Annotated in this window: 102 protein-coding genes, 1 tRNA gene and 1 pseudogene (2 of these 104 cut by a window edge); 53 read left to right on the top strand and 51 right to left on the bottom strand. The window is 64.3% G+C overall.

Annotated elements, in window-relative coordinates; all coding sequences use genetic code 11:
• Positions 1–431, top strand: partial view of a porphobilinogen synthase gene (hemB, locus tag F0311_RS04875; RefSeq protein ID WP_150460822.1) — the end only. The gene continues 550 nt to the left of window position 1, outside the view; the window shows 431 of its 981 coding nt (coding positions 551–981); the start codon falls outside the window, past its left edge; its stop codon occupies positions 429–431.
• 8 nt (positions 432–439) lie between these two features.
• Positions 440–1747 carry a glutamate-1-semialdehyde 2,1-aminomutase gene (gene hemL, locus F0311_RS04870; RefSeq protein WP_150460821.1) on the top strand — a complete coding sequence of 436 codons (1308 nt, stop codon included), beginning with the start codon at positions 440–442 and terminating at the stop codon, positions 1745–1747.
• A 21-nt stretch (positions 1748–1768) separates the two neighbouring features.
• On the opposite strand, the gene F0311_RS04865 is transcribed toward hemL, so the two are convergent.
• From F0311_RS04865 to F0311_RS04855, 3 genes are all read right to left on the bottom strand, one after another.
• Positions 1769–2632, bottom strand: a complete 864-nt coding sequence (locus tag F0311_RS04865) for a hypothetical protein (RefSeq protein WP_150460820.1) — start codon at positions 2630–2632, stop codon at positions 1769–1771.
• 87 nt (positions 2633–2719) lie between these two features.
• Positions 2720–3094, bottom strand: coding sequence for a hypothetical protein (locus F0311_RS04860; RefSeq protein ID WP_150460819.1), 375 nt, complete (start codon positions 3092–3094; stop codon positions 2720–2722).
• 15 nt (positions 3095–3109) lie between these two features.
• Positions 3110–3829, bottom strand: a complete 720-nt coding sequence (locus tag F0311_RS04855; protein ID WP_150460818.1) for a 3'-5' exonuclease — start codon at positions 3827–3829, stop codon at positions 3110–3112.
• Between the two features lie 134 nt (positions 3830–3963).
• On the opposite strand from F0311_RS04855, the gene F0311_RS04850 reads away from it, so the two are divergent.
• The 4 genes from F0311_RS04850 to F0311_RS04835 are packed head-to-tail and all read left to right on the top strand — an operon-like array spanning position 3964 to position 12518.
• Entirely contained in the window at positions 3964–5220 is a 1257-nt protein-coding gene (locus tag F0311_RS04850) for a hypothetical protein (protein ID WP_150460817.1), read from the top strand.
• The gene (locus F0311_RS04845; RefSeq protein ID WP_150460816.1) at positions 5217–5513 is read left to right on the top strand and encodes a hypothetical protein; all 297 of its coding nucleotides are present in this window, start codon (positions 5217–5219) and stop codon (positions 5511–5513) included. Before F0311_RS04850 ends, F0311_RS04845 begins: the two co-directional genes overlap by 4 nt.
• Before the next feature lie 10 nt (positions 5514–5523).
• Positions 5524–8787 carry an ATP-dependent DNA helicase gene (locus tag F0311_RS04840; RefSeq protein WP_191089742.1) on the top strand — a complete coding sequence of 1088 codons (3264 nt, stop codon included), beginning with the start codon at positions 5524–5526 and terminating at the stop codon, positions 8785–8787.
• Complete coding sequence (locus tag F0311_RS04835) at positions 8784–12518, top strand: ATP-dependent helicase (RefSeq protein WP_150460814.1); 3735 nt, start codon at positions 8784–8786, stop codon at positions 12516–12518. The genes F0311_RS04840 and F0311_RS04835 overlap by 4 nt, the downstream gene beginning before the upstream one ends.
• A gap of 3 nt (positions 12519–12521) precedes the next feature.
• Here the strand turns inward: F0311_RS04835 and F0311_RS04830 are convergent, their stop codons facing one another.
• Positions 12522–13847, bottom strand: a complete 1326-nt coding sequence (locus F0311_RS04830; RefSeq protein WP_223881142.1) for an MFS transporter — start codon at positions 13845–13847, stop codon at positions 12522–12524.
• A gap of 78 nt (positions 13848–13925) precedes the next feature.
• A complete protein-coding gene (locus F0311_RS04825) occupies positions 13926–15098 on the bottom strand; it encodes an MFS transporter (RefSeq protein WP_223881141.1) in 1173 nt (390 codons plus the stop codon).
• Positions 15099–15286: 188 nt separating this feature from the next.
• Here F0311_RS04825 and F0311_RS04820 point away from each other — a divergent pair.
• A pseudogene (locus F0311_RS04820) lies at positions 15287–16456 on the top strand (ATP-binding cassette domain-containing protein); the annotation flags it as partial.
• Positions 16457–16465: 9 nt separating this feature from the next.
• Positions 16466–16660, top strand: a complete 195-nt coding sequence (locus F0311_RS18975; RefSeq protein WP_150460811.1) for a HepT-like ribonuclease domain-containing protein — start codon at positions 16466–16468, stop codon at positions 16658–16660.
• A gap of 11 nt (positions 16661–16671) precedes the next feature.
• Here the strand turns inward: F0311_RS18975 and F0311_RS04810 are convergent, their stop codons facing one another.
• Positions 16672–18333 carry a phosphotransferase gene (locus F0311_RS04810; protein ID WP_191089741.1) on the bottom strand — a complete coding sequence of 554 codons (1662 nt, stop codon included), beginning with the start codon at positions 18331–18333 and terminating at the stop codon, positions 16672–16674.
• Between the two features lie 88 nt (positions 18334–18421).
• On the opposite strand from F0311_RS04810, the gene F0311_RS04805 reads away from it, so the two are divergent.
• Positions 18422–20566: an ATP-dependent DNA helicase UvrD2 gene (locus F0311_RS04805; RefSeq protein ID WP_150460810.1), complete on the top strand. Its 2145-nt coding sequence runs from the start codon at positions 18422–18424 to the stop codon at positions 20564–20566.
• 72 nt (positions 20567–20638) lie between these two features.
• Positions 20639–21529 (top strand): phosphotransferase, encoded by an 891-nt coding sequence (locus tag F0311_RS04800; RefSeq protein WP_191089740.1) that lies wholly within the window; start codon positions 20639–20641, stop codon positions 21527–21529.
• 64 nt (positions 21530–21593) lie between these two features.
• Here F0311_RS04800 and F0311_RS04795 read toward each other — a convergent pair whose 3' ends face one another.
• Entirely contained in the window at positions 21594–21824 is a 231-nt protein-coding gene (locus tag F0311_RS04795; protein ID WP_150460808.1) for a hypothetical protein, read from the bottom strand.
• A gap of 251 nt (positions 21825–22075) precedes the next feature.
• On the opposite strand from F0311_RS04795, the gene F0311_RS04790 reads away from it, so the two are divergent.
• On the top strand, positions 22076–23020 hold the full coding sequence (locus F0311_RS04790; protein ID WP_150460807.1) for a phosphotransferase family protein: 945 nt from the start codon (positions 22076–22078) through the stop codon (positions 23018–23020).
• Positions 23021–23360: 340 nt separating this feature from the next.
• Here the strand turns inward: F0311_RS04790 and F0311_RS04785 are convergent, their stop codons facing one another.
• Together F0311_RS04785 and F0311_RS04780 are read right to left on the bottom strand one after the other, a co-directional pair.
• Positions 23361–23816, bottom strand: a complete 456-nt coding sequence (locus F0311_RS04785; protein WP_150460806.1) for a hypothetical protein — start codon at positions 23814–23816, stop codon at positions 23361–23363.
• Positions 23813–24079, bottom strand: coding sequence for an AbrB/MazE/SpoVT family DNA-binding domain-containing protein (locus tag F0311_RS04780; RefSeq protein ID WP_150460805.1), 267 nt, complete (start codon positions 24077–24079; stop codon positions 23813–23815). The genes F0311_RS04785 and F0311_RS04780 overlap by 4 nt, the downstream gene beginning before the upstream one ends.
• Positions 24080–24160: 81 nt before the next feature.
• Between F0311_RS04780 and F0311_RS04775 the strand changes: the two genes are divergently transcribed.
• Positions 24161–25204: an alpha/beta fold hydrolase gene (locus F0311_RS04775; RefSeq protein WP_191089739.1), complete on the top strand. Its 1044-nt coding sequence runs from the start codon at positions 24161–24163 to the stop codon at positions 25202–25204.
• Positions 25205–25627: 423 nt separating this feature from the next.
• Positions 25628–26488: a MerR family transcriptional regulator gene (locus F0311_RS04770; protein ID WP_223881140.1), complete on the top strand. Its 861-nt coding sequence runs from the start codon at positions 25628–25630 to the stop codon at positions 26486–26488.
• Between the two features lie 27 nt (positions 26489–26515).
• Here the strand turns inward: F0311_RS04770 and F0311_RS04765 are convergent, their stop codons facing one another.
• On the bottom strand, positions 26516–26941 hold the full coding sequence (locus F0311_RS04765; protein ID WP_150460803.1) for a CGNR zinc finger domain-containing protein: 426 nt from the start codon (positions 26939–26941) through the stop codon (positions 26516–26518).
• 80 nt (positions 26942–27021) lie between these two features.
• On the opposite strand from F0311_RS04765, the gene F0311_RS04760 reads away from it, so the two are divergent.
• Positions 27022–27870 carry a TrmH family RNA methyltransferase gene (locus F0311_RS04760; RefSeq protein WP_150460802.1) on the top strand — a complete coding sequence of 283 codons (849 nt, stop codon included), beginning with the start codon at positions 27022–27024 and terminating at the stop codon, positions 27868–27870.
• A gap of 33 nt (positions 27871–27903) precedes the next feature.
• Here the strand turns inward: F0311_RS04760 and F0311_RS04755 are convergent, their stop codons facing one another.
• Together F0311_RS04755 and F0311_RS04750 are read right to left on the bottom strand one after the other, a co-directional pair.
• A complete protein-coding gene (locus F0311_RS04755; RefSeq protein ID WP_223881139.1) occupies positions 27904–28494 on the bottom strand; it encodes a recombinase family protein in 591 nt (196 codons plus the stop codon).
• Positions 28495–28587: 93 nt separating this feature from the next.
• Positions 28588–29151: a M48 metallopeptidase family protein gene (locus F0311_RS04750; RefSeq protein ID WP_223881138.1), complete on the bottom strand. Its 564-nt coding sequence runs from the start codon at positions 29149–29151 to the stop codon at positions 28588–28590.
• A gap of 168 nt (positions 29152–29319) precedes the next feature.
• On the opposite strand from F0311_RS04750, the gene F0311_RS04745 reads away from it, so the two are divergent.
• From F0311_RS04745 to F0311_RS04730, 4 genes are all read left to right on the top strand, one after another.
• Positions 29320–30030: a hypothetical protein gene (locus tag F0311_RS04745; RefSeq protein ID WP_150460801.1), complete on the top strand. Its 711-nt coding sequence runs from the start codon at positions 29320–29322 to the stop codon at positions 30028–30030.
• A gap of 78 nt (positions 30031–30108) precedes the next feature.
• The gene (locus F0311_RS04740) at positions 30109–31665 is read left to right on the top strand and encodes a zinc-dependent metalloprotease (RefSeq protein WP_150460800.1); all 1557 of its coding nucleotides are present in this window, start codon (positions 30109–30111) and stop codon (positions 31663–31665) included.
• Positions 31662–32723 carry a YlbL family protein gene (locus F0311_RS04735; RefSeq protein WP_223881137.1) on the top strand — a complete coding sequence of 354 codons (1062 nt, stop codon included), beginning with the start codon at positions 31662–31664 and terminating at the stop codon, positions 32721–32723. Before F0311_RS04740 ends, F0311_RS04735 begins: the two co-directional genes overlap by 4 nt.
• Positions 32724–32779: 56 nt before the next feature.
• The gene (locus F0311_RS04730; RefSeq protein ID WP_150460799.1) at positions 32780–35950 is read left to right on the top strand and encodes a UPF0182 family membrane protein; all 3171 of its coding nucleotides are present in this window, start codon (positions 32780–32782) and stop codon (positions 35948–35950) included.
• Between the two features lie 73 nt (positions 35951–36023).
• On the opposite strand, the gene F0311_RS04725 is transcribed toward F0311_RS04730, so the two are convergent.
• Together F0311_RS04725 and F0311_RS04720 are read right to left on the bottom strand one after the other, a co-directional pair.
• Complete coding sequence (locus tag F0311_RS04725) at positions 36024–38825, bottom strand: VWA domain-containing protein (protein WP_191089738.1); 2802 nt, start codon at positions 38823–38825, stop codon at positions 36024–36026.
• A 4-nt stretch (positions 38826–38829) separates the two neighbouring features.
• Positions 38830–39822: a PASTA domain-containing protein gene (locus F0311_RS04720; RefSeq protein ID WP_191089737.1), complete on the bottom strand. Its 993-nt coding sequence runs from the start codon at positions 39820–39822 to the stop codon at positions 38830–38832.
• A 371-nt stretch (positions 39823–40193) separates the two neighbouring features.
• Between F0311_RS04720 and F0311_RS04715 the strand changes: the two genes are divergently transcribed.
• Positions 40194–40267: transfer RNA gene (locus F0311_RS04715), tRNA-Met, on the top strand.
• A 421-nt stretch (positions 40268–40688) separates the two neighbouring features.
• Positions 40689–41252 (top strand): HAD domain-containing protein, encoded by a 564-nt coding sequence (locus F0311_RS04710; RefSeq protein ID WP_150460796.1) that lies wholly within the window; start codon positions 40689–40691, stop codon positions 41250–41252.
• A gap of 267 nt (positions 41253–41519) precedes the next feature.
• On the opposite strand, the gene F0311_RS18970 is transcribed toward F0311_RS04710, so the two are convergent.
• The gene (locus tag F0311_RS18970; protein ID WP_150460795.1) at positions 41520–41795 is read right to left on the bottom strand and encodes a type II toxin-antitoxin system PemK/MazF family toxin; all 276 of its coding nucleotides are present in this window, start codon (positions 41793–41795) and stop codon (positions 41520–41522) included.
• Positions 41796–41839: 44 nt separating this feature from the next.
• Positions 41840–42091, bottom strand: coding sequence for a hypothetical protein (locus tag F0311_RS04700; RefSeq protein WP_150460794.1), 252 nt, complete (start codon positions 42089–42091; stop codon positions 41840–41842).
• A 333-nt stretch (positions 42092–42424) separates the two neighbouring features.
• Between F0311_RS04700 and F0311_RS04695 the strand changes: the two genes are divergently transcribed.
• The gene (locus tag F0311_RS04695) at positions 42425–43702 is read left to right on the top strand and encodes an ATP-binding protein (protein ID WP_150460793.1); all 1278 of its coding nucleotides are present in this window, start codon (positions 42425–42427) and stop codon (positions 43700–43702) included.
• A 157-nt stretch (positions 43703–43859) separates the two neighbouring features.
• Here F0311_RS04695 and F0311_RS04690 read toward each other — a convergent pair whose 3' ends face one another.
• The 4 genes from F0311_RS04690 to F0311_RS04675 form a co-directional block, all read right to left on the bottom strand.
• Positions 43860–44525, bottom strand: a complete 666-nt coding sequence (locus F0311_RS04690) for a histidine phosphatase family protein (RefSeq protein ID WP_223881136.1) — start codon at positions 44523–44525, stop codon at positions 43860–43862.
• 234 nt (positions 44526–44759) lie between these two features.
• The gene (locus F0311_RS04685) at positions 44760–45929 is read right to left on the bottom strand and encodes a hypothetical protein (RefSeq protein WP_150460792.1); all 1170 of its coding nucleotides are present in this window, start codon (positions 45927–45929) and stop codon (positions 44760–44762) included.
• A gap of 89 nt (positions 45930–46018) precedes the next feature.
• Positions 46019–47017, bottom strand: a complete 999-nt coding sequence (locus F0311_RS04680) for a DUF2690 domain-containing protein (protein WP_150460791.1) — start codon at positions 47015–47017, stop codon at positions 46019–46021.
• A 163-nt stretch (positions 47018–47180) separates the two neighbouring features.
• Positions 47181–48539: a variant leucine-rich repeat-containing protein gene (locus F0311_RS04675; RefSeq protein ID WP_150460790.1), complete on the bottom strand. Its 1359-nt coding sequence runs from the start codon at positions 48537–48539 to the stop codon at positions 47181–47183.
• A gap of 163 nt (positions 48540–48702) precedes the next feature.
• Here F0311_RS04675 and F0311_RS04670 point away from each other — a divergent pair, with 163 nt between their 5' ends.
• Together F0311_RS04670 and F0311_RS04665 are read left to right on the top strand one after the other, a co-directional pair.
• Positions 48703–49167 (top strand): PCRF domain-containing protein, encoded by a 465-nt coding sequence (locus tag F0311_RS04670; RefSeq protein ID WP_150460789.1) that lies wholly within the window; start codon positions 48703–48705, stop codon positions 49165–49167.
• Positions 49168–49233: 66 nt separating this feature from the next.
• Complete coding sequence (locus tag F0311_RS04665) at positions 49234–49959, top strand: hypothetical protein (RefSeq protein WP_150460788.1); 726 nt, start codon at positions 49234–49236, stop codon at positions 49957–49959.
• Positions 49960–49964: 5 nt separating this feature from the next.
• Here the strand turns inward: F0311_RS04665 and F0311_RS04660 are convergent, their stop codons facing one another.
• Entirely contained in the window at positions 49965–50741 is a 777-nt protein-coding gene (locus F0311_RS04660; RefSeq protein ID WP_150460787.1) for a DsbA family protein, read from the bottom strand.
• A gap of 495 nt (positions 50742–51236) precedes the next feature.
• On the opposite strand from F0311_RS04660, the gene F0311_RS04655 reads away from it, so the two are divergent.
• On the top strand, positions 51237–51935 hold the full coding sequence (locus F0311_RS04655) for a hypothetical protein (RefSeq protein ID WP_150460786.1): 699 nt from the start codon (positions 51237–51239) through the stop codon (positions 51933–51935).
• A gap of 177 nt (positions 51936–52112) precedes the next feature.
• Positions 52113–53753, top strand: a complete 1641-nt coding sequence (locus F0311_RS04650; protein ID WP_150460785.1) for an outer membrane protein assembly factor BamB family protein — start codon at positions 52113–52115, stop codon at positions 53751–53753.
• 25 nt (positions 53754–53778) lie between these two features.
• Here F0311_RS04650 and pdxT read toward each other — a convergent pair whose 3' ends face one another.
• From pdxT to F0311_RS17915, 4 genes are all read right to left on the bottom strand, one after another.
• On the bottom strand, positions 53779–54381 hold the full coding sequence (gene pdxT, locus F0311_RS04645) for a pyridoxal 5'-phosphate synthase glutaminase subunit PdxT (RefSeq protein ID WP_150460784.1): 603 nt from the start codon (positions 54379–54381) through the stop codon (positions 53779–53781).
• Positions 54378–55319, bottom strand: a complete 942-nt coding sequence (gene pdxS / locus F0311_RS04640; protein WP_150461181.1) for a pyridoxal 5'-phosphate synthase lyase subunit PdxS — start codon at positions 55317–55319, stop codon at positions 54378–54380. Before pdxS ends, pdxT begins: the two co-directional genes overlap by 4 nt.
• A gap of 53 nt (positions 55320–55372) precedes the next feature.
• Positions 55373–56179 carry a PspA/IM30 family protein gene (locus F0311_RS04635; protein ID WP_150460783.1) on the bottom strand — a complete coding sequence of 269 codons (807 nt, stop codon included), beginning with the start codon at positions 56177–56179 and terminating at the stop codon, positions 55373–55375.
• Positions 56180–56281: 102 nt separating this feature from the next.
• Positions 56282–57844, bottom strand: a complete 1563-nt coding sequence (locus tag F0311_RS17915; protein WP_191089736.1) for a coiled-coil domain-containing protein — start codon at positions 57842–57844, stop codon at positions 56282–56284.
• 39 nt (positions 57845–57883) lie between these two features.
• Here F0311_RS17915 and F0311_RS18785 point away from each other — a divergent pair, with 39 nt between their 5' ends.
• Positions 57884–59524: a S1C family serine protease gene (locus tag F0311_RS18785; RefSeq protein WP_150460782.1), complete on the top strand. Its 1641-nt coding sequence runs from the start codon at positions 57884–57886 to the stop codon at positions 59522–59524.
• Complete coding sequence (locus tag F0311_RS04620) at positions 59521–60267, top strand: PIG-L deacetylase family protein (protein WP_150460781.1); 747 nt, start codon at positions 59521–59523, stop codon at positions 60265–60267. Before F0311_RS18785 ends, F0311_RS04620 begins: the two co-directional genes overlap by 4 nt.
• A 117-nt stretch (positions 60268–60384) precedes the next feature.
• On the opposite strand, the gene F0311_RS04615 is transcribed toward F0311_RS04620, so the two are convergent.
• The 3 genes from F0311_RS04615 to F0311_RS04605 are packed head-to-tail and all read right to left on the bottom strand — an operon-like array spanning position 60385 to position 63630.
• The gene (locus tag F0311_RS04615) at positions 60385–62061 is read right to left on the bottom strand and encodes an anti-sigma factor domain-containing protein (RefSeq protein WP_150460780.1); all 1677 of its coding nucleotides are present in this window, start codon (positions 62059–62061) and stop codon (positions 60385–60387) included.
• A gap of 58 nt (positions 62062–62119) precedes the next feature.
• On the bottom strand, positions 62120–62611 hold the full coding sequence (locus F0311_RS04610) for a tRNA (cytidine(34)-2'-O)-methyltransferase (RefSeq protein ID WP_150460779.1): 492 nt from the start codon (positions 62609–62611) through the stop codon (positions 62120–62122).
• The gene (locus tag F0311_RS04605) at positions 62608–63630 is read right to left on the bottom strand and encodes a J domain-containing protein (protein ID WP_191089735.1); all 1023 of its coding nucleotides are present in this window, start codon (positions 63628–63630) and stop codon (positions 62608–62610) included. Before F0311_RS04605 ends, F0311_RS04610 begins: the two co-directional genes overlap by 4 nt.
• Before the next feature lie 35 nt (positions 63631–63665).
• Here F0311_RS04605 and F0311_RS04600 point away from each other — a divergent pair, with 35 nt between their 5' ends.
• Positions 63666–64874: a cysteine desulfurase family protein gene (locus tag F0311_RS04600; protein WP_150460777.1), complete on the top strand. Its 1209-nt coding sequence runs from the start codon at positions 63666–63668 to the stop codon at positions 64872–64874.
• Positions 64875–64885: 11 nt separating this feature from the next.
• Here the strand turns inward: F0311_RS04600 and F0311_RS04595 are convergent, their stop codons facing one another.
• From F0311_RS04595 to F0311_RS04585, 3 genes are all read right to left on the bottom strand, one after another.
• Positions 64886–65320: a hypothetical protein gene (locus F0311_RS04595; protein WP_150460776.1), complete on the bottom strand. Its 435-nt coding sequence runs from the start codon at positions 65318–65320 to the stop codon at positions 64886–64888.
• Between the two features lie 229 nt (positions 65321–65549).
• Positions 65550–66140: a cysteine hydrolase family protein gene (locus tag F0311_RS04590; protein ID WP_223881135.1), complete on the bottom strand. Its 591-nt coding sequence runs from the start codon at positions 66138–66140 to the stop codon at positions 65550–65552.
• Entirely contained in the window at positions 66119–66364 is a 246-nt protein-coding gene (locus F0311_RS04585; protein ID WP_150460775.1) for a DUF1272 domain-containing protein, read from the bottom strand. Before F0311_RS04585 ends, F0311_RS04590 begins: the two co-directional genes overlap by 22 nt.
• A gap of 22 nt (positions 66365–66386) precedes the next feature.
• On the opposite strand from F0311_RS04585, the gene F0311_RS04580 reads away from it, so the two are divergent.
• On the top strand, positions 66387–66998 hold the full coding sequence (locus F0311_RS04580) for an HAD family hydrolase (protein WP_150460774.1): 612 nt from the start codon (positions 66387–66389) through the stop codon (positions 66996–66998).
• A 177-nt stretch (positions 66999–67175) separates the two neighbouring features.
• Here the strand turns inward: F0311_RS04580 and F0311_RS04575 are convergent, their stop codons facing one another.
• A complete protein-coding gene (locus tag F0311_RS04575) occupies positions 67176–67757 on the bottom strand; it encodes a helix-turn-helix domain-containing protein (protein ID WP_150460773.1) in 582 nt (193 codons plus the stop codon).
• Positions 67758–67852: 95 nt separating this feature from the next.
• Here F0311_RS04575 and F0311_RS04570 point away from each other — a divergent pair, with 95 nt between their 5' ends.
• From F0311_RS04570 to F0311_RS04555, 4 genes are all read left to right on the top strand, one after another.
• Entirely contained in the window at positions 67853–68464 is a 612-nt protein-coding gene (locus F0311_RS04570; RefSeq protein ID WP_150460772.1) for a class I SAM-dependent methyltransferase, read from the top strand.
• Between the two features lie 17 nt (positions 68465–68481).
• On the top strand, positions 68482–70047 hold the full coding sequence (locus F0311_RS04565) for an MFS transporter (RefSeq protein WP_150460771.1): 1566 nt from the start codon (positions 68482–68484) through the stop codon (positions 70045–70047).
• Entirely contained in the window at positions 70047–70376 is a 330-nt protein-coding gene (locus F0311_RS04560) for a hypothetical protein (protein ID WP_150460770.1), read from the top strand. Before F0311_RS04565 ends, F0311_RS04560 begins: the two co-directional genes overlap by 1 nt.
• A gap of 102 nt (positions 70377–70478) precedes the next feature.
• Entirely contained in the window at positions 70479–71057 is a 579-nt protein-coding gene (locus tag F0311_RS04555) for a DUF4269 domain-containing protein (RefSeq protein WP_150460769.1), read from the top strand.
• Here F0311_RS04555 and F0311_RS04550 read toward each other — a convergent pair.
• From F0311_RS04550 to F0311_RS04515, 8 genes are all read right to left on the bottom strand, one after another.
• A complete protein-coding gene (locus F0311_RS04550; RefSeq protein WP_191089734.1) occupies positions 71038–72024 on the bottom strand; it encodes a uroporphyrinogen decarboxylase/cobalamine-independent methonine synthase family protein in 987 nt (328 codons plus the stop codon). The genes F0311_RS04555 and F0311_RS04550 overlap by 20 nt on opposite strands.
• Positions 72025–72181: 157 nt before the next feature.
• Positions 72182–72577, bottom strand: a complete 396-nt coding sequence (locus tag F0311_RS04545; RefSeq protein WP_150460767.1) for a chorismate mutase — start codon at positions 72575–72577, stop codon at positions 72182–72184.
• 81 nt (positions 72578–72658) lie between these two features.
• On the bottom strand, positions 72659–73900 hold the full coding sequence (mnmA, locus tag F0311_RS04540) for a tRNA 2-thiouridine(34) synthase MnmA (RefSeq protein ID WP_150460766.1): 1242 nt from the start codon (positions 73898–73900) through the stop codon (positions 72659–72661).
• Between the two features lie 117 nt (positions 73901–74017).
• Positions 74018–75316, bottom strand: a complete 1299-nt coding sequence (locus tag F0311_RS04535; RefSeq protein WP_223881134.1) for a DUF58 domain-containing protein — start codon at positions 75314–75316, stop codon at positions 74018–74020.
• A 17-nt stretch (positions 75317–75333) separates the two neighbouring features.
• Complete coding sequence (locus F0311_RS04530) at positions 75334–76305, bottom strand: AAA family ATPase (protein ID WP_150460765.1); 972 nt, start codon at positions 76303–76305, stop codon at positions 75334–75336.
• Positions 76302–77522: a DUF4350 domain-containing protein gene (locus tag F0311_RS04525; protein ID WP_150460764.1), complete on the bottom strand. Its 1221-nt coding sequence runs from the start codon at positions 77520–77522 to the stop codon at positions 76302–76304. The genes F0311_RS04530 and F0311_RS04525 overlap by 4 nt, the downstream gene beginning before the upstream one ends.
• Entirely contained in the window at positions 77519–78163 is a 645-nt protein-coding gene (locus tag F0311_RS04520; RefSeq protein ID WP_191089733.1) for a DUF4129 domain-containing protein, read from the bottom strand. The genes F0311_RS04525 and F0311_RS04520 overlap by 4 nt, the downstream gene beginning before the upstream one ends.
• Positions 78153–79307 carry a hypothetical protein gene (locus F0311_RS04515; RefSeq protein WP_150460762.1) on the bottom strand — a complete coding sequence of 385 codons (1155 nt, stop codon included), beginning with the start codon at positions 79305–79307 and terminating at the stop codon, positions 78153–78155. Before F0311_RS04515 ends, F0311_RS04520 begins: the two co-directional genes overlap by 11 nt.
• A gap of 139 nt (positions 79308–79446) precedes the next feature.
• Here F0311_RS04515 and mtrA point away from each other — a divergent pair, with 139 nt between their 5' ends.
• The 6 genes from mtrA to secA all read left to right on the top strand — a co-directional run bounded on the left by mtrA (position 79447) and on the right by secA (position 88197).
• A complete protein-coding gene (gene mtrA / locus F0311_RS04510) occupies positions 79447–80133 on the top strand; it encodes an MtrAB system response regulator MtrA (protein ID WP_150460761.1) in 687 nt (228 codons plus the stop codon).
• Positions 80126–81820 carry an MtrAB system histidine kinase MtrB gene (gene mtrB, locus F0311_RS04505; protein ID WP_223881133.1) on the top strand — a complete coding sequence of 565 codons (1695 nt, stop codon included), beginning with the start codon at positions 80126–80128 and terminating at the stop codon, positions 81818–81820. The genes mtrA and mtrB overlap by 8 nt, the downstream gene beginning before the upstream one ends.
• A complete protein-coding gene (locus F0311_RS04500; RefSeq protein ID WP_150460759.1) occupies positions 81820–83607 on the top strand; it encodes an LpqB family beta-propeller domain-containing protein in 1788 nt (595 codons plus the stop codon). Before mtrB ends, F0311_RS04500 begins: the two co-directional genes overlap by 1 nt.
• A gap of 92 nt (positions 83608–83699) precedes the next feature.
• Positions 83700–84536: a ComF family protein gene (locus F0311_RS04495; RefSeq protein WP_150460758.1), complete on the top strand. Its 837-nt coding sequence runs from the start codon at positions 83700–83702 to the stop codon at positions 84534–84536.
• A 143-nt stretch (positions 84537–84679) separates the two neighbouring features.
• A complete protein-coding gene (gene hpf / locus F0311_RS04490) occupies positions 84680–85408 on the top strand; it encodes a ribosome hibernation-promoting factor, HPF/YfiA family (protein ID WP_150460757.1) in 729 nt (242 codons plus the stop codon).
• Positions 85409–85590: 182 nt separating this feature from the next.
• Complete coding sequence (gene secA / locus F0311_RS04485) at positions 85591–88197, top strand: preprotein translocase subunit SecA (RefSeq protein WP_150460756.1); 2607 nt, start codon at positions 85591–85593, stop codon at positions 88195–88197.
• Between the two features lie 120 nt (positions 88198–88317).
• Here secA and F0311_RS04480 read toward each other — a convergent pair whose 3' ends face one another.
• Together F0311_RS04480 and F0311_RS04475 are read right to left on the bottom strand one after the other, a co-directional pair.
• Positions 88318–88926: an Rv3235 family protein gene (locus F0311_RS04480; protein WP_150460755.1), complete on the bottom strand. Its 609-nt coding sequence runs from the start codon at positions 88924–88926 to the stop codon at positions 88318–88320.
• Between the two features lie 49 nt (positions 88927–88975).
• Entirely contained in the window at positions 88976–89254 is a 279-nt protein-coding gene (locus F0311_RS04475) for a hypothetical protein (RefSeq protein WP_150460754.1), read from the bottom strand.
• Between the two features lie 94 nt (positions 89255–89348).
• Here F0311_RS04475 and F0311_RS04470 point away from each other — a divergent pair, with 94 nt between their 5' ends.
• Positions 89349–89870, top strand: coding sequence for a hypothetical protein (locus F0311_RS04470; RefSeq protein WP_150460753.1), 522 nt, complete (start codon positions 89349–89351; stop codon positions 89868–89870).
• A gap of 11 nt (positions 89871–89881) precedes the next feature.
• Here F0311_RS04470 and F0311_RS04465 read toward each other — a convergent pair whose 3' ends face one another.
• On the bottom strand, positions 89882–90097 hold the full coding sequence (locus F0311_RS04465; protein ID WP_191089732.1) for a helix-turn-helix domain-containing protein: 216 nt from the start codon (positions 90095–90097) through the stop codon (positions 89882–89884).
• Positions 90098–90252: 155 nt separating this feature from the next.
• Between F0311_RS04465 and F0311_RS04460 the strand changes: the two genes are divergently transcribed.
• The 8 genes from F0311_RS04460 (at position 90253) to F0311_RS04425 (ending at position 97992) form a co-directional block, all read left to right on the top strand.
• Positions 90253–90951 (top strand): SAF domain-containing protein, encoded by a 699-nt coding sequence (locus F0311_RS04460; protein ID WP_150460752.1) that lies wholly within the window; start codon positions 90253–90255, stop codon positions 90949–90951.
• Entirely contained in the window at positions 90951–92381 is a 1431-nt protein-coding gene (locus tag F0311_RS04455) for an AAA family ATPase (RefSeq protein ID WP_150460751.1), read from the top strand. The genes F0311_RS04460 and F0311_RS04455 overlap by 1 nt, the downstream gene beginning before the upstream one ends.
• A 173-nt stretch (positions 92382–92554) precedes the next feature.
• Positions 92555–93559 carry a TRAP transporter substrate-binding protein gene (locus F0311_RS04450; RefSeq protein ID WP_191089731.1) on the top strand — a complete coding sequence of 335 codons (1005 nt, stop codon included), beginning with the start codon at positions 92555–92557 and terminating at the stop codon, positions 93557–93559.
• Positions 93560–93607: 48 nt separating this feature from the next.
• Positions 93608–94186 carry a TRAP transporter small permease gene (locus F0311_RS04445; protein ID WP_150460749.1) on the top strand — a complete coding sequence of 193 codons (579 nt, stop codon included), beginning with the start codon at positions 93608–93610 and terminating at the stop codon, positions 94184–94186.
• Positions 94183–95520, top strand: a complete 1338-nt coding sequence (locus F0311_RS04440) for a TRAP transporter large permease (RefSeq protein WP_150460748.1) — start codon at positions 94183–94185, stop codon at positions 95518–95520. Before F0311_RS04445 ends, F0311_RS04440 begins: the two co-directional genes overlap by 4 nt.
• A 63-nt stretch (positions 95521–95583) precedes the next feature.
• On the top strand, positions 95584–96453 hold the full coding sequence (locus F0311_RS04435) for a dihydrodipicolinate synthase family protein (protein ID WP_150460747.1): 870 nt from the start codon (positions 95584–95586) through the stop codon (positions 96451–96453).
• A 61-nt stretch (positions 96454–96514) separates the two neighbouring features.
• A complete protein-coding gene (locus F0311_RS04430) occupies positions 96515–97240 on the top strand; it encodes an HpcH/HpaI aldolase family protein (protein WP_191089730.1) in 726 nt (241 codons plus the stop codon).
• Positions 97241–97272: 32 nt separating this feature from the next.
• Positions 97273–97992 (top strand): SDR family oxidoreductase, encoded by a 720-nt coding sequence (locus F0311_RS04425; protein ID WP_150460745.1) that lies wholly within the window; start codon positions 97273–97275, stop codon positions 97990–97992.
• Between the two features lie 2 nt (positions 97993–97994).
• Here F0311_RS04425 and F0311_RS04420 read toward each other — a convergent pair whose 3' ends face one another.
• Positions 97995–98990, bottom strand: a complete 996-nt coding sequence (locus F0311_RS04420; protein ID WP_150460744.1) for a LacI family DNA-binding transcriptional regulator — start codon at positions 98988–98990, stop codon at positions 97995–97997.
• A 401-nt stretch (positions 98991–99391) separates the two neighbouring features.
• Here F0311_RS04420 and F0311_RS04415 point away from each other — a divergent pair, with 401 nt between their 5' ends.
• Together F0311_RS04415 and F0311_RS04410 are read left to right on the top strand one after the other, a co-directional pair.
• Positions 99392–104200 (top strand): NAD-glutamate dehydrogenase, encoded by a 4809-nt coding sequence (locus F0311_RS04415; protein WP_150460743.1) that lies wholly within the window; start codon positions 99392–99394, stop codon positions 104198–104200.
• Positions 104201–104209: 9 nt separating this feature from the next.
• Entirely contained in the window at positions 104210–105730 is a 1521-nt protein-coding gene (locus tag F0311_RS04410) for a sensor histidine kinase (RefSeq protein ID WP_150460742.1), read from the top strand.
• Between the two features lie 69 nt (positions 105731–105799).
• Here F0311_RS04410 and F0311_RS04405 read toward each other — a convergent pair whose 3' ends face one another.
• Together F0311_RS04405 and F0311_RS04400 are read right to left on the bottom strand one after the other, a co-directional pair.
• Positions 105800–106459 carry a response regulator transcription factor gene (locus F0311_RS04405; protein ID WP_150460741.1) on the bottom strand — a complete coding sequence of 220 codons (660 nt, stop codon included), beginning with the start codon at positions 106457–106459 and terminating at the stop codon, positions 105800–105802.
• The gene (locus tag F0311_RS04400; protein WP_223881132.1) at positions 106456–108009 is read right to left on the bottom strand and encodes a sensor histidine kinase; all 1554 of its coding nucleotides are present in this window, start codon (positions 108007–108009) and stop codon (positions 106456–106458) included. Before F0311_RS04400 ends, F0311_RS04405 begins: the two co-directional genes overlap by 4 nt.
• Positions 108010–108108: 99 nt before the next feature.
• Between F0311_RS04400 and F0311_RS04395 the strand changes: the two genes are divergently transcribed.
• Complete coding sequence (locus F0311_RS04395; protein WP_191089729.1) at positions 108109–109329, top strand: phosphotransferase; 1221 nt, start codon at positions 108109–108111, stop codon at positions 109327–109329.
• A 140-nt stretch (positions 109330–109469) separates the two neighbouring features.
• On the top strand, positions 109470–109718 hold the full coding sequence (locus F0311_RS04390) for a WhiB family transcriptional regulator (RefSeq protein ID WP_150460739.1): 249 nt from the start codon (positions 109470–109472) through the stop codon (positions 109716–109718).
• Between the two features lie 169 nt (positions 109719–109887).
• On the opposite strand, the gene F0311_RS04385 is transcribed toward F0311_RS04390, so the two are convergent.
• Positions 109888–110298, bottom strand: a complete 411-nt coding sequence (locus F0311_RS04385; protein ID WP_150460738.1) for a hypothetical protein — start codon at positions 110296–110298, stop codon at positions 109888–109890.
• A 161-nt stretch (positions 110299–110459) separates the two neighbouring features.
• On the opposite strand from F0311_RS04385, the gene F0311_RS04380 reads away from it, so the two are divergent.
• Positions 110460–110867: a hypothetical protein gene (locus tag F0311_RS04380; protein ID WP_150460737.1), complete on the top strand. Its 408-nt coding sequence runs from the start codon at positions 110460–110462 to the stop codon at positions 110865–110867.
• Here F0311_RS04380 and F0311_RS04375 read toward each other — a convergent pair.
• The 4 genes in view from F0311_RS04375 to F0311_RS04360 are tightly spaced (each overlapping or abutting the next) and all read right to left on the bottom strand, a layout consistent with a single transcriptional unit that may run on beyond the window.
• Positions 110860–111735 carry a phosphotransferase gene (locus F0311_RS04375; RefSeq protein WP_191089728.1) on the bottom strand — a complete coding sequence of 292 codons (876 nt, stop codon included), beginning with the start codon at positions 111733–111735 and terminating at the stop codon, positions 110860–110862. The two genes, F0311_RS04380 and F0311_RS04375, sit on opposite strands and share 8 nt — an antisense overlap.
• Positions 111732–112907 (bottom strand): phosphotransferase, encoded by a 1176-nt coding sequence (locus F0311_RS04370; RefSeq protein WP_150460735.1) that lies wholly within the window; start codon positions 112905–112907, stop codon positions 111732–111734. The genes F0311_RS04375 and F0311_RS04370 overlap by 4 nt, the downstream gene beginning before the upstream one ends.
• Positions 112904–114721, bottom strand: a complete 1818-nt coding sequence (locus tag F0311_RS04365; RefSeq protein WP_150460734.1) for an ABC transporter ATP-binding protein — start codon at positions 114719–114721, stop codon at positions 112904–112906. The genes F0311_RS04370 and F0311_RS04365 overlap by 4 nt, the downstream gene beginning before the upstream one ends.
• Positions 114721–115343, bottom strand: the 3' portion of a protein-coding gene (locus F0311_RS04360; RefSeq protein ID WP_150460733.1) for a glycosyltransferase family 4 protein. It continues 595 nt past the right edge of the window; 623 of the gene's 1218 nt are visible here — the last part of the coding sequence; its start codon lies beyond the right edge, outside the window; its stop codon occupies positions 114721–114723. The genes F0311_RS04365 and F0311_RS04360 overlap by 1 nt, the downstream gene beginning before the upstream one ends.

Here is a 115343-nt window from a genome sequence, read left to right as displayed (position 1 = left end):
CCGGCCACCAGCAGGTGCCCATTCTCGCCTACGCCGCCAAATACGCCTCAGGCTTCTACGGACCCTTCCGGGAGGCGGTGGACTCCCAGTTGAAAGGCGACCGGCGGCAGTACCAGATGGATGCTCCCAACCGCACTGAGGCGCTGCGCGAAGTCGAGCTCGACCTGGCCGAGGGCGCCGATATAGTGATGGTCAAACCCGCCAGCGCCTACCTGGACATCCTCTCCGATGTGGCCGGGATCTCCGATGTGCCCGTCTCCGCCTACCAGGTCTCCGGCGAGTACGCGATGATCGAGGCCGCCGCCGCCAACGGCTGGATTGACCGCAGAACCGTGGCGCTGGAGACACTGACTGCGATCCGCCGGGCCGGGGCCACCAATGTGCTGACCTATTATGCCGCCGAGGCAGCCCGCTGGCTGCAGGAGGACTGAACCTTTCGATGACCACCAACCAGGACCTCTTCGACACTGCCCAGATCCTGATGCCCGGGGGAGTGAACTCCCCGGTGCGTGCCTTCGGCTCCGTGGGCGGCACCCCCGTCTCCATGGTGTCCGGCCGTGGGCCGTATCTGACAGACGCAGAGGGCAAAGAGTATGTGGACCTGGTCGGCTCCTGGGGCCCTGCCCTGCTGGGGCACAGCCACCCGGCGGTGCTCGACGCGGTCCGTGCTGCAGTGGACAAAGGGCTCGGCTTCGGCACCTCCCACCCCTCTGAGGCTCAGCTGGCCGAGCTGGTGCGATCCCGAGTTCCCGGGGCGGAGATGATCCGGATGGTCTCCACCGGCACTGAGGCCACAATGACCGCGATCCGGCTGGCCCGCGGCGCCACCGGAAAGAACCTGGTGGTGAAGTTCGCCGGCTGCTACCACGGCCACTCCGATGGGCTACTGGCCGCCGCCGGATCCGGGGTCGCCACCCTGGGACTGCCCGGATCTGCGGGGGTCACCGAAGCGCAGGCCTCCGAGACCATCGTGATCGAGTACAACGACCGCGCGGCCCTTGAGACGGTGTTCGCCGAGCATGGTGAGGATATTGCTGCGGTGATCACTGAGGCTACCCCGGCCAATATGGGTGTGGTTCCCCCTGAACCCGGGTTCAACCAGCTCATCCGCAGCCTCACCGAGGCACACGGGGCTCTGATGATCTTTGACGAGGTGATGACCGGGTTCCGGATCACCGAGGCCGGCTACTGGGGTGCTTCCGGGCGTGAGGAGGGCTGGATCCCGGATCTGTTCACCTTCGGCAAGGTGATCGGCGGGGGGCTGCCCACCGCAGCGGTGGCCGGACGCCGCGAGATCATGGAGCACTTGGCGCCCACCGGCCCGGTCTACCACGCCGGCACGCTCTCCGGGAACCCAGTGGCGATGGCCGCCGGGGTGGCCACCCTGGAGAACGCCACCGCCGAGGTCTACCGGCACATCGATCTGAAGGCTCAGGTGGTCGCCGACGCGCTGGCCGCAGCACTTTCCGATGCCGGGGTGGACCACACCATCCAGAAGGTCGGCAGCCTGTTCTCGGTGGCATTCGGCACGTCCCAGACCGGAGTGCACAACTATTCGCAGGCCCAGGCGCAGGAGGCCTTCCGCTACGGGCCTTTCTTCCACGCCATGCTGGAGGCCGGGGTCTACCTGCCACCCAGTGTGTTCGAGGCCTGGTTCCTCTCCGCAGCCCACGAGGACGCCGCCATCGACCGGATCCTCTCCGCGCTCCCGGCAGCAGCCCAAGCCGCCGCAGCCGCTTCTTCCTGAGCTGGCTCAGCAGCTGGGGCCTCAGGGCAGCAGGTTCTCGAGCTCCTCGCCCCAGTCGCTGAAGGTGTCCTCCACATCCTGCCAGGTGTCCCGGGGGTCCCACTCCTGCAGGTTCTGCCACTGCTCATCGGTCCAATTGGCCACCCCCTGGCCGGTGTCGTCGATCCGGTTCTGCATGGGATTGGTCAGGATGACCGCCGGAACATCGCCCTCGGTGCGCACCTCAGCCACATTCCAGTTGCGCTCTACCCAGACCTCGCCGCGGTCGGTGAGCACCTCATAGTCTGAACCCTGCTCGAGCTCGGCCTCCGCCAGAGCCTCCTGGGCCTGCGGCCAGCTCATCCCTTCCAACCCGAGCTGGGCAAGAAACTGGGCGGTGTCCGGTTCCAGGTAGACGGTGACGTCGTCGTTCTCTGCATCGATCTCCACCCGGTCCACCAGCATCTCCGCCCCGGAGTCAGCTGCCGCAGAATCGGGCTCCACCAGCTGGTAGTCGCTGTCCCCGGCCCCGGCGCTGCGGATCTCCTGGCGGGCCTCCGTCCACTCCTGGCCCACAATGTCCAGATCCTCAAAGATCTCCGCGGTGCTGGGACCGGCGGGTATCAGCAGCCGGAGCAGTAGCAGTGCTGCCAGCAGAGCGGCAATCACCGCTCCTGCAATCATCAGGGTGCGCCGTGGCGCCCCGCTGCTGGTCTCCTCCTCGTACGGCTCAGGTGAAGGGCCAGAAGGCGGGGCAGCGGCGAAGCCTCCCGCGGAGAGCGGCATGGTCGGCTCATGGTTCCGGCTCAGCGGGAGGGTGGGGTCCGGCTCCGCAGAGGTCTCATAGTCCAGGTGGTCCTGGTCCTGGACGGAGAGCTTCAGCTCATCAAGCCGCCGGGTGCTCATGGCGCACACCTCCTTCCACCGGTTACCACTGGCCTTATCTGGTTAACCAGAGTAAAGGCAGGGTCTGACAGTAAGGTGTCCGGGCGCTCAGCCCAGGCCGAAAACAGCCAGCGCCGACTGCAGAGCCTGGTGGGCCCAGCCGCCGATGTCCCCGTAGTCCACATACTGCTGGCGCCAGCGGCGGAACAGCCAGAATCCACCGATGAACAGCAGCGCCGCGATCACGATGATCGCGATCGGCAGGCCTCCGCCGGGGGTGCGTTCAATATCGTCCGGAATATCCTCATCCCGGGAGTGGAGGTAACCGGTGGGTCCGCTGTACTTCTCCGGCTCGGTGAACTCTGTCCCAGCGGACTCAGGCTCAGCGGGACCCGCCTCGTCAGAATCCAGCTCAGCAGACTCCGGCTGATTCGGGTCCGCGGAGGAATCTTCCTCCTCCGGGTGATCGGGGCGCTCAGTCATAGTGTCTATTCTCGCTCACAGCGGCCAGGCCCCGTTGATCACCGCATCGGTCTTGCCCTGCCGGTGCAGATAGGCCTGGAAGTCCTGGGCCTGATCCGCCTTCCAGCCCACCTGGAGATCATGCAGCTGGGCGGCCGGCATCTGCAGCTCCTGGTACTTCTCCGCCAGGCAGTCGGCCACCTGCACGGTGGCCAGGGCATCAGGCGCGGCCGAATGCGCCTGGTTCAGCAGCACCCCGTAGACCCCGCACAGATCGCCCAGAGTGCGTTTGCCGCGCCGGTATTTATCCACCTGCTTATCGATCACCAGCGGATCCACTACCGGCCGCGGCTCCGGGAACTCCAGGCCGTAGCGCGCAGCCTCCTGCTGCAGCACGCTGAGATCATAAGGGGCGTTCATCACCACCACCGGCACCTCGGCGGCGAACTCCAGGGTCAGTGCGGTCAGCAGCTCCGCCACAGCCTCCGCCGCCGGCTGGCCGTGTTCACGGGCGTGCTCAGTGGTGATGCCGTGGATCTCCACGGTCTCCTGCGGAATCTCCACCCCAGGGTCCACCAGCCATTCCCGCACCAGAGGGGAGCCGGCGGCGTCGTCGTCAAAAGTCACCAGCGCTGCCGAGACGATCCGCGCCTCCGCAGGAAACCGGGAAGTGGTCTCCAGGTCGAAGCCCACGCGGCGGCCCCGGTGCCAGGAATCGGCCGCCGGGTGCAGCTCGAACAATGCATTGCTATCCATGCCGGCAACACTACCGCCAGCACCGGAGACGTCCCCGGACCGGCGCCGGAAGTTTCGATGTCGGTGCCCGGCCCTACTGTGGAATCACGAGGACGGAACTGAAGAGCTGAGAGATCCTGAGGAGGTTGGTTCCAATGACCGTGAAAGAGACCATGAGCATCGAGGACGAGCTGGAGCACCACGGGCGGGTGGCCGGCGGGGTGCACCCGGGGTACAAGGCGCACTCGCGGGCACGGATGAAGCTGCGTGAGCAGCTGCGGCACACCCTGCGCATGTACCGGGCTGAGGGCTGGGAGATGCCGCTGCCCTACAACAGCGAGCTGACAGTGGAGAAGTTCGTGCTGGGGGCGGATGCCGAGGCTGAGGCCGTGTTCGTGGAGATCCGTGGCAAGTCCGAGGACTCCCCGGAGCGCTACGTGCTGTACCTGGAGGAGGGGATGGAGAAGGTCAGCTGTGAGGGTCCGGAAGGGCCGGTGGAGTTTGTGCACCCGCTGAACATGAAGGTCTGGGGGTATGCGGCCACGCTGCCGCTGTGGTTCGACTGGCTGGCCCGTCGGGACGCGCAGAACGCCCACAGCTGGGTTTGCACCGAGGAGCACTGGGAGTCCGAGGACATTGAGACCCAGCTCTACCGGGTGGAGCGGGCCATTGTGAGCTTCGACTCCACCTCCAACAACACGGCCAACTTCCGCACCGCCCAGGAGTTCACCGACTGGCTCAATGAGGCCGCCGGTCCCTCCACGGCTCAGCTGAAGGTCCTGGCGCTGACAGATGCGCAGGCTTTCTCAGCAGGAGCAGAGGGCAGCCTGTACTGCACCGGTCTGAGCCATCAGGCTCCCGGGGCATCCGGGGAGCTGCCCGGGGAGCTGGTGGTCCGGCCTCTGGAGATCACTCTGGGGGATTTGACGCAGAAGCCGCGCGGAGTGCGCAGCCTCGGTGAGGGGGTCGGAGACTGGGCAGGCTTCAGCCTGGTGATGGACGGGGCGGCGGTGGAGCAGTTCCACGGCGATGACATGGTCCCGCTCTACCGGGTGCAGGAGGCATTCGGCACCGGCGAACCCCGGCACCCCTGGTGGGGCATCACCGAGGAGGGGGTGGACAGTGTGCTGCTGGTTCCTGCGCGTAAGGCCGTGGTTACGCTGCGCTATGACCGGGACGGGGCAGATGTCTGGTTCAGCGCACAGTCCGAGGACAAGCACCTCAACAAGGCTTGGGCCGAGGAGATGTGGGCCCGCCGGTGGGGCCGCGAGCTGGACCACACCCGGCAGCTGAGCCAGCAGGAGGTCCAGGCTTCGGTGCAGAAAGCCGAGCAGCAGCTCATCGAGCTGCACCACCAGCAGCAGGAAGAGAGGAAGAACGACGACGAGGCCAGCACAGGAGGTCAGCAATGAGCACCCTGACAGTGAACCCGGTAAAGGACAGAGCAGAGCGCGATACCGGGTTTCCGCCGGTGCCCGAGCTGGGCGAGGGTGAGGGCAATCCGCGCTGCCTGTGGTACTGGGACGTATGCACCGACACCCCCACTAAGAAGATTGTCTGGCGGGGCAAGAGCAGCTCCGAGAACTATGCAGAGACACTCTGCGCCCGGCATTATGCAGTGGAGCTTTCCCGGTTCACCGAGGTGCACTTTGTGGACTGCGAGGGCACCGTGGCCAGCCACATTCTGGACTTCGGAGACATGTAACGTGGAGCAGGTGACCAGTATGCTCGCCCCCGACCGGCCTACCCTGCTGCTGGGCGCTCCCGGATCGGGAAAGACCAGGACCGCTGTGGACTCCGCCCTGGACTTCCTGGTGAGCGGGGAGGACTCAGGCCGGCTGCTGGTGCTCTCGCCCACCAGAGATTCCGCAGCCGTGCTGCGCAACGCGATTGAGGGCGCCTGGGCGCGCAGCAATCCGAAAGGCGCATTCGCTGAGCAGCCCTCCAGGTCTTTCGCCGCCTACGCATTCTGGGTGCTCAGCGAGGCCCGGCGACAGGGATTCATCACCTTCCGGGCTCGGCTGCCGCGGCTGCTCGCCGGGGCCGAACAGGACCGCATCATCCGTGAGATCCTCCTGGAGCTGATCCAGGAGGGGACTGTGGAGCATTGGCCGGAGTCGGTACGCGGGGCTGCTACTACCGACGGGTTTCGCCGCGAGGTGCGTGAGCTCTTTGACCGGGCGCGCGAGCATGGGCTCAGCCCTGAGGACCTGCAGCTCGCCTCAGAGCAGCAGGGAGTTGCTGAGTGGGCTCCGGCTGCGCAGATCTACTCCCGGTACCTGGAGCGCTTCAGCTCACAGGAGTTCGAGGACGCATACGACCCGGCCGGGCTGGTCAGCGAGGCAGTCCGTCTATTGAGCTGCAATCCGGACCTGCTGGTCGGCGAGCGGCAGCGGCTGCAGCGCATCATCGTCGACGACGCCCAGGAGGCCACCCCCAGCGTACTGGCCCTGCTGCGGCTGATCGGCGCCGGCAAACCTGTGCTGGCCCTGGCCAACCCCGATGCGGTGACCCAGGGATTCCGCGGCGCAGTCCCGGGCAGGCTCAAAGACTGGGGGCACCTGACAGCACCGGATCCGGAGGCTGGACTACATGGGAAGCCACCGACGGTGCAGCTGCTGAACCGGGATCACGGAATGAGCTCCGGGGTGGCCGGGGTATACGCCCGCACCGTGCAGTTCATCCCCGCCCCGGGCGGTGACCTCCGAGACCTGTTCAAGCAGCACCTGACGCAGCAGCACAGCGAGCAGGACAGGGACTCCGGCACCAGGACCCCCGGAGTTGAGCCTCCGGTGGAGGCCGAGGCGGTGACCGCCACCAGCGAGCATGCTGCAGAACGCTCAGTGCTGGCGGAGATCCTGCACCGGCATGACCGCCACGCTGTGCCTCTGAGCCAGATCGCGGTGATCGCGCGAAGCGGGACTAGTGCCCAGCGCACGGCTCGGGCACTGACCGCACACGGTATCCCGGTGCGCCAGTCCATGCGCGATGTGGTCCTCCACCAGGAACCAGCTGTGGCACCGCTGCTGAGCATCATCGAATGGGCCTGCGACACAACGGACCGGGAGCTCGAGCTGCCCGATGTGCTGTGGCTGCTGGGCTCCCGGTACGGCGGCACTGATGCCTTCGGGCTGCGCATCCTGCGCCAGCAGCTGCGCCGCACCGAACGCGACCAGGCAACCGCGGAAGGCCGCGAACCGTGCAGCTCCGATGAGCTGATCCTCATCGCCGCAGCTGATCCAGCTGATCCGGTACTTGCCGGCTGGGCCAAGCCTGCCAAAGACGACCGACCGGAGACCACCGCCTACGGGCTCAAACGCATTGCCCTGATGCTCCAAGCGGCACAGCAGGCGGTGAGCACAGGCAGCACCCTTCCCAGCGAGCTGCTCTGGGAGGTGTGGGAGGCCGCAGGGTTGGCCGAGACCTGGCGGGAGGCCACCCGCGGCACCGGCTGGGAGGCTGAGCAGGCCGACCACGACCTCGACGCAGTGCTGGCCCTGTTCCACGCCGCCGACCGGTTCGAAACCCAGAACCCTGGGGCAGACGCGGCAGCCTTCGCTGAGCATATGCAGCGGCTCGAGCTGCCCATGGACACCCTGGCCGAATCCGCCGTCCGGCAGGAGGCTGTGGAGGTGCTCACCCCCACCACAGCAGCCGGGCGCCACTTCGACACTGTGATCCTGGTGGATCTCCAACGGGGCGTCTGGCCCAATCTGCGGCCCCGCGGCGCACTGCTGCGCAGCCGGGAACTGGCCGACTGGGCCGAGGGCACGGCCTACTCCGGCAGTGACAGCCCCATGGTGCAGCGCATTCAGACCCTGCAGGATGAGTACCGGCTCTTCGCCGCAGCCGTCTCCCGGGCCAAGAACCGGCTCTTCGCCGTGGCGGTGGAATCCGAGCAGGAACGTCCCAGCCCACTGCTTGAGCTGATCACCCCTGCCGCCGAGCGCCCCGAGGCCAGTAGCCGCGAGGTCCGCCTGCTCACCGATGCCGCCCTGGTGGCCGAACTGCGCCGCAGCCTGGAGAACGAGCTGCACGATCATCAGGGCCGACAGCCCAGCCAACGGGCCGAACAGGCAGCCCAGGCACTGGCGCATCTGGCCGCATCCGGGGTCCGGGCCGCTCATCCACAGAGCTGGTGGGGACTTCCACAGCTGAGTACCGAAGCCCCTGTCTTCGCCTCCGATGAGCCGCTGCGGATCTCCCCCTCAGCAGTGGAGGCAGCCATCACCCAGCCCCTGCAGTGGTTCACCTCCCGGGCCGGGGGAACCGAACCGGCAGAGTTCAGCAGAATGCTCGGCACCCTGATCCATCAGATCGCCGAGGAGCACTACACACAGGTTGAGCCCAAGGTGCTCCATCAGGTGCTTGAGGAGAAATGGCACACCCTGCGCATGGAGGGCTGGGAGGCTCAGGCGCAAAAGAACCTGGCTCGGGAGATGCTCACCAAACTAGCCAAGTACCAGCAGAAGGAGTCCCACCGGGAGGTGGTGGCCGTAGAGGCCCAGGGTGCCGCAGAGCTTACTCTCACCCATGAGGGACAGGACTACCAGCTGCGCATCAGCGGCAGCATGGACCGGATCGAAAGGCTCGAGGGCCAGCTGCGGATCATCGACCTGAAGACCGGCAACCACCTTCCCTCAGCCGATGACACTCAGCGCAATCCTCAGCTGGGAATCTACCAGCTGCTCACCGTCCAGGACCCGCAGCTCCGCCGGCTCGGCGAGGTTCAGGAAGCCGCGCTGCTCAATATCCGGAAGAACCAGACCGCAACCCTGCGCAGCCAGGACCCGGTCTCTGCCGAGGACCAGCGGGCCTGGGTCTACCAGCAGCTGAGGACCGCCGCTGAGGTGATGACCGTCCCGGCCTTTGAATCCCGGCACGAGGCTTCCGCACCCAGCTCCGGAAAGTACAACCGGTGCCGGGTCGGTCCGCTGTGCCCGCTCTGCGACGACACTCAACAGGTGACCCAACCATGAGCATCCCCACCCAGCACCCCCCGTACACTGCCGAAGCGCTCTCGGCAGCCCTCGGCGAGCAGTTCACCCCCACCCCGCAGCAGCGTGCCGTCATCGAAGCACCTCTGGTGCCCATGCTGGTCACCGCCGGAGCTGGCTCCGGCAAAACCAAGACGATGGCCGACCGAGTGGTTTACCTGGTGGCTAACGGCCTCGTCCTGCCGCACGAGATCCTAGGTGTCACCTTCACCCGCAAAGCCGCCGGTGAGCTGGCCGAACGGGTCACCGGCAAGCTCACCCAGCTGGTGGAGAAGAAGCTGATCAGCGCTGCGGACATCATTCCGGTCGAACTGGCCGCGACTCTCCCCGAGCACAGCAAGGTCCAGAACTATCTGACCAGCCTGCTGGAACCCACCATCTCCACCTACCATTCCTACGCCCACTCTCTGGTGGCCGAATACGGCATGCACATCGGCATCGAGCCCGAGGCCGAACTGGTCGGTGGGGCAGCGGCCTGGCAGCTGATCACTCCTCTGATCACCGACTACCCCGACGGGGAGTCCCTGGTGGAGGCGGAGGCCAACACCTCCAGCCTAGCCGTGCAGGTGCTGAAGCTCTCCCAGGACATGGCCGAGCACCTGCAGATCCCCGAGCAGGTGGTTGCCTGGCTGGACCAGCAGATCGCCCAGGCTGAAGCCTGGCAGCCACTGCCCAACGGCGAGTCCAGAAAACTGCTCAGGATGCTCAAGCTGCGCCGCGAGACCGCCAAACTCACCCAGGCCTACCAGCGGGCCAAAGCCGAGAACGGTCTCATGGACTACGGGGACCAGCTGCGCTACGCCGCACAGCTGGCCACTGAGGTTGAGCAAGTCAGAGTCCGGGAGCGGCAGAAGTACAAGATCGTGCTGCTCGATGAGTTCCAGGACACCTCCCACGCCCAACTGGAGTTGTTCTCCCATCTGTTCGGAGCCGGCACCGGACATGCCGTCACCGCAGTGGGCGACCCCAACCAGTCCATCTACGGATTCCGCGGTGCCTCCGCCGGCCAGCTCTTCCAGTTCCCCAAGAAGTTCGTCCTCACCCCGGAGCAGGCCCAGTGGGCCGATCATCCCAACACCGACCAGAACGGTGAACAGGGACTGAAGCAGCTGACCATCGCCTGGCGCAACGGCCGCCGCATCCTTGATGTGGCAAACACCCTGGTCGAGCCCTTCACCAAGGACACCGGCCTGGCCTGGCACGCCACCACCGCACATCTGCGCGGAAAGCTCCAACAGCTGATCAACGCCGACCGGATGGCCAAAGACGGCACACTCCTGGCGCAGGACGGCCGGCCGCAGGACCAGCCGGAGGCACCGCCGGTGCCGGCGGAGGATCGGATTGTCCCCCCGGAGAAAGTCAAAGACGGCTCGGTGGCCTACGGATTCTTCACCACTGAGGCACAGGAGACCGCGGCCATCGTCGAGGAGATGAAGCGGCGGCTCGACGTGCCAGAGGGCCAGGAACCGCCGAAGTGCGCAGTGCTGGCCACTACTCACGGACAGCTGGCCGCAGTCTCCGATGCCCTGCGGTACGCCGGAGTGCCCTACGAGCTGGCCAGCCTCTCCGGTCTGCTCCACCAGCCGGAGGTGGTGGAGCTAATCGCCTACCTGCGGGTGCTTGCCGACCCCAAACGCTCCGACGAGCTCATCCGCATCCTGGCCGGCGCCCGGTACCGGATCGGGCCCAAAGACCTCTACCAGCTGGGCCGCAGCGCGGCCGGACTGGCCAACTCGCGGACCCGCGGCCAGGAGTGGGATGCCGATGAGGACCAGATCGGATCCCTGGAGCCGGAGCTGGACGAGATGCAGTCCCTCATCGAAGCGCTGGAGAACTTCCAGGTGGACCCTGATGCGGCGGATGAGCAGCGCTACGGATTCAGCGCTGAGGGCGCCAAGCGGCTGAGCCAGGCCCGGGACCACTTCCGCACCCTGCGCAGTCTGCTGCACCTGGACCTGGGCACCCTGATCCACCGGATTGCACAGGACACCGGGCTGGGCGTGGAAGTCGCCGCCCGGCCCTGGGAATCCGGCTCCCATCCCACCCGGCAGATCGATACGCTCATCGAATACGCCCAGACCTTCGCCACCAGCTCATCAAGCCAGGACATCACCGCTTTCCTCGACTGGCTCAAAGCCGCCGAGGACCAGGAGCGCGGCCTGGAGCAGGCCCCCGGCGACCCTGCTCCCGGTGCCGTCCAGCTGCTTACCGTCCACGCCTCCAAAGGGCTGGAATGGGATGTGGTTGCGGTGGCTGGGCTGAGGAAGGACAAGTTCCCCAAATCCTCCCGAATGATCTCCCGCTGGACCAAGAACGAGGGCGACTTGCCCTGGCCGCTGCGCGGGGACAGAGGCTCCCTGCCCCAGTGGACACCCCAGTACGACGACGAGGACCCGCCTAAGCGCAGAGCCCAGCTCTGGGCCCGCTCCGAAGGAACCTCCAACTCACCCAAGGACTACGAAGGGCCCATCTTCGGCGAGGACACTGTGCTCTTCGCCGAGGAGGAGGAACGTCGCCTGGCTTATGTGGCCTTCACCCGCGCCAAGACCCGGCTGCTGGTCACAGGCGCCTGTTTCTACGGCGCTTCAGGCGGCAGAGACGCCTCCCCCTTCCTTGAAGAGATCCGCGCACTGGCTCAGGAAAGCCCCCACCAGGAGGGATTCGAGGAGCTCGCCTGGCACAGCTACGACCAGGAGGAGGCCAACCCCCAGAGCGACTACACACTGATCTCCGCCTGGCCCTATGACCCGCTCGCAGCGCGCCAGCTCACCAGGAAAGTTCTGCTGAAAGCAGACCTGGCGGACCGTGCCTCCATCGATACCTTCGTCGATGCGGAAGAGGCGGAGCCGAGCCCCGCACCCGTCTACTCTCGCCGGCCAGCGCTGCAGGCAGCCGCAGATCTGGTCACCAGCTACCTCCACCAGGATGACCCCCTTGCGGAGCTGGAAGAGAACCAGTGGTTGGAGGAGGCTCGCCTGGTCACCAGGAGAGCAGCTGCGCGCAGCACCGTTGCCGGGCAGGCGCAGCTGCCCGGCCAACTCGCTGTATCCTCAGTGGTGCAGCTGGCGCATAACCGTGACGAAGTCCTGGAGCAGGCCCGCCGGCCCATCCCGCAGAAACCCTCCTCAGCGGCACGCAGGGGCACTGCTATCCACGGGATCATCGAGCAGGTGCTGGAGGTCCAGGGTTCCCTGCCCGAGATCGACGAGCTCTTCGCCACTCATCTCGCCGAGGACCAGGCAGGAGACCTCAACCTGGAACAGGTCAGGGCCAGCTACAAGACCAGCCGATGGGCCGGCTGGCCGGCCTTCGCCGTGGAGATCCCCCTGGAGACCAGCCTGGCCGGGGTCACCCTGCGCGGGCGGATCGACGCAGTCTTCGCCAAAGACGCCAACGGCATACCGCTGAGCAATGACACATACCACCGATGGATGGCCGGGCCGAAGCAGAAGCGGAACGAACTGATGAGCCGGTGCAGCTTCGACCTCGTGGACTGGAAAACCGGCGCGGTCCCCACCGGGAAGGAGATGGCCGAGAAGGAGCTGCAGCTGGCGGTCTACCGGGTGGCTTTCAGCAGGCTCTACGGAGTGGATGAGCAGAACATCCGCTGCCACTTCCTCTACCTGGACCAGGGTGTCACTCACTCCCCAACCAGACTCGACGGCGCCGCAGTACTTGCTGCCCGCATCCAGGGTGAGCAGGCGTCGTCGTAAGCTTCAGACCTTGTGACCGGATCGCCTGGCCAGCCAGATGGCATAGGCGCAGATCAGCACCCCGAGTGCGGCTGCAATGGCTCCAGCAAAGGCCGGAGCACGCAGCCCAAACCCGGCGTCGATCACCACTGCACCCAGGATCGCGCCGATCGCATTGGCTGAGTTGAACGCGGAGTGCTGGAAACTGGCCGCCAGCTGTGGAGCCTTCGGGGCGCAGTCCAACAGGTGAGTCTGCACTGAAGGGCCCAGTGCCCCTGCCGCAACGCCGATCAGCAGCAGAAAAGTGATCATCAGCAGCGGAATATGGGCGAAGGCACCGAACAGGGCCATCGAAATCGTCACCGTCACCGTGCTCACCATCACCGTACCCAGTACGGATCTATCCGACCAGTAGCCTCCGGCGAAGTTGCCCACTACATTGCCCAGACCATAGAAGAACACCACGATCGGAATGGCCCCAGCGGTGAGGTTGGTGACGTCCATGGCGATATAGGAGATATAGGAGTAGATCGCGAACATCCCGGAGAAGCCCACCACAGCCAAGGCGATGCCCACCCACAGCCGCTGGTTCATCAGGCCCTTGAGCTCCCCGCGCACCGAGGAGCCCTCTGGCGGATAGACCCGCGGGGCGCAGAAGGCCACCGCCACCATGGTGATCACCGCCAGGATCGCAGTGATGATGAACATGATCCGCCAGCCGAACTCCAGCCCCGCCCAGGTGACAAACGGAACCCCTGCCAGATTCGCGATCGCGATCCCGGAGAGCACCACCGCGATGGCCCGAGCGCGTTTGGTGGGTCCGGCCATATGCGCGGCCATCAGTGCCGCGCAGGCGAAGAACGCACCGTGCGGCAGTCCGGAGAGGAACCGGCCCAGCAGCAGCGCCTCAAAGCTGGGTGCGAAATAGCTGAACAGGTGGGCGAAGGTGAACAGTCCCAGCAGGAACAGGGCATAGTGCTTCCGTTCCCGCTTAGCGCCCATCAGCGAGAGGATCGGCGCGCCGATCACCACACCGGCGGCGTAGAAGGTGATCAGCAGCCCGCCCTGTGCCTCGCTGATGCCCAGGTCAGCAGCAGCTGCGGCGTTCAACCCCATGATGGCGAACTCGGTGACACCCACCGCGAACCCGCCGATGGACAGCGCCAGGATCGCGATCATCACTTGCCGCGGGGAATACTGCGGCTGAAGCGGGCCAGGTCTGACCGTCTGCAGGGTGCCGGTGACTGCCGGGATCGATCCAGTGAGGATCTGAAGGGGGCTGGTCATCGGACCGACCGGAGAGGAGTTCCCCTCGGCGTAGTCCGCAGGCGAATGCTTGGTCTCTGTCACGGATCAAGAATTGCACCCGGCCGTGAACCGAATGTGAAATGCCGGTTGAAAGAACCTGGAAAGACTACGTGATGATGGTCATATCTTCTGCCCGGACCGTTTGGTCAGCCAGATCGCATAGATCGTGATGACGACGCCGACCATGGCAGCGGCTGCCCCCACATAGGCAGGGGCTCGCAACCCCCAGCCGGCATCGATGGTCAGCCCACCCATTATCGCCCCCAGCGCATTCGCAGTGTTGAACGCCGAATGGTGGAAGCTGGCCGCCAGCTGCGGGGCCTTCGGGGCGGTGTCGATCAGGTGAGTCTGCATAGTGGGTCCCAGATTGGCGGCGGAGACGCCCACGCAGAACAGCAGGATGAGCATCAGCGCCGGAATATGGGCGAAAGCTCCGAAGAGCAGCATGAACACTGCCACTGCGATCATTGCGATGATCGCAGTGCCCAGCACGGACTTATCGGCGAACCAGCCGCCGGTGAAAGTGCCGATCACCATCCCCGAGCCGAAGATCAGCACCACCACAGGCAGGCTCTGATCGCTGAACCCGGTGATCTCCACCGCAACATGGGCCAAGTATGTGTAGATGGCGAACATGCCGGAGAACCCGATGATGGACAGTGCCACCCCCACCCAGAGGTGCTGATTGGCCAGGGCCTTCAGCTCCCCTGTGACCGAAGCGCCGGCAGGCGGCTGCTGGCGTGGGGCCAGCAGCGCCACGGCCAGCATGGTCAGCCCGGCCAGCAGCGCCACGATCACGAACATCCAGCGCCAGCCGAACTGCTGGCCCACCCAGGTGGCTGCCGGCACTCCGGAGACGTTGGCGATAGCCAACCCGGAGAGCACCACCGCAATGGCCCGACCGCGTTTGGCCGGGCCTGCCATCTGTGCGCCCATCAGGGCAGCAGTGGCGAAATAGGCCCCGTGCGGCAGACCCGAGAGGAACCGGCCTGCGATCAGAGTCTCGAAGTTCGGGGCGAAGAAGCTCATCAGGTGCGCCCCGATGAACAGCACCAGCAGGAATAAGGCGTAGGTCTTCCGCTCCCGCTTGGCCCCGGCTAGAGAGAGGATCGGGGCGCCGACCACCACACCCAGCGCATAGGCAGTCACCAGCAGCCCACCTTGGGCGTAGCTCACCCCCAGATCCAGCACGATCTCCCGCTGCAGGCCCATGATGGCGAACTCGGTCACCCCGATGGCGAACCCGCCGGTTGCCAGGGCGAGGATCGCCAGAGCGATCTGAGTGCGCGTCACCTGCGGCTGCTCAGACTCCCTCAGTGGTGCTGCAGCCCTGGCAGTGGGGTGGTTTCTCGGCGTCGTCGTGGCCTTCACCCCTGCCCAAACCTCTTCAGCCCACCGATCATTCCCGGCAGGCGGAAACCGGGCCACAGCGCTTCCCACAGCGTTACAAGTAGGTAAATAAGCCCGATGGCAACGCCTGCGCCATGGCCCTCGTGCTGCGCCCCTCAGTGATCATCGCCGATGAGCCCACCACTGCACTCGATGTCACCGTCCAGGCAGAAATCCTGGACCTGCTGCGCCGCTGCCGCGATGAGTTCGGCGCGGCGATCGTGCTGATCACCCACAATATGGGGGTGGTGGCCGATCTGGCCGACACCGTAGCAGTGATGTACAAGGGCGATCTGGTGGAGCAGGCTCCAGTGGAGGAGGTGTTCGCGACTCCTCAGCATGACTACACCCGAAAACTACTCGGTGCCGTGCTGCGTCTGGGGGAGGGGCAAGAACGACGCTCCCAGGCGACCTTGGTGACCGAGGCGTCGTCGTCTCCTGAGACAGCTGAGCCCGAACTGGCGGTGCATGCCCAGGATCTTCGGATCACCTATCCCGGAGGCCTGGGCAAGCCGGACTTCACCGCAGTGGACGGGGTGAGCCTGAAGGTCCCGGCAGGGAAGGTGCTGGGACTGGTGGGAGAGTCCGGCTCCGGGAAGTCCACCATCGGCCGGGCTGTGGCCGGGCTGACCCCGGTTGCCTCCGGTGAGCTCACCGTGCTGGGCCGCAGCATGGCCGGGGCGCGGGAGCGGCAGCTGAAGAAGCTGCGCAGGGATCTGGGCTTCGTCTTCCAGGACCCTGCCTCCAGTTTCAACCCGCTGCTGACTATCGGGCAGTGCCTGGCCGAGCCGCTGATCGTCTCCGGGGAGGCGGGCAGCATGAACTCCGCCCGTGCTCGGGTCACCGAGCTGCTGGATGCCGTACAGCTGTCGGGTGCTTTTGCCGACCGGTTCCCCCATGAGTTCTCCGGGGGTCAGCGGCAGCGAGCCTCGCTGGCCCGGGCACTTGCCCTGCAGCCGAAGCTGGTGATCGCCGATGAACCGACCTCCGCTCTGGATGTCTCCGTCCAGGCCGCAGTGCTGGAGCTGTTCCAGTCCCTGCAGCGGGAGTTCGGCTTCGCCGCGATCTTCATCACCCACGATCTGGCGGTGGTGGATCTGGTCTCTGACCAAGTGGCGGTGCTGCGCTCCGGTCAGCTGTTGGAGCACGGACCCACTGACGATGTGCTCTCTGATCCGCAGGATCCCTACACCCAACGGCTGCTGGCCTCGGTCCCGATCCCCGACCCAGCTGAGCAGCGAGCCAGCCGGGAAGCATCCTGAGCGGGATCGATGTGTAGCGGGAAGCTGCTATATCTGCTGGAAGATACCGGTAGGCACATCACTATCTGCGTTCGCAACCGTATCGCTCACGATTACGGCGATATTGACTACGACCTGGTGTGGGACGCTATCAAGGCCGAACTTCCCACACTGCTCAAAGACTTGGGGCTAGAGCCGGATCCTGCCCCGTTCGCACGAATCTAGAAGAAGACTTGTCACGAGCCGGGAGGGCGCAGGCCCGGGTGGCGGTCGTAGATGCTGGCCGCGGTGGGCGATGACGACGCCGCCTCCGCAGGGTTCACCGGAGAGCTCGGCGAGGTGCCCGAGCCGGCAGAGGGCGCTGAAGGAGCAGATTGTGCCGAGGCCGAGGAACCGGCCGAGCCCACGGAACCGGCGGAGGCTGCCGAAGAGGAAGACCCAGCAGAAGCAGCCGAGGCCGAAGAATTCGCCGATCGGGCACTGGCCGCCGACGTCGCTGAGGTCGGAAAGAAATTCTTCTGCTTAGCCCGGCGCTCTGAGTCCCGGTCAGGCTGGATCGGCAGGGATCCGGTGCGCGGAGCAGGGGAGTCGAACTCCGAATCATCCACATAGGCCGGGATAGCGTCTGTCGGCGCATCTCCGGGCAGCGATGCTCGCTTAGCTGAGCCCGCACTTCCAGCTGAATCGGCGCTGCGCGGGCGCAGCGGAGTCACCACCCCAGTGGGATCCTCTGCTGGCCCTCGGCCGGCTGCAGCGGCGCCGGCCTTGGCATCTAAAGCGTGGTCATCTGCGGCCGCCTCCTCGGAGGCCACATCCGCGTCGGTGATGAAGGCCGGTTCGTCGTCGTCATCCTCCGGGTCCCAAGCACCGGCACCGGCAATCGTGGCCGCAGCACCGGCGCGCATCACTGGCTTGGAATCCTGATTCTCAGCAGGCTGCGGGGCATCCTGGCCAGCCTGTGGGGTCAGCGCGATAGGGCGGCCGCCGTAGGTCTCAATATCGGAGGCCAGCTGGCGCAGCAAGGTGGTGGCCTCACCGATCATCTGCTGGTTCTCCCCGGTGATGCCGCGGATCAGCCACTGGGCCAGAGCGAACTCGGCTGACAGCGCCGCGCGGCGCAGAATATGCTCATCGCCTTCTGTGCTGCGGTGCTCCCGGTAGGCGGCCAGCACCGCCTCGGAGAACCGCTGATCAGGCGAGGCGATCAGCCAGGCCAGGTCATCAGCCGGATCGCCCACATGCAGGTCCGTCCAGCCGGTCACCGCCACTACGCGCTCGCCCTCGACCAACAGGTTGTCCTCATGCATATCCCCGTGCACCACTGCCGGGGTGAAATCCCAGAGCGCCTTATCCTCCATGGCGTGCTCCCAGCGGCGCAGCAGCAGTGGGGGCACCTGACCGGTGGCCGCGGCGGCGTCGAGCTCATTGAGCCTGCGCTGGCGCACCCGCTCAGCGGAGTACCGGGGCAGCTCAGCATGGTCCACCACGGCCTCGGAGAGATCATGCACAGCAGCCACGGTGCGGCCCAGATCATCGATCAGCGCCGGGGTGGCCTTGATCAGCTCGCCGAGCTCCTGAGCTTCACCGGGCAGGTGGTTGTAGACGAAGACCCGCATGTCATCGACCCGGGTAGCCCCCGCAACTGAGGGCACGCGGAAAGGAAGCTCCGCGCGGATCGAGGTGGAGAAGCCGCGCAGCACCTGAACCTCGGTCTCCAGGCGCATCGCCGCTTGGCCGTGCTGGGGACCGCGCACCCGCCACCGGTTGCCGGAACCGTCCACCACCACCGCGGACATGAAGTCCCGGGCGTCGTCGGCGGCGTCAGCCACCCCGGTGGGGGAGAGGCCGGGCACCGCACGGGTGGCCAGGGCAGCCAGTTCCATCGAAGTCCATCGCACGCATCTCAGCCTATGGAGGCCGGTGCCCCGTGTCCCGCTGACTCGCCGTATGCGCGCCGTTTCAGTGCCGGGCGCTACCGTAGAGATCATGAGTGGAGGAGAGAACACCGCCCTTGAATCAGTTCTGGAGGGGCTCGATGACGAACAGCGCGCCGCCGCCTCCACACTGACCGGCCCCCTGTGCATCTTGGCCGGTGCCGGCACCGGCAAAACCCGGGCGATCACCCACCGGATTGCCTACGGGGTCCGCGCCGGGGTCTACGACCCGCATCGGGTGCTCGCGGTGACCTTCACCGCCCGGGCTGCCGCCGAAATGCGCTCCCGGCTGGCCGGACTGGGTGCCCCCGGGGTGCAGGCCCGCACCTTCCACGCCGCCGCCCTGCGTCAGCTGCAGTACTTCTGGCCGGTGATCATCGGCGGGCAGATGCCCCAACTGCTGGACCACAAGGTTCGGCTGCTGGCCGAGGCGGCCAAGCGGCTGCGAATCACCACCGACCGGGCCAGCCTGCGCGACTACGCCGCCGAGGTGGAATGGGCCAAGGTCTCCACTCTGACACCTGAGGGATACCTGGCAAGGGCAGAGGACGGAACTGAGCAGCGTGAAGCCCCGGCGGGACTGGACCACCGCGGCTTCTCCCGGCTCTACCAGGCCTACGAGGACATCAAAGAGGACCGGCAGCTGATGGACTTCGAGGATGTTCTGCTCTTCACCGCAGGAATGCTGGAGTCCGATGAGCGGGTGGCCGCCCAGGTCCGCCAGCAGTATCGGCACTTTGTGGTAGACGAGTACCAGGATGTGTCTCCGCTGCAGCAGCGCCTGCTGGACCTCTGGCTCGGTGGGCGCAAAGAGCTCTGCGTGGTGGGCGATGCCGCCCAGACCATCTACTCCTTCACCGGGGCCACCCCCGACTACCTGCTGAGCTTCCGCCGCCGCTACCCCGAGGCCGAGGTGGTCAAGCTCATCCGTGACTACCGCTCCACCCCCGAGGTGGTGAAACTGGCCAACACGCTGCTGGCCGACCGGCGTCCCGGCGGCCCCACCCCCTGGCCCACCCCGCTGCAGCTAGTTTCCCAGCGGGACCGCGGCCGGGTCCCGGAGATCACTCAGCATGCCGACGACGACGCCGAGGCCGCCTGGATTGCCGCAAAAGTCCGCGAGATCACTGAGTCCGGCATCCCGCTGAGCGAGATCGCTGTGCTCTACCGCACCAACGGGCAGTCCCAGGCCTTCGAACAGGCACTGGCTGCAGCCGGCATCAGCTACCAGCTGCGCGGCTCTGAACGCTTCTTCTCACGGCCTGAAGTGCGTGAGTCCATCGCCGCACTGCGCACCAGCTCTCTGCTGGCCGAAGAGTCCCCGGACCCGGTGCCGGAACAGGTCCGCGGAGTGCTCACTTCCATTGGGTTCACCCGGGAGGCGCCCTCCTCCACCGGGGCGGTGCGGGAACGCTGGGAGTCGCTGGCCGCGCTGGTCTCCCTGGCCGAACAGCTGGCCGCTGAACGTGAGTCCGGGTTCAGCATGCGGGAGTTTCTGGCCGAGCTGGAGGAGCGCTCAGCCGCCCAGCACGCTCCCACCGTTGAAGGGGTGACCCTGGCCTCCCTGCACTCGGCCAAAGGCTTGGAATGGGAGGCGGTGTTCCTGGCCGGACTGTGTGAAGGGCTGATGCCGATCAGCTTTGCCCAGACCCAGCGGGAGCTGGATGAGGAACGGCGGCTGCTCTACGTAGGCATCACTCGGGCCAAGACCCGCCTGTTCCTCTCCTCCGCGGCAGCCCGGCACCCGGGCGGACGGGGCCGGCGCAAAGCCTCCCGGTTCCTCATCCCGCTGCGCAAAGAGCTGGGCCTGGAGGCACCAGCGCAGAGGATTGCACCGGGCGTAGGCGGGCTCAGTGTCAATGCCGCGGCCCGTAAGCGCAGAGCGGCACTCTGCGCTAGCTGTGGCACCCCGCTGACCGTTGGCACCCAGATCAAACGCCGCCGCTGTGAGAATTGCCCGCCGCGCTATGACGAGCAGCTCTTCGAGCACCTGCGTGAATGGCGGCGCGGCTACGCAAAAGAGCTGGAAGTTCCGGCCTTCATGGTCTTCGGCGACGCCACCCTGGAAGCGATTGCCGAACATAGGCCTGGCACCGATGAGGAACTGCTGGCCATCTCCGGCATCGGCCCCAAGAAGCTGGAATCCCATGGCGAGCAGCTCAAGGCCGCACTCGCAGAGCACTTGGGCAGAGCCTGAGGCGCGAGCGAAGCGACCGCGCCGGGCGGTCTGGATGTGCGGCACTAGGCTGAACGTGTGAGGATGGCACCCATGGTTGGCGACGAGTCTCCGGAGGCGGCCAGTGTCGATGCTGTGGCGCAGGAGTTCGGCGTCGCTTTGGAGCGTGCGTTGGGTGGTCGGGCTAGCGCGAACTGGCTGGTGGTGCGCCGAGGGGATCCCCTGGTGCTTCGGCGGTACTCAGATGTCTTGGAGTTGGGTCCGGAATTGCTGCGTCAGGCAATCGACTGGCAGGTCGAGGTGCGCGCCCGGGTGCGCCGAACTGGGTGGCCGGTAGCTGCTGCGATCGGAGAGCCGCTCAGCTCGGATGGAACCTGGTGGACGCTTGAGAGTTGGTTGCCCGGTGCGCCGGCTATCATGACCCCGTCTCAGCATGCGGACCTGATTGCCCAGTGGCAGCGGATCGGGGACATCGCCGAAGATCTCGGTCCACAACCTCATCGCCTTGATCACCTTGCCGTGCTGGACGATGCTGAAGCCGCTGGATACCTCGCCCAGTGCGAGAACGTGCAGGATCGAGAGTGGTTGCTGACACGACTGGACCAGGTTCTGGCGGGAACCCAGCGGGTGGACTGGGAGGCGTCCCGCCGCACCCTGGTGCACGGTGACCTTGCCAGGCACAACATTCTGTGGGCGGCTGGGAACCTCTCCGGTGTTCTCGACTTCGAGCTCGCCACGATTGACCGCCGGGTCACGGAGGCGATTCACGTCTGGCGGTGCCGGCACGATGACGTACTCCTCGCCTACGACCAGCAAGAACCGCTCAACGATCAGGAGTGGCGGATGCTCCTGATCGACTGGTGGGCCCTCATGCTCAGCTTGTCCCTGTTCCACTTGCGCCGTGGCCGGCAACCCGGACGCTGGGAACTCGATGGACTCCGACGAACCTCACCGCTGAGTGAGACACTGGCCCACAACCTCTGACGCAAGGACTCCGCTAGTGGTCTCGGCGGCAGTTCCGCAGCCAGATCCGGATCGTGTAAGTGCGTCATAGTCGGGCGTGCCATCCTCGCTGCACTTCGATAGGCGGCACAAGCAGGAACGCCTGGCGTTGCTGGTCAGCGAGCTTGGAGCCGGCCATGCCCATCGTGATCAGTTCAGGATGTGCGCGGTCAACCCGCAGCGCAATGCTCACGATGCCCGCGTGAGAGTCGCCGTGAGCCACGCCGCGCAGCGGAAAAAGCACGAGCGTCTCGAGATTGGAAACCTGGACCTTCACTGTGAGCGCACGGTGGCCAGCGTGTTCGCCCAGGCCGTGAGCTGGTCGAGGGTTTCGCCCAGAAGGTCCGCGAAGAAGGGGCAGGGAGCGAACTCGTTGTTCCTCTAGGTGATCAGGTAGTCCACCTCGCTCACCTGCTCTATTGCGAACCGTTCCAGATGGTGACGGCCATCCAGCAGCCGGGTCACTGCCTCTGGCGCTAGTCACTAAACCCATATCGACTCAGGGCCCTGGTGAATAGACTTGGGCTCATGACCGACGGCGACTGGAGGGATGGCGAGTTCCGGCAGCGTCGGCCCTCCGAGGAGACTCTCGCCTGGGTTGCAGCGTCGATGGGTCGGGGCAGTCGCATTGTTGGCTATCGCCGATTGACCGGTGGCGTCTCCTCCGCCGTGCATCGGCTGACTGTCGAGCGAGGTGGGAAGCGAACGTTGGTCGTGCTTCGGCAGTACCCGGGCGGGTTCGGACTGGTAGGGGCCTTGGAGAACGAGATCGCCAACCTTCGCGTGGTGGCGGAAAGCGGGCTCCCGGTTCCCAGAATCCTGGCTACTGATGTCACCGGTACTTCGACCGGGGGTGCGCCATCGTTGCTGATGACACGGTTGCCGGGACATGTGGACCTCAATCCGGTGGAACCTCGGTCCTGGATGACGAGGATCGCGGAGATTGCCGTCTTGCTGCATTCCCTCGACCTGCCCGCGAAGACATTCAATCCTTGGACCGATTCTTGGATCGCTCCTCTCGACGGGCTTCAGGTGCCGGTCGGGGCACAGCAGCCGGATGTGTGGAAAGCGGCGTTTGGTGTCATGGCGGCGCCACCACCAACCGACACTGCCGTCTTTCTGCACGGGGACTTCCTGCCTGTCAACATTTTGTGGTCGCGCGGAAGAATCACCGGGCTGACCGACTGGAACAGCATCCATCGAGGGTCGCCCGCGATTGACATCGGGCACTGTCGGCGATATTTGGCGGTGCTCTACTCGCCAGAGTGGTCGGAGCAGCTTCGGTTGCTCTATGAGTCGATCGCCGGAGTGATTCTCGATCCGTGGTGGGATCTGTATGCCCTGCTGCACCATGACGACACCCAGCCGAAGTGGATCCGTAGTCAGGTCGCAGGGCGCCGTCCCGTCGATGTGCCGGGCATGACTTCCCGGGTCGAGGTCGCTATCGAGACGGCGCTACGGCGCCTCGAATAACTGTGGGGCCCTCCATCTGGTGTATCCCCCGCAGATGTCATGGAAGGTGTTCAGATGGCCCAACGAGAACAGATAGCCGATACGCGATCGTGAGGGGCCGCCGCGCGACTTGTAGGGGGCAATCGGGACGCGAACTACTTTTGCGCCTTGTGAGGATTGGGCGTGGCTAGTCTGGGACTGGCTGGCGGGGTAGTAGGTACTGGCCGTTCTGCCCCCGCGATTGTGGCTCATTTGCTCCCTGGCTCCGATGGATGCCTTCGGTGGGACTTGCCCAACCGGCTGGATCATGCGTCTTGGATCACCGCGAGACTGAAATCTTGCGCGTGTGCGCGGTTTCAGTCTACTGACGTTCGGGATTCAGGCGGTGGCGCAATGCCGCGCAGTATCCCGCAAAGAGCGCCGTTACAATCCCGATGCCAATGTCGAACCAGGAGGTGACGGTGCCCAGCATCGCCCATCGGTTCAGCAAGGCGAAGGTCGCGATGAGCAGCACGACCTGCGCAGATGCTGAGGTCACAGCGACCGGGAACGCCCATCGGTTGCGTGCGATGAGCAGTACCGGGGCGAGGAGCCCTCCGAGGATGTTGACAGCCCAGATGATACGGAGAATCACCGGATAGTCGGCGAAGTAGATGACCCCACCTTGACCGAACTGCCCGCGAATGTAGTCGGTGTCATTCATGAGGATCAGCAGGTAGTCGCGTGCTCCGCCGACGTAGAGCGCGAACACGATGATCGAGACGAGCCACACGTGCCACGGGCGACGAACGACGGGTTTCTCTGGTCGCCCGCTCATCGGTCTGCTTCCGAACTTGTCTGCTCGCGCAGCGTGTTCAAGAGGGTCGTGGACGCGCTGAGGGTCTCCATCAGACGTTCGACGCCCATCAGGGCGATGCCCTCATCACTTCCCAGGACGATGAGTTTGTCGCCCGCTCCGATGCCGTGGTCACGGCGCGCCTGCGCGGGGATGACGACCTGCCCGCGCTCACCGACCGTCACCGATCCGTAGAACTTCCGCCCCTCGGGGCCGTTGACGACACCACTCTCATCATCATGCATGATAAACATGTTATACATGTCATAAGCGGTGCGCGAGAGGGCGACAGGAAAGAGAAGCGAGAACCGATGTGGGGGACGATCTTGGGCATCGCCGGAACGACTGCCGCCGTCGGAGGAGCCGCCGCGGCCGGATACGCGGGGAACAACCTGACGTATGCACGACGGGATGCGGCCAGAGCCAACCGTGCGGGTTTCCGGGATAAGCGGATCACTCTGCGAACCGGCACGACTTTCGCCTACTCCGAGGGGCCGGACTCCGGCCCCTCGTTGTTGCTGCTGCACGCTCAGGGGTCAGCGAGGCAGAGCTACGACCGTGTGCTGCCCGCGCTGGCGGAGCACTTCCACGTCTATGCGGTCGACATCGCCGGACACGGCGACTCCGACCGCACGCCCGGCTGTTACACCGTTCATCAGGTCGGCGCGGACATCGCTCTCTTCATCGAATCCGTCGCCGAAGGTCCGGTCATCTTGAGCGGACACTCCTCCGGCGGGCTGGTCGCGGCCTGGGTCGCCGCCGAGGAACCCCACCTCGTCTCGGCCGTGCTCTTTGAGGACACGCCGTTCTTCTCAACCGAGGGTGAACGCTACGCCACTCAGTTCAACTACATCGACCTCGCCGTGCCCGCCCACGATTTCCTGTTGCAGGACGTGGAGACGGACTTCGCGGGCTGGTACATCGCTCACAACGCGTGGCTCGGCTACTTTGGCCGAGGACGAGACGGCATCGTCCGCTACGCCCGGAAACGACGCACCACCCGCCCAGACGAACCACTAAGGCTGTGGTTTCTGCCGCCTGTGACGAACGAGTCGTACGCGCACATGCACGCTTTCGATCCCGCATTCGCCGACGCCTTCTACGAACGCACCTGGCTGGAAGGCTTCGACCAGGCCGACGCGCTCGCCCGCATTACCCAACCGGCGACAGTTGTCCACGCCAACTGGCGTCTTACGGGCGCAGGCATTCTCGAAGGCGCGATGACCAATGACGATGCTACTCGCGCGAACGACCTGATCACCAACAGCACCCTCGAACGCGTCCATACCGGGCACGGATTCCATTTCGAGAAACCCAGAGAGTACAGCAGGCTGCTCACCGACCTCGCAACACGTGCCCGCAGGCCGTGAACGACGCCACATCAGGTGTTCGTGCAAGAAATGAAAGAACGGACGCAGACTACGCGAGTGTAGACGGGCATCACAGAGTGCGTGCAGGTCCGTCGCGACCCGGATTGGTGTGCTGCCTGTGCCGCCCATGCAGATAGCGACTCGGGGGTACGGGGCAGTTCTCTTGGGGGTATCACTGTGGATGGGTGCTGAACAGCGGAGACTGAGCGGCGTGGCATGTCAGCGGTTCGCGGGGTGGGTTTGCGGCGGACGTGTTGCGGTGAGATGTCCTGCTGGTCGGCGATGGGACCGCAGGAGTGCGTTATGGCGGTTGTGAGGTCGTTGTGCGTGAACCGGCCGCTGCGCCTGCGCCGTGGAGTCTTGGCTGGGTTGGCAAGAGTCGAGAGCGAGACGGCAGAATGGAGAGGTGAGGAGGTCTGCCCGATGAGCATGAACGCACCTGAGTCGATGATGCCGTGGATGACTCGTTCGAGCGCAGTCTCCGTCCCCTCCGATGACATTGAAGCGCTGTCTGTCGGCGACGCCGCCGCGTTGGTCGGCGTGAGTGTGAGGACGCTCCACCACTGGGATGACATCGACCTGGTAGTTCCTAAGACTCGGTCGAATTCCGGCTACCGGACTTACGATGCCGATGACATCAGTCGGATTCATCGTGTGCTCGTCTATCGAGAACTCGGATTCAGTCTCGCGAGCATTCAGGAAATCTTGGATGACCCGACTGTTGACGAGGATCAGCAACTCCGTCAACAGAGACAGATCATTGGCGACCGAATCGGTCGGCTCTCCGAAATGGCAGTCGGTATTGATCGACTCCTAGCTGCCCGCGAGACGGGTACACGGCTCTCGATGCGAGAGCAGGCGGAGATCTTCGGGCAGGACTGGCGGCCGGAATGGGCGGAGGAGGCCTACGAGCGGTGGGGAGACTCGCACGAATGGAGTCAGTTCGAGCAGAACGTGGCGCATCTCTCGGCAGCGGAGCGGGCTAGGGTTCACGACCAGGGCGAAGCCGTCCAGCGTGAATTGGTCGAAGCGAAGCGGGCTGGCGTTGCCCCGGGAACTGTCGAGGCAAACCGGCTTGCCGAAGCTCACCGAGGCTCGATCGATCAGTTGTTCGCCTGTTCGCACTCGATGCACTCTGTCTTGGGACGCATGTATGTCGAGGACGAACGATTCGCCGCGAACATCGACCGGTGGGAGCCGGGTATGAGCGTGTGGCTGCGAGACGTGATTTTCGCCAACGCCGCAGCTCACGGTGTTGACCCGACACAGGCCACATGGGAGTGACGCCATGTCCAGGAACGATGAGCCAAATTACGCACGCGATTGCTGGCGAGTGTGCCTGGCGCATCTTCGTCTGCTGACCGCGTTCGTCGCATCCGCAAAAGCACGACGACACCGTGGATGATCACACACCTTAACTCTTGACCACCCATCCAACGCGAGCAGCAGCATGAATGCATGCCGCGCTGCTATCGGATCGCTTACGTCACCGCGTCGGATTCGGCTCCATACCTCCGCGACGCCTTGCTCCTCGTGAGCGATTTCGCACCACAGCGATTGGGACGCGTACGCCTGCCCCGACTGCTCGGCCGCGTTGAGATAGGGCGCGAGCGTTTCAGGTCGATGCTCCATCGCCTGCCCGACGATCCCAGCCAGCCGTGCCACAAGCGCCACAGGCACGCGCAGCTTGCGGGCCGCTTGATTGGTCGGCGGACGGTTCTCGGGCGAGTCATCCATGTCAGCGACGCTAGGGGCTTCCCTCGCGTGAGGGTCTAGCAGTTGACTCTCACGTCGCGTCATGCCGAAGCGTGGAGCGCATGCACGAGACAACCTCGCTCCACGACCGCAGCAACGGTCCCGGTGAAGAGCATGCGGTCATCGATGACCCACATCATCCCATTGCTCGCCGGATCGGCGATGTCCTGCGCAACCGTTCGCCAAGGCCAAAGATGATCCTTATCGATGACCTTGAGAACATCGAGCAAGCGGTACGAAGCAACGTCCGGCTGGACAGTCTGTACATGACCGAGGGGCTTCAGCTTCCCTCAATCAGCGACACAATATCCGAATACGGAATTCTTCCAACTCACACGCTTTCCCGCAACGTTGTTGATGGCCTGTTCGGTGGTGAGAAGCGGGCACGCATTTTCGCCTTAGCGAAGGCGCCTAGCTCCGCGAAACTTGGCGATCTTTCGGGAACTCAAGGCGACATCGTCGTGCTCGATGGCGTGCGTTTGGTCGGCAATATTGGTGCGATCACCAGGACATCGGTGGGCTTCGGAACCGCTGGACTGGTTCTCCTGGAAAGCGGATTGCGGAATGTGTTTGATCGACGGCTGATCCGAGCAAGCAGAGGCCTTGTGTTCGCTCTTCCGATCGTTCTCGCAACCCTCGACGAGTTCGCTGAATATGTACTCACCGAACGGATCAACGTGGGAACACTGACGGCACATGCAACGGAGCGCCTCGAATCCGCGTGCGGTGTCGCGGAACGGATGGCGATAGTTTTGGGCAGCGAACGACACGGTGTATCCCAAGAACTCGGCACGATAGCAAACCACAGATACGCAATCCCCATGTCGCCTGAGATTGAATCACTGAATGTTTCGGTCTCGGCAGGTATCGCCCTCTACGAACGTAACCGTTCAATCCGGCTTCGCACATAACGGCGGCTCAACAGCATTCTGCGACTGCTCAGCTCAGGGGGCTGATGCAGGGGTGGGTGACAACTTGACCCGTTCCTGCATCAGCCCCTTCCGCGCCTGCTTCCGCGCATCGAGCACATCCATCACTTGCTGCCAAGTGTCCTCGTCCACAACCGCAGGCCACACCGCCTGCACCTGCATCTGTGAGGCCATCGCCACATCCGAGTCCGTGTCTAACCGCAGCGAGCCGGTCACCGAACGGACGGTGAACCCGGCCAGCACTTTCGCGTCGATCAAGTCCTCAAGATCGCGCGGGTCGCGTACCGCCCGATCCAGGTCGTAGGCGATCATCACCTGCGCCTGACCGTCGGCCAGGTGTGTGAGCATGGCGCGGAACTGCGGGCGGATCACCCGCCGCACCCGCTCACCCGACGGCAACGTGATCGTGCGCTGCTTGAACGCCGACGTGTCATTCTCCCGGAACACCGCCGTGATCTCCCAACCGTGAGCGGCTGCGTAAGCGCGACAGTCAGCCTCCTGCCGATCCACCCCACACTCGCCACCCTCCGGATCATCGCTGATCCGGACGTACACCACCGCCCGCTGCGACGGCTCCGCTGCCTGTTCCTGCTCGTTCTGACCCACTCAGTCGGCCCACCTTCCTACTCGTGTGAGAAGTAGGTGCGTTCACAGAACCTCGGCTACCCGGATGCTCCGCATCCGCGCAGGACCCCGTGGTCAGAGGTCCGCCCCGCCGCCGGGACCATCACTGCCCTGCTGATCCGACCAGGAAACCCCGGCCAGAAAGGCGTCGGCCTCAGTAGCGCGCGGATACCGGGCCACAAGCTCCTGGAACCGCGGGCCGTGACCGGGCTCAATGAGATGCGCCAGCTCATGCACCAGCACCGCATCCACCACGTAGTCGGGCATCTTCTGCAGCCGGGCGGACAGCCTGATGCTTCCGGATGCTGAACTGGTGGATCCCCAACGTCTCAGCTGCCGCGCCGACCAGGTCACTGAGGTCGGTTGAACTGCACCGCCGAAGTACTGAGCAGCCAGCCCCTGTGCGCGCTCAAGCAGGGCGGCGTCGGAGATCCCGGTCGAAGACTGCCTGGCGGTCAGCCGTTTGCGGAACGCCCGGGCGTGCTTCTCGACCTCCAGCAGGCTCAGCCGCAGTGGCGCGCGCAGCCGCAGGGTCCCGTTGGCCATCTCCGCGCTGACTGTGCGTTTGCGCCTGGCCGAACGGATCACGATCACATCCTCGCCGTCCACAGGAACCACTTGCTCAATAGTCTGACCCACGCGCCTCAGCTTAGTCCCAGCCTGGAGGAGGCCTGCAGCACCGGCGGTCGAAAGCAGTGGGTGGAAAAGAGGCAAGAGTGCCGTTCCTGTGGAAAACCCAGAGGACCAGGCGCCGTCGTAAGCAATAATAAAAGGAGTCAAACACAATCAAATTGCAAGGAGTTTACTATGATTAGCCAATCACTGCGGATCGCCCGGCGCAGAGTCGCCACTGTAGCGGTGGAGGGATTAGATGGGCTCGGTATCCAGCTGGCCGAACTGCTGGCTCAGCTGAGCATCGGGACCCTCATCCTGCGCGACTCCCGACCGGTGCTCCCAGTTGATCCCGAATTCCGGACCATCGACCTGGGCAGGCCCCGGGCCGAGGCTGTCACCGAACGGCTCAGCAGCCAGGCGGCAGAGACCGCAGTCATCGAAGCTTTCGAAGACTCCGCACTGGCCGGAGCAGATCTGCACCTGGTCACTGGCATCGAAGAACTCCAGGCCGAAGCACTCCGGCGAGCCTGGCGGGAATCCTCCGCAGTGCTGCCGGTCCTCGCCTCAGCGCAGGGCTGGTGGGCCGGACCACTGCTGATGCCCGGTTCTCCGCTGTGTCCTGAGTGCCTGGTGCAGCAGGGGCTGCTCAGCGCGGCAGCCCAGAATCAGCCGGGTGCTGAGCGGGCTAACCCTTCGGCACCCGATCCTGATCCCCAGGTGGTCCTGGGTGCCGCCGCAGCTGCCGCCCTGCAGGCAGCCGTACTCATCGACGGACACCCGCACTGCGCCGTACAGGAGTCAGCCTTGGTGTGCCAGGCCGAGACTGGGCTCATCACCCCGCAGCCGGTGCAGCCAGCCCAGGACTGCGCCTGTTTCACCACAGCTGTCCCGGTGGGGCTGTGAGCGAACGCAGGCGGTCACACCCAGGAACTGGGGCTACCCTGGCATTCACGGATTTTTCCCCTCTTGCAGGAGCCAGGCATGACTGATCAGCCCGATGACAACGAGCGCAGTGAGTCCCACGAGGAGGAATTTCTGCGCAAGCTCTTCGGCGAGGCCTTCGGAGATGATTCCGCCTCCGATGAGCAGAGCCGTCCCAACCGCGGCCCCTCCATGGGCTTCACCGGCAATCCGCAGAACCAGGGTGGTCAGGACGATAACGACGACGCCGGCCAGGGCCCGTTCGGCGCAGGTGGCTTCCCGGGCTTCCCGCCCGGGTTTGATCCCTCCCAGATGCCCCCCGGCTTCGGCGACCCGGCCATGATGCAGCAGATCATGGGCCAGGTGCAGGCCATGTTCTCCGCCATGCAGAACCAGGGGGATGAGACCGTCAACTGGGAGCTGACCAAGAACGCCGCAGTCAGCGCAGTGGGGGAGGACGACGCCGCGGTCACCCCAGCAGAGGCCAAGCAGGTAGACGACGCCCTCCGATTGGCAGAGATGTGGCTCAACGAAGCCACCTCCTTTGAGGCGGTCGGCACTATCGGTCAGGGTCTCAGCCGCAAGCAGTGGATCGAGAGAACCTTCGAGTCCTGGCAGCGACTGACCACCCCGGTGGCTGAATCAGTGGGTCGGGCCATGGCCCAGGTGGTGCGCCAGCAGCTGGAGGAGGGCGGCGGTGCCCACCTGCCCGAGGAGCTCAAAGGCATGTTGCCTCCAGACGCTGGGGCCCAGGTGGCCTCGATGATGGAACGGATGGGCTCGGTAGCATTCGGAGCTCAGATCGGCCAGGCGATCGGTAAGTTGGCCGGTGAGGTGCACTCTGGTTCGGACATCGGTCTGCCCCTGGCCGGGACGGCTATGACTCTGGTGCCGGCCAATATCAAGGCCTTCGGCAAGGGGCTTCAGGTAGAGAACGAGGAGATCCTGCTCTACCTGGCCCTGCGGGAGGCCGCCCGCATCCGACTGTTCCTGCGCGCCCCCTGGCTGGAGGACGACCTGTTCAACGCAGTGGCCCAGTACGCCGCCGGTATCCACATCAACATGGAGCGGGTGGAGGAGGCGGCCAGCCAGATCGACCCTTCCAATCCCCAGGAGATGGAGGATCTCTTCGGCGAAGGCCTCTTCCAGACTGACCGCACTCCCATGCAGGAGGCGGCACTGCGCCGCATTGAGACTACCTTGGCCCTGGTGGAGGGCTGGGTCGACGACGTGGTGGCTCAGGCAGGCGCCCATCTGCCCTCGATCAGCCGGCTGCGTGAAACTTTTGCCCGCCGCCGGGCCACCGGAGGTCCGGCAGAGGCAGCCTTTGCCGCATTAGTCGGCCTGGAGCTGCGCCCCCGCCGGCTGCGCGATGCCGCCGCTCTGTGGGCTCATCTGCGCGAGTCTGACGGCGTAGAAGGCCGCGACGAGGTCTGGGCCCACCCGGATGTGCAGCCCGATGAGGCCGACCTGGACGATCCGGCAGGATTCCACAGCCGCCGTGCTCAGCGGCAGGAGGAGGCCGCCAAGATCGACGATGAGCTGAAGAAGCTGCTCGACGGCGACTATGACGGCCCCGGCTCCGGCGGAGACAGTACCGGCGGGAAGCCGGCGTGAGTCTGCGCAGAAACGTCCAGATCACCTCGGGCATCGGGGCTCTGGTGATGGGGCTGGCGGCTTTCAGCCTGCCCAGCGCATATCTCACCGAGTCTCCCGGACCGGTGTTCGACACCACCGGGGAGATTCAGGACTGGCCGGTGATCACCGTGCACGGCACCGAGACCTACCAGACCGAAGGCAGCCTCTCGCTGACCACGGTCTACGTCAACGGCGCGCCCACCTCCACGGTACGGGTCTTCGATGCCCTGGGCGGCTGGATCTCACCGAGCGTGGACCTGACCCCGCATGAGCTGGTCTACCCTTCCGGCACTACACGTGAGGAGGTTCAGCAGCGCAACCAGGCAGCCATGGCTTCATCCCAGGAGCTGGCACTGGCTGCTGCCCTGGACCATCTGGGTGTGGACTACTTGGTGGAGCTCTCGGTCATGGAGTTCACTCAGGAGGCCGTGGATGCCGGCACCGACGAGATCCTCATTCCCGGGGATCAGATGCTCGCCGCCGAAGGTGAGGAGGTCACCGGACTGGAGGGGCTGCGCCAGGCTGTCAACGAGGCCGCCGGTGAACCGATAGAATTGACGGTGGTCCGCGACGGCGAACCTGTCGAGATCGAGGTCCCTACCTACCAGGAGGCCGACGGGGAGTACTACGTGGGCATCTTGCTGGCCACGGAGTTCGACTTCCCCGTGGAGGCCGATATTCGGCTGGAGGACGTGGGCGGCCCCTCAGCGGGACTGATGTTCGCTCTGGGGCTGATCGATACGATGACTGAGAACCCGCTCACCGGTGGGGTCAACTGGGCCGGCACCGGCACTGTGGACCCCGACGGTACCGTGGGGCCGATCGGCGGAGTGGCGCAGAAAACTGTTGGTGCCCGTGATGAGGGTGCTGAGCATTTCTTGGCACCACGGCCGAACTGTGATGAGCTGGTAGGCAGGCTTCCTGGCGGAATCGAGGTCTACGGCGTCGAGGATGTGGACCAGGCGGTGGAGATCGTCGAGGCGGTCAGGGACAATGATGAGGACTTTTTGGCAGGGCTTGAGCCCTGCGGTCGGTGACTTTTCACCGCACCACCATTGATGAGTATCAGAACGTGTAGAGACGAGGACAGACTTTGAGTTTCTCTCAGGGATTCGGCAATTCGAACCCCTTCTCCGGAGGGATTTTCGGCTCCGGGCCGGGCAACAGCAATAACGACGACGCCGACTCCGGTGGTTCCGGGGGCAGCAGAGGCGGTGATGGCCGCAGCAGCCAGGGGGGACGGCGTCGTCCCTCCGCGCTGATCATCACCATCATCGTCATTGCTGCACTGCTGGGCGCCTTTGTGGCATTCTCCGGGTTCTACGCGGAGATCATGTGGTACTCCCAGCTGGGGTACTCCGAGGTGTTCTGGACTGAGTGGTTAGCCCGCGGCGCCATCTTTGCGGTGGCCTTCCTGGTGATGGGCCTGCTGGTGTGGCTGAGCCTGTTCTTCGCCTTCCGCACCCGGCCCAAGAACATCGAGGGACAGCTGGCCGAGTCGGTGAGCCGCTACCAGTCCACCTTGACCTCTATGCGTCGGCTGCTGATGTTCGGCCTGCCGGTGCTGATGGGTCTGTTCGCCGGCACGGCAGCCCAGGCCAACTGGCAGCAGGTGCTGCTGTTCCTCAACCAGGAGCCTTTCGGGCAGGAGGACCCCGAGTTCGGCCTGGACTTCGCCTTCTACGTGTTTACTCTGCCATTTTTGAACTTTGTCAACGGCTTCCTGATCTCCGCGGTGCTGGTGGCAGGGATCGCAGGCATCCTCTGCCACTACCTGTTCGGGTCTATCCGGATTGAGTCCAGCGGCAAGTTCGTGGTGGAGAAGGCCGCCCGCTGGCATGTGGCTGTGGCCGTAGCCGCGTTTATCCTGCTTCAGGGAGCCAGCTGGTTCCTGGGCCGCTACGCCACTCTGCAGGACCAGAGCGGCAACTGGGCCGGTGCCCTCTACACCGATGTCAACGCGGTGATTCCTGCCCAGACCATTCTGGCCATTGCCGCAGTGCTGGTGGCCATCGTGCTGGTGATCACCGCGATCACCGCTCGCTGGAGGTTTGCGATCATCGGCACCGCCATGCTGATCGTCACCGCGATCATCGGCACCGGAGTAGTGCCTTTCTTAGTCCAGGAATACCAGGTGCGGCCCACCGAGCAGTCCCTGGAGGATGAGTACATTCAGCGGAATATGGAGCTGACCCGGTTCGCCTACGGGCTGGATGATCTGGAGAAGATCAGCTACTCCGCCACGATGCAGGCCGAGGAGGGTGCGCTCTCCAATGACGCTACCAATGTTGAGAATATCCGCCTGCTGGACCCCAACCTGGTGTCCGCCGCCTACCGGCAGTTCCAGCAGTTCCGGCCCTACTACACCTTCCCTGACACGCTGAGTTTTGACCGCTATGAGATCGACGGCCAGCGCTACGATACGGTGATCGCCGCCCGCGAGGTCAATGCTCCGGAAGGCTCCTGGGTCAACCAGCACCTGATCTACACCCACGGCTACGGCCTGGTGGCGGCCAATGCCAACACGGTCACCCCGGAGGGCCGCCCCGACTTCACTCTGCAGGGCATCCCCACCACGGGTGACCTGGCCTCCGATGAGGAGTACCAGCCGCGCATCTACTTCGGCGAATCCACCCCCCAGTACTCCATTGTGGGTGCCCCTGAGGGTGCCCCGCCGCGTGAGCTGGACCGGCCCGCGGTGGAGCTCACCGAGGATGAGGAGGGCGAGCTGGAAGAGAACGCCGAGGAAACCCAGGATGACACCCAATACACCTTCACCGGTGACGGCGGGCCATCGGTGGGCAACATGTTCAACCGGCTGATCTACGCGCTGAACTTCCAGTCACCGGAGATTTTCCTTTCCGGTGACATCAACGAGGAATCCCAGATCCTCTACGACCGCCATCCGCGGGAACGTGTGGAGAAGGTGGCCCCCTACCTGGAGGTGGACCAGAACATCTACCCGGCCATTGTGGACGGGCGGATCAAGTGGATCGTAGAAGGCTACACCGCCTCCAACGACTTCCCCTACTCCGCAGAGGAGCAGCTGGAGTCCGCCACAGTGGATGCGCTCACCCAGGGTGCCCCGCAGCAGCTGACCGGGCAGGTCAACTACATGCGCAACTCGGTCAAGGCCACCGTGGATGCCTATGACGGCTCCGTGGAGCTCTACGCCTGGGATGACCAGGATCCGATCCTGCAGGCCTGGCAGCAGGTCTTCCCAGAGTCCATCCAGCCGATGGAGGAGATGAGTGCTGAGCTGCTGGAGCACGTGCGCTACCCCGAGGATCTCTTCCGCATCCAGCGGTCTCTGCTCACTGAGTACCACGTGGATGAGGCCAGCACCTTCTACGAGGGCAACGATGCCTGGTCGGTGCCTGAGGATCCCACCATCGAGGGCGGCAGTCCGCAGCCCCCGTACTACATGACCCTGCAGATGCCGGAGCAGGAAGAGCCCAGCTTCTCGCTGACCTCCACCTTCATCCCGGCTACCGAGGCCGACGGCCAGCAGCGCAATGTGCTCTACGGCTTCCTGGCCGCCTCGGGTGACGCCGGCACCGGCCAGGACGGGGACCGGCATGAGGACTACGGCCGGCTGCGGCTGCTGGAGCTGCCGCGGCAGACCTCCATCCCCGGCCCGGGCCAGACCCAGGCGAACTTCGACTCGCACCAGACCATCGCCCAGCAGCTCAACGTGCTGGACGATCTGGGCGGCTCCGAGGTGCACCGCGGCAATATGATCACCCTGCCGGCAGGCGGCGGCATTCTCAATGTGCAGCCCATCTATGTGCAGGCCACCACTGGTTCGGCCTATCCGGCGCTGCGCATGGTGCTGGTCGGCTTCGGTGAGGACGTCGGCTACGGTGACACCCTGCAGGAGGCCCTGGACATGGTCTTCGAGGGCGATGCCGGTGTTGAGGCCGTCGAGGGCGCCGGTGTGGATGCTGAGGCTGTCGAGGATGACCTCGAAGGCGTGGAAGGCGTCACCGAGGACGACGAGGAGACCGAACCGTCACCGACACCCACCGAGACCGAGGAGGCTACCGCCCCCACGGACGATGAGGATGAAGATGACGACGACGCCCCCGTCGCCGAGGACGATCAGGAGCGTCTCGATCAGCTCCGTTCCGAGGCGGCCCAGCTCTGGGCTGAGCGCAACGAAGCCTTCGCTGAAGGTGACCTGGCTCGCTACCGCCAGCTGGAGCTGGAGTTCGAGGAGACCCTCGATGAGCTCTTCGAGCTTGAGAACTCCCTGAACGACTGAGCCGGTACGGTCAACGGCGGTGGCCTGCGGGGTATGATCCCGCAAGCCACCGCCGTTTCAGTTGCCGTCCCTGTCAGCCGGCGGCTGAGCGATGGGTGACAACACGTTTCTTCGCCCTGCGCCGGCGCAGGGCACGCACCGCAGAGATCAGCAGCATCGCCATCGCTAGGACCACAGCTGCTGCTGCCCCGAGCATGGCGTAGAGCACCGAATCCGGCACCGGGTCGGTGACCCGGATCGGAATCGCCAGCTGCTGGAACTCCCCGTCCGGATCCAGTCCTGTGACGTAGAGGGTATGGTCTCCCGGCTCAACCCACTCCGGGATCCAGAACGTACCGCTGGCAACCCCATCCTCATCGGTCATCATGGTGCCCAGGGTGACCGGTTCAGATCTCAGGCCAACCCAGACCCGGGTGCCTGGAAGCCCCTGCCACCTCTGGATGGTCAGTTCTGCGTTGCGTCGCAGCTGCGCTGAAGTGCCTTCGACTACGGTTTCACCGATCTCCCATGCCGCGATTGCCGCGTCGTCGAGGTTGATGAAGGATCGGTCGAAAAGGGGACGGAGCCGGATCTGGTTGAGCAGTTGCTCGTTCTGCGAATAGGCGCTCTCGATTCCTGTGGGGTCGGCATCAATACGCGGTTCGCTGACCATCCAGGCCTCCAGCACCTGGGTGATCCTCTGATACCCCTGGTAGTTGGGATGGATGAACTCCTGTGCCTCCTGGGTGATTCGCAGCGCGTCGGCCTCAGGGCGGAAGTACCGCAGGATGTCCTGGCTCGCTTCACCAACCCGGTCCAGCCCCGTCCAGCCTGCTATCTGGTCACCGACTGCAGCGGGCACATTGATCGGCCGCACATAGGTATCGCTGCCTGAGCAGAGGGTGTTGTCCGGCAGGAACGCCTCCTGAACAGGCGCTGCATAGTAGACCTCCAGCCCCTCCTGCCTGACCATCTCCACAGCGGCTCGCACCTCCGCGTTGAGCGCATAGACCAGCTGGTTCCCGTAGCGGATACGGTCGGGATGAGCGATGGTCGAGCCGCCGAGCATACTGTCAGGGTCGAACCTGCAGATCATGGGGCTGTTATGCAGTAGTTGGGGGTAGGGGAGCACCACCACGGGGGCGTGCTCGCCATCACGGGCCGTCAGGGACTGCTCGTTATTGACCGTCCACCATACCTCGCGGTAGGACGCCGCCAGGCTCCCACGGATACCTGCCAGGGATTCGGGGACCTGATCGAGCAGCAGATGGCAGGGCAGTTCGGTGCCGGTGAGCTCAAGCGGAGCGGTGAGTACACACTTGACCAGGTCGTCGAAGCCGACATCGTTGCCGCCCATCGTCATGAACACTGCAGACGGGGTTCCGCTGGCGCTGCTCAGCTGGGCGAGCTGGGTGCTCCCGGCGATCGGGCGGGGCCGCGAGCTCTCCGGGTCCTCGTTTTGGGGCAAGTGGTGGATATGCCGCGTCTGTGCACCGGAGCAGGCCATCAGCCGGTATCGGCGTTCCAACTCCATCCTGTCCTGCTCGACCTCCAGCTGAGCTTCGTCACCACCGGTGATGATCCGCTCAACGGTGCTCACCAATCGGCCCTCCGCCAGGTCTGTTCGGTAGTCAGGAAGCAGATAGGTGCGGGGACTGCGGTGGCAGGCGTCCGAGGGCTGACCGAGAGGATAGGTATCAGAACCTGCGTCGTGGTGTCCGTACTGGCCGGAGCCCTCGCCCGAGGAGAAGGAATCGCCTACCACCACGATGGGCCGGGAAGGGCTGGCACTGGCAAGAATCTCCGAGACGGTACCGGGACGCACTCCGTCCTCGGCGGGATTCGGCATAGCGATGAACTGGCCCTCAGCGAAGCTGAACATCTCTGGGCCGTAGGCAGTGACCCGGAGGGCGGCGTCGTACTGCTGATGGATCTGGCCGGTGCTGACACTCCATGAAGCGGTGACCGACTCACCGGGCGGAATGTTCCCCTTCGACACAGTGGGCGGCAGAACGGGCGGGAACAGTGAATTCTCCCCGGCATCCCGGAACGCCAGGTTGAGGCGCACATCCTCCAGGGGGAAGGTGTTGGGGTTTCGGACGGTGGCGGTGATGGTGGTAGCTCCGCCAGAAGGCACATGTTCCTGGTAGTCCAGGGTGATTTCAGCCTCCGCCTGAGCAAGCTCGGCCAATGCGTCGCGAAGCTCCTCGGAGCTCTCCGCATCCAGGTAACGTCCCCCGGTGGTCTGAGCGGTGCATTGCAGCTCTTCGCGTCCGGCGTCGCTCTGGTGGTAGCCCACAGTGTGCACGGTGATGTTGAAGTCTGAGTTGGCGAACTCATCGGCAACCGGGCACGGGGGAGAGTGACAGTTGGACAAACCGTCGGAGACCAGCACTACGGTGCCGCTGGTGTAGCCGAGGCCCTCCATTCCTTCGATGGCCGAGCGCAGCGCGTCACCGCTGGGAGTGCTGCCCGAGGCGGTCAGTGACTGGACGGCGGCGACATCCGATGCCAGCGAGGACCGCAAAGGCTCTCCATTGCGCGGTGGGGTGACCACCCAGTCCCCCTGGGAGCATCCTCCGAGGAGAGGGTAGCCCCATACTCCGATGGCTGCACGGCCGTCATAGTCGGTGAGGACTCCGATCACCGCATCTTTGGCGCTCTGCAGCCGGTCGCCCCTCATAGACCCGGAAAGATCGATCACCATGGTCACAGCAGATCTATCTGGAACCTGTACCTGCTCCGCCGGCGCAGGCGGTGGGAAAGCGAGGTCTGCCGGATGTCCCTGAACAGACGGCGCGGACACTCCCTGCCCCGAGTAGGAGGCTCCGGTGACAGCGAGGGCAGACAATAGCAGGACAGCAATCAGGCTGAGAAGGCGGCGGATGGGGGTCATGGGTTCACTCCTGGAACTGGAGGAACATCTGGGCATCCCCCACCAGCTGGGCATCCCCGAAGGCCACTACTGTGGAGTCAGCCTCTTCGGGAACCTCCAAGATCAGGTCCAGTCGAAGCGCCCCGGCTGTATCGAGCTCCAGGTCGACCGGCTGCCCCCAGGTAATGTTCTCTGAGTAGATCTCGGAGCCGTCGGCCAGCACAGTGACTGTGGCTTCGGCATCCATACTTTCAGAGTCGGGAATTCCCAACGTTGCGGTCAGTGTGTCTGCGGCCCCGCGCAGCAGCCAGCTGGCCTCAGTGGGGGAGTGGTGGCGGACTGAGCATGCCACAGTGTGCTCGTGCTCCACCCCGCTGAGCACATGGCTGCCTCTGACCGTGCATCCGTGTTCTTCCTGGTCCACCTCTGCCAGGGGATGGGTGGCAGGGGCGGCGGAGACGACCATGGTGACGGTCTCAGGCAGTTCACTGCCCGGTTCCGGGTCCGTCTCCAGTACGATGCCCTCGGCGGCGTCCGGCTCATACCGCTCGGTGATCTCTGCCGCTGCACCGAGGAGATCAAGCTCGTTTCTCGCCTCGGATGCGTCTATCCCCACCAGGTCAGGAACGGCCGCCTCATCGGAGACGGTGAGATGAATTCCTCCGGGAGACTCCATACCGAAGACGGGAGTCTGTTCCAGCACTACCCCGACGGCGCCGGCGGAGGGCCTCTGTTCGGTGGTGACGGCGTTGACGTCAAGCCCGGAATCGGAGATGACCTGGAGTGCTGACTCCTCATCGAGCCCGCGCAGGTCCGGCATCGTGGCAGTATGCGTGCCTTCGACAGGATTGAGCACCGGCACTTCCACCACCTCCGGCGCTGGCCGCTCCGATGCCCCCACCCCGCTGTGCGCAGCCAGGAACCACCCGGAGGCGAAAGCCACCAGCAGCAGGGAGACTGCTGCCAGAGCAGCGGCACCGATGAGCAGGGGGCTGCTGCTCCGGGTCCCTCTGGGCATGGCGTGCTCAGGTCGTTTCTTCCCCCTCACAGGTTCCCCCTCTGTACGGTTGTGGCGCGAGTGCCCTGGGCCTGACGCCCAATGAGTACCAGACAGCTTACGACGCCGCCTCGGCCGTTCCAGCGCCCAAGCGGTGTTCCGGGCACCATTCCGGAATTCCGAGGTGAGGCTCGGAAAATCGGAAACAATCAAACCGGTGCAGAACCATGGATATTGGGGGTTTCGGCAGCGGCCCATGGAGTAAGACACCAGCTTCAGCCGGAAGAACGTCAGTGAGCGCCACAGGCTCGATAGTCAGCTCGTCGTCGCGCGATTTTGTTCCGCGTTCACTCGCGTGTAAGATAGATAAGTCCCGGAAACGGGAAACCCAGCGCGCGGTGGAGCAGTTCGGTAGCTCGCCGGGCTCATAACCCGGAGGTCCCAGGTTCAAATCCTGGCCGCGCAACAATGAAGGGTCGCTGACTAGGAATTTTCCTGGATCAGCGGCCCTTTCGCTTTGCCCCGAAGTAACCAAGAACGGGGGGTTATAGGGGTTATAGGGTTATAACCCAGAACTGCGCAGCGAATCCCGGCCTGACCAAGTACTACGGGCGCATGGGATTTCAACGTCAGGGTCGGCGCCAAGTGAGAGATCTCTTTGAGGTCATCCTCTGGCAACGACCCATCCCACCACCGGGCTAGGCTCACGTCTCTGTGATGTCAGGTGATGGCGCTGAGATTTCAGTTGCTTACGAGATGGCTGTGCAGAACCTGTCCAAGCCTGCCTATGCAGCGTGGGCGGGCCACACCTTGTTCGGCTGCTGAACGCGACCGGGTGCATGCTGGGATGAGTGAGGGGCTACGATCATCCAGATTAGGCTACCGGTATGACCGGTACGCTCGAGAATCTCAGCACCGAGCATCGTCCATTGCTGTTCCTTGACGTCGACGGCACCGTGTTGCCCACGGGTGGGGTGTCGCTCCCGGAGACTCTCGAGGCCTGGTACGCCACGTGGCAGCACCCTGGCAACTCGCAGCTCGCCGCGATCGATCGCTCGCATGGGCCGCGCCTCCTGGCGTTGGGCTGTGACGTCGTGTGGGCGACGGCGTGGATGCACGACGCGAATACGGTGATCGCCCCGCTCCTGGGTCTGCCCGCCCTACCGGTAGCGGAGATGGGCGAGCTCCCGGGGCTTGAGGATCCGGTTTGGGCCGACGACGACGCTGCCGAGTTGAGTTGGAAGACGAGACACCTGTGCCGGATCGCTGCCGGGCGCCCGTTCGTCTGGATCGACGATGAACTGACAGCTGTCGACCGTGCCTGGGTGAGCGCGAACCACTCGGGGAGAGCGCTCCTGCAGCGCGTCGACTCGCTGACGGGTATGCAGGGCAGCGACCTCGACGTGGTCGAGACATGGCTTCGGGGGCTGGGCGAGGGCGAACTGTCGTGACCCACCGCCTGTCCTTCGTCGCCTCCCCACAGGCGGTTGAGGAGAAGCCGGGCAAGAAGTTTCTCAGCACCTGGGGAGCCCTTGAAGGACAAGACCTGGGTTGCTCCAGACCAGGATGAGACGCTTTCCTGGTCCGAGGATGAGATCGAGGACATGCTGGTCTCCGACGCCGCCAAGCTATGAAGAGGTTACAGCAACACACTCACCTGTGATCGTGCGCGTGTGTGCGGTTCCTGCGCCTCATACCAACGCACGGCGGCGTCGAACTCAGCGACGACCGCGCGTTGATCGGCGTTGAGCGCGAGAACGTCTCGGATCAAGCCTGCGGTATCCGGTGCGCTCCACTTTGGTCACCAGCTCCAATGAGACGCTGCGCGGCTGCTCGCAGATCGCCTGTGAGCTCGGACCGATCGGCACTCGGGTCGGCCAGTCCCGCTGCGCGGTGGTCAGTGGCACTGTGATGGCCATTCTGCGCAAGTCATGGAAACGCCGGTCTGTCAGCACCAGATGAGGCCGGTGTCCTGCCTGTTCGTGCCCTTTCATGGGACGTATCTCTCACCAAATGACATCACCACGGTCAAGGTCACTCATTCAGCCTCCTCGCCGAGAAGTGTGCTTTCTTCGGCGTCGTAGTCCTCATCGAGCTGGTTCCCATCCTCTTCAAACGCATCACGGTACTCATGGGCGCTTGTTGTCGCCATACGCCGCCAGGACTCTTTTTCCTCAGCCTCTTTCAGAAGCTGATTCAGGTTGGCATGCTGAGACATGCGTCGCTGGTGGGCCAGTCGGCTCACGCGGTCACGCAGCTCTTGAGGGACTTTGATACTTGTCAGGCTCATACTTCGAGGGTATCCGTCAGGATAGATACCTACATAGGGTGCGAACGAAGGGGCGCAGTCTGCCGGTGAGTCAAGATGCATATGTCGAGCTTGGTACCGCTACGAGAGGTACCTACTACCGGCGCAGCGGGGTACGTTCTTTGGTGTAGTGGCTGGTGTTAGGGTGGTGGACACCGTCTCGGACGTTTGCCACTCCCATCGGTCGAAGCAAGTGCGCGGGGTGTGTGGACGGGTCAGGCGGTTTCGGGAGCGTCCTGCTTCCCTCGGCATAGAGATGCTGCACATATCGGCATGGCAGTCCTGCAACCATCGGCTTAGCACTAGAATGGCCTCATGGACACGGTTGTGGTATTAGGTCAGGCGTACCGGCCAAGGGTTATCGACGCAACCCTGGATCATGCACTTGCCGCAGCGGGGGCGGTGGTGATCGAGGGTGCGAGGGCGAGCGGCAAGACAATGACTGCTCTGCATGTCGCGGGTTCTTATGCGTTCATCGACGATGCTGATATCCAGCGTGCCTTGGAGGTCGCTCCACGTTCGGTTCTCGAGGGAGAGGCTCCACGGCTTCTCGACGAATGGCAGGTCGCGCCCGAACTCTGGAATATGGTGAGGCGAGCTGTCGATGCAAGCACTGAGTCCGGACGTTTCATTCTCACCGGCTCGGCAACACCTGCAGATGACATCACCCGTCACACAGGTGCAGGGAGGCTCCTCAGGCTCCGACAGCGGACCATGGCCTGGTATGAGAAACTCGAACATCCCGCCGGCGGAGTGAGTCTCGCCGGGCTGTTCGACGGTGAGCGGCCGGTCGCGAAGATGACGGCGGGCATGGAACTCGACGAGGTCATTGAGAACGTGCTCCGGCCCGGCTTCCCGGCGATGATCTCGCTCGGGCCCGACCAGTCGGCGGAACGTCTGAGGTCTTACATCGACGAGGTTGCACGGACCGATATCCGGCGACTCGCAGACGTGCGGCACGAGCCAGACGTGATTACGCAGCTCATCAAGGGACTGGCACGATCCGTGGCTTCTGACGTGACATACAGGACTCTCGCCGCCGACGTGCGGGCGGTCGCCCCGGCGATCAACGTCGAGACGGTTAGTGCTTACGTAGAACTCCTGCAGCGGCTCTTCGTTATCGAGCCGCAACGGCCATGGACCCCGAGACTGCGATCCCGCGCTCGCCTGCGCACATCGCCGAAGTTTCACCTGGTGGATGCGGCGCTCGCTGCGGCAGCGCTTGGAGCAGGCCCGAAACAGCTGCACGCCGATCTGGAAACTCTTGGTGTGCTCTTCGAGAGCGCAGTCGTCCACGATCTGACGGTGCTCGCCTCAGCGCTGAGTGGCGAGGTGCGTCATTACAGAGACTCGAACGGCAAGGAGATCGACGTGATCATCACCCTCCCCGATGGGCGTTGGGGAGCTGTGGAGGTTAAGCTCGGAGGGTCGCAGATGCAAGCAGGGATCGAGTCGCTGCGGAGGGTCATCGATCAGATCGACACCGAGACCCTCGGTGAGCCGGCATTCTGTCTTGTCGTCACGGGCACCGGCCCGATCCTTACCACAGACGACGGCACGGTGGTCAGCCCGCTCGGCGCCCTCGAACCCTGATGCCGCAATCGTCGGGACAGTATCTTGAAACCACGAACCGAACCGATCGGGACGCGGGCCCTTTACGACCACATGGCGTTCCCGCTTCGGCGTAGTAGCGCGTCAATGGAGTTGAGAGTGACCGATCACCGTCAGCAGCGGCGATCGTAACGACCGATCAAGATGCTATTGCTTTTACGGTCCCACGGGGTACTTCCAGGTGCGTGGTGCTGCCAAGGGTTTCGACCGAATGGTTGTTGAAATAGGCGTCTCGTTTGAGATGTGTGATGCTGCCAGAGGGAGTTACGAACCGCACGCGGGAGAGTGACGCAAGAGGCATACCGATCCAGTGCGCGATCACGAGAGTGGCCGTTCCGCCGTGGGTGACGACGACGATCTGCTCGGCGGGGCTTCGCAGGATAGAGGTCATGCCCTCGTAAACGCGCTCGGCCCACTGTGCCTTGGTTTCGCTTCCGGGGATCCCTTCGATATGGTTCATTCGATCGCCGACGGCTGGCGGGGGAACGAAACGATCACGGAACCACGCATCGGGCCGCCCCTCGCCCTCACCATAGGACTTCTCACGTAGTTCAGATAAAAGCACCGGAGTGGTGCCGATGACCTCGGCAATGTGCTCAGCTGTCTGTACACAGCGGGTCAGATCGGAAGTGAACAGCGCGGCGGCTGGAGCGAGATCTGTCACGAGGTGGTCCGCGATCAGTTTTGCGTGGGCGTGGCCCCGCTCGGTGAGCGACGAATCGAACCACCCGCCCACGCGGTCCTCGACATGATGTGTCGCCTCCGGATGCGTCACCACGTAAATATCTCGCATGGATTCAATCACATCACACGGTTCTCACTGGACAACAAACATATTGGCTGCCTAAGCCTGCGTATGCAGCGAGCCCGGTTAACATGTTATCCGGCTGCTGGATGTGACCGGGTTCTGATTGCAGCGGCAGAACCGCAGCCGGGAGCTGATGTGCAACGCACATCTACAGGCGTTCAGCTCCTTACCCGGCGGAGCAGAGCAAGCAGCAGACTGACCGTCACCATGGGCGCGGACCACCAGCTGGGGTCAGTCCGCCAGGGGGAACTCCAGAATGACCGGCTCGGTGCTGGTCACGGTAGTGGTCCCAGAGCCGCCGTAGAAGATCTCCAGCTCGGCGTCCAGCTCAATCTCCTCGGCGTCCTCCGGAACGGCGATGATGGCGCCGTAGCCGCCCGCCGGCCACTCACCGATCCCGCTGGCCTGGGAGTCGTAGGTGTGCTGATCGCTGACCCCGTTCTGGTCAGTGGCGGTCAGCGTCCAGGCGCCCCCGTCGAAGGAGACGCTCTGGTTCTGCGGCATGCTGATGCTCATATCCACCACCAGCCAGATGTGTCCCGCCGGAGCAGCTCCCTGCGGGTCCAGGCCCCACAGGTCCCACTCATCCTGGTGGTTCTGGGTGAGCTTGGCCCGGTTCATCGTGTAGGTCACCGGTGCGGCGTCCGAACCGATCGGGGCATCAGGAATCTGGAAGGTCTGGGAAGCGGCGACCTGCATATCAGCTGGATTCCGTTCGTAGCTGGGCTCCTCCTCGTCAGGGACCGGCTCCTCCGCAGGGTCATCGGTCTCATCGGGTTCTACCTCGTCAGGGTCATCATCAGTGCCTTCGTCCCCGGGCGGTTCCGTGCCCTCATCAGCAGGTTCTTCAGTCGCTTCCTCCGTGGGATCATCAGTGGCCTCTTCTGTGGCTGCCGGTTCCGGTTCCTCCGCATCCTCCCGGAGGAAGAACCACCACCCGGCTGCGACCCCGCCGCCGAGCAGCACCAGCAGGAAGGCCACCAGGGCGAAGAGCCCGCCCCTGCCCTTGGGCTCGCCCTCATCCTCGGCCTGCTGCTCGGCCGCAGGATAGGCATAGGCCACGGGATCCTGGCTCAGCTGGGACACAACAGCCTGGGTCGGCTGTTCGCTGCTGGGCTGGGCTGCTCCAGCGGCCTGGGGGACCTCAGCAGGAGGGACGGCGGGGCTGGGAGCATGCTGAGGTTCCCAGGAACCCCCAGCGGTGCGGTAGCCGGCGTGCCAGGTGCCGTGCTCATCGTAGAAGCCGCCGTACCATTGGTTGCCGGGCCCGTAGAACCCGGGCTGCCACTGGCCGTGCTCATCGTAGAAGCCGCCGTACCAGGTACCTCGTGCGTCATGGAACCCGGGCTGCCACTGACCGGAGGCGTCGTAGGCGCCCTGCGGCTGAGCCTGGCTGTTCATGCAGTCCCCCTGGTCATTCGGTCTTCCACCCGTTCAGATGCCGGATCCTCCGGCGATTCTTCAGCCTAACTCACCGCACGGCGGCGGGATCAGATGCACATGGGCGGTGCCAGTTCGATCTCATCCTCTGCATCGTCGGTGGTGATGTAGGCGACCCCGCAGAGCCGAGTCTCGACGTTCTCCTCGATGAGCATGGGCGTGTAGACCGACTGGACGTCGAAGGCCTCCCGATAGACGGCATTCTCAGACTCCGGGCTCTCCGTCTGCGGGTAGATCACAAAGCCGACGTGGTTGCCCATAGACTGCTCGTCCCACCGGGTGATCCGTCCCCAGGCCGCCCGACACTCATTGGACCACAGGATCTGCACCTGCACGCTGCCCTCCAGGCGCTCCTCGCTGGCGGCGATCACGGCGTCCTCGTGGCAGCGGGTGTTCATCGGGTCCACTCCGGAGGCAGGCTCCTCCCGGCCTTCCGCGACAGCCTCCTCCCGGAGCTCCGCAAGGATGTCCTCCACTGCCCGGCGCAGCTCACCATCCTCTTCTGCTGAGAGTGAGGACTGCTCCTCAGTGGCCACCGGCTCCGGATTCGACCCGCTGCGGGCGAAGGTATCCCACACCGCATTGCCCAGCAGGGCGGCCATGAGCCCCACGGCGGCGGCCACCAGCACAGTCAGTGAGTCCCGGGAGCGTTCAGCGCCTGCCTTCCGGCCTGGGCGCTCCCCGCTGCCGGGGACCGCCGAAGCCGCAGCCTGGCCTGCCTGCGGGGTCTCCGCGGTCACCGGGCTCTCAGCACTGCCGCTGCTACGCAGCGCCCGGGGATCCAGGGCTTGACGTCGCTCCAGCCAGGTGGCCGGATCCTCACCCAGGGCGGAGACAAGCTTCTCCGTGGTGTTCTCGGTGGGTAGGCGGTGGCCACGGAAAGCATCCGAGAGCACGGACTTGGAGACCTTCGCCTGTTTGCTCAGAGCGGCAAGGATCGGGTTTCCCGCCCGGACACGCAGTTCGTTGAGGTCCTCTGCGAACTGCTGCACCGAGTCCCCGGGGTGGGGCTTTTCCTCCGGCTCCCGGTCATGTGCAGAGTGGTTCATGCTGTGTACAGTCCTCCGGTCAGTGCGAGTGAAACCGTCGGCACCATCATGTCAAGACCGCGTGTTCCGAACGTGTTTCGGAGTGCGAAAAGTCCGGAAATTCTTGTCCGAACTTTTCGTCCGGACCCGGAAAAGCTCAGGAAATCGCGCTGACCTGCGGTTATTAATGTAGCTCGTAGTACTCGCGGGAGATCTCGAATCCGTTGCCGGAGTGCTGGGACCAGCATTCAAAGTAGAGGAAGTCAGCCTGGCAGCCGAAGTCGCTGTTGCCGGTGATCTCGTCATACTCCAGCTCCTGACCCTGGGAGCTCACCGGGTTGTCGCAGTCGAACTCCGCCTCCCCGTCCTGATCCACCCGGAAGGTGGCCCCGTCCGTACAGCCGCTGGGGGCGTCGAAGTCGAACTCCGAGACCGTGCACCGGACCTCATCCTCGCTGATCTCGCAGTTGATGTTTCCGGTGGGGGAGGAGAACTCAGTGATGTCCAGGGAGTTCTCCGGCAACGGGCGCTCCAGCTCAGGCTCCTGGTACTCGAACTCCCAGGAGGTCTCCACCCCCTCTGCGATGACGTACTCGTCGCTGGCGGTTTCCGCAGTCACCGTGAGGGTTTCGTCCTCAGGGATCTCCACAGTGCCGGAGTAGGAATACTCCACACCCTCCACGCCTTCGGGGATCTCCACGGTGTTGTCCTCCCGGGCCGGGGCGGGGACGCTGGTGATCTCTGTGGGCTCCTCCTCGGGTTCCTCAGTCTCCTCCTGCGTGGCTTCCTCTGTGGGCTCAGGTTCCTCGGTCGGCTCAGGGGCAGCCTGCTCCTGGTCCTCCGCCTGCTCCTGGTCCTCAGCGAACGGATTGCCGAAGATCAGGAAGTAGCTGGCGGCCAAGGCCCCCACCGTGAGCAGGACCAGCAGGAAGATCAGAATCCCGGCCCCGCCGCGCTTCTTCTGCGGCTCCGACTCCTCCTCCGGGTCATAGACAGCAGGTTGGCCGTAGTAGCCCTGCTGCGGATAGCTCTGGGGAGGGTAGGCAGGCTGCTGGTAGGTGGGCTGCTGGGTGGGATAGCCGGCAGCGGCCGCACCGTAGACATGCTGGTCGAAATCTGATTGCGGTTCAGGCTTCGGGGAAGGCTGCTGGTGGTGGGGCTGCTGCACAGCCCCGAACTCCTCGGTCTGCTGAGAAGGGGTCCGGGGCGGCAGCGCCTGGGTGAGCTGGGTGTCCTCAGGGGTCCTTGCCGGTCCGATGGCTTCAGTGTGCTGCTCGGTCACCGGGGTGGCGAGTTGGCCCTCAATCGGCACAGTGGGCTGATCGGGATCCGCGGCGTCGTCGTTCTTTGGTGCGTTCCTGCGGGCCAGAGCGGCATCAGTCTGCGGATCTCCCAGCCCGCCCAACCAGTCCAGCAGCCCCTGGTAAGCATTGGGGTGTTCGGCGATCTGAGGCCGCAGATCCGGGCGGGACTGAGCCAGCTGGTACAGCTCTGCTGCGGAGGTGTTGGGGGTAATCCCCTGGTGCTCGGGCTCCTGAGTCATGCGAACATCATGCCAAACAGGGCTGAGACCCGCCCAACCAGGTGACAAATAGATGCATAATCCAGAGTTCGCACACCAAACGTACAGAAAGCGTTCTTAGTGTCACCACAGAGTCCTGCCAGAGTCATGTCAGGACGAGACACAGAACAGAGAGGCAACACTGATGAGCACCTTGACTACACGCAGCAAGACCCTGGGCGGTGCAGCCGGAGTTCTCGGACTGCTGACCGTCACCGCATGTGGGGGAGGGGACGCTGAGTCCTACTGCAACACCTTAGAGGAGCACGCCTCCGCACTGCAGGCCCTGGAGTCCGACGACCCGCAGGCTGTGATCAACGACGGGTTCGAGGGTGTGGTCGAGATGCTCCAGGATGCCGAGTCTGATGTGCCCGATGAGATTGCCGAGGAGCATGCTGCGGTCCAATCCGCCGTGGAGGAGCTGGCTACCCTCGACCTCGAGGCCCTGTTCGATATGGAGTCCATGATGGAGATGGATCCCGAGGAACTCCAGGCCCTGGAGGCAGAGTTCGAACAGCTGGAAGAGCGGTTCAACGATATGGAGGACCAGGGCGAGGCCTGGGCCGACTGGGTCGAAGAGAACTGCGACATCGAGGGCTTCGACGCCTGATCCGCCCTCCCTACCCCACCTGGGATACTGGTGGCTATGCGTGCGAGGAGGATGTCACCTGGGCCGATGGTGCGATGGGCTGCCGCCGTTGCCATCAGCCTTCTGGCGCTCGGCTGCGCCCGGGCGGGGGAGCCGGACCGCAGCCCTGCCCCGCGCAGCGGCCCGCCGGCACAGCTCAGCATCACCCCTGAGACCGTGGAAGGCCCGCCGGCGAACACCTACGGCACGCTGCGAGCCATGCAGATCCGCTCCTTGCTGCTGAATGAGCAGGAGCTCTTCCCGCGGACCCCGGGTGAGGTCGTCGAATATGTGGAGGCGGAGACCGTGCTGCACCGTTGGCAGCAGGTCCTGGTCCCTGAGGAGCAGGAAGAGTACACCGCCGCTGCCCTCTGTACCCGGGCGCTGGGGGATGTGTACGCCGCCACTCAGGAGAGCCCGCTGATCTCGCTGATGTTCGTGCGGGGCCATCGGCACACTGGCGGCGAACACCCTGCCGAGGTGGCAGTGGGCATCGCCAGCTATCACCAGCCTGCTCAGGTCCAGCAGCACTGGGAAGCCGCCGCAGCGGCCTGCGACTCCGTAGTGCTCCCCCTAGATGAGCACGAGTACCAGCTCAGTGCGGTGCGGCATGCAGGGGCCGTGGGGCTCAGCTTCAGAGCGGAGTCCGCGGAGCACCACATTCTGGGGCTGGACAACGGGCACAATGCCCTTACGGTCTACACCGAGACCTCCGCCGAGCATGCCGCGGCGCTGCTCGAGCGGCAGAGGGCCAAGCTCGGCATCAGCCCCTGAAGGGCTCAGCCGCTGATCGCAGCCTCGATGTGCTGGTCCAGTTCCATCAGCTCGTCGCCGGGGACCTCCTCGCCGTCGATGAAGATCGTGGGAGTGCCCTGGATTCCGGCCTCGTTGAGCGCGGAGTCGGTGGTCTCCTCCACGAACTCCGCGTAGGGCTCATCGGCGATGCACTGCCCGATATCAGCCCCGTGCGCCTCGGCCCGCTCAGCCAGCTCCTCGGCGGAGAGCTCATCCACCACGCCCCGCTCCGCGGTGATCTCGCCCAGGTAGGCGAAGTAGTACTCTGGGGCCTCCTCCGCCATACAGGCGAAGGCATTGGTCGCCACATCCGAGTAGTCGCTGACGAAGTTCACACTGCGGTACTCCAGGGTGATGGCCCCCTCTTCCAGCCAGCTGTGCAGCTGCTCGTGGAAGGCGTCCTCCAGGGTGGCGCAGTGCGGGCAGCCCGGATCGCTGAAGATCACCACATGCGGCGTCTCGCTGGCCTGGGCCTGCGGGTCGATCTCAGTGGGTGAGGTGAGTACGAACCCGCCGTGCTCGTTGGCCAGCTGCGGGCTCTGCTGGGCGCCTGGGGCGGCGTCGTCCTCACCCGACTCGGTCTCATCTTCTGTCGGATCAGGCTCAGAGGCCTGGGTGGTCTCTTCCCCGCCGCTGCCGAGCTGGGTGACCTGGCTGGCGTCGGGTCCGTCCTCGTCCTCGCCTCCGCAGGCGGTGAGGGCCAGCAGTGCGGCGGCACCGGCCGCCGCAGTCCATCGGGTGTGCACACTGCGTTGAGTCATCGCTGGCCAGTATAGGAGCCGTGTCTGGGCGGAGAGTGAATGTGCTGCCAGGAGTCCAGATCTTCCGGGACCTGGAAGCAGCGGCAGGCTAAGCCTCCTGCCGCGGCGGGCACACGCACGTAGATTTGACCACCCAATAGTGTCCTCAGCCCAGGTCTGTGTCCGTTCGGCCTGGTTCCGGATGTCCGGATTTTCCGGATCTGGCCTGGAATTGGATTTCGTTCCGATCCAGGGCTGGAGGCGTTCTAAGCTCTAGCTATGTCTCGGTCTCTTGAGAAGCTGGTGTTGGTAAGGCAGTGCGACAGGCGAAGCCTGTGCGCAGCGGCAGCACTGTCAGGACTCATTCTCCTCTCTTCGTGTGCTGGAGAACAGAGTGAGCTTGCTCGGCCAGCACTGCCTGAGGTGACCTCGTCGTCCCCTGCGCCACCTCAGGGGCAAGGGGTCGAGGACATAGATCAGCCCGGCATTCCAGAGGGCTCTTACCCTGATCGGCCGTTGAGTCCATACGAACTCACGGGTTTGGTTCCCCGGGAGAATGAGCTTTCTGCTCGTGCGGTGATGCGCGACCCAGCGGAGGCTGGAAGCGAAGCGGTCGATTTTGAAGATCTAGGCCTAGGCGAGGATTCGTTCGATTACTTCGGTGAGGAGACCGAACAGGCTCGGGCGGCTGTGGGCCAGGTAGAAGGCGCCGAGGAGTGCTATCAGGCGTGGCTGCAGCGGATTGATGATATGACGGTGATGACCGATGAGCGTCAGGAGCTATGGGAATCTGGCCTGGAGGAGGCCTCAGTCACCGCGATCTACGAAGTTCCTGGAGCATATGACGAATCTCTTCACATCGACCTGTGGGCAGCATCAGGGGGACGCTACCTGGCACCTGGAACTTATGATGCGAATAGATCTTTCACCCACTGGGCCAGTGCGTGCTATCCGTTCCATGCAGCCCTCGAGGGAAACACCGCGACAGTCCGGGTCATCGAGCAGGATGCGCTGTGGGGAGTGGTCCGGGTCACCGATGATGGGGTCGACGGGGAAGTATTGGTAGTAGCTGCTTTAGAGACCGGAACTGCGCCTACAGAGATCGAAATATCTGCCGTGTCTGATCATGCCGGCGACGAAGATGCTCTGGTTGAAATCATCTCAGAGATTCTGGGCTACGCCGACGAGCAGCTCAGATCGATCGAGGGCGAATGAACGCTGACTCATCGTTCGCACCGTTCCGGATGTCCGGATTTTCCGGATCTGGTCCGGAACTGGGGACTCCGGTGTGCGGAGACCCAACAGCGCCATAGGATAAAAATCCATCACGTGCGCCCGGCGAGGGGAAGCCGGACGACACTGTGCAAATATCACTCGCGCCGAAGGGAACCCATGACCCAGCCGCCGACGCCGCCCGGCCCGCCTCATCCTCCCCGGCCCCCGCAGGGTCCGCCCCCACCGGGGCCGCCGGCACCGGCGCACGGGCAGCAGCCGCAGTACGCTCAATACCCTCAGCAGTACCAGCAGCCGTATGCGCCTGCGCCGCATCCGGGGTCCGCAGGCGGGCAGGGTCGCAGGAAGCGGAAGGGCCGGCTGAAGCTCTGGGTGAGCCTCGCCGCTTCGGTCCTGGTTCTGAGTGCGGCGGCCGCTCTCCTGCTGCCGAGGATTCTGGGCTCTGCCGAGACAGACACGGACAATCCCTACGCGATCGGTGACCTTCCTGAACGTCCGGTGACCAGCTGGCGCATCGACTACGCCTTCGGCTCAGACAATACCGATTACCACTCCCAGATGTACGACCTCGGAGGCGGGGAGGCGCTGCTCTTCTCCTACGCACTCGACCCTGGCGGAGAGAGCGGAACCTACGTGGAGCAGCCGATGACCACCTCTCTGACCCGAATCGAGGTAGAAAACGGTGACCACCTGTGGCAGGTGGATCTGGTCGAGGCCATAGCTTGGCTGCCCAGCGCTCAGCAGAGCGTATGGGTCAGAGCCAGTGACGACTCTGACATCATCGGGGTCGGTTGGACCGACTACGGGTGGGGCGATGGTGAGCGCAGCACCACCTATATCGCCACCCTCGATGCGGATTCCGGTGAAGTGCACTCCGAGCTGGAGATGGACCACGAGTACGACGGCCCATACCATCCCCTATTCGACGGTGACTCTGTCTATCTCCTCCTCCAGACCTACCAGGAGGAACGGGACTACCCGCTGGCTATGCGCCTGGACGCCCGGAACCTGGACCAGATCGAGTGGACCTCGGAGGCGACGGCAACAGTCGCAGCAGACTATCCCGGCCTCATAGACGCGGGGCCGCACGGAACGGTGATTCAGCACGGCGGAGTCCTCTCCGGTAGCGATCAGCACCTTCCCTACTACCTGGACACTGAGACTGGCGAGATCATCGATTCCCTCTCCGAGCAGGACTCGGTCCACTTCCAGGGTCTGGGGCCGGTGATTCTGGAGCACAGGTACCGCTCCGGGGGAGGTGCCACAGAGCTGAGGGCCTTCGATGCCGAGCAGGTGGCGCAGTGGGACCGACCACGCAGTGCCGACAGGATCTGGAGCCCCAACGGCACCCTGCTGGTGGCAGACACCTCGGAGACCAGCATGAGCCTGAACCGGCTCGATCCGGCGACTGGTGAGCAGACGTGGGATCAGGCTCTGGGCACATCCTCCGCTGAGGTGCATTCGGCCAGTGATGCCGAGAACATCTACCTGATCAGCAGGGATGGTCGCTTCGCGGTGCATGACGCCGCCACTGGGGATGAGAAGTTCTATGGGCAGCTGGACCCGGAGCAGGAGTATTTCGACTACGAAGGCTCCGGCGCAGGATTCGGTGTCTCCTTCCACCCCGGTGACCAGAATCTCTACATCCGCGGGATCAACGAACTAGTCGCCTACAGCTGGGACGAGGGCTCCCAGGTGTGGCACTGGCAGTACAACCCCCAGAACGAAAGTGTGGTCCAGGTCGGTGAGCGGCTGCTGCTGCACGAGCACCATTCTCAGACCTGGTCCCTGCTGGAGTGATGATACGCCGAGGTTTCCAGGACACTCATTCGGAGGCCAGCTGAACGAACAGCTGGTGGAGGCGGTGGTCTGCGGTGAGCTCAGGGTGGAAGCTGGCGGCCAGGATCCTGCCCTGTTGAACGGCTACCGGGTGCCCCGCCGCCTCAGCCAGCACCTCAACCCCGCTGCCGGTGACCTCCTCGATGATCGGGGCGCGGATGAACACCGCCGGCAGCATCCGCTCAGACTCAGGTATCCCGGTCACTGACAGTTCAGCTTCGAATGAAGCCAGCTGGTTGCCATAGGCATTACGGCGTACGACGACGTCCAACCCGCCAATACGGTCAAAACCCTCCAGCGCCTCCGCATCGGCCACAGCATTCGCTGTGAGGATCAACCCGGCACAAGTGCCGAAGACGGCCATCCCTTCCTCGTGGCGCCCTCGGATAGTAGGCATCAGGTTCACCGGTGCGGCCAGCCGGGTCATGGCAGTGGACTCCCCGCCGGGCACCACCAGTCCGTCCAGGTCCGCCAGCTCCGCGGGCCGGCGGACCTTGTGCACCTCAGCCCCGGCTGCGCGCAGAGCACGCTCATGTTCGGCCACTGCGCCCTGCAGGGCGAGTACACCGATCTGAGGGGCGCGGCTCACCAGCCGCGCTCGGCCAGCCGGTGCGGGGCGGCGATCTCCGAGACCGACTTGCCAACCATTGCCTCGCCAAGGCCCCGGGAGACATCCGCGATCACGGCGGGATCATCGTAGTAGGTGGTAGCCTTCACAATGGCCTTGGCCCGGGCCTCCGGATCCCCGGACTTGAAGATTCCGGAGCCCACGAATACGCCCTCAGCGCCCATCTGCATCATCATCGCAGCATCAGCAGGGGTGGCGATGCCGCCGGCTACGAACAGCACCACGGGTAGCCGGCCTTCGGCAGCCACCTTCTTGACCAGCTCGTAGGGGGCGCGCAGCTCCTTGGCCGCAGCGTAGAGCTCCACCTCATCCAGCGCGGACAGCCGGGCGATCTCACCCTTGATGGTGCGCAGGTGGCGCACTGCCTCAATCACATCACCGGTTCCGGCCTCACCCTTGGAGCGGATCATCGAGGCGCCTTCGGCGATCCGACGCAGAGCTTCACCCAGGTTGGTGGCACCGCAGACGAAAGGCACCTTGAACTTGGTCTTATCGATGTGATGGGCCTCATCAGCGGGGGAGAGCACCTCGGACTCATCGATGTAGTCCACCTTCAGGTGCTCCAGCACCTGGGCCTCCACAAAGTGGCCGATCCGGGCCTTGGCCATGACCGGGATGGAGACGGCATCCACGATTGAGCTGATCAGGTCCGGGTCGCTCATCCGGGCCAGGCCGCCTTGGGCGCGGATATCGGCGGGCACGCGCTCCAGGGCCATCACGGCCACTGCACCGGCCTCCTCGGCGATCCTGGCCTGCTCAGCGGTGACCACATCCATGATCACCCCGCCCTTGAGCATCTGCGCCAGTCCGGTGTTCACCGTGGTGGCGCCAGTGGAGGGAACTCCGGTAGAAGTCCCGTTAACGGAATTGGCGGAAGGAGTATCTGCTGCAGTATTCATCACCGCAGCAGTCTACTCCTCCCGCCCAGGTCCTGTCGCTCAGGTCCTGTGTCTCAGGCCTTGCCCTTCTCCGCCTCAAGGGCGGCGAAGTCAGCCTCAGTGACCCCGGTGCCGGACTCGCTGCCTGCACCGATCTCCGCTGGAGTGGAGGAGCCTGACTTCAAAGCAGCCAGACGGGCCTCGATCTCGGCCTGTTCGCCCAGGTCCTCCAAGGACTCGAACTGGGCATCCAGGCTGGAGGCGGCAAGCTCGTTCTGCCCGCGAACCCGGGCCTCCTCCCGCCGGATCTTCTCCTCGAACCGGCCCACCTCCGAGGTGGGGTCCATGACATCGATGGCCTTGACCGCATCGTGGACCTGGGACTGGGCATGGGCTGCCTTGGAGCGGGCCACCAGCTCATCGCGCTTGGAGATCAGCTGCTGACGCTTGGTCTTCATCTGCTCCAGGCCGGTGCGCAGCCGCTCCACGATCTCCCGCTGGGACTGGATGGTCGGCTCAGCGCTCTTCGCCGAGTTCTCGGCATCAAGCTGGCGCTGGATAGCAACCTTGGCCAGGTTGTCGAACTTGGCGGCGTTCTCACCATTGCCCTCCCCGCGGAAGTCATCAGCCTTCCGTGAGGCAGCCAGGGCCTTCTGCCCCCATTCGCGAGCGGTGTCCAGGTCCTCCTTGTAGTCATCCTCCATCATCCGCAGGTTGCCGATGGTCTGGGCGACGGCCTCCTCGGCCTCCCGGATGTTATTGGTGAAGTCCCGGACCATCTGATCCAGCATCTTCTCCGGATCCTCGGCACGGTCCAGCATCGCGTTGACATTGGCGCGGATCAGCTGGGACATCCGGCCGAAAATGGACTGCTTAGTCACTGTGATCACCTTTCCTAGAGGGACGTTCAAGCGTTGAGAACGATCACCCTCCCGATACTAACCCGTGGGCCTTGGCTGTTATCAGCCTCAGGACGGATATTTCTAGAAAAACCCACGACGACGCCGCCCGCCGCCGGAGAGCCGGTTGATAGTACGCGCCGAACGCATCACCTGGCCCATCCCGGAGCGCCGGCGTGGCCCGCCGTAGCCGAACCCGCCGCCGTAGCCGAATCCTCCGGTGCGCCCATAACCACCGCCGAACCCGCCGAACCCGCCCCCGTTGCCGTAGCCGAACCCGCCGCCCATCGTCTGCATCTGGGCGGTGGCGGCCTCGCGCTCAGCGATCTGGGCGGCTTGGATGGCCAGGTTCTTGGCCTGCTGGGCCAGCTCCACAGACCGGGCCGGCTGGGAGTCCCCGATGGTTTGAGCCTCGGTGAGACAGCGCTCTGCCTCAGCCATCCGGGTCCGTGCAGTTGAGGAGATGCCGTAGCGGCGCGAGCGCAGGAAGTCCAGGGAGGACTGCACCTGGTTGCGGGCCGTCAGCAGCTCATGCTGCAGCATCTCCCGGGCTCGGCGGTCCTGGGCCTGCCGGTCACGCACCGAGTTCAGCGGGGCGTCAAGTTCACGGTGGGCCAGCTCCAGCTGCTGCAGCAGCTCCAGGGGGTCGATCCGGTCCCCGGAGGCCAGTGCCTGCTTGGCCCGGCTCACGGCAGTCTCAGCGGCGGCCACTGGCCCGGCCAGTTCTGGGGCCTGACCCGCGTTGAGAGTGGCCTTGGCCTGGGCGAGGTCCTGCTCGGTCTGGGCGATGCCGACATCCAGGTTTCTCCGTGCGGTCTTGAGCCGCTCCCCGGTCTCCTCCATGGACTCGACCAGCCGCTGGACATCGGCCGCTGCCTGCTCACCGGAGTGCAGGGCCACCACAGCCTGGGCGGTGTCACCGGATTCCACGGTCTGTTCGGCTCGGCTGCGGGAGGATTCGGCACCCTCCAGGGCCTGGGCAGACTGGGCGAGGTTGTCCCGGTACTGGCGGAGGGCGTCGTCGTTGTATCTTTGGGCCAGCTCCTGCACTGCGGACTCCGCCCGGCTGCGGCGCTCAGAAAGCCCGGCCAGCTGCTCGGCCAGTTTGTTCAGTGCAGGCCGGGGGTCGCGCTCCAGGCTGCGCAGTTCGGTGAACTGATCCTGGTGGGACTGCAGGGTCTGGTTGACCTGCTCACAGCTGCGGATAATCCGCTGATAGAGATCGCGGGCGGCGGCCTCGTCTGCGCCGGTGTCCACCTGCTGCTGGAGTCGGAAGGACTCGCGCAGATGCTCCTTGGCCTTCTCCACATCCTGCTGGAAAGGGGCCACCTTGGCGTCCCCGTAGGAGGCCGCTGCGAAGAGCAGCTCCTGCTCGCTGGACTGCACGGCGTTATCGGCGGCCACCAGCAGCCCACCGGCCTGTAAACGCAGCTCATCAGTGGACCTCTCATCGAGCGGGTCGCGCTGACCTGCGGGAACCTGCTGCGGGGCGCCGGCGCCGGTGATCTGGCGAGTCTGTTTTCTGCCGCCGGAGAGATAGACTGCTCCTACTCCGATGAGCGCCAGGATTGCTGCCCCGATGATCAGCGGGCCCACGAACACCGCACCGGTCACCACGGGCAGGGCGAACAGATTCTCTGGCACCATGGTCTGGAGTCTATAAGAGATCAGGAGCATCACACATCGATGTCACAGCCCCCTTACAGCGAGACCCCCGCTGATCAGCCGGACCGCCAAGAGTCCACGCGCCAGTTCCCGCAGGCCAATGAGCCGACGCGGCCGATAGACTCTCGGCCCATCTCACCCGGGCCCACCGGCCATATTCCCGCGCCCGGCCAGCCGGTGTCGCATCCCCGGTCCGAGCCGGCCTCCGCCGAGCTGCCCCACGGGCTCTACAGCGGTGGTGAAGAACCCTTCAGCCACCAGGCTCACCAGCAGTCCCAGCAGCCGGACTCCCACCCCTGGACCCAGCCTGCGGAGCCTGCTGCCAAGTCCCAGCGCAACCGGCGCGGCATCGGCTTCGCTTTGTTCATCACTGCTGTGCTGCTGGCCGGACTGCTCGGCGGCGGTGCAGCACTGGGCGGACAGTACCTCTGGGACCAGTGGCAGCAAGAGGATCAGCAGAGCCTCGGCACCGATGACCGCAGCGGGATCGAGATCAACACCCCGGAGGAGGCCACCGCAGTCGCCGCAGCCGCTGACCGGGCAGCGCCTTCGGTGGTCACACTCGCGGTGGGCGGGCAGTCAGGAGCCGGATCGGGCTCCGGCATCATCCTGGACACCGAGGGCCATGTGCTGACCAACACTCATGTGGTCACCCTGGGCGGTGCCGAGAGCGCCCCGGAGATTCACGTGCAGCTTAACGACGGGCGTTCCACCACGGCTGAGCTCATCGGCACCGACCCGCTCAGCGACTTGGCTGTCATCCAGCTCGCCGAGACCGACAACCTGGTCCCGGCCGAACTCGGCAGCTCCGCAGCCCTCAACGTAGGGGATCAGACCATTGCTATCGGCGCGCCCCTGCAGCTGGAGGGCACCGTCACCACTGGCATTATCTCCACCCTGGACCGCACCATCAGTGTGGCCGCTTCAGGGGTGGAGGGTGACGGCCTGGGCATCCCGGAGGATGGCCGCTACCAGGAGTTCTTCGGCCAAGGCGAGGATGAAGAGGGGGACGGCGAGGATGAGGGAGGCCCCCAGTTCCAGTTCCCGGGACAGGAAGCCGGGGAGAGCATCTACCTCAGCGTGATCCAGACCGATGCCGCTATCAACCAGGGCAACTCCGGGGGCGCCCTGGTAGACATCAACGGGGAGGTGATCGGGGTCAACGTGGCCATCGCCACCACCGGAGGCGGGCTCATGGGCTCCGAGAGTGCTGGCTCCATCGGGGTGGGCTTCGCCGTTCCGATCGACTACGCCGCCCGGGTGGCCCAGGACATCATTGAGCACGGCGAGGCCTCCCACGGGGTGCTCGGGGTGCATGTGGCTGAGGCTGACGCGGACCCCGCGGTCAACGAATTCCGGGTGGAGATCTTCGGGCTGGAAGGCGAGGAGCTTGAGCAGCGGCTGGCAGATCCGGACGCGCCCGAGCCCAGCAGCCCCTTCTCCCTGGGCGGCCTGGTGGTGCACGCGGTACCCGGCTCCCCGGCCGAGGAGGGCGGGGTTCAGGAGGGTGACATCATCCAGGAGGTGGAAGGCCGGCGGATTGACGACAGCATCAACCTCACCGCAATCGTCCGTGAGTACGCCGCCGGAGACACCATCACCCTCACTGTGCTGCGTGAGGGCGAGCAGCTGGAGATCGATGTCACCCTGGATCCGATGTGAGCCCAGACGAACTGGTCAGCCGACTTGGCCTGCGCACCGTGCTGGCAGTGGCGGCCCATCCCGATGACATCGACTTCGGGGCATCCGGCACTATCGCAGCCCTGACCAGCCACGGAGTCGAGGTACGGCTGTGCCTGCTCACTGCCGGGGACGCCGGGGGTTTTGACCTGGGTCGCACTGCCGAGGAGACCGCACGGCTGCGGCGCGCTGAGCAGGAGGCCGCAGCCGCGGTGGTGGGCATCTCTGAGGTGACGCTGCTGGATGAGCGGGACGGATTCGTACAGCCCAGTGATGAGCTGGTGGGCCAGCTGGTGCGGCTGATGCGCCAGCTGCGCCCTGAGGCGGTGCTGAGCTCGCATCCGGAACGGGCCTGGGACCGGCTGCAGAAGTCACACCCGGACCACCTGGCCGCCGGAGAGGCCGTGGTGCGCGCGGTCTACCCCTATGTGGAGAATCCCTTCGCCTACCCGGAGCTTGCCGCTGAGGGATTGGAGGCGTTCAAGATCCAGCACCTGCTGCTGATGGGGGCCCCTCAGGAGCGGGTCAATCTGCGGGTGGACATCACCGGGTTCGAAGACCGCAAGCTCACTGCCCTGGACCGGCACCTGAGCCAGCAACGGGACGCCGACCGGATGCGCGAATTCGTCATGGAGCAGCTGGTCAGAGTGCACGGTGCCGGCGGCTACGCCGAGGAGTTCCACCACGTGACCGTCAACGATCCGACAACGATATCCGGCTTCTAAGGGGGCTTGGGAAGCACAGGCTCTGTGCTGGAGGAGATGCCAGGGAGGCGAGGCAAGCAAGGCAGGCTGGCCTTGTGACCGAGCTGAGCGCCACAGCTCGTCCGCACGGCAACTGCCTTAATTCAGCGGTAGTTGCGCAACAATGTCACCCTGGGGGCGTTCCTCTCCGCGGATATTCTCAACAGTGACCAGCAGTGCCTGGTGGCTGGCGAGGTTGCTGATGGTGATGATCTCGCCCTCCAGCTCATCGGGGGTGAAGTTGCCGATCGAGGAGGGCTCCCCGGTGCCGGCGGGCAGCAGCCACAGCTGGTAGGTCTGTTCGCCCTCGAGGGCAGGCAGATCGCTGAACTGGGCGTAGCCGACGTCCTCGGTGTGGGAGAGCACGGCGTCGACCGTTCCGCCCTCCTCCATCGGGTATTCCGCGATCTGCTCGGCCTCCGGGTCAGCATCAGCTAAGGCCTGGATGTCCCGGGGGATGCTCACCTGCCAGATGATCAGAGCACCGATCAGCACGATGGCCAGGAACCCTGTCACGAACATCCACTTCTTGATCACCGGGGTGCGGCGCTCAGTCTCACCGGTGTGATTGGAGAGGTTCTCCACCAGGCCGACTCCGACCTCCTGCCCGCCGAGCCCGGTGAGCAGATCCTCGAGCAGGGTGGACGGCGGCGCCACCGGGTCGGAGGCGAAGATCTCCGCCAAGGTGCGCCGGGCAGCCAGCACCCGGGTCTCCCACTGCTGGGCCTCGGACTCTGAGGCGGTGAGTGCCTTCTCGTCCAACAGGGCGCGTTCGGCATCGTCCACCGCATCCAGAGCGTAGAGCTCGGTGAGCTCCACCAGCAGTCCTTTGTCCAGGTCAGCGGCGATCTGATGGGAGAAATTGCGGTTGACCCCGCCGGAACGCTCCACATCCTTCTTGGTGACCGCAGCCTGCAGGATCGGATCCGGTTCGTTATCGCGGGTCTCGCGCTGGGTGTGCAGTCGGGTCATCGCATCACGCAGCCTCGACTTCACCGAGGGCACGGCCGCCTCCACCTTCTCCGCCACCTGCTGGTGGGTGGCCCCGGCCAGATAGGTCAGCGCAAGGGCCTGCGCCTGGGAATCGGAGAGGGCCAGCAGGTCCTCCAGCACCTCCTCGGGAAGGCCGGCCACTCCGCCGCCCTCGCTCTGCGGCACCGGGGTCAGCGGAATCGGTGTGGTGAGCCCCTCGCGGAACCGCTCCACAAAGATCCGGTGGGCCAGTGGGATCAGCCATTCCAGCACCAGCTCGTACTCATTGGGCTGGTAGCTGGCGCCCTCACCCTCAGCCTCGGCGCCGATGAACTCCTCGGTCAGCAGCTGGGAGGCCTGGGTCTGCAGCCGCAGATCCCGGGCGCGGGCATCTGCCTGGTCCCAGAGGTGGCGGTATACGGCAATCGTGGAGGAGTGGGCGTCGTCGTACTCTGCGTGCATGATCAGCGAGAGCCCGTAGACCACATCCGAGGTGGCCTCGAAGAAGGCGGAGAAAGCCGCCTGGTCCCCCTGGGCGGTCTGGGTGAGCAGGTCGGTGAGGGTGGGCGCGGTGCCGATGACCTTCATCTCCCCGGTGGCGGGATCTACAGCCGAGATCTCACCAGTCTCCGGATCGACCACCGCATCTTCGGGGTACTCCTCGTAGGAGTCCTGATAGTCGGTATCAGCATCCTCGCGGTAGTGGATCTCCTGGTACTCATCCTCGGCTTCGGTAGGAGTGGCAGCGACCGGCGCAGGCTCCTGCTCAGGGGGCTGCTTATCGCGGCGGGGGGTCTCGCTCATGACCCTGAGTCTAGTCAGGTGGGTCTGGCCTGACTGCGACCAACACTCAGCGCTGGGACTATACCGCCCCGGGGAAGCCGCGCTGACGCCAGGCTTCGTAGATCGCGATGCTCACCGAGTTCGCCAGGTTGAGGCTGCGCCGACCGGGGAGCATCGGGATGCGCACCAGCTGGGTGATCCTCGGATCGGCCTTGACGTGATCATCCAGGCCGGTGGACTCGCGTCCGAAGAGCAGGGTGTCCCCGGGTCGGTAGGTGACCGCAGTGTGCTGAGTGGACCCGTCCCCGGTGAAGGCGAAGATGCGGTGCTCAGCGGCGCTGTCGATCCCCAGGGCGGCGTAGGCGGACTCCAGATCCTGGTGCTCGGTCATCACCGCCAGATCGTGGTAGTCCAGCCCGGCCCGCTTCAGGCGAGCATCGGAGAAGTCGAAGAGGGTGGGCCCGGCGATGTGCAGATCGAACCCGGCCACGGCAGCCAGCCGGATGATGTTTCCGGTGTTGCCCGGGATCTCCGGCTGATCCAGCACCACTCGGAGTCCTGTGCCGCTCATGACTCCTCCGGGCTGGTGAGTCTGCTGCGCAGTGCAGCCATCAGGTGCCGGTCCACCAGATTGGCCCTATCAGAGGCAGCGAGAACATTGACCAGATGCCCGATGGCACGCCCGGCCGCCAGCGGCGTCGGTCCGCTTCGGCCGGCACCTTGGGGCTCGACCACCGGGTGGAAGAGGTCCCCGTCAGCGGCCAGCAGAATATGCTGGAAGTCGGTCTGGGTCTGTCCGCCGGCACCATGCTCAGCCTGTATCTGACGGGCCAGGCTGGTGCGCAGCTGCTTGGCCGCGGCGGCGAGGTCTGGCAGCGGCAGACTTCTCCCGGAGGTGCGTAGGGATTTTCCGTCCCAGGATGCGGTGGCACCGGGAACTTCTAGGGAGCTGATCAGCACCAGCACAGGACCGCAGAGCAGCACATGATCCGCAGTGGTGGGGTTTTTAGCACGACGATGCCTCCGCCCTGAAGTCTCTGAGGGGGCCAGGGAGACACTGTTGAACAGCCGGGCAGCGGGCAGAGCGGAGAGTACATGCTTCTCCAGCAGCTCGACACTGCGCTGCTGCCGGCGCTGGGACCGGCCGCCGAACAGTCCCTTCGCGGGGAACCCGCCGTGCACCTTTTGGCTGGTCAGAGTCAGGTTCAGCGGCTCCGGGCTGGACAGTGGCGGTTCATAGGTCACCGGTTTATCGGCGCTGGGACTGCGCTCAGCGGCCCGCTGCTTGGTGCGGGTGCGACGGTTGCCGGTCGGGGCGGAGCGGGAGTAGGTGAACCCGGCGCCTTCCTCTGTGGTGGCTGGGGAGTCCGCTTCAGCACCGGTGCCGGGGCGGCGGCGCAGGTCGTAGTCGGCACGGGTCTCGGCGGAGCCCAGCACCTCCCAGGCAGCCTGGATCTGGTGGAACTTCTCTACACTGCCCCCACGGTCGGGGTGGTGCTGACGGGCTGCCCGGCGGTAGGCGGCGCGAATGGCTTGAGGCTCGGCCTCGGGGGTCACCCCCAGCACTGCATAGAAGTCCGGCTCGCTCACCCGCTTAACTCTATCCGCACGTAGAATCGGCGGTGATGTCCCGCTATTTCGACCATGCCGCCACCACTGCGGTGAAGCCCACCGCGGTGGAGGTGCTCACCGAACTGCTGCCCACTGTGGCCAATCCATCCTCGCTGCACGGGGCCGGCCGGAAGGCGCGGCTGGCGGTGGACTCCGCACGGGAGCAGCTGGCCGCAGCCGTGGGCGCTGACCCTAGCGAGGTGATCTTCACCTCCGGCGGCACCGAGGCGGATAACCTTGCGGTCAAAGGCTTGTACTGGCAGCGCCGTTCCGAGAACCCGGCACGACGCCGCGTGCTGCTGCCCGGCATCGAGCACCACGCAGTGTTGGACACTGCCGAATGGCTTCAGACCCATGAGGGCGCTGAGCTGGTGATCATCCCGGTGGATGCCGAGGGGGTGGTGGAGACTGAGGCCCTGGCCGCGCTGCTGGCCGATGAGCCGGAGACCATCGCCCTGGCCACGGCGATGTGGGCCAATAATGAGGTCGGCTCGGTGCAGCCGGTGGCAGAGATCGGGCAGTTGTGCGCTGAGGCCGGGGTGCCCTTCCACACGGATGCAGTACAGGCCTTCGGCGGGGAGCCCGCTGGAGCGGCGCCGGTGGATTTTGCTGAGTCCGGTGCCTCAGCCATGGCGATCAGCGGGCATAAGATCGGTGCCCCGGTGGGCATCGGTGCACTGCTGGTGCGCCGGGACGTGAAGCTGACCCCCGTGCTGCACGGTGGCGGGCAGGAACGTGATATCCGCTCTGGCACTCTGGACACTGCGGGGATCTGCGCCTTCGCGGCAGTGGCCCGGGAAGTGGTGGCCGGGCGTGCGGCTGAGGCAGCACGCCTGACCGGGCTGCGCGATCAGCTGCTGGCGGCCGTGGACGGACTGGAGGGAGTCACCCTGCGCGGACCGGACCCGCGGCTGCACCCTCAACGGCGGTTGGCTAACAACCTGCACATCACCGTGGACGGCGCGGAGGGCGACTCGCTGCTGTTCATGCTGGATATGGCCGGCTTTGACACCGCCACCGGCTCGGCATGCACCGCCGGGGTGCCCCGGCCCAGCCATGTGCTGATGGCCATGGGGCTTTCCGAGGCGGAGGCGCGCGGGGCGCAGCGCTTCACCCTGGGCTGGACCACCACCGAGGAGGATGTCGCCGCGCTCGCAGCTGCCCTGCCGGGAATCATCGCCCAGTCCCGTCAGGCTGGGCTGGCAGCCCAGCGGCGGACGTGATCGGTCTGAGACTACTGATCGACCTCCACCACGGCGACGTCCATCGCTAGGCTGGAGCAGTTCAGGCCGTCCAGCTCCTCATCGTCGCAGCGGTCCGGGACATCCACCTGGCGGATCTCCACGATGGTGACCTCCCAGTCTTCGACCCGCTCGGTGGTGCCCACCGGGCCAGCTATCGTGTAACTGTCTCCGCCGAAGACGATCATATGCGCTGTGCCCCAGTACTGCTGCTCATCCTCATCCCACCGAGAACTGCCGTGCAGATCGTACTCCGCTGTCCCCCAGGGGTAGGGATCGCCCAGGGTGATGATCTCAGCTGAGTCGGGGATCTCGATGTCTGCGGTCTCCGCCTCCGGGCGGGCGTCGTCGTTCACCCCGCTGTTCGAGCAGGCAGCCAGTGCAACTAGGCCTGCTGCGGCTGCGATGCTCCTCGTGCCCTGTTCCATGTGCCTATGCTATGCATCCTCGAATCACAGTGTCGGCGGGGCGGCGTCGTACGCTGTGGTGGTTCATGCGGGGGCACAGGCGAGGCGGCGGCTCTGCAGTTCGCCCAGGGTCTGCTGATGGGGGCTGGTCCTGCTCGGGCTGCTGGTGACGATACTGACCGCTTGGTGGGGAGATGCGCCGATTATGCGGGTGCGTCCGGAACAGGCGCAGCAATAACTGGAATCCTGCTCAGGACTGCAGCAGGACCCGGGTTGAGGTCACGGTGGCGAACTCGCCGTGGAGGTTGGCGGCGGTGACCTGCGCGAGAGTCTCGGCCGGGATAGTCTGTCCGTCCGGTCCGGTCCGGTCGAAGGTGTGGGTCGCGTCCAGGGCGAAGTGCACCTCGTAGCCGAGGTTGCCGCCCACCCGGGCAGTGGTCTCACAGCAGTGGTTCGTGGTGACCCCGCAGATCACCAGGCGCTGGATGCCCTGCTGCTGCAGCCAAGCGTGCAGGTCTGGCGTGCCGTGGAAGCTGGAGTTCACACTCTTGACCACCAGCAGGTCCGGCTCACCGGTGACCATCTCCTGAAGAGCGTTCCCCGGGCGCTGCGGGCGCAGTGGGGAGTTCGGGTCGCGGGAGTCGTGCCGGACAAAGACCACAGGCCCTCCTGCCTGCCGCCAGTGCCCGAGCAGGGCTGCGATATTGGCCTCGCACTCGGGGTTGTTCCGCCTGCCCCAATAGTCGGCGTCGTCGAAGCCTGCCTGTACATCCACCAGCAGCAGGGCGGTCCGGTCATCGGGGCGGGGTGCAGCTTCCATCAGCGCATCATCTCCTGGCACGAGGCAGAGACTACCCGATTGGCTGAGGCGGGGTGCTCACTCAGCAGGTGGGCCGGCCGTATCGGGCGGCGCTCCAGATTTCCGCCGCAGTTGGGGCAGCGATCTCCCGGGAACCTTTCGACGCACTCCGAGCACCAGGTGCACTCGAATGTGCAGATCCAGGCTGCGGCGTCGTGGGGAAGGTGCCGGTCGCAGCACTCGCAGTTGGGTCGCAGCTCAAGCATGGTTCAAGACTAAGGTGGAGGGATGCAGCATCTCCGCACCTCTGAGATCCGGGCTGTCGTGTTTGACTTCGACGGAGTGATCCGCCGGTTCGACGCTCAGTTCACACCGGACCTGGAACGCCGCTATGGATTGCCTGAGGACAGTATCCAAGGCGCGGCTTTCGCCGAGCCTCTGATCACGGAGTTGACCACAGGGAGAATCCCGCGGCGGGAGTGGATACGCCGTATCGGTGCCCAGATCGGAACACCGGAAGCGGCTGCCGAATGGGCCCATCCTCCGACTGCTGCGGATCAGGAGCTCCTCATGCTGGCAGATGAACTGCGGGCACAGGGGCTCATCACCGCGGTCCTGACCAACGGGACCGATGAGGTCCGGGAGGAGGCCGCACAGCTCGGTGCCCTGGAGCATTTCGATGCATTCTTCAATTCTGCTGAGATCGGCTGGATAAAGCCGGACCCCCGAGTTTTCCAGTATGTGATGGATCAGCTTGGCCTCCGGGGGTCTGAGATCTTCTTCACCGATGATTCGCCGAATAAGCTCACCGGTGCTCGGCAGGTGGGTATGCATGCCCATCACTACAGCTCGGTCACGGCATTGCGAGCAGCACTCAGAGAGGTTAGCCGGGCAGGGTGACGTGCGCTGATGTCATTCAGAGTGGGCTGCTCTGCCAAGCTTTGCAGCTCCTGGTGCAGGGAACCTGGCAGTGAGCGTCCTTGCTCCGCGGTCCGGCAGCAGCCGCGCCGAGCTCCATGGCAGAGCTGTGATCGACCATGCGGTCTGAGGTTCCCAGTCTCAGTTGAGGGCAGGTCGTCAGTCGGTGCTGGTCCGGACGTGGGCGCGTTCGCCCTGCCGCCCGACCAGGCTGAGGAACTCTACGGGTCCCGCACTGGTGGCGCCGAACCAGTGCGGGATGCGGGTGTCGAACTCGGCTGCCTCCCCGGCTTGGAGCAGCAGGTCCTGATCACCGAGCACCAGGCGCAGAGTGCCGTTGAGCACATAGGCCCAGTCGTAGCCTTCATGGGAGCGCAGCTCGGGGTGGGCGTCGTCGTTCCCGGTGGGTAGCACGAACTTATAGGCCTGTATGCCGCCGGGGCGGCGAGTGAGGGGAATGATCACTGAGCCGTCGCGGCAGGCCAGTGGGCGCAGGTCCACCCGAGGATCGGCAGTGTGGGGCGCATCGACCAGGGAGTCGAGGGTCACCCCGTAGTACTGGGCCAGCGGCAGCAGCTGCTCCAGGGTCGGACGGCGGAGCCCTGACTCAAGTCTGGACAGTGTGCTGGTGGAGATTCCAGTCTCAGCGGCAAGTTGGGTGAGTGTGATGTCGCGACGTAACCTCAGGTGTTTCAACCGAGGCCCCACAGTGTCAAGAGTCTCATCTGTATTGGTGTTCACGTCTATCATTTTGCCATTTAGCAAGAGAGTTTGCACAATGACCACGCCCAGGTGACTCTGGTACTGCCACCACGATCAACTCAGAGGGCGAGGCTATGCACACATTCGATAAGAACTACTGGGAGAAGCACTGGGATCCTGCAGCGGCGGCACGGAGCCAGAGACTGCCGGTCAACCCGTATCTGGCAACTGAGACAGCACATCTCTCCCCGGGTGCGGCGCTGGACGCCGGGTGCGGAACTGGGGCAGAGGCACTGTGGCTGGCCGAGCGGGGCTGGCAGGTCACCGGTGCCGATATCTCCACCAGCGCACTCGCCGCTGCCGCTGCCCGCGCAGATGCCGCAGGCATGGCCGAGCGGACCCAGTGGGTAGAGGCCGACCTGACCAGTTGGGAACCGGAGCGCAGATGGGAGCTGGTGGTCACCAGCTACGCCCATCCCGAGACTGGACAGCTGGCTCTCTACCAGCGCCTCGCCGACTGGGTGGCACCTGGCGGCACTGTGTTGATTGTGGCTCACCTGCACCACGCCGCCCACAGCCACCCTCACCCCGAAGGTGCTACTGCTGACCAGGAGGGGATCACCGGCCTGTTCTCTCGGCCTGGCTGGAGCGTCGAGACCACCTACCAGAACACCCGCACCCTCCGTGCAGGCGGACGAGAGGTGCATCTGCATGACGTGATCGTCCGCGCCCGGCGGACCAGTTGAAAAAGGAAGCAGGAAACATGACATCTACCGCAGTCAACAGTTCAGGCGAGGCGCCGGTGATCGAGAGCCCGAGGCGTCGTCGTGCAATCCTGTGGGCGGTCTGTATTGCCCTGATGGCTGTGGTGGCATCGGTCTCCGGGCTGAATGTGGCCCAGCCGCACCTGGCGACCACCTTCGAGGCCTCTCAGGGGCAGGTGCTGTGGATCATCAACATCTACACCCTGACCCTTGCCGCCCTTCTGCTGCCCTTGGGGGCGGCCGGCGACCGGCTGGGCCGCAAGCCGGTCCTACTGGCCGGATTGGTGCTCTTCGGTATTGCGAACATCGCCGCTACCCTTGCACCGACTATGGAGGTCATGCTCGCAGCGCGCCTGGCCAGCGGAATCGGTGCCGCCCTGATCATGCCGGTGACCCTCTCGGTGATCACCTCCTCGTTCCCCGATCAGGAACGCTCCCGGGCGATCGGCATGTGGACCGCGGTCGCCGGAGGCGGCGGCATCCTCGGCATGTACCTCTCTGCGCTGCTGGTCGACGTCGCCTCCTGGCGGTGGCTGTTCGCCTTGCCTATAGTGCTCACCCTGGCATCCCTGCTGATCGGAGCCCGCGCCGTGCCGAACTCTCGTGAAGCCACACCGGGTCGCTTTGACGCCCTCGGCGCTCTGGCCTCGATCATCGCTGCTGTGGGCTTCACCTTCTCGCTGCATGAGGCACCCTCTCTGGGCTGGGGGAATCCGGTTGTGGTGGCCCCGATGGTCGCGGCGGTGATCGCCACAGCGGCATTTGTGGTGTGGGAGTTGCGCACCCCGTTCCCGCTGCTGGACATCCGATATTTCGGCACTCGCGGCCTGTCCTCGGGCACCACGCTGCTGCTGGTGCTGTTCGGGGTGCAGGGCGGCGTCTCCCTGGTCCTCTACCCGTTCTTCCAGGTGGTGCTCGGCTGGAGCGGGTTACTGGCTACGCTCGGGCTGATGCCCATGGCGCTGCTGATGATGGTCGCCTCCGGCCTGGCACCCAGGCTCGCTGCACGCATTGGTGCCCGCTGGGCCATGGTCACCGGGCTGAGTATTGCCACCGCGGGTCTGACGCTGATGGCCGGCCTGGTCTCGGCCGACGGCGGATACCTCAGTGTGCTCCCTGGCTTGATTGCCATGGGTCTGGGGGCAGGCTTGGCTATGACTCCCTCCACCGAAGCGATCACCTCTTCGCTGCCGCGTGCGAAGCAGGGCGTGGCCTCTGCGCTCAACGACCTCACCCGGGAGCTCGGTGCCGCTCTGGGTATTGCACTACTGGGCGGCATGCTGGTTGCCGGCTACCAGAACGCGATCAATGGACGGCTCCACGGGGTCCCGGAGGAACTGGCCGTCACTGCCGCCGAAGGCATTGCCAATGCTGTCGCCGTCAGTGCTGAGGCCGGGGAACATGCTCCGCAAATCCTCACTGCCGCGCAGGAGTCCTTCATCGCCGGTTGGCAGCAAGCCATGTGGATCGGTGTCGCAGTCATGGCGCTCCTCGTGATTTTCGTGGTCATCCGGGGGCCGAGAAGGGTGGACCGCCCCAGCACTGAACTTCTCCCGGAGAAGTGATGAACGAGGCTGAGCAGGACAGGGAGTCGATGAGCTATGAGCTGAGATTCAGTGACGACGGCGGGGAACCCTGGAGGTTGACCGGAACCAAGATGATCACCGGCAAAGCACCTTGGACTGTGCTGCGCGACCTCATCACGCTGCACACCACCGTGCAGTCAGAAGAGGGAAGCGGCGAGCAGGTTTCTGCTGTGCTGCGGATTAGTGCACAGGATGTGGCCAGACAGCTGGCTGCGGTTCGCGGCACCGGGTTTCCCCGTGCTCGCCGACTGGGCACGACTGCACGGTTTGTCGGCTTCTTCACCAGCTCCGCGGCGGGACGCCCGTAAGTCCTCCTAGAGCGATGCATGTGGCACTAATACAGCCGGCATGGGAACCCAGGGGCAACGTGCCTGCCTACCACGTCGATGCACCCGGTCTAGGGTTGAACTGTGGAATTGGTGCATGAGGTTCAGCGGCGGCTGTTGGGAACAGAGTATCTCCGGTCGGGAAATCATCGGCAGAGGTTGGCCGCTGAGACGTTAGAGGAACTGAATCTTGAGACAGTGCCGAACATCGAGGAGTGGGCGCTAGCCGGGACTATTCCGCTCGACGTCGGCCTCCCGGAATCAGACCTGGATATCCTGGTCTGCGCGGCAGAGCCAGAAGCGGTGCGTGACGAGCTCACCGCACGTTTCTCCCATATGCCCGAGTTCACCGTCTGGGCCCATAGGCGGGAAGCTGAAGCATGGTGTCTTGCGTTCAGCACTGTCGCCTACCCAATTGAGTTCTTCATCCAGTCCAAGCCGTTGCGAGAACAGCGTGCCTTCCGCCATCTGGTGGCTGAATACGCTCTGCTTACGCGGTACGGTAAGGATCTCGGTGAGCAGGTCAGACAGCTCAAGGCCTCAGGGATGGAGACCGAACCTGCCTTCGCCGAAGCTTTGGGACTCAGCGGCGATCCCTACCTCGCCCTGCTGCAGCTTGAGCCTTGCAACTGTGCCGAACCGTCTAGGCCGCCAAGTCGGTGAGGGCCTCGGCGGTGTCGCGCAGGCGGGTGAGGGTGCGCATCGCGGCAGCCTCGGAGAGCTGGGCTGGTTGGAGCCGGTGACGGGCTCCGTGAGCCGTGATCGTGACAGCAAATAGCGACGACGCCGGCATCCCCAACTTCTGCCAGGGCTCGGCAATGCGGGCGGCGAGCTGGGAGACCTCGGGAAGAGCGTCATGGGGCTCCCTGGGGTGCAGGAGGTCGGCCAGGATTTGTGCGTCCGACTCCACCAGGCCGGCGGTGCGCTCCCAGTCGGTGGCTTTGACTCGATGCAGCGGCAGAGCGAAGCCGTCAACGGTGGGACCGCCCCACCCGCGGAAGTCTTCAATGTGCTCAGCCTCAGCGGGCCGGCCCAGGTCCAGGATGATGTTCTCTGCACCAGCGGAGCGCAAGGCGGTGATGAAGGTGCCCAGCAGCTGCCGGGTCTCATCCCGGGGCAGAGACCGGATGGTCTGATACCCGCTCACCGTAGGAACGCTGCCGGTACGCACCCGCTGGTAGTCCGGTTCCAGCATGGTGACAGTCAGCTCGGGTGGCCGGACCGAGCGGAGGGCATGTTGGATGTGCTCGGCCGCACCGGCAGCCAGGGACTCCGCCAGGTCACGCCTGGCGCCGTGGTCGATGAGCACTTTCTCCCCATTGGGCAGATGCAGCTGGGTGGCCAAACTCACCGGGCCCAGCATCTCCAGTCTGAGCGGACCGGGAGTCCCGCCCTGCTCAGCCCGTTCTCCGCGAATCTCAGCAAGGGTGTTCACATCTGAGGTGAGCAGAGTGCTTGCTCGTTGATGATCTGCACCTGGCCGGGGCACCAGCCGCCAACCGTAGGAGGTCAGCTCAGCATAGAGCTCACTCAGCTGGGCCGTGGCCCGGCCCAGCAGTGACCCGTGGTGCCTGCGGCCGGGCAGCTCGAGCAGCGCCGAATGATGCGGTGCCGTGAGTTCGGATTCCATCAGCTCCGCTGCGCGGCGAAAATCCTGCCCGGGAAACACCCCGGGTGCTGCGAAACGGACAGTCACAGCAGCCAGCTCAGCCGATCAGGGCAGAGCGCTCCGGCAGCAGGACCCAAAGAACGGCGCCGCGGGGGCAGGTGGCCGAAGGCAGTACTGATCATTTCTGCGAGGCCCAGTCGAAGGGAGCATCCAGATCAGCCGCGGGGACGGAGTTCTCGGAGAGCGCCTGATGGTGGCGGATGACCTCTTCGATGATGAAGTTCAGGAACTTCTCCGCGAACTCTGGGTCCAGATGGGCATCGGAGGCCAGGCGCTTCAGCCGGGCGATCTGCGCCTTCTCCCGTCCGGGATCGGCAGGGGGGAGCTTATGCTTGGCCTTGAGCACGCCCACCCGCTGGGTGGCCTTGAACCGCTCAGCCAGCAGATGCACCAGCGCAGCGTCGATGTTGTCGATGGAGCCGCGCATCGAGAGCAGCTCGTCCATGATCTCCGGATCGACGTACTTGGCGGCGTCGCCCGCCCTGGGATCTGGTGCAGCCTGCTCAGTGCTCATGCCTAAAGTCTAGTCAGCACAGGCTGAGTGCATGATCTGTGCACTAGTTTGGGCCGTTTGAAGCTGAAAATGCTGCACAAATCATGCACTCGAGGGCAGGTGGGCAAGGTCGGCAGCTGAGGCGGCGTCCCACAGGGCACTGCGGGCGGTATCGATGGTGGCCTGGCCGAGCACCCGAGTGCCCTGATACATCACCGCGGTCTGCCCGGGGGCTACGCCTTTGAGCGGCTCAGCCAGCTCCACGATCAGTGGGGCCTCCTCGGAGAGCCTTTGGCTCGCCGTCCCCTCGGTCGCCTTGGAAGATCCCGCCCCAGCGGGGGGCTCCGCCCGGCTCAATCGGTCACCGCCACTGTTCCCGACCCGGGCGCGGGCGGGGACAGGGTCAGCGTGGGCGCGGATCTGCAGCTCGATCTCGAACCATTCACCGGTGTCAGCTTCAACCACCGGCGCCCCGGCCCAGGAGAGCCGAATGCCGGTGATCACATCGATGTCCAGCAGCTCCTTGGGTCCGGCCACCACGGTGTTCTCCTTGGGACGGACCTCCAGCACGAACCGGGGCTTGCCGTCCGGGGCGGGCCGGCCCAGCTTCATCCCACGGCGCTGGCCCACAGTGAAGGCCTGGGCGCCGGAATGCTCACCGAGATGCTCACCCTCGGGGTCAACGATCGGCCCAGGCTGCAGATCAATCTGCTCGGCCAGCCAGCCGCGGGTGTCGCCATCGGGGATGAAGCAGATGTCATGGGAGTCCGGCTTCTGGGCCACCGAGAGTCCGCGCTCAGCAGCCTCGGCACGCACCAGATCCTTCGACGGCGTATCGCCCAGCGGGAAGTAGCAGTGCGCCAGCTGCTGCTCATTCAGCACCCCCAGCACATAGGACTGGTCCTTGGTCCAGGTGGCCGCCCGGTGCAGTTCACGTCCGCCCGGCCCCTCCACGATCTTGGCGTAGTGACCGGTGGCCACGGCGTCGAACCCCAAGGCCACCGCCTTGTCCAGCAGGGCCTCAAACTTGATCTTCTCATTGCAGCGCATGCACGGGTTGGGGGTGCGACCGGCGGCGTACTCGGCGATGAAGTCATCGACCACATCGGCCTTGAACCGCTCGGAGAAGTCCCACACGTAGAACGGGATGCCCAGCTTTTCACAAGCCCGCCAGGCGTCCGAGGAGTCCTCAATGGTGCAGCAGCCGCGGGATCCGGTGCGCAGGGTGCCGGGCATGCGGGAGAGCGCCAAGTGCACGCCCACTACCTCATGACCGGCGTCCACTGCACGGGCTGCGGCTACGGCGGAGTCCACCCCGCCGGACATCGCTGCAAGGACTTTCATACCTTCCACGGTAGCGGATACCGGCACTAACCGCTGTGCCGAGAGCTGATCACCCTGCCGAGAGGTATAGCTCCAGGCAACACGATCAGCTCTAGGCGTGGTAGTGGTGCGCGGCGACTAGAGCTTTCCCGTTGCTTTCAAACGGATGTAGGTATCGGCTAGGGCGCCAGGGAGGGCCTCCGGTTCGGCCTGGACCACCTCTACACCCATGGCGCCCAGCTCAGCGGCCACCGCCTCCCCCTCGATCATGGCCCGCTCCGCGGCCGCGGCGGCATAGACCTGACTGACCGTCTGGCGGGCTGCGGCCCGGGCCACCAGCTCAGGGTTGCGCACCGCGGCCACTACCACCCGGTGCTTCTCGGTCAGTGCGGGCAGCACCGGCAGCAGCCCCTCATGTAAGGAGGGCGAATCCACCGCGGTAAGGATCACCACCAGAGACTTATGCGTGGTGATCGCAGCGATTTCCCCGGGAAGCTGGGAGAAATCCGCCTCCACCAGGGCCGGCTGCACCCGTGAGGCGGCCGTGCTGAGCACATTGAGAAAGCGCCCCCGCTCTGAGGACGACGCCGTGGCCAGCACCTCGCGGGCAAAGGCCAGGAAATCGACCCGGTCACCGGCATGAGCCGCCAGGGCGCCCAGCAGCAGGGAGGTCTCCAGTGCCGCATCCAGCCGGGGCTCATCGCCGATACGGGCAGCTGAAGTGCGGGAGGCGTCCAGGCACAGGATCACCCGACGGTCTCGTTCAGGCCGCCAGGTGCGCACCACCAGATGCTGTCCGGCGGCATCCTGCCGGCGTGCGGTGGCCCGCCAGTCGATGGAGCGCACATCATCGCCTCGGACATAGTCGCGCAGTGAGTCGAACTCGGTGCCGGCCCCGCGGATCTGCACCGCAGTGGCCCCGTCAAGCTCGCGCAGCCGGCGCAGCTTGGAGGGCAGATGCTTGCGGGAGGCGAACTCCGGGAGCACCTGTAAGGTCTGCGGTACCCGATGCACCACCTGACGGCCGGCCAGCCCCAAGGGACCCAGGGATCGGATGGTGATGTGCTGGCTGCTCAGCTCTCCGTGGCGGGTGGGGGTCAGCTGCACCTGCATCAGGGTGCTGCGACCGGCCTCTATATGGATCTTCTGCAGCGGATCTGCCGCCCCGGCGGTGGGCTGCCAGCCGTCCTTGGCCCAGCCGGTGAGCCGGCGGCCTCCCCGGTTCTCCAACTGGGTGGTCACCCGGATGCTCTGCCCGGCGCGCACCGGCGGGGGCTCATCCCTGACCACCCGGACCCTGCGCGGGGAGGCGCAGCTGAGCATGTCCACCAAGCCCAAGCCCAGCAGCAGGCTCAGCCACAGCCAGAACCACTGCGGCATCAGCACCACCAGCACAGCAGCGCCCAAGCTGGTCCAGAGGAAACGGAAGGTGATCACAGCAGATACTGCTCCGACTACCGGGGCACCGGGGTGGTGGTGAGAATGCCCCGCAGCACGTCGTCGGCCCCTGCCCCGTCCATGGCGGCCTCCGGGGTCAGCGCCACCCGGTGCCGAAGGGCCGGCAGAGCCAGGGCTTTGACATCGTCCGGGGTCACATACTCGCGCCCAGAGAGCCAGGCCCAGGCCTTGGCCGAGTTCATCAGGGCGGTGGCCCCGCGTGGTGAGACGCCCAGCTGGAAGCTCGGCGCGGAACGGGTAGCCCTGGCCAGATCCACAATGTAGCCCACCACCTCCGGGGCGATCTGGACCTGCGCGACTGATTTCCGGGCCGCCAGCACATCGGCGGCCTCGGCCACCGGCTGCACCCCGGCAGCAGCCAGGTCCGAGGGGTCGAAGCCGGCGGCGTGGCGGCGGAGCACCTCCACCTCCTGCACCCGCTCCGGCAGCGCCAGCTCCACCTTCAGCAGGAACCGATCCAGCTGTGCCTCCGGCAGCGGGTAGGTGCCCTCGTACTCCACCGGGTTCTGGGTGGCGGCCACCAGGAACGGGTCGGGCAGACTGCGTCCCGCCCCGTCCACGGAGACCTGACGCTCCTCCATGGCTTCCAGCAGTGAGGCCTGGGTCTTGGGCGGGGTGCGGTTGATCTCATCAGCCAGCAGCAGATTGGTGAACACCGGTCCCTCGCGGAAGCTGAAGTCACCGGTGGTCGAGTCATAGACCAGTGAACCGGTCACATCGCCGGGCATCAGGTCAGGGGTGAACTGTACTCGGGCCGTGCGCAGACCCAGCGAAGCCGACATCGAGCGGACCAGAAGGGTCTTGGCCACCCCGGGCACACCCTCCAGCAGCACATGGCCGCGCACCAGCAGCGCAATGATCACACTGGTGACCGCGGCGTCCTGACCCACCACTGCCTTGGCCACCTCCTCGCGCACCCAGGTCAGCCGGGAGCGCAGCTCATCGGGGGAGTGGGACTGCTCGGTCATTCGTGGCTCCTTCTCATCCGTACTGCTGCGGTGACCTCTTCCTCCAGCCCCGCCAGGGCCTGAGCATAGGACACCAGATCATCATTGGACTGGATCTCAGGCTGCTGCAGCAGGGCGGTGACCTGCTGCAGGTCAGCGCCGGCGGCGCGCGCGGCAGCCTCCGCAATGGCCTGGGGGTCAGCGCCGCGCCCCAGCCGCAGCAGGCGGGAGAGCCGCAGCAGATGCGCGCTGCGCAGCACCTGGGCGGTCTCGGCTACGGCATTGGCCCGCTGGTACATCCTGCCGCGCCCCTCGGCGGACTCCCCGGCAGGCACGCTGACCGGCATCGGCTCGCTGACCACCGGACCGTATCGGCGCCCGGCGGCGAACGTGGCCACACCTGCGCAGAGCAGAAGCCACCAGAACAGCTGCCAGAACCAGCCGGGCAGATGGTCCAAGGGGGAGTCCCACTGATCAGCACCCACCGTATCGGCACCAGAGGGGGTGTACCAGATCAGAGATGAGCTGACGTCGTCGTGTGCTGGGGAACCCCCCAACAGCCCGAGCGCGAGGGCCGCATTGCCGGCATCGGTGATGCGCTGATTGGTGAAGGCCTCAGGGGCGGTGAAAGCCATCCCCGACTCCGTCTCGGCAAGCACGAACGACTCGCCGTCCTCCATCGGGAAGCACCCAGTATCTACCTGCAGCGACCTGCCCGGGGACTGCACAGACTCAGCGGCCTCGGCCGCCGGATGTGCGCACTCGGAGCCGGCCTCAAGCTCTTGAGGTGTTCCGGCGGCACCGGTGGGGATTGCTTGCCCGGACTGCACAGCAGGGCCCAGCAGCTGGCTCAGCAGCGTGGTCTCACTGCTGAGCCAGAGCACCTGGCGGCCGTTCTCCCACTCGGCACGCAGCTCATCGACGAACCGCTCCTCGGGCTGGAAACCGCGCACCATGACGACGACGCCGGCATCGGACTGCTCTGCCAGAAGGTCCCGGGTGACCTCGGCGGAGTAGGTTCGCCGGATCTCCACGCCATGGTCAGCCAGCACATTGGCCAGGGCCGCATAGCCGTCCAGATCAGTGTTCTGGGTGCCGTAGGTCTCCGTATCCGAGGTCTCCAGCAGTTGGGTGAGCAGTCCGACGATCAGCACTCCCACCAGCAGAAACACCCAGAACTGCCAGCGTGAGGCAGCCGAGCGGACCACTGAGCCGGCCGAGGCGGCGGTGACGGTCATCGCGGCACCACCAGCCTGGATTCGGGGGTGTGGGCCCCGGACTGGGGCTGTGCAGTCTGCAGCTGGGACTCCAGGTCGTACAGGAAGGCATAGTCCTGTTGACCCAGCTGAGCCGAGCCATAGGCCGAACGGTTGAACAGCTCCGCGGCACGGTGCAGCCCTGCGGTATGAGTGGCGTAGGAGCCGGCCAACCGCTGGGTGAGCTCAGTGGCCGTGACGCCCTTCTGCTCCGGAACCGCTCCACGCTCTTCAGCAGCGCGGACCAGGGCACGGAAGAGGTCCTGGGTAGCTGCACTGTAGTTCCCGCTGCGGGCATGTGCCTCAGCGCGGGCACGGAATTCCTGGGCCGGCACGGCCGGGTCGATCTGCACCACATCCTCAGCTGCTCCCGAACGCTGCAGCCGGGGCCGGACCAGCACAATGATCAGCACCACCGCCGCGATCACCACCGCCAGTACCAGCAGCGGGCCGTAGGGGATGCTGAAACCGCCGAAGCTGACCGTGCTCTCACTGAGCAAGCTGAGGAAATCATCCACCGCCTGGCGCAGCGGGCCGCTGAACTCACGCTGGTAGTCACCCCCGGAAAGCTCATCCTCCAACAGCCGACGGGCCTCATCCTGGTCGTAGAGCTCAGTGCTCATCACCACCACCCTGAACCTGGGTGGAGGCAGCCACATGCTCCGGGGAGCCGGGCACCAGCCGGTCGGTCTCCGGCGGCGTCATGGCGACCGATTGAGCTGAGCGGAAACCAGAGCCGGCTCTGGATTTCCCGAGGCGATTGAGCCAGGGCGCAGGAGCAGCCTGCAGCAGAAGAACATCGAGAGCCTCCCGGCGGAACCGGGCGTTAAGGTACATCAGGCCCAGCACGGTGCCGATCAACCCCACCAGGAGGGTGCTCAGCACCACGTCATAGGCCTGTCCGATGCCCAGGATGACAAGCACCAGCAGATCATCCTGCCCCTGCGCGGACTGCCAGGCCAGTTCGGCGCCGACCCCCGCGGCAAGACCGGCCGGCAGGGAGGTGATGACCAGCACGACGCCGAGCATGAGGTAGAGCAGGGCCACCGCTCCGATATGCCGCCACCACCCTCCTCGGTTGAGCTGGAAGGAACGGGCGATCGCACTGAAGGCATTGCGCCGTTCCACCACAATGGCAGCCGGTCCGAACATGAACGCTGCACTCACCCAGCACAGCAGCAGAAAAAGAGCCGGCAGCACCAGGATCAGCCCTAGGCCGAACGTGACCAGGATCAGCAGGAATCCGAGGACCACTGCTACCGCACCTGCCACGCTGAGCATGATCATCAGCACCACGATATGCAGCAGCAGCCAGCCCAGTCGCCCGGCTCGCAGCCTGATGGTCTGCCCCAAGGTGGTGGGCAGGCCATAGGCTGCCCGCAGCGCCGGAATGGCCAGCAGTCCCACAGACATTGCCATGATCAGGTACCCCACAAAGCTGGTGAGAGTCAGCAGCAGCACCATCCAGCCCTCACTCAAGGCGGCCAGCGCCAGTTCCTGGTTCTCGAAGGCCACTGGATCGGTGAGCATCCGGATATAGGCCTCGGAGGGCATCAGAGCCATCAGCAGCATCGAGGCCGCAAAGTTCAGCAGAGCCGCCAGCAGCGGCAGTCCCAGGGCGGCCCGGGGGTTGCGGCGGATCACCTGGAACGCACCTAGGAAGACCTCGTCCTGGGCCAGCGGGCGCAGCGGATACAGCGCTCCCGGATGCACTGCAGCAGACGGTGCTGCGGCACTTGCCGGTGACGGCGTCGTCGTACTGACCATTCCACCCCGCTCAAGCTGAAGCAGTCTCCTTGAAGTTCCGGGTCCAACTCTATCCCCTCATATATCCTGGGGAGTCAGCGGGTGCGCATGCTGGGCCGGCGCACCGTAACGGGCACTAATGTGAGGAAGGACGGCAGCCATGAAGGCCAAGATTCTGGTGGTCGATGATGACGAGGCGCTCTCCGAGATGATCGGGATCGTGCTGCGCAACGACGGATTCGAGCCCACCTTCTGCCCCACCGGTGACGGGGCGCTGGAGGCCTTCCGTGCCGCAGACCCTGATCTGGTGCTGCTGGACCTGATGCTGCCGGGCAAGGACGGGATTGAGGTCTGCCGGGAGATCCGTGAGGAGGCTGACACCCCGGTGGTGATGCTCACCGCAAAATCTGACACCGCTGATGTGGTGCGCGGTCTGGAAGCCGGGGCTGATGACTATGTGCCCAAGCCGTTCAAGCCCGCGGAGCTGGTGGCCCGGGTGCGGGCTCGGCTGCGTTCCCCGGAGCCGGCCGGAAGGCCCGACGGCGAGACTCTGACCATCGGGGACCTGACCATTGATGTGGCCGGCCACGAAGTGCGCCGCGGGGACACCAAGATTTCGCTGACCCCTCTGGAGTTCGACCTGCTGACCACCCTGGCCAAGAAGCCCTGGCAGGTGTGGAACCGGGAGATGCTGCTGGAGGAGGTCTGGGGCTACCGGCACCAGGCTGATACCCGCCTGGTGAACGTGCATGTGCAGCGGCTGCGCTCCAAGGTGGAGAGGGACCCGGAGAACCCGGAGATCGTCCAGACGGTGCGCGGCATCGGGTACAAGGCCGGCGGTGGCTGAGACTCCTAAGGTTCCCCTCGGCCGCAGGGTGGGCAGGCTCTCCAAGTTCTGGGCCCGCTCACTCATGGTGCGAGCGGTCTTCTTCACCGGTGTGCTCACCCTGGTGGGTTCCGGGCTGATCGCCTACTTTCTGGTGGAGCAGGTCACCAGCGGTCTCTACCAGGAGCGCATGGAGCAGGTGCGTAGCGAGGCGATGGCCGGGCTGGCCGGTGAGCGCAGCTCCTATGATGCGATCCAGCTCTCCGGGGATGAGAGTGTGCAGGTGCAGGCCAATGACATCTTTGAAGCCCAGGGCGGCTCCTCCGCACTGTACCGCCATGCGCTGCTGATGCCTCTGGAGGACGCAGACGTGCTGCCGGTCCCGGTGCTGCGAACTTCCCCTGACATCGAACCCGGCCTCACCAGTGATGAGCTCAATGAGGCGATCCAGGTCAGTCAGGGGGACCAGGTGCACTGGCAGGCGCTGGCGCTTCCGAACGAGGACGGGCAGAGCGTTCCCGCAGTAGCCTTCGGCATCAACATTCAGTTCCCCACCGGGCCGCCCTATGGGCTGTTCTTCATCTATGACTTCTCCTCGGTGCAGGAGAACGTGAACTTTGTCTTCCAGGTCTTCCTGATTGCCGTGGCAGTGATCCTGGTGATGAATGTGCTGATCGCTGCCTGGGTCTCCCGCTCGGTGGTCAAACCTGTCTCTCAGGCCGCCGAGGTCTCGGAGCGGATCGCCGAAGGCATGCTGGACCAGCGGCTGGCCGTGGTCGGTGAGGACGAGATTGCCCGGCTGGGAGTCTCCTTCAACCGCATGGCATCCACCCTTCAGGAACAGATCACCCAGCTGGCCAATCTCTCCCAGATGCAGCAGCGGTTCGTCTCCGATGTCTCCCATGAGTTGCGCACCCCGCTGACCACGGTCAGTATGGCAGCCAGCATGCTCTATGAGTCCCGTGACGAGTTCGACCCGGTCAGCCAACGCTCCACTGAGCTGCTCCACCATCAGGTGGAGAGATTCCAGGCTCTGCTGGCCGACCTGCTGGAGATGAGCCGGTTCGACGCCGGAGCTGCCGAGCTGGCCCTCTCAGAGGTGGACCTGTGGGCGCTGTCCGAGGATGTGCTCACCGCCGCCGCCCCATTGGCTGAACGGGCTGGCACAGACCTGCACATGGTGGTGCTGGAGGGCAGCAGCGACTTCATCGCTGAAGTGGACCGGCGCCGTATTGACCGGATCCTGCGCAACCTGGTCAACAACGCCATCGAACATGCCGAGGGCCAGCCGGTGGACCTGGTGCTGAAATCCAGCGACGCTGCAGTGGCCCTGGCCGTCCGCGATTACGGCGTGGGCATGACCCCTGAGCAGGTCTCCCACGTCTTTGACCGGTTCTGGCGGGCTGATCCGGCCCGGGCGCGCACCACAGGCGGCTCCGGGCTGGGGCTCTCCATCGCTACCGAGGACACCCGGCTGCACCAGGGGAGTCTGGACGCCTGGGGCCAGGCTGGGCAGGGCTCCTGCTTCCGGCTGGTGCTGCCCCGTCGGCAGGACACGGCTTATGGGGCCTCCCCGATGCCGCTGCCGCCGAGCTATGGGGTCCATCAGCGCAATAAGATCAGTGCTGAGGCCGAGCTGACCACCGGTGAGGTGACCTATGACCGGGTCAGCGAACAGGCTCTGTACAAGAAGGACGGGGGTGCCTGATGCGCAGCTCTTCCCGTCTGGGCATACCTCTGGCAGCAGTGCTGGGTGCGGTGGCTCTGCTGCTCGCCGGCTGCGCCCCGACCCTGCCGACCGACGGTGAGGTGAGTTCTGAGCAGATCCAGATGGACGGCGGCTACGACTACGGCGGTGTGCCGCAGTCCCCCCAGCCCGGTGCAGAGCCGGAAGAGATCATCGAGGGGTTCCTGGATGCTGGGGCCAATGCGGAGAACGACCACGAGATCGCTCGTGAGTACCTGACTCCAGAGATGGCTGAGCAGTGGAACCCGTGGACCCACACACTGGTGTACCAGGAGGACAACTTCAGCATCGATGTGGCCGGTGAGGACGTCTACAGTGTGCAGCTGACCGCAGACTCCCGGGTGGACAGCACCGGTGCCCGCACCTACCCCGGGGACCCGAATCAGGAGACCTTCGAGGTTGAACAGGTGGATGGGGAGTGGAGGATCAGCAACGCACCCGATGGGAAGATCCTGGAGGATGGGGATTTCAACATCTCCTACGACGACTACACTCTCTACTTCTACGACGTCCAGCAGCGCTACACCGTGCCTGACGTCCGGTGGTTGATCCGCCAGCCCGGGCAGTCCACCGAACTGGCCAACCGGCTCCTGAACGGCCCGGTCCCTTGGCTGGCTCCGGGAGTGGTCTCCGCCTTCGAGGAGGGAGACTCCCTGGGAACTCCCACGGTACCGGTGAGCGATGGAGTGGCTACCGTGGACCTGGATCCTTCTGTGGTGGCTGGGGCCAGCGACTATGATCTGGCGCTGATGCACTACCAGCTGAATATGACGCTGCATCAGATCAGCCTCGTGAGCCAGGTGGAGCTGACCGTCGGCGGCTCCCCGGTGGAGCTGCCCGGCCCTGAATCCTCGGAGATGGAGCAGATCGCCCAGATCGAGTCTTCTCCTTCGGCACTGGAGCGTCAGATCGGCGTCCAAGGAGATGACCTCATCTGGCAGCTGGGTTCGGAGACCTCCACTGTGGCGAGCATGCCCGATCTCAGCGAGATTGAACCCCGCTTCCCGGCAGTCTCCACCGTCGCCGAAGGCGAGGTGGTGGCGGTGATGAACGGTGAGCTCAACGCGCTCTACCATGCCCGAGCTGACGCGGATGAGCCGGAGCTGCTGGTGGAGGCGGAATCGATGACCAGACCCTCCATGGACAACTTCGGCTGGACCTGGACGGCCACCTACGAGGACGGCGAGTCCACTATCCGGGCCTTCAACTACCAGGACCCCGAGGCATCTCCAGTAGCTGTTGCCGCTGACTTCATCGAGGGGCGCGAGGTCACCTCCCTGCGCATCTCCCAGGACGGCACCCGGGCAGCACTGGTAGTCGACGACGCCGGGGTGCGCAGCCTCTACATCGCTGGTGTGGTGCGCGAAGCCGGCAGCGGAGCTCCGTGGAACCTGGGCCAGTCCAACCGCCTTCACCCCGATGACCAGGTGGAGATCGGTGAGGTCCGGTGGGCACAGAACGACGAAGTGGTGGTCTGGCAGCCCTATGATCCCCAGGACCCGGAGGCGGAGCTTTCAGACCAGACCTATATCCAGCGGATCGGAATCTCCGGGGATACTGAGCAGCCCTCCCCGGCCCTGGCAGCCGTGCTCAACGTCTCTGTGGGGGAAGGCCGTGGCACGGGGCCGGGGCGCGGCACCATTCTGTTCGAGCAGCAGGGTGAGGGAGTTTTCCAGATTGTCGGCAGTGAGATCTACCGGCAGGATGAGATCGACGAGGATGTCACGGACCTGAGCTTCAGCGGATAGGACGGTGTTAGTCCCGCCGGCGTATCTTAGGTTTTCCACAGGCTGAGCTGAAGCCGGTGGCGCCGGAATGAGTTTCCGGCGATTCTGGTGGGGTGACTCAGTACAGGGAGCGGCTGCTCAGCGGACTGGACCGGTTGTGGTTCTCTCCCTCCGGCCAGGCTGTGCGCAGGCTAGCCAAGGAGACCACGGATCTGCTGGCCCCCACCTGGTGTGTGGGCTGCCGGGCAGCGGGTGCTGATCTGTGTGCAGAATGCGCCCGGGATCTGCGGCTGCACACCAGCAGGCCCTTCCGTGCAGAGGCCGCGGCTGAGGCGCTGCCGGTGGTGGGAGTCTCAGACACCGGGGTGCAGGTGCTGCCGGTGGTCAGCGCTGGACACTACCAGGGGCTGGCTGCCGAGACCTTGGTGGCCTTCAAGGACCATGAGCGGACGGGTCTTGCCCAAGTGCTGGCTCCGGCGCTGAGCCGAGCACTGCACCTTGCGGCTCAGCAGCTGCTGGAGGGCCAGGATGCCCTCCTGGTCTGGCCCCCGACTTCCCCGCGCGCCCAGCTGAAGCGGGGGCGTACGCCCCTGGCTGAGCTGATTGAGGAAGCACGGCTGCCCCGCAGCCTGCGCCGGGCCGACCGACTGGTGCAGCACACCGGTCAGAGACTGGGCCCGATGGGCGAAAAAGGTCAGAAAAGTCGGTCCGGAAAGGCTCGCCGACAGGCCGGGGAACGATTCCGGTGCCGCCCCGCGGCCGCTCAGAGACTACGTGGTGTATCCGTGCTGTTGGTCGATGATGTGCTCACCACAGGCGCCACTCTTCAGGAGCTCTACGCCCTGCTGAGCAGTGCAGGCGCAGAAGTGCACGGTGCAGCAGTGCTGATGGCCACCCCGCGAGCCTCTGCGGCCAGACATCACTCCAGCTCAGCAGTGAATTTTAAGTGAGCACTTCTCAAATGGACTGCCAGCGCATACGGTGAAGTATGGGTGATTAACAGAAGAGACCCATCGCAGTGGCGGTGGGCTCGATGCAGAGTCCTCGCAGCCGCTGCGCCCACGCAGTACGAGCGCCAAGGAGGACCATCACAATGGCTCTGCAGACCACCTACACCGGCCGCAACATCACGATCCCTTCAGCGTTCAAAGAACACGTCGAATCCAAACTCGACAAGGTTGACCAGCTCGCCGACAAAGGCCAGCGGCTCGAGGTCAAAGTCTCCTCGGAGAACTCACACCGGCGTGCCGAGACCACCATCACCGTGGAGCTCACTGTGGTCGGACGCGGCAAGGTCATCCGCTCCGAAGCCCAATCCGAGGAGAAGTTCGCCGCATTCGAGATGGCCTGGGATAAGCTCTGCGAGCGGCTGCGCAGGGTACGGGATAAGAAGAAGGCCAAAGCGCGCAGCAACGGCACACTGGGCCACCCCGCCCAGTCGGTGGGTGAGGCGCTGGCCGGCCTGACCCCGGTGGATCCGGACCGTCCCCTCTACGAGCAGGTGCTCGACGCCGAGGCCGCCGACGATGTGCCCCCGGAGGAGGACGACTGGGACGAGCCCATTCGCATTCGGCGCAAAGTCTTCCCGGCTGAGCCGATGAGCGTGGACGCCGCAGTGGATGCCATGGAGCTGCTGGGCCACGACTTCTATCTCTACCTGGATTCCGAGACCGGTCAACCCTCGGCGGTCTACCGTCGCCGAGGTTGGACCTACGGAGTCATTTCCTTGGACCAGAACAAACAGGTGCAGGAGCCTGACACGGAGGAGCGGGCCTACCGCCCCGCTAACGGCACCACCCTCTCCCACGTCAAGGCTGCATAATTTTCGCGCATCTCAGGGACGGGTCGTAGGCGCGGACCCGGAGGGGCACCCGCCGCCTGCGACCCACCGCGGTCACCCGACGCAGTATCGTGCTTGTGGCAGGGCAGGTTAGCCGTGCGGCGTCGTCGGGCATACACTGACATGTTGACGCTGATTAACCTCTGACGGAGACATACGCCCCTATGCCCACTCTGCTCGAAAAAGTCCTGAAGACCGGGGACAAGAAGATCCTCAAACGGCTGCGCGGCTATGCCGATGCAGTCAATATGCTGGAGGAGGAGTTCAAGGCGCTCTCTGACGCTGAGCTGCGCGCTGAGACCGAGCGCTTCAAGGAGCGCCTGGCTGACGGGGAGTCCCTGGACTCGCTGCTGCCGGAGACCTTCGCCGCAGTGCGGGAGGCCGCGGACCGGACCCTCGGTCAGCGCCACTATGACGTGCAGATCATGGGCGGTGCCGCCCTGCACCTGGGGAATATCGCGGAGATGGGCACCGGTGAGGGCAAGACCCTGGTCGCCACTGCGCCGGCCTATCTCAACGCACTGACCGGCCAGGGCGTGCACGTGGTCACGGTCAACGACTACCTGGCCAAGTACCAGGCCGAGCTGATGGGCCGTGTCTATCGGTTCCTGGGGCTGACCACCGGGGTGATCGTGAACAACCTCAAGGCCGCCCAGCGCCGGGAGGCCTACGCCGCTGATATCACCTACGGCACTAACAACGAGTTCGGCTTCGACTTCCTGCGCGACAATATGGCTGGCTCGCTCGACGATCTGGTCCAGCGCGGACACCATTACGCCATCATCGATGAGATCGACTCGATTCTGATTGACGAGGCCCGTACCCCGCTGATCATCTCCGGTCAGGCCAGCGGGGACATCTCGCGCTGGTACACCGACTTCGCCAAGCTGGTCCAGACCCTGAAGAAGGACGAGGACTACGAGGTCGACGAGAAGAAGCGCACTGTGGGTGTGCTGGAGTCCGGCATCGACAAGGTGGAGGACTACCTGGGCATCGAGAACCTCTATGAGACCCAGAACACCACGCTGATCCAGTACCTGAACAACGCCATCCGCGCCAAGGAGCTCTATAAGCGCGACACCGACTATGTGGTCACCGACAATGAGGTGCACATTGTGGATGAGCACACCGGGCGCATCCTGAAGGGTCGCCGCTACAACGAGGGCCTCCACCAGGCGATCGAGGCCAAGGAGAATGTGCGGATCAAGCCGGAGAACCAGACCCGAGCCACGGTGACTCTGCAGAACTACTTCCGGCAGTACACCAAGATCTCCGGGATGACCGGCACCGCTGAGACTGAGGCTGCCGAGTTCATGTCCACCTATAAGCTCGGCGTGGTGCCGATTCCGTCGAATAAGCCGCGCCAGCGCACCGACCACAACGATGTGGTCTACCGCAATGAGATCGTGAAGTTCGACGCCGTGGTCAAGGACATCATTGCCCGGCATAGGGAGGGTCAGCCGATCCTGGTGGGCACTGAGTCGGTGGAGAAGTCTGAGTACCTCTCCAAGCTGCTGGCCAAGCAGGGCATCCGGCATGAGGTGCTCAACGCGAAGAACCATGAGGGGGAGGCCGCCATCGTGGCCCAGGCCGGGCGCAAGGGTGCGGTGACAGTGGCCACCAATATGGCAGGTCGAGGCACCGACATCATGCTGGGCGGCAACGCCGAGTTCAAGGCGGTGCGCGAGATGGAGAAGTTCGGCCTGGACCCGGAGGAGGACGCCGAGGAGTACGAGGCCAAGTGGGACGAGGTCTTCACCAAGACCAAGGAGGAGACTGAGAAGGAGGCGGCCGAGGTCCGCGAGTTGGGCGGCCTCTATGTGCTGGGCACCGAACGCCATCAGTCCCGCCGGATCGACAACCAGCTGCGTGGCCGATCAGGACGCCAGGGCGATCCCGGGGAGTCCCGGTTCTACATCTCCCTGACCGACAACCTGATGCGCTTGTTCAACCAGCCCGCCGCGGCCCGGCTGATGCAGTCTTCAGTGCTTGACGACGATGTGCCGGTGGAGCACAAGATGGTCTCCGGTGCCATCGCCTCCGCCCAGCAGCAGCGGGAGTCGCAGAATACGGAGCAGCGCAAGAACGTGCTGAAGTACGACGATGTGATGAACCGTCAGCGTGAGGCCATCTATTCGGACCGCCGCCGCATCCTGGAGGGCGACGATGTCCATGAGAAGGTCCAGCACTTCATTGAGGACGCGGCCAGTCTGGTGATCGAGGAGAAGACCATCGCCTCATCCCCGGAGGACTGGGATCTGGAGGGGCTCTGGGAGGAGCTGCGAGACCTCTACCCCATCTCACTGGAGATTGAGGACCTCATTGAGGAGGCCGGCGGCATCGACCAGCTGAGCACCAAGCTGCTCAAGCGCGAGATCATCTCTGATGCCAAGATCGCCTATGAGCGGAAGGAAGAAGTGATCGGCGAGGAGCCGCTGCGTCAGCTGGAGCGCCGGGTGCTGCTCTCAGTGATCGACCAGAAGTGGCAGGATCACCTCTACGAGATGGACTACCTGAAGTCCGGTATCGGTCTGCGCTCCATGGCCCAGCGTGATCCCCTGGTGGAGTACCAGCGGGAGGGCTATCTGCTGTTCCAGGCGATGGCGGAGGAGATCCGTGAGGAGTCCATGCGCAAGCTGTTCCAGGCCGAGGTCAAGGCGGTCACGCCCAAGACCGAGGCGCCGGACCTGCCCGGGGTCAAGGACGGGCGGGTCGCTGCTGCGGGCAAATCCATCCACGTCCCCGGCCTCAAAGACGCCAACCCGAGTTAGCGTTAGTCCCGGCGGCGGGTACACGCCCCGCTTGCCTCTCGGCCGCGTTGCCGCGGCCGTCGCACCTGAAGTCGCGGAGCGCGAGCACTCCGCTCACCGGGCACTCGCTACGCTTGTGCCTCACCCCAGTTCCATCGCAGTGACCCGCCAGCGTCTACGGTGAGCCTGCAGGCGCAGAGCACAGGCACGCGTACGCCTCTCGTCGCTGAACACCACTGTCACCTCCCAGACTCCGGGGCGAAGATGCACTGCCCGCCCGGCACGGAATCGTAGGGCCTGAGGCCGCACTAGGGTGCTATCGGCGGCCTGCCTTGCGGTGATCGCAGCCCGCTGACGCACCTTGTGGTGCACCTCAGCCTCCAGCCACCGGTCTAACTGAGCTGCAGGGCGCAGCCCGACCAGCACCTCGGCAGTGGCTTGGCATACTACCCGCGCGATAGCCAGGATCTGCCTGCGCTCTTGGCGCTGACCGACCAGAGCATCGGGGCGCTGCCCGTCACCCTCGGCAGCTGACTCCGCAGAGAGTGCGTCTTCTGCGCCCATAGCAGCCAGCAGCTTAGGCACTTCAGACTCCCGCTGCAGCCGGAATCTGGGTCGCTGGGAGCAGCGGTGCTTGAACTGCTGCCACCCGTCCTGGGTCAGCCACTGCTGCTCAACGCGCAGCGGAGGGCCCGTCGGGTTGAGATGCTGGGATGCGGCAACTGGCTCTGCCGGGGCGGTGGTGGGCATCAGAGGCTCCTTTGCAATAGTGGTGAGGATGGACTGCCGGAACGGCTGTTCATGGGACAGATGGGGGTGGGATGCGCAGAACGGTGCCTGAGCGCAGTCGGGCGGGGTCCGGGCCGATTCTGCTCAGGTTGTGCTGGTGCCAGCGCGGCCATTCCCGGGCGATCTCCCAGTCGGTGGCGTCACCGCCCAGGTGTTCAGCGGCCACAGTCCACAGCGTTCCTGCAGGCCCTGCAGTGACCGTGCGCCGGTCTTCCCGGGTGGGCGCACCCATATGCCGTGGTGCGGTGGTTGAAGGCTGATTGGGCACAAAAGATGTCATCATGTTCACTCAGAACGTATAACTTTCATTTGGTTCAATTTGATGTAATCTCATACTACATGAGGAACAGTGGTGTGCAACACGGTGGGCTAATCTTGTTGCTATGCGTTGGGAATCGCTCTTCGCGGATCTGGAGGTCCAGGCGGCAGCGGAGCGGCAGCTGGAGTTTGAGGCTGAGGTGTCTGCCACGGTGAGTCTGGAGTGGTCCAGGGTGCCGATGGCGGACCGGCTGAGAGCTCACCGGGGTTCTGAGCTGAGACTGCGGCTGCGCGGAGGCATTGATCTGCGGCTGGTTCTCAATGCGGTGGGAGCTGACTGGCTCGCAGGTGTCGCTGGGGTTCAGGAATGGCTGATTCCGCAGGCTTCAGTGCTGGCCCTAGGGGGACTGGAGTGGATCGTGCAGGAGGAGCCGAGTCAGACCCGGCGCAGGCTGGGCCTGGCCTCACCATTGCGCGCGCTGGCGGCCAGCAGGGAGCGCGTCTCCGTGCTGGGGGAAGCGGGTGTGTTTGCTGAGGGGGTGCTGTGCGGAGTGGGGCTGGACTTTATCGATGTGCGGACTAGTAGTGGCGGCGTGCAGACCCTGCCGATGCAGGCCCTCGTGGCACTGCGCAGCTCAGCCCTGTGAGGCAGCCTGCTTTAGGCTTTCTGCTCGGTCGTCTGGTCCCGGGCCTGGCGCTGCTCGGCGTAGAGTCGCTCGATGTACTCATCGAGCTTGGCCTGTTCTACGCGCCACTGTCCGCGGCCGCCGATCTGGATGCCCTCCAGGTCGCCCCGGTTGATCAGGGCGCGGGTCTGGGACATGGAGATGTTCAGGGCCTCTGCTACATCGGGAAGAGTGAGAAACTGTCGCACGGCTGCTCCTTGGGTGGCGTTTGTTTGTGTTTGCTTCTATTCTGGCATGTTCTTGGGCGGTTTCAAACCTCTTTCCTGCTGGCCGTGTCTGGTGGCAGGGGTGCTGATCGGTTAGCATCTGATCACTTGTGTGATGTGCATCTCAGGAGATAACAGTGACCACACCACCCAGTGGAACGGATAAGACCTCACCCAGCGCTGCACTGTCCGCCGGTGCGCTCCAAGCGCCCACTGCTGCTCGGCTTCGCCGGCCCTCCTGGCGCGATCCCCGACTCCTGGCCGGAGCGCTGCTGATCCTAGCTTCAGTGGTGGGCACTGTGCTGCTGGTCACCGCCCAGGACCGCACCGCCCCGGTCTATGCCGCCGACCGGGGGCTGAGCACCGGCACTTCGCTGAGCCAGGAAGACCTGCGGATAGTCCATGTTCGGCTCGATGAGTCCGCAGCTGCTTACCTTTCCGCTGAGGCCGAGCTGCCCGAGAACGCCCACCTGATCCGGGCTGTGGGAGAGGGGGAGCTGCTGCCCGCCGCAGCCCTGGCCGAACGTGACCCCCATCAGCGCCAGCCCGTCACAGTGGAGATCCAGCACGAGTTGGCCCGTGCGGTGGAGCCGGGCCGCCTGGTGGATGTGTGGGCCGCTGGAGGCTTCTCGGGCCCGGAGGCGCAGGGAGAGGTGACTCTGTTGGCGGCCTCGGCCGAAGTGGCCGATATCAGAGAGCCCAACTCCGGCTTCGGCGCCTCAGGCGCGCTGACTGTGGAGCTGTTGGTGGATCCGGAGGAGCTCACCGGCCTGCTCACTGCCCTGGGCGGTGGTGACTCCATTACTGTGCTGCCGGCCGGAGTGGACGAGCAGTGATGCGCCGCTGCGCCGTGATCACCACCGGCAGGCTGAACACCGACCACATCGCCGGCTTGGAGAACCTGCACAGCCCGGTCACCATTCAGCGGCGCTGCGCGGACCTCGCTGAGCTCATTGCAGTAGCCCGCACCGGCCGGGCAGATGCCGCACTGATCATCGGTGCCACCGAGCAGCTGACCGATTCGACCATCGGCCAGCTCCAGGAGTCCTTGTCCACCGTGGTAGTGGTTTCAGACTCGCCACTGGAGCGAAGCAGGTTGGCTGCTCTGGGGCTGAGCACCTTCGACGACGACGCCGCAGCAGACCAGATAGCCCACGCGCTGGACATTCCCGCCGGCGGGGGCGGACCCCTGACCGCTGAGCCGCGCGCGGATGCCGAGCAGCCGAGTGGACCAGGACAGGGAACCCCGCCACGCTCTCGGTCGACCACCCCTGAAGGCGATCCCGCGGGCTTTAGGTCTCAACTCGCTGGTGATCGGGATGCCGAAGCGGAGTTCGCTGCGCTGGTGGAGCCTTTTGAGGAGACCTCCGAGCTGCGGCAGGAACCGGCGACAGCCGTCCGCAATTCTGCAGACATCACCGCAGTCTGGGGTATCCCTGGGGCACCCGGTCGCACCACTGTGGCAGTGAACCTGGCCGCTGAGCTGGCACTGCACGGGGCTTCGGCGCTGCTGATAGACGCTGACACCTATGCGGCCTCCGCCGCCGTGCATCTGGGACTGTTGGAGGAGTCAGCCGGCATCGCCCAGGCCGCCCGCGCCGCCGAGTTCGGCAGCCTGGACACCGATGTTCTGCTGCGGGCCGCCGCAGGGGTGGAGATCGGCCCGGCCCGACTCGAGGTGCTGACCGGACTGCCCCGGGCCGAGCGCTGGCCTGAGCTGCGCCCGCGGGCACTGGAACGGGTGCTGGCTCTGACCCGCAGCCGGTACGACCATGTGGTGGTGGACCTGGCCGCAGAGATCGCCGTCGACCAGGACCTGGGATTCGACGCCCCCTCGGTGCAGCGCAACAGCGCGACTCGCACAGTGCTCAGCACAGCCGACCGGGTGATCGCAGTGGGTGCACCGGACCCAGTGGGATTCGCCAGACTGGTCAAAGCCGTCCAGGCCTACACTGAGCTGCTCCCGGAGGCCGGTGCACCGCAGCTGGTGATCAATAAGCTGCGCAAGCAGGTGGTAGGCCGTTCCCCGCGCCGTCAGCTCACCGAAACCTGGCGCCAGCTGGGCCACAGTGCCTTCTCTCTGGACTTCCTGCCCTGGGAGCCGGCCACCTGCGACGCTGCTCTGCGAGCCGGTCAGGTGCTCGCAGAGGCTGCACCGGACTCAGCCCTCCGACGGCAGATCGCAGCCCTTGCCGGAGCGGAGGGGCCCCGGCATCGTCGAGGTTCCCGCAGAAGAAAGAATAGGTCGAGATTCAGATCCAACTGAGTTGCAGTAACAGGCCATTGCTGCCGTGTCTGAAATGATCCCTTGACACTCGGAGCTCGCCGAGAGTAATGTGAGCTACATCAACGTAATCGATTACGTTGTGGAGCTAGACGTCAGCTCGATCACGCCCACTCGCACAGTGAAGGGACAATGCGATGAAAAAGCGAAACGTCATGACTGCGACAGCAGTCGCAGCGGTAACAGGAATCACACTTGCTGGATGTGGTAACAACGGCGAGGAAGAATCTGAGTCTATCCAGCTTCGGTTGGCGTATGAGGCTCCAGAGGGTGGAGCGCAAACATTCGCTGCTGATATTTTCAGCGACACGGTTGAGGAGGCTTCAAACGGTCAGATCACAGTACAACAGTATCCGGGGGGGCAACTGGGGAACGAGTCAGACACCCTGGATTCAGTTCGGGCTGGAGATATTGACATTGCGATCACATCTGTTGCCAATGCATCAGGCATCATGCCGGAGTCAGCCGTGCTCTCATTGCACTATTTGGCGTCAAGTAGCGATGAAGCCGTCGAACTGTTCTCGAGTGAGGAAGTAAACGACGAGTATCGGCGAATAGCTGAGGAGAATCTCTCCGGGATCGAGCCACTTTCCCTCTTCATGCTTCCCATTAGGCACATGTACGGAAGCGAAGCTATATCCGAGCCTGCTGACACGGAGGATAACACCATCCGTGTACAGGCAGCGGAGTCGGAGCATATCTTGTTCAGCGCGTATGGAGCACAGACTGTGGATATCCCAATGCCAGAACTGTACTCAGGCTTGCAAACTGGCCTGGTGGATATGGCTGAAGGAGCAGTTACCACCTACTTAGAGAACAACCATCATGAGGTTGCGCCGGTAGTTTCGCTAACTTATCACGAGCTGAATGGCCAGGTGCTCTGGATCTCAACGGAAGCGCTGGAGTCATTGAGAGATGAACAAGTCGACGCAGTGCGAGCGGCGGCATTGGAAGTCACCCGTGAACAACCGTCTATGGCGATAGGTCTCGAAGAGGAAACCTTCGCAGACCTTGAAGAACGTGGAGTCACGATCCATGAGGATGTGGATGTCACGGCATTCCAGGAAATTGCGGAGCCTTATCAGCAAGAGCTTGCCGGGGAGATTTCCGACGACGCCGTTTCGTTCCTCGAAGTGATTCGACAATCAGTGGGCGATTAATTTCGACAATAAAAGCCGACGTATTCGAAGAAAAGAAATCGATTGAAGATGATGTCACTTGGCCTTAGACCGAGTAGTGTTGTTGGACAAGCAGAACGGAACCTCAAGACACGAGTACTAGACGCAGTCGAATATGTCCTCCTATTAGCTACAGGTGCCCTGTTGTTTGGGGTGCTCGCCGGTGTGGCCACCGACGTAATTTCGAGGCAAATTGGCTCTCCGGTGAGGTGGATCCAAGAAGCGACAATGATATCTTTTGTCTGGCTCATATTCATTGGGGCATCTGCAGCAATCAGACGAGGTGAGCACTTTTCACTCGTTTCCGGAAAAATAGAAAGCTATCGTAAGAGATTATCTCTTGAGCTACTAAATGCGGCGGCATCGATAGTGGTAGGTTTAGTAATCCTAATCCATGGATATTTTTACTTCGAGAATCAGATGCACAATAGGTTGCCCATCACAGGGTTCCCGTTAGCTGTAATGGCAGCGGCTCTTCCGGTCTTCGGGGCGTTCCTTACTGCGTTCACGGTTGAAAGGGTTGCAAAGGGATTCCGGGGCGGATTCAAGCAAGAGGAAGCAAGCGATGAGGGTGTCCACATCGCGCTTAAAGGAAGAGTTGAAGTATGAGCACTCTGGCTATTCTCTTGATGCTTGGCGTATTTCTCTTGCTAGCATTCACAGGGACACCGGTAGCTGTAGCTATGCTTTCAGGAGCACTGGTTGGCGGTCTCTTTGCTGATGTTAGTTATGCCACGATAATTGGACGGATGTTCAATGGCGTGAATAGTGTTCCCCTCATGGCTATACCGTTCTTCATGCTTCTAGCGCAGCAAATGGATTCCAGTCGAATAGCCGCGATCATAATAAAGTTTGCTCAAAGCCTCGTGGGTCATATTAGAAGCGGTCTGGCCCAGGTAAACGCCCTCTTCAGTATCATGTTTGCTGGGATCTCTGGCTCTGCTGCAGCCGATGTTGCGGCGAACTCGAGGGTCCTATTACCAGCAATGAAGCGTGAGGGCTATGATCCGGCATCGTCTGCCGCACTCATTGCAGCGGCCTCAACTATTGCAATAATGATTCCTCCTAGCGTGATGGCAATTATTTACGGGGCGGCCACGGGGGTTTCGGTTTCTGCGCTCTTCCTGGCAGGATTCATACCTGGTGGCGCTGTCGGAATCTCGCTGATGATCTATAGCTACTTTTTCGTGAAGAGCTCCGCCAAACATGAACGTGCTAAGTTCATTGACGTGCTCCATGCTGGAAGACGTGCAACATTGCCAATTCTGGTTCCGGGGCTAATCTTGGTCGGGATGCTTACAGGGCAGTTCACCGCCACAGAGGCTGGGATGGTTGCCGTAATTTACACGACATTGGTAGTCATTCCCATACTCGCACGAAAGCATACCGTGCGCTTCTTCCGAGACTTGATCGAAGGTGGCGTCCTCACTTCGCTTCCATTACTCGCTGTTTCATGTGCTTCTGTGTTTGCGTGGCTCTTCACATACTTTGGGGGTGCCGACGTCGTGGCGAATTTGATGGAGAATGTCGGCGGCGGGGGAGCGGCAGCTACGCTAATACTCCTAGTTCTACTGATGGTAATCGTAGGTCAGTTCATTGATGCAACACCTGCAATAATCCTGTTTGCACCGATCATCCTTGAAATACAGAGGAGTTCAGATATCAACCCAGTTCATATGGGTGTCATTGTTATTGTGACCATGGCGCTCGGGATGGTGACTCCGCCTTATGGTATCTCGCTTCTTCTAGCGACGTCGTTTGCTAAGGTGCCATTCTTTGCCGGAGTAAGGAAGATGATTCCGATCTACAGCATCTTTGCAGTGATTATCCTTGGCCTCATTCTCTTCCCAGATATAGCGCTTTGGCTCCCTCGAATTTTTGTGCCTCAGGCAGCTGGCTGTCTTCCTGCCCCTGACATTAGTGGAGGTTTTATCTGTCATTAGATGCATGTATCCCGGAAACATTAATTATTGACTGTCATGAACTATAAGTAGGTTGGAGAAAAAATGGTAGCTCTAAATACAGATAGATTCCGAGGTATTTTCCCGGCATGTCCGACTCTTATTCATGAGGATGAGACACTGGATGAGGAATCGCAGAGACAGTTGTACCGCAGAAACGCAAAAGCCGGTGTGAACGGATTTTGGATGTTTGGTTCTGGTGGCGAGGGGCTGACTCTCCGGGACGAGACAAGGCGTCGAGCACTAGAGCTACTCTTTGAGGAACTTGGAGAGGAATTTCCTGTCATTGCTGGGGTGAGTGCGGAGGGGACCCAACGGACCATCGATCGGTGGCGTCCCATTGCAGATTTGCCGGTGGACGCCGTCTTCGCGACGCCCCCAATCTATTATGGGTATCACCAGAGGGAGTTGATTCACTACTTTGAAACCGTCGCTGAGCTGTCCGGCAAGCCACTATTCGTATATCATAATCCATTCTTTACGAAGAATCGACTGACAGTGGACTCTGTTCTGCAGCTTGCGGAGCATCCGAATGTGGCCGGGGCGAAAGACTCCACCAATGAAATCGCAGAAACCCAGCGCATTTTGTGGGACGTGTCCGAAGACTTCGTACTGTACCAAGGAAACGAAGAGCTAATTGTGGCCAGTCAAGCCATTGGTATTGACTCATTTGTGTCCGTAGTTAGCGCTTCGAATCCTGAGCTGTTTCTAGAAGCGATACGGGACGGCAGAACGGGAAACGTACAGGATTCCATCAACGCCCAGCAGAGGATCAATAGGTATCTGGACGATATCGGAGTGTCGAGAGCCCGGAACGAAGGGGAGTTTGTTGGGGCAGTAAAGAGACAGCTGGGCCGTGAGGGTTACGGTGACGGAACGCTCACCTCTCCATGGCTGGGGCAGCCCGATGACTGATTCAAATAGTCAGGCGAGCCCGTCGCTTGGAGAGACAGGGGTGTCGTGCGGGACATTTCTGATGGAATTCAACACTCCAGGCGCTGGCCTGTTGGCTCACCATGCCGGTGCCGACTTTGTCTTCTGGGATCTTCAGCACACGGGATGGACCTTCACGGAGATTGCCATGGGCGTAGGATCACTGAGAGGACGCGATACGGTTGCCGGGGTGCGTGTTCCGGCGGCCAATCCCGCTGATATTGGGAGGGCGCTGGACCTAGGTGCGGAGATGATCATGGTCCCTGCCGTCAGGGATGCAACCCAAGCACGGGACGTAGTACAAGCATCCCGATACCCAGTGGAGCCGATTCCTGGCACTCGGGCGGTCACGTTCTCAGTGGCCTGGGACGCGTACTCGAAGCCAGATGATGTTCAAAAGGCGCTGTCTGACGCAAACAGAAGAATACGGATATTTGCTCAAATTGAGACTCTCGAGGGACTGGAGAACGTTCATAATATTGCGCAGGTGGACGGTATCGATGTGCTGTGGGTTGGTGATGGTGACCTAGCCGCCTCGCTCGGAGTCCCAGGGGATTTTGAGGCATCTGCTTACAAGAATGCACTCAGGTCAGTGGCTAGTGCGGCGAGGGATGCCGGGAAGCTTGCAGGATTCACGACTGCTGACCCCCGTACAGCGAGAGACCTATACAAAATTGGATTCCGCATCTTCGCCTTTGGTAACGATATCAAGATATTCTCCGAGGCGATGAGCAACGGGGTCGCCGTCATAAAGAATAAAATTAATTAAATAAATATTTATCGATATATAAGGAGCGTTAAATGGAAACTGATCTGTCAGGAAAGGTCGCCATTATTTCGGGCGCGACGTCAGGGATCGGCCAGGCGCTTGCCCGGAGATTAGCCGACCGTGGCGTCAAGTTGGGTTTGCTGGCCCGTGGGGAGCGTGATTCCGTTGTCCCAGGTGCCATTCAGCGAGCTATTGATGTTCGAGACTTTGAAAGCTTGCAGTCATTCTCGGATGAAGTGTCAGCGGAATTCGGCTCCCTAGATATCGTGATCGCTAATGCTGGGGTGGGTCATTACGCGGATTTCCTTGAGACTCCACGTGAACGTGTCCTGGAAATGATCGAGACGAATTTTCTTGGGACCGTGAATCTAGTGCAGGCTACGCTTCCGATCATGGTTCGGCATGGTAAGGGTGGCGATGTCGTTGCGATTGCTTCAGAAGCCGGTCGCCGGGGGCTTCCGGGTGAGGCGGTGTACAGTGCATCAAAGTTTGGTCAGGTTGGTTTGATGCGGGCGTTGGACAACGAAATGCGGGAGAATGGCATACGTGTCACAAACATCTGCCCAGGAGGTGTGGCTACCGAGTTCGCCGTAGGTAATGGAAGAGGAAGGGAGAAAGGCTCGGAGCAACTCACCAATATGATGACAGCTGAGGATATTGCCGATGTTGGTGAATTTGTGTTGGGTCGGCCGCGTGGCCATCGAATCCTTGAAGTCGCGATGCGTCCTATGAGTGAGCCTAGCTGGGGATGAATTTAGCTCTCACGTTGTGAGGATCCGCGGATGACGATTCGACCGGCGAGGAATATAACCTCGCCGGTCGAATCGCTGTCTTCAACTAGTTCTATAGATTTTCTGGCGATAAGATCTATAGGTTGCTGAAAGCTCGTTATGTTGGCTGCGTCAGCAAGCGAAGTATTATCAAATGACATGAGCACAACATCAGATGGAATGTTGATTCCACGACGCTGAAGTTCCAATTTTACCGCAATCGCATGGAGATCACTTGAGGCAATGATGGCATCTTTACATTCCCCAAATTCTATCCAATCAGCGATCTGTTGTGCTGCGTGGGGGGGGAGTCCAGTCTCGATATGGGATGAGATTGATGTGTGTCTTGAGATGTAGGTGTTGAAAGCGTCAATGCGTTCCTTTGATGACGATGTAGATTCTGGATACCCGATATAGGCTACTCGTGAACACCCCGTTCCGGTGACGTGCTCTAGCGCTTTATTCATGGCGTAATTCTGATCGGCGCCTACGTATGGGGCGATGTGTCCTGCGTGTCTATCTATCTGGATAACTGGTATCCGACTATGCGCCCACTGAATGGTTGAGGATGACATAGTTCTGTGTACTGGGCTTATCAGTAGTGCGTCGACTCTCCTGTTCGCGAGGGTTTGCACTCTTTGTCGTTCGATTATGACGTCGTTTTGTGAGTTGGCTATGAATAGATCCTTTCCTGACTGTTGGGCACAAGTTTCCAATTCATGAATGAGAGCCGTGAAGAATGGATTTACTATGTCTGGAACAATGATTCCAATAGTATTTGATTTACGTAGGCGCAGTGCGGTGGCGTTTGGGTCGCCCTGATAGCCAAGTTCTCTTGCTGTCTTCAGGACTCGTTGCCGTGTTTCTTCGCTAGCACCGGGAAGTCCGGACAGGACTCGCGAGACAGTTGCGGTGGATACATTCGCGACATCCGCAACATTTCTAATCGTGACATGGGGGCTTGTCACTATATGTCCCATCTGTTCTCTAGGATTGAAGAAAACTCGTTATGAGTCTCCCGCTAGTGGTTCCATGTTTTATGGAGAGTCTATGCCTCGTTCTCCAGAACTGTCCGGGTATGCATGTTATCTGTGCTTTCCTCAACCTTGCATGCATTGTCGATTAGTGAACTTGTTGGAGTCTACCAATATGATTTCTGGGGGTTTACGTGGTTATTATAAATCGGTTCGGGTAGGAGGTCACCCGGGCGGCGTCGTACCCTCTCCCGGAGTCGCAGGCGGACACGTGCCCGGCGGTGTGGACACTAGCCGAGAGGCCGTTGACCTGCTGTTTGGCCCCCGCAGGCTTCCACGGGCCAGCTCTGGAAGGATAGGGTGGCAAGTGCTTCAGGCAATCTTCAAAGGAGAAAACAGGCTTAGCGATGGCAGAGCAGCCCAGCACACTCTGGAGGCGCGAGGACGAGCGGCACCAGGCGCTGACCAAGGCCTACTTTGCCCATATCGCCGAGGAGGACCTCGCAGAGCTCGACACTGTGGCCCGCCAGGCCAGGGTCAGCGCTCATGTGGCCACGGCTGACTCCCGCACCAGCGCTGAACCTGCGGTGCGGGTGGTCCAGATGGAGCACCGCAGCATTGTGCAGGTGGTGACCGATGACATGCCCTATCTGGTGGACTCAGTCACCAGCGAGGTCACCCGCTGCGGACATGCCATCTCCCTGGTGGTCCACCCGATCCTGCTGACCAAACGCAGCAGCTCGGATGCCCGGCTCAAAGCAGTCCAGTCCGTGCCCACCTCTGGGCGGTCGCTTTCCTCCGGCGACACCCAGGCGCTGCCCACTGTGGCGGCCTTCATCGAGGAGCAGGACCGCACCCAGGTGGAGTCCTGGATCGCCGTGGAGCTGGACCGGATCATCGACGAACATTCCGCCGAGAACCTGGTCACCGGGCTGAACCGGGTGCTCGACGACGTCCGCGCAAGCCACCGTGATCGGGCTCGGATGGTGGAACAGGTCAGTCGGGCTGCCACTGAGTTCCGGCAGCTCTCCGGAGTGGAGGACCGGGACGAATCGGCCGAGCTGCTGGAATGGATGGGCTCCGGCAACTTCCTGTTCCTGGGCTACCGGCAGTATCGGGCGGTTGACGGCGGACTGGAACCGATTCCAGGCACCGGGCTGGGCGTGCTCTGCGATGTTGAGGGGCGGCCCGGCTCTGGACACACCAGCGAACTCACCGCTGAGGCCTCCGGACCGGCAGCGGATAAGCCGCTGGTGATCACCAAAGCGGATGCTCGCTCCACCGTGCGCCGGCGCACCTATATGGACTATGTGGCGGTCAAAACCTATGAGTACGACGGCACCGTGCTCAACCTCACCGGGGAACGGCGGTTCCTGGGCCTGTTCAGCCAGCGGGCCTACACCCAGTCGATCGTGACCATCCCGCTGCTGCGCTCCCGGGCCAAACAGCTGCTGGCCCGCTCCGGGTTCAGCCCCGACTCACACTCCGGGTCCGATCTGATGCAGATCCTGGAGACCTATCCGCGCAATGAGCTTATGCAGATGGACATTGCTGAGATCGAGGATGCCGCCTGGCAGATCCTGCAGCTGCAGGAGCGGCGCCGGATCAAACTGTTCCTGCGCCGAGATCACTACGGCCGGTTCATCACCGCCCTGCTCTACCTGCCGCGCGACCGGTACAACACCGACACCAGACGGCGGGCCGAGGAAGAGCTGCTAGCCCATATTGACGCTGAGTCCATCGACTTCAACGTGCGGCTCTCCGACTCGGTGCTCGCCCGCGTATTCTTCCGGATCCGTCTGAAGCCCGAGCCGGCGCCGATGCAGATCTCGGTGACTGAGCTGGAGGCCAGGCTGGGCCGGGCAGTACGCTCCTGGGGCGAGGGGATCGCCCAGGAGGCCGCCGAGCGGTACTCGACTGCCCACGCCGAACGGATCTCCACCCGCTGGGCCGAGGCTTTCCCACCGGAGTACCGGGTGGTCTACGAGGTCTCCGACGCCCTGCATGACGCCGCCGAATTCGAGACCCTGGAGGCCGAGCCTGAGGCCGGCCCACGGATCTCCTTCTACCCGCCGGCGGCGGATGATCCGGCGCATATGCGGCTGAAGCTCTACCTCGCCGAGTCCAAGACGCTCACCGACACCCTGCCGATCATCGACGACTTCGGCCTGGCCCTGCTGGATGAGCGCGCTTACACGATCAGCGCCCCCGACGGCGCGGTCTTCTACCTCTATGACCTGGGCGTCTGCTACCCGGAGGAGGTAGACCCCTACGCCACCACCGAGCTGTTCAAGGAGGCCTACCACCAGGTGCTCACCCAGCGGGTGGAGTCCGATGAGTTCTCCAGGCTGGTGCTGCACCTGCAGCTGGACATCCGCCGGGTCACCGTACTGCGTGCCTACGCCAAGTACATGCGCCAGCTGGGCATGTCGCACTCCTACGACTTCCTGGCCGAGGCGCTGGACGCCAATCCTGACGTGGCTCGGGCTCTGATCGCTTACTTCACCGCCAAGTTCGACCCGGCCCTGGACTCTGGGCGCACTGAGGCGGTGACGGCCTGCCGCACCCGGGCCACCGAGGCCCTGGAGAAGGTCAAGACCCTGGACGCCGACCGGGTGCTCTCCACCTTCCTGAACCTCATCGACGCCACCGACCGCACCAATCTCTACCAGGACCACCAGCGGCTGGCCCTGAAGCTGCGCCCGCAGGATATCGACGCCGCCCCCGCCCCCCGGCCGGCCCACGAGATCTGGGTCTACTCCCCGGAGGTGGAGGGTTCCCACCTGCGCTTCGACCGGATCGCCCGCGGTGGACTGCGCTGGTCCGACCGCTCCGAGGACTTCCGCACCGAGGTGCTGGGGCTGGTCAAGGCGCAGATGGTCAAAAACTCAGTGATCGTGCCCTCCGGGGCCAAGGGCGCCTTCTACCCCAAGGGTCTGCCGGATCCGCGGGCTGACCGCAACGCCTGGTTCCAGGCGGGCCGTGCCGCCTACCAGACCTTCGTCCGCGCACTGCTGGACGTCACTGACAACCAGCACGCCGCCGACGACGGGAGCATCACCATTGTGCCCCCGGAGAAGGTGGTGTGCCATGACGGCGACGACGCCTATCTGGTGGTGGCAGCCGATAAGGGCACCGCCACCTTCTCCGACACCGCCAACGAGATCAGCGCAGAGTACGGCCACTGGCTGGGCGATGCCTTCGCCTCCGGCGGATCAGTGGGCTATGACCACAAGGCCATGGGGATCACCGCACGCGGAGCCTGGGAGTCGGTGAAGTCCCACTTCAAGACTCTCGGCCACGACACCCAGTCCCAGGACTTCACCGTAGTGGGCATCGGCGATATGGGCGGAGACGTCTTCGGCAACGGCATGCTGCTCTCCGAGCACATCCAGCTGGTGGCCGCCTTCAACCACCTGCATATCTTCCTCGATCCCAATCCCGATACCGCAGCCTCCTACCGGGAGCGGAAAAGGCTCTTCACCGCCCAGAAGTCCGGCTGGGACGCCTATGACCCGCAGCTGATCTCCGAGGGTGGGGGAGTGTTCTCTCGGGAGGTGCGCAGCATTGAGATCACCCCCCAGATGCAGGAACGCTTCGGCATCACCGCAGATCAGCTCACCCCGCCCGAGCTGATCACCGCACTGCTGAAGGCCCCGGCTGACCTGCTCTACAACGGGGGCATCGGCACCTATGTCAAAGCAGAGCATGAATCGCACGATCAGGTGGGCGACCGGGCCAACAACGGCATCCGGATCAACGGCGGTGACCTGCAGGTCAAAGTGGTGGCCGAGGGCGGCAACCTCGGACTGACCCAGGCCGGACGGATCGAGGCCGCCCAGCACGGGGTGCTGCTGAACACGGACGCTATCGACAACTCTGCCGGGGTGGACTGCTCCGACCACGAGGTCAACATCAAGATTCTGCTGGACTCTTTGGTGGATTCCGGCCACCTGGAGGCCGCCGACCGCAATCAGCTGCTGGAGGAGATGACCGATGAGGTCGCCCGACTGGTGCTGGGCACCAATGAGGACCAGAACGTCCTGCTGCTGGCCGAACGCCACCGGCTGGCCGAATGGTCGCCCAGCTTCGCCCGGCTGATCACCTGGTTGGAGAACAACGCAGGACTCGACCGCCAGCTGGAGGTGCTGCCCAACGACCAGGACATGCTTGACCGGCTTGAGCAGGAGGTGGCGCCGCTGACTGCACCGGAGATCTCGGTGCTGGCGGCCTACGCCAAGATCCACCTTAAGGGCGCGATCGCAGACTCTAGGCTGCCGGCTGATCCATGGCTGGGCAGCACCCTGGTGGACTACTTCCCGGAACAGCTCAGCAGCCGGTTCGCCGAGCAGCTGCCCCGGCACCCGCTGGCTGACCGGATCATCGCCAATGACCTGGCCAATGACGTGATCAATATGGCGGGGTCCACCTTCGTCTTCCGCACCGCAGAGGAGACCTTCGCCTCCTCGGAGCAAGTAGTGCGCGCCTTCATCATCGCCCGTGAGCTGTTCCAGCTGGAGGACTTCGATACCGCGCTGCGCAAACTGCCGGTGGACTTCCCCACCAGCAGCTGGGCGGAGATCTATGTGGATATGCGCCGGCTGCTGGACCGGGCGGTGCGCTGGCTGGTGAACAATGGAGTGGAGGGTGAGTCGCTGGAGGCGGATATCGCCGCCTACCAGGAGCAGATCACCCCGCTGTACCGCAACCTGCGCTGCCTGCTGTGCGGCCCGGACGCTGAGCGAGTCTCCGCCCGTCATCAGCAGGTGCGCCAGCTGGGCATGGATGAAGAGCTTGCCGCCTGGTACGCCGAGCTCTTCGAATCCTTCTCCCTGCTGGATGTTGCGGCTCTGGCTCGCATCCACGGCCTCAAGTCGCATACAGTGGCCGAGGTCTACTACGCGGTCTACGCCGAGTTCAACGCCGATCAGCTGCTCGACCACATCACCAGGCTGCCCCGGAAGGATAAGTGGCAGGCCCTGGCCCGCGGCGCTCAGCGTGACGAGTTGTACTTCGCGCTACGTGAGATCACTGAATCGGTGCTCACCACCACTGAGGGGGACAGCGCTGCCGAGCGGCTGGAGAACTGGAAGAAGGCCAACACCTCCGCACTGGAGCGCTCCGCCCGGCTGGCCGAAGAGGTCCGGGACCGTGAGCACAGCATCTCCTCCATCACCGTTCTGCTGCGCCACCTGCGCGGGCTGATCGGTGCCTAGCCGAAGCTGATGGCCGTGTTCAGCGAGAGGCTGGAAGCCGCACAGCACCTGAGGCAGCAGGACGCCGAATGGCTGCATGCCCTGGTCAGTGACTGGCAGCTGCTCTCCGACCTGGCCTTCTCCGACCTGGTGCTCTGGTTCCCGGACACCGACCAGGGGCTGCTAGACCCCCAGCAGGGCTCGTTCATTGCGCTGGCCCAGGCCAGGCCCTCCACCACCCAGACCCTCATTCATCGCGATGTGGTGGGTGAGAGAATCCGGGCCGATCTGCGCCGGATGGTGGAGCGGGCATGGATCAATAAGGTGGAGACCAACTCCTCCGACCAGGGGCAGCCCTCCCCGGCCCGGATGCGGGTCACCGCCATCCCGCTGATCCGAGCGGGCGCCACCGTGGCGGTGATCACCCTGCACTTCTCGGTTGCCGCGCTGCGTACCCCCTCCCGGATGGAGCTGACCTACCGGCGCTGTGCGGCTGACCTGCTGGCCATGGCGCAGGAGGGGATCTGGCCGGATACCGCCCAGGAATTCACCGGCTACTCCGGTGCCCCTCGGGTGGGTGACGGGCTGCTGAGGCTGGACACTGAGGGGAAGATCACCTTCGCCAGTCCCAATGCGGTCTCTGCCCTGCTGCGGCTGGGGGTCCAGGAGACCCTGGAAGGGCGGTCCCTGGCTGGGATCGGGGCTGAGCTGCAGCGGGCCACCGGGGTGGCGGTGGATGAGTCCCAGCCGCTGATGCTCACCGGCCGGCGGGCCATGCGGGCTGAGCTGGAGGCCCATGGAGCGGCAGTGACCCTGCGCTCGATACCGTTGCGCCGCGGGGGCGAGCGCTTCGCCGCTTTGGTGCTCTGCCGGGACGTCACCGAACTGCGCCGCCGCGAGAAGCAGCTGATGAGCAAAGACGCCACCATCAAGGAGATTCACCACCGGGTGAAGAACAACCTGCAGACTGTTTCGGCACTGCTGCGCATGCAGTCGCGGCGGATGGACTCCGAAGAGGGCCGCTCGGGACTGCGCCGGGCCATGCGCCGGGTGGAGACCATCGCGATGGTCCACGATTCGCTCTCCCAGGGGCTGGAGGAGAGTGTGGACGTGGATGAGCTTATGCGCCGTCAGCTGCGTCTGGCCGCTGAGATGGCTCAGTCCGAGCGCAGCGCACAGACCGAGCTGGTGGGCAGTTTTGGCCAGCTGCCGCCGGATATGGTGACTCCGCTGGCCTTGGTGATCACCGAGATCGTGGCCAATGCGGTCGAGCACGGGCTGCCCGGAGTGCCGACCGAGGAGAGCCTGCGGGTCTCGCTGAGGGCACACCGGCAGACTGACGCGGCCGGCCGCCAGCGGCTGGAGATGGAGCTGGACGACGACGGGGCGGGCCTCCCGGAACAGGACTGGGAGCCCGGGCTGGGCCTGCAGATTGTGAAGACCCTAGTCCGCGGAGAGCTCTCCGGGTCCATCCAATGGCTGTCCGGTGAGGGTGAGAATCCGGGCCGCCCTGGCACCCGAGTCATCCTCCGCGCCCCGATCCTGCCCTAATCCCGACGGCGGACACAGGTCCGGCTCGCCTCTACGCCGGCAAAGCCTTGCCTGGATTCACGCCTGAAGCTAAACGTCTAGGCGATAGCCCACGCCACGGATGGTCTTGATGGCCTCTGCGCCGATCTTGGCCCGCAGGTAGCGCACATAGACGTCCACCAGGTTAGAGCCGGGGTCAAAGCTGTAGCCCCAGACCATCTCCAACAGCTGCTCGCGGGAGAGGACCTGCCCGGGGTGGCGCATGAAGGTCTCAGCCAGGGTGAACTCCCTGGAGGAGAGCTCATGCTCGGTCTCACCGACCCGCACTTTGCGTGAATGCAGGTCCAGGGTGAGCCGCCCGGCGCTCAGGGTGGTGGGCTCATCGGCTGACCCGCCGCGCAGCCGCAGTCTGATCCTGGCCAGCAGCTCATCGATGCTGAACGGCTTGGCCATATAGTCATCGGCCCCGGATTCCAGGCCTTTGACCGTATCGGCGGGAGTGTCGCGGGCGGTGAGAATGATCACGGGGGCGGCGAATTTCCTGGCTCGCAGCCGGGAAAGCAACCGCAGCCCGTCCTCATCGGGCAGTCCCAGGTCCAGCACGGCCAAGTCCACAGAGGTGTTCAGCGCGAACTCGAAGCCCTCACTGGCAGTGGCGGCGCGGACTGCGGCGTACCCGGCTGAGCGCAGGCCTTTCTCCACAAATGAGGCGATGCGGTCCTCATCCTCGATGATCAGGATATTGGTCACGGACGGTTCTCCTCTGAGGTGTTCTCAAGGGTATGGGCATCGGCGCTCAGCGCCGGGACCGGGTGCTGCCCGTCATCAGCAGCGGCACCAGGCAGAATGAGGCTAAAGGTGGTTCCTGCACCTGTCTGGGAGACAACCTGCACGGATCCCGAATGGGCTGCGGCGATGGCTTTGACGATCGGCAGCCCCAGACCTGATCCCGGTTTGGAAGTGTCGCTGCGCTGGAAACGGTCGAAAATCCGCTCCTGGTCCTGCTCGGGTATTCCTTCGCCCTGGTCACGCAGAGAGAGTACGACGTCGTCCCGCTCCACCCGGGAGCCCAGGGAGACCACCGAGCCGGGCGGGGAGAACTTCACCGCATTGGCAGCCAGCTGCAGCAGTGCCTGGGTGATCCGCTCCCGGTCCAGCACCGCGGTGCCCTCGGCGCGTTCGGAGATCAGCCAGCGCCGCTCGCCCAGGGCGAGGATCTTGTCATAGACCTCATCGGTGAGTGTGCCGAGCTCCACCTCGGCCGGCTGCACGAAGTCGGGCCGGTCGGCCTGTGCCAGGGTGGTGAGATCGTCCACCACGCGGTTCATCCGCTTCAGCTCGTCCAGGGTCAGCTCCCGGGTGGACACCACATCGTCACGGTCTCCGACGTCGAGCACCTCCAGATGCCCACGCAGTATGGTCAGCGGGGTGCGCAGTTCATGGCTGACATCATTGATCAGCTGCTCCTGTGCGGTGAAGGCGCCCTCCAGGCGGTTGAGCATCTCGTTGACTGAGCGGGCCATCTCAGCCACATCATCGTGCCCGGCCACCGGGATCCGCTCGGTGAGATCCTCCCGGGTGATCCGCCGTGAGGCCTCGGCCAGCAGCCGGATGGGGTGCAGCAGCCGCCCGGCCACCAGCCAGCCCACCAGGGCCACTACGATCAGCGAGAAGACGGCGACCCCGGCGTAGGTCAGAAAGATGCCCGAGAACACGGCTTTCTCAGCTGAGAGGTCGTAAGCCATCACAAAGGCGGCCACCTCGTGAAAATTGCCCTGGGTGTCCTCTACCTCAGCTCCGGCATGCACCGGCACCACCACTGCGCGGTAGGTGGCCTGCTCTGTGGTGATGGTGGTGAACTGGACCCGGTCGGCGACGGCATAGTCCGCTAGGACTGTACGCAGCTCGCGGTCCTCCTCCAAGTCGATATCGGCCACCGGTGAAGTCCAGTAGACCTCTCCGTCCACCATGCCCACAGCCCCCTCGTTCCGGGTGGGGATGATCCGCATCATCGCAGTGCGGACCAGATCGGAAGGAGTGGCGAAGCTTTCACCGGTCTCGGGATCAACGCCATCAGAGCTGAGTTCCACGAACTCCCGGGCATCGGCCTCCAGCTCAGCATTGATCCGGTCCTCCACCTGAAGTTGCTGCAGATAGTAGACCGTATAGCCGCAGACCGTCAGTGCCAGGGCTGCCAGGCCGACCACCGCGGCCAGGATGCGCGAGCGCGCTGAGAGCGCGGAGAAGGCACGACGGCGCCCTCTGCGCCCCAGCTGCGCCGAAGCGCCTGTTGTACTCACGCGCCTCAGTTTCTCATTAGTTCAGGGCTGAGCGGCCCGAAAAGCCATGAGAGTTTTCTCATCCCCGGAACCGGCGGATTCATTGTCACAATGGAGATTGTGAATTGGGAGGTTGAGCGGCTGCTGCGCAGTGCGCAGATGGAGGTGCTGCTGCAGACTGCTCTGGGCTCGTCAGGGCTTTGCCTAGAGGACTGGTCGCTGGATCGGGTCTATTCCAGGCCGCATGCTGAGAGTTCCGCCCGGTTCCAGGTGCTGGCCTCTGGCCACCAGCTGACTCTGGTGGCCAGCACTCGGCAGCTCACGGATGAGCAGCGTGACCAGCTTGGAGCCGTGCGTTGTGAGTCAGCGGCGGGCAGTCTGCACATCTGGGCTCACCCCACCGATCCGGAGCTGCCCGGGCTGCGGGTGGTCGAAGATCATGCCCAGCTGGCCCAACGTCTGGCACCGTTGCTTCAGCACCGGGTTCGTATCGAGCAGACGGAGCTGGTGGTGCTGCGCCCGCTGCGCCGGGCTGTCTATCGGGTGGTGGCGGTATCGGAGTTGGGCTACCGCAGGCTCTTTCTCAAAGTGGTGCGTCCGCAGAAGATGCCGGAGCTGTTGGCCCGTCACCTGGCATGCTCGCTGATTCCCTCCACCGCAGATCTGGGCGACGGGATTCTGGCTGTGGATCAGGCCCCAGGGGTGACGTTGACCGATCTGCTCTATCTGCCCAGTTCTCCGCTGCCCGGGATTCGAATCGATCCGCAGGTGATTCTGCGTGCCTTGGACAGCCTCTCAGCGCAGGCTCTGCAGTTGCCGGCCCGTACTGCCCCGCCGCAACGGTTCGCCAGCTTTGGTCAGGCGTTGATCGTCGGTGGGGCCCATCCTGACCGCGTGCACTCCTTAATGCACCGGATCCAGGCTCAGCTGCGCCCCCACACCGGGCCGCTGGAGCCCACCCACGGTGACTTCCATCCAGCCAATCTCTTCCTCACTGATGATGCCGCGTCTCCGGCGGCACTGATCGACGGTGACACGGTGGGCCCCGGCCACCGGATCGATGACGTGACGATGATGTTCGCCCATCTGCTGGCCCTGCCCAGCTACGACGCAGCCGGGTACAGCACAGTGCCCCAGCTGGTCCATGATCTCTGGTGCGCGGTCACCATGGGGGCTTATGACCCTGCAGACCTGGTGGCGCGGACCGCAGCATCGATGATGGCTCTGGCACCGGGGGCACGAGGCCCGGAACAGCTGGACTATTACCTGGGGGCGGCCGAGCACATCCTGGGCTGCGGAATCATTTCCGTCCCTCATCACATCCATTCTCCAAACATGTGATGAATCGCACATCAATTTGTCAAAATTAATCCTTTGAGAGGTCTTGTTTGCCTGGCCGTAACATGTCAGCCTAGATTACTGAACATCCCAGACGCACCACCTGATTGCCCCTGAGATCAGGCCAAGGAGTAGTGATCGCCATGGATTGGCGCAGCCGAGCAGCTTGTTTGGACAAGGATCCCGAGCTCTTCTTCCCCGTCGGCAACACCGGCCCCGCTCTGCTTCAGATTGAAGAGGCCAAGAGCGTCTGTCGGCGCTGCCCGGTGATGGACACCTGCCTGCAGTGGGCCCTGGACACCGGCCAGGACTCGGGGGTGTGGGGCGGCATGAGCGAGGACGAACGACGTGCCCTGAAGCGTCGCGCAGCAAGAGCGCGGCGAGCAGGCTGACTCTTAGTCAAGTACGAAGAAGAGGTCCGGTTCCTGATGGAACCGGACCTCTTCTTCGTTGGTGAGGCGCGACGCGTAGCGGAAGCGCCGACTTCGGATGCGAAGGCCGGCAGGGCTTTGCCGGCCAAGAGGGGCGGCGGCCTGCACGGTGTCCCGGAGCCGGCGCTGCTCAGCTGGAAGGCGAGCTGGGAGAGCTCCAGCTGGAGACTGAGGCCGGGGACCAGGAGCTCGGGGAGCTCCAGGACTGCGGAGGTGCTGGGTTGACCTGCTGCGGCGGAGCCTGGCTGGTTTGCTGCTGGGCCGGTGGTGCTTGAGTGCTCTGTTGGCTGGGAGAGGCGCTGGGACTGCTCTCTGGGGAGGGGGACGGCGTCGTGCTGGGGCTTGGTGAGGTGCTCGGCGAGGCCGTGGCTGTGGGTGATGAGCTGGGGGAGTCGGTGGGCACCGGTTCGGTGGTGACCTCCACGGCGGGGCCGAAGTCCTGATCGGTGCTCTGCCCCAAGGTGGATGCCAGGGCGGTGCCGCCGCCGAGGGCAACGATGCTCAGCGCTCCGGTGATGACCCAGGTGGTCTGTCGGCTCATAGTTCTTTCAGTACTCCTTGGACTTCTCTGCTGTGATCTTACGCCCCTACTCTGGCCGGCGAATGTGAGAGGACCAGGAAACCGGCATGAGAGCTCTCTCATTTTTGGGCCGGGTTTATCCTGTTCCCGGTATAGCACGCCAGGATGGTTGAATAGGCCTCATGTCTGAGACTGCTTCCTCTGCCCGGCCGCCCCGGCCTGCCGCGGTGTGGGTTATCTATGTGGTGCTGTTCCTGCAGGGGTCAGCAGTGATCTTCGGCACACTGGCCTCAGTCTTCGGCCAGGACGCTCAGGTGCTTGATGCTGCCGGCACGATCGCGCTGACTGTGCTGTTCATCCTCTCCGGAGTGATTCTGGTGCTGCTGGGCTTCCAGATTTTTCATGGCACCCCTGCGGCACGAACCCCTGCCATGGTGCTGCAGCTGCTGCTGGTGGTGCTCTCCTTCAGCTTCTTCGCCGGCGGGGCAGTGGTTACCGGGCTGATCTTCCTGCTGCCGGCCGCTGTCGCACTGATCCTGCTGTTCGTCAAACCCACCCAGCAATGGTTAGACGGGGACCAGCTCAAATGAGCTGAGACAGCTGCTGGGCTGTGGAGGTGCGCTGAGGGTGAGGGCGGATCGCATAGACCATGCTCAGCCGCAGCAGAGCGGCACGCTCATAGACGGCCACCGACTCCCGGGCCACTTCGGTCTCCTCAGCGGTTTGGTCGATGCAGAACTGCACCGTCTCGGCCTCGCCGGCTGACCATAGTCCCTGCAGCCGGCGCAGCACAGCATGAGCCCGCAGATTGCCCAGATCCAACGCAGGGTCGGCAGCGCAGGCGGTATCCACATCCAGCAGTCCTGGACCGGCCTGCGAGGACCAGAGCAGCTGCTTATCGTGCAGATCCCGGTGCGCCGGGACCAGACGATTCGCACTGATGCGCTGCAGCTGTGTGCTGACCCTGCCCAGCTGCTGCTCGGTGCGCTCAGGGCGGGCAAGCTGTTCAGCGGTGCGCTGGAACCACTGGTGCAGCACCCTGATCTCCGCCTCGGTACCGTGGACCAGGGGCGCGGAAGCCCCCTGGGGGATCCCGGCACTGATGACCCGGGCCAGAGCCTCGGCCACTTGGGTCCAGGATTGGGCCCACTGAGCGGGGCTCAGCCCTTCCGGGGTGTGCAGACTGATTCCCTCCAGCTGGGCGAAGGTCACAGTGGAGTCAGAGCTCTCCAGCATCACCGGGGTGCGGAAGGGGCCGTTGAAAGGTTCGGCGCGGCGTATCCCGTCAAGGATCTTGGCCGCCTTGCCGGGTCTGACCACCTTGATGAACCGGGGGCCGTCTGGGGCGTCCAACCGCACCATGGCACGTTTGCCTGGCCGGTGGGAGACCAGGGTTCCACCGGAGTTCAGCAGCTCCTGAAGATGCGGAAGTGCGGGGTCTGCGATCAGGGTCTTCATCGGTTCAGTGCCTCCTCGGCCAGGTTCAGTGCGCGTATGGTGTGCTGTGGCCAGTCCGGTTCCCGGTGACGGAAGAAATCCGTGGCTCGGGCCAGGTGCGCATAGGCCTCCCATGCATCGAGGTCAGTGGGATCAAGCCGGGCGTCGGTGGCGTAGCCGGCCAGGAACGCGTCAATCAGCTCAGAGGTCCCGGCATGCCGACAGGTGGCCACCCAGGAGCCGATATCGCGCATCGGGTGTCCGCAGCCGGTCCGGTCCAGATCAATGATCCGCACCTTGTGACTGCCCTCTGCGGCCAGGATGATCTGGTCGGGGGAGAGGTCGCCGTGGATCTCTGCGGTGGTGGAGCCCAGAGTCGGCTTCAGCTGGGCGGTGCAGCGCAGCGCCAGCTGCTCGGCACGGTCTTCCAGCCAGGGGGCGATCCGGCTGAGGGCCGCAGCAGCCTCTGCCGGATCGGCATACCGGCGGTCACCGCAGGACTGGTCCCGCGGGGCGTTGTGCAGCCGGGCTACAGCCTCTCCAGCGGTCTGGGCAGCCGGTTCGTAGGGCTGCTGGGCAAGGTCACCCGCCCCCCAGAGCGGGGCGATAGTCGCAGACTGTCGGTGGCCCAGCGGAGCCACATTGGTCACCGGCAGCCCCAGGCTGCGCCAGCGCGCGGCAGTGGCCAGCACCCTATCGGCGCCTCCGGCAGCCACCCGCACCACTTTGGGGCTGTGTCCGGCATCCACCACCGCCACCAGGCGCCGGCGCGGGTTGTAGCGCAGGATCTCCCAGCGCACTTGGCGGTCCTCGATCTCGTTGAGCGTGCTGCGTGCATCGTGGAGCTGCTTGGCAAGGGCGGGGTCCGACCACAGCGAGCCGCTGTAGAGGTACCCGGCGGCGTCGTCGTCCTGGTGGATCTGCAGCTGCTGGCCGAAGCTCTCGGCGCGCTGCTGCGCCTTGCAGAACTTGTCCCGGTCATTGGTGAGCATGGTCCAGCCGTGCTCACCGTCCTGGCTGGCATGTGCCACCACCACAGAATGGCCGGGCTTGATCCGAGCATGGGTGATGTTCACCGGGCGCTGCAGCAGCTCCGAGAGCAGGCCCGGGTCAATCACCTCAACGGCACGGTTCAGTTTTACCGCGGAGGCTGCCACGGCATCCGCCTGGGCTGGAGTAGGCAGAGGCGTCACAGTGCTGCCTCCATCGTGCGACGCTGACTGTGAGCCCACTGGGCCAGCCTGGAGTCCGGATCGCCCAGCAGCTGCTGCGGGGCGCCGTCCTCCAGAATCCGGCCCTGCTCCAGCCACAGCACCCGATCCAGACCTTGGATCATGGACAGATCGTGGGTGATGGCGATGGTGGTGCGTCCGGCGGTCAGCTCCCGGATGGAGGCCTCCACCGTGGCCCGGGAGGCCGGGTCAAGGCCTGAGGTGGGCTCGTCCAGCAGCACGATCGGAGCATCCCTGACCAGGGCGCGGGCGATGGCGATCCGCTGCCGCTGCCCGCCGGAAAGGGTGTCACCACGGTTGCCCAGCACCGTCTCATAGCCCTCAGGAAGCTTCATGATGAACTCATGGGCCCCGGCGCGCCGGGCAGCGTTGACCACTTCCTCATCGGTGGCCTCCTGGCGACCGTAGCGGATGTTCTCGGCAATCGTGGTGGAGAACAGCACCGACTCCTGCAGCAGCACCGCAATATTGCCGCGCAGCTCGGCCTTGGCCACACTGCGGGTGGAGTAGCCGTCTACCAGCACCGCTCCGGAGTCAGGATCGGCCAGTCGCAGCAGATACCCGGTCAGCGTGGACTTCCCGGCACCGGAGGGTCCCAGCAGTCCCACCCGCTGACCGGCCGGGATCTGCAGGCTGAGCTCTTCGAAGAGCGGTACGCCGCGGCCATCGGCGGCACTGACCTGCCAGAAGCACAGTTCACCGGTGACCTGCCGCATTGGCATCGAGTCCTTGGGATCGGTGACCTCCACCGGCTCATCGAGCAGATCCGCGATGCGCTCACCGGAGGCGGTGGCCCTGGCGATCCGGCCGGTGTACTTGGCCATATCGCGCAGCGGCTTCATCGCGATCTTCAGGTACATCAGAAACAGCACCATATCCCCGGGAGTCATCACCCCGGCCAGCACCTGCCAGCCGCCGAAGCCCAGCACCACTGCGGTGGCGATGCCCACAAAGAGATCGGTGGAGCGCTCCAGCCGGGCGGCGAGCTTGCGGGCCTTGATGCCGGCCTTCAGCGCCTTCTTGTTTCCAGCGGCGAAGCCGGCCGCCACAGTGTCCTCCAGTCCGTAGGCCTGCACCACACGGATGGCAGCCAGGGCTTCGGCGGCATCACCCACCAGCTGTCCCTCGCCCTTGCGGGTGGCCCGGGAAGCAGTAGTGATTTTGGGGCTCAGTGCCCGAGAGGCCAACAGATAGCCGCCGGCGGTGGCGGTGACCACCAGGGCCAGCACCGGGTTGAGCACAATGACCACCACGAACAGGGCGATCAGGGTCAGCAGGTTGCCGATCATCGGCAGCCCGGCGGTGACGGCAACCTCCTGCAGCCGGCCCATATCGCCCACCAGGCGCTGGGAGGTATCCCCGATGCTGGCCTTCGAGTGGTAGCGCAGCGAGAGCGACTGGATGTGCTCGAAAACCTTGGTGCGCAGTCTGGCAGCCACCTTCACGCCAGTCTTGGCGAAGGCGATGGTGGAGCCGTAGTTGCAGACGGCGCGGCCAGCCACAATCCCGGCCAGCGCCACCGACCAGAAGACGATCACTCCAGTCACATTCTCCGCACCGTCAGCGGTGCTCTCCAGCTCCGCACCTAGGGCGTCGGAGACGGCGTCCACGGCGAACTTCACCGGCCAGGGCTCCAGGATGCGGAAGAGCACATCGCCGATCAGAGCCAGCATCCCTAGGCCCACCAGCAGCTTATGCTGCTTGACGAACGGGGTGACCATCCGCAGTGTACGGAACAGAGCCTGACGGTTCAGCGAGGAGGATTTCTTGCCCATCAGCAGATCACCTCCGAGACAGGTACCGGGGAGGGCAGGGCAGTCCCGGCAGCCTCCAGCAGCTCTGCGGCGCGGGTCTGCCAGCTGTGCCGCTGCTGGGCCTCAGCGCGGGCAGCAGCGCCCATCTGCTGCCTCAGCTGCGGGTCTGCAGCCAGCCGGCCCAGGGCCTCAGCCAGCGCGTCCGGGTCTGATCCGGGCACCAGCAGCCCGGTTCTGCCGTGCTCGATGATCTCGGGAATCTCTCCGGTGGCCGAGGCGACCACCGGCAGGCCGGCGGCCAGATACTCATAGACCTTCAACGGGGAGAAGTAGTGCTCACCCTGCTGCTGCGGGACCGGGTAGGGGGCGACGCCGGCATCCCAGGCTGACAGCGCGGCGGGAACCTGTTCGGGCGCCACCGCACCGTGGAAGACCACCCGTTCGGCGATGCCCAGCTGAACAGCGAGGCTCTCCAGCTCGGTGCGCTGCGGGCCGTCACCGAGGATCTCCACCCGGATGCCAGCCAGCCCGGAGCCGGCGGCCACTGCCTGCAGCAGGAACTCGGTGCCGTGCCATGGTTTGAGCGTGCCCAGGAAGCCCACGGTGAAGGGCCGGCTCGACGACGGCGTCGTCGTCCGTTGTC

Origin of the sequence: Nesterenkonia ebinurensis (assembly GCF_008711175.1) — a bacterium.
Taxonomy (GTDB): Bacteria; Actinomycetota; Actinomycetes; order Actinomycetales; family Micrococcaceae; genus Nesterenkonia; species Nesterenkonia ebinurensis.
The sequence above is the reverse complement of the archived record's forward strand: the minus strand, read 5'-3'. Positions and strand labels throughout refer to the sequence as shown.

Bases quoted from the DNA above. Each gene is read 5' to 3' on its own strand.
- F0311_RS04855 (WP_150460818.1), bottom strand. From the start codon at position 3,829: ATGGATAGCAATGCATTGTTCGAGCTGCACCCGGCGGCCGATTCCTGG.
- F0311_RS04480 (WP_150460755.1), bottom strand. From the start codon at position 88,926: ATGCCCACCACCGCCCCGGCAGAGCCAGTTGCCGCATCCCAGCATCTC.
- F0311_RS04560 (WP_150460770.1), top strand. From the start codon at position 70,047: ATGAACGAGGCTGAGCAGGACAGGGAGTCGATGAGCTATGAGCTGAGA.
- F0311_RS18970 (WP_150460795.1), bottom strand. From the start codon at position 41,795: ATGAAAGGGCACGAACAGGCAGGACACCGGCCTCATCTGGTGCTGACA.
- F0311_RS04380 (WP_150460737.1), top strand. From the start codon at position 110,460: ATGTCTGAGACTGCTTCCTCTGCCCGGCCGCCCCGGCCTGCCGCGGTG.
- F0311_RS04780 (WP_150460805.1), bottom strand. From the start codon at position 24,079: ATGCATGATGATGAGAGTGGTGTCGTCAACGGCCCCGAGGGGCGGAAG.
- F0311_RS04615 (WP_150460780.1), bottom strand. From the start codon at position 62,061: ATGAGCGAGACCCCCCGCCGCGATAAGCAGCCCCCTGAGCAGGAGCCT.
- F0311_RS04800 (WP_191089740.1), top strand. From the start codon at position 20,639: ATGGTTGGCGACGAGTCTCCGGAGGCGGCCAGTGTCGATGCTGTGGCG.
- mnmA (WP_150460766.1), bottom strand. From the start codon at position 73,900: ATGAAAGTCCTTGCAGCGATGTCCGGCGGGGTGGACTCCGCCGTAGCC.
- F0311_RS04770 (WP_223881140.1), top strand. From the start codon at position 25,628: ATGAGCATGAACGCACCTGAGTCGATGATGCCGTGGATGACTCGTTCG.
- F0311_RS04390 (WP_150460739.1), top strand. From the start codon at position 109,470: ATGGATTGGCGCAGCCGAGCAGCTTGTTTGGACAAGGATCCCGAGCTC.
- F0311_RS04865 (WP_150460820.1), bottom strand. From the start codon at position 2,632: ATGAGCACCCGGCGGCTTGATGAGCTGAAGCTCTCCGTCCAGGACCAG.
- F0311_RS04845 (WP_150460816.1), top strand. From the start codon at position 5,217: ATGAGCACCCTGACAGTGAACCCGGTAAAGGACAGAGCAGAGCGCGAT.
- F0311_RS04670 (WP_150460789.1), top strand. From the start codon at position 48,703: ATGAGCACCTTGACTACACGCAGCAAGACCCTGGGCGGTGCAGCCGGA.
- F0311_RS04805 (WP_150460810.1), top strand. From the start codon at position 18,422: ATGAGTGGAGGAGAGAACACCGCCCTTGAATCAGTTCTGGAGGGGCTC.
- F0311_RS04585 (WP_150460775.1), bottom strand. From the start codon at position 66,364: ATGCTTGAGCTGCGACCCAACTGCGAGTGCTGCGACCGGCACCTTCCC.
- F0311_RS04565 (WP_150460771.1), top strand. From the start codon at position 68,482: ATGACATCTACCGCAGTCAACAGTTCAGGCGAGGCGCCGGTGATCGAG.
- F0311_RS04710 (WP_150460796.1), top strand. From the start codon at position 40,689: ATGACCGGTACGCTCGAGAATCTCAGCACCGAGCATCGTCCATTGCTG.
- F0311_RS04850 (WP_150460817.1), top strand. From the start codon at position 3,964: ATGACCGTGAAAGAGACCATGAGCATCGAGGACGAGCTGGAGCACCAC.
- F0311_RS04785 (WP_150460806.1), bottom strand. From the start codon at position 23,816: ATGAGCGGGCGACCAGAGAAACCCGTCGTTCGTCGCCCGTGGCACGTG.
- F0311_RS04860 (WP_150460819.1), bottom strand. From the start codon at position 3,094: ATGACTGAGCGCCCCGATCACCCGGAGGAGGAAGATTCCTCCGCGGAC.
- F0311_RS04470 (WP_150460753.1), top strand. From the start codon at position 89,349: ATGCGTTGGGAATCGCTCTTCGCGGATCTGGAGGTCCAGGCGGCAGCG.
- hemL (WP_150460821.1), top strand. From the start codon at position 440: ATGACCACCAACCAGGACCTCTTCGACACTGCCCAGATCCTGATGCCC.
- F0311_RS04375 (WP_191089728.1), bottom strand. From the start codon at position 111,735: ATGAAGACCCTGATCGCAGACCCCGCACTTCCGCATCTTCAGGAGCTG.
- F0311_RS04450 (WP_191089731.1), top strand. From the start codon at position 92,555: ATGACTGCGACAGCAGTCGCAGCGGTAACAGGAATCACACTTGCTGGA.
- F0311_RS17915 (WP_191089736.1), bottom strand. From the start codon at position 57,844: ATGGTGCCAGAGAATCTGTTCGCCCTGCCCGTGGTGACCGGTGCGGTG.
- F0311_RS04580 (WP_150460774.1), top strand. From the start codon at position 66,387: ATGCAGCATCTCCGCACCTCTGAGATCCGGGCTGTCGTGTTTGACTTC.
- F0311_RS04660 (WP_150460787.1), bottom strand. From the start codon at position 50,741: ATGACTCAACGCAGTGTGCACACCCGATGGACTGCGGCGGCCGGTGCC.
- F0311_RS04610 (WP_150460779.1), bottom strand. From the start codon at position 62,611: ATGAGCGGCACAGGACTCCGAGTGGTGCTGGATCAGCCGGAGATCCCG.
- F0311_RS04365 (WP_150460734.1), bottom strand. From the start codon at position 114,721: ATGGGCAAGAAATCCTCCTCGCTGAACCGTCAGGCTCTGTTCCGTACA.
- F0311_RS04720 (WP_191089737.1), bottom strand. From the start codon at position 39,822: ATGCCCAGAGGGACCCGGAGCAGCAGCCCCCTGCTCATCGGTGCCGCT.
- F0311_RS04545 (WP_150460767.1), bottom strand. From the start codon at position 72,577: ATGAGCACTGAGCAGGCTGCACCAGATCCCAGGGCGGGCGACGCCGCC.
- F0311_RS04385 (WP_150460738.1), bottom strand. From the start codon at position 110,298: ATGAGCCGACAGACCACCTGGGTCATCACCGGAGCGCTGAGCATCGTT.
- F0311_RS04600 (WP_150460777.1), top strand. From the start codon at position 63,666: ATGTCCCGCTATTTCGACCATGCCGCCACCACTGCGGTGAAGCCCACC.
- F0311_RS04455 (WP_150460751.1), top strand. From the start codon at position 90,951: ATGCGCCGCTGCGCCGTGATCACCACCGGCAGGCTGAACACCGACCAC.
- F0311_RS04525 (WP_150460764.1), bottom strand. From the start codon at position 77,522: ATGACCGTCACCGCCGCCTCGGCCGGCTCAGTGGTCCGCTCGGCTGCC.
- F0311_RS04430 (WP_191089730.1), top strand. From the start codon at position 96,515: ATGGAATTCAACACTCCAGGCGCTGGCCTGTTGGCTCACCATGCCGGT.
- F0311_RS04595 (WP_150460776.1), bottom strand. From the start codon at position 65,320: ATGGAACAGGGCACGAGGAGCATCGCAGCCGCAGCAGGCCTAGTTGCA.
- F0311_RS04415 (WP_150460743.1), top strand. From the start codon at position 99,392: ATGGCAGAGCAGCCCAGCACACTCTGGAGGCGCGAGGACGAGCGGCAC.
- F0311_RS04740 (WP_150460800.1), top strand. From the start codon at position 30,109: ATGACTGATCAGCCCGATGACAACGAGCGCAGTGAGTCCCACGAGGAG.
- F0311_RS04745 (WP_150460801.1), top strand. From the start codon at position 29,320: ATGATTAGCCAATCACTGCGGATCGCCCGGCGCAGAGTCGCCACTGTA.
- F0311_RS04665 (WP_150460788.1), top strand. From the start codon at position 49,234: ATGGTGCGATGGGCTGCCGCCGTTGCCATCAGCCTTCTGGCGCTCGGC.
- F0311_RS04420 (WP_150460744.1), bottom strand. From the start codon at position 98,990: ATGGGACATATAGTGACAAGCCCCCATGTCACGATTAGAAATGTTGCG.
- F0311_RS04520 (WP_191089733.1), bottom strand. From the start codon at position 78,163: ATGAGCACTGAGCTCTACGACCAGGATGAGGCCCGTCGGCTGTTGGAG.
- F0311_RS04790 (WP_150460807.1), top strand. From the start codon at position 22,076: ATGACCGACGGCGACTGGAGGGATGGCGAGTTCCGGCAGCGTCGGCCC.
- F0311_RS04760 (WP_150460802.1), top strand. From the start codon at position 27,022: ATGCACGAGACAACCTCGCTCCACGACCGCAGCAACGGTCCCGGTGAA.
- F0311_RS04835 (WP_150460814.1), top strand. From the start codon at position 8,784: ATGAGCATCCCCACCCAGCACCCCCCGTACACTGCCGAAGCGCTCTCG.
- F0311_RS18785 (WP_150460782.1), top strand. From the start codon at position 57,884: ATGTCACAGCCCCCTTACAGCGAGACCCCCGCTGATCAGCCGGACCGC.
- F0311_RS04725 (WP_191089738.1), bottom strand. From the start codon at position 38,825: ATGACCCCCATCCGCCGCCTTCTCAGCCTGATTGCTGTCCTGCTATTG.
- pdxS (WP_150461181.1), bottom strand. From the start codon at position 55,319: ATGAATACTGCAGCAGATACTCCTTCCGCCAATTCCGTTAACGGGACT.
- F0311_RS04680 (WP_150460791.1), bottom strand. From the start codon at position 47,017: ATGAACCACTCTGCACATGACCGGGAGCCGGAGGAAAAGCCCCACCCC.
- F0311_RS04440 (WP_150460748.1), top strand. From the start codon at position 94,183: ATGAGCACTCTGGCTATTCTCTTGATGCTTGGCGTATTTCTCTTGCTA.
- F0311_RS04765 (WP_150460803.1), bottom strand. From the start codon at position 26,941: ATGGATGACTCGCCCGAGAACCGTCCGCCGACCAATCAAGCGGCCCGC.
- F0311_RS04410 (WP_150460742.1), top strand. From the start codon at position 104,210: ATGGCCGTGTTCAGCGAGAGGCTGGAAGCCGCACAGCACCTGAGGCAG.
- F0311_RS04435 (WP_150460747.1), top strand. From the start codon at position 95,584: ATGGTAGCTCTAAATACAGATAGATTCCGAGGTATTTTCCCGGCATGT.
- hpf (WP_150460757.1), top strand. From the start codon at position 84,680: ATGGCTCTGCAGACCACCTACACCGGCCGCAACATCACGATCCCTTCA.
- F0311_RS04500 (WP_150460759.1), top strand. From the start codon at position 81,820: ATGCGCAGCTCTTCCCGTCTGGGCATACCTCTGGCAGCAGTGCTGGGT.
- F0311_RS04570 (WP_150460772.1), top strand. From the start codon at position 67,853: ATGCACACATTCGATAAGAACTACTGGGAGAAGCACTGGGATCCTGCA.
- F0311_RS04685 (WP_150460792.1), bottom strand. From the start codon at position 45,929: ATGAACAGCCAGGCTCAGCCGCAGGGCGCCTACGACGCCTCCGGTCAG.
- F0311_RS04695 (WP_150460793.1), top strand. From the start codon at position 42,425: ATGGACACGGTTGTGGTATTAGGTCAGGCGTACCGGCCAAGGGTTATC.
- F0311_RS04445 (WP_150460749.1), top strand. From the start codon at position 93,608: ATGATGTCACTTGGCCTTAGACCGAGTAGTGTTGTTGGACAAGCAGAA.
- F0311_RS04425 (WP_150460745.1), top strand. From the start codon at position 97,273: ATGGAAACTGATCTGTCAGGAAAGGTCGCCATTATTTCGGGCGCGACG.
- F0311_RS04550 (WP_191089734.1), bottom strand. From the start codon at position 72,024: ATGGAATCCGAACTCACGGCACCGCATCATTCGGCGCTGCTCGAGCTG.
- F0311_RS04530 (WP_150460765.1), bottom strand. From the start codon at position 76,305: ATGACCGAGCAGTCCCACTCCCCCGATGAGCTGCGCTCCCGGCTGACC.
- F0311_RS04700 (WP_150460794.1), bottom strand. From the start codon at position 42,091: ATGAGCCTGACAAGTATCAAAGTCCCTCAAGAGCTGCGTGACCGCGTG.
- F0311_RS04650 (WP_150460785.1), top strand. From the start codon at position 52,113: ATGACCCAGCCGCCGACGCCGCCCGGCCCGCCTCATCCTCCCCGGCCC.
- F0311_RS04515 (WP_150460762.1), bottom strand. From the start codon at position 79,307: ATGGTCAGTACGACGACGCCGTCACCGGCAAGTGCCGCAGCACCGTCT.
- F0311_RS18975 (WP_150460811.1), top strand. From the start codon at position 16,466: ATGTGTAGCGGGAAGCTGCTATATCTGCTGGAAGATACCGGTAGGCAC.
- secA (WP_150460756.1), top strand. From the start codon at position 85,591: ATGCCCACTCTGCTCGAAAAAGTCCTGAAGACCGGGGACAAGAAGATC.
- F0311_RS04675 (WP_150460790.1), bottom strand. From the start codon at position 48,539: ATGACTCAGGAGCCCGAGCACCAGGGGATTACCCCCAACACCTCCGCA.
- mtrA (WP_150460761.1), top strand. From the start codon at position 79,447: ATGAAGGCCAAGATTCTGGTGGTCGATGATGACGAGGCGCTCTCCGAG.